The sequence below is a fragment of the Streptomyces daliensis genome, assembly GCF_054782395.1.
Map to the genome: position 1 here is coordinate 78,858 of NZ_BAAGSO010000138.1, position 89,557 is coordinate 168,414.

78 protein-coding genes and 2 pseudogenes are annotated in these 89,557 nt (G+C 72.1%); 34 read left to right on the forward strand and 46 right to left on the reverse strand.

The features are described 5' to 3' along the window. Nucleotides 1–247: 247 nt before the first annotated feature. The 3 genes from ACYVOO_RS39710 to ACYVOO_RS39720 form a co-directional block, all read right to left on the reverse strand. Nucleotides 248–949, reverse strand: a complete 702-nt coding sequence (locus tag ACYVOO_RS39710) for an AfsR/SARP family transcriptional regulator (protein ID WP_461020589.1) — start codon at nucleotides 947–949, stop codon at nucleotides 248–250. Nucleotides 950–1,091: 142 nt separating this feature from the next. Continuing rightward, the gene (locus ACYVOO_RS39715; protein ID WP_453350629.1) at nucleotides 1,092–1,295 is read right to left on the reverse strand and encodes a hypothetical protein; all 204 of its coding nucleotides are present in this window, start codon (nucleotides 1,293–1,295) and stop codon (nucleotides 1,092–1,094) included. A gap of 228 nt (nucleotides 1,296–1,523) precedes the next feature. Further along, nucleotides 1,524–2,930, reverse strand: a complete 1,407-nt coding sequence (locus tag ACYVOO_RS39720; RefSeq protein ID WP_461020590.1) for a glycoside hydrolase family 5 protein — start codon at nucleotides 2,928–2,930, stop codon at nucleotides 1,524–1,526. Between the two features lie 377 nt (nucleotides 2,931–3,307). On the opposite strand from ACYVOO_RS39720, the gene ACYVOO_RS39725 reads away from it, so the two are divergent. From ACYVOO_RS39725 to ACYVOO_RS39735, 3 genes and pseudogenes are all read left to right on the forward strand, one after another. Continuing rightward, nucleotides 3,308–4,894 carry an FMN-binding glutamate synthase family protein gene (locus ACYVOO_RS39725; protein WP_461020591.1) on the forward strand — a complete coding sequence of 529 codons (1,587 nt, stop codon included), beginning with the start codon at nucleotides 3,308–3,310 and terminating at the stop codon, nucleotides 4,892–4,894. Between the two features lie 162 nt (nucleotides 4,895–5,056). Then, a pseudogene (locus tag ACYVOO_RS39730) lies at nucleotides 5,057–7,711 on the forward strand (PA14 domain-containing protein); the annotation flags it as partial. Nucleotides 7,712–8,095: 384 nt separating this feature from the next. Next, nucleotides 8,096–8,908, forward strand: coding sequence for an SAM-dependent methyltransferase (locus ACYVOO_RS39735; RefSeq protein WP_461020592.1), 813 nt, complete (start codon nucleotides 8,096–8,098; stop codon nucleotides 8,906–8,908). A gap of 171 nt (nucleotides 8,909–9,079) precedes the next feature. Here ACYVOO_RS39735 and ACYVOO_RS39740 read toward each other — a convergent pair whose 3' ends face one another. The 3 genes from ACYVOO_RS39740 to ACYVOO_RS39750 all read right to left on the reverse strand — a co-directional run bounded on the left by ACYVOO_RS39740 (nucleotide 9,080) and on the right by ACYVOO_RS39750 (nucleotide 12,655). Next, entirely contained in the window at nucleotides 9,080–9,829 is a 750-nt protein-coding gene (locus tag ACYVOO_RS39740) for a S1 family peptidase (protein ID WP_461020658.1), read from the reverse strand. A gap of 413 nt (nucleotides 9,830–10,242) precedes the next feature. Further along, nucleotides 10,243–11,439 (reverse strand): glycosyltransferase family 4 protein, encoded by a 1,197-nt coding sequence (locus ACYVOO_RS39745; RefSeq protein ID WP_461020593.1) that lies wholly within the window; start codon nucleotides 11,437–11,439, stop codon nucleotides 10,243–10,245. Nucleotides 11,440–11,626: 187 nt separating this feature from the next. Further along, the gene (locus tag ACYVOO_RS39750) at nucleotides 11,627–12,655 is read right to left on the reverse strand and encodes a hypothetical protein (RefSeq protein ID WP_461020594.1); all 1,029 of its coding nucleotides are present in this window, start codon (nucleotides 12,653–12,655) and stop codon (nucleotides 11,627–11,629) included. Nucleotides 12,656–13,318: 663 nt separating this feature from the next. On the opposite strand from ACYVOO_RS39750, the gene ACYVOO_RS39755 reads away from it, so the two are divergent. After that, nucleotides 13,319–14,083 (forward strand): thioesterase II family protein, encoded by a 765-nt coding sequence (locus ACYVOO_RS39755; protein ID WP_461020595.1) that lies wholly within the window; start codon nucleotides 13,319–13,321, stop codon nucleotides 14,081–14,083. A gap of 74 nt (nucleotides 14,084–14,157) precedes the next feature. On the opposite strand, the gene ACYVOO_RS39760 is transcribed toward ACYVOO_RS39755, so the two are convergent. Next, entirely contained in the window at nucleotides 14,158–15,078 is a 921-nt protein-coding gene (locus tag ACYVOO_RS39760) for a methyltransferase domain-containing protein (protein ID WP_461020596.1), read from the reverse strand. A 28-nt stretch (nucleotides 15,079–15,106) separates the two neighbouring features. Between ACYVOO_RS39760 and pdxR the strand changes: the two genes are divergently transcribed. Then, nucleotides 15,107–16,588, forward strand: coding sequence for a MocR-like pyridoxine biosynthesis transcription factor PdxR (gene pdxR / locus ACYVOO_RS39765; RefSeq protein ID WP_461020597.1), 1,482 nt, complete (start codon nucleotides 15,107–15,109; stop codon nucleotides 16,586–16,588). Between the two features lie 87 nt (nucleotides 16,589–16,675). Here the strand turns inward: pdxR and ACYVOO_RS39770 are convergent, their stop codons facing one another. After that, nucleotides 16,676–18,370 carry a sodium:solute symporter family transporter gene (locus tag ACYVOO_RS39770; protein ID WP_461020598.1) on the reverse strand — a complete coding sequence of 565 codons (1,695 nt, stop codon included), beginning with the start codon at nucleotides 18,368–18,370 and terminating at the stop codon, nucleotides 16,676–16,678. A 344-nt stretch (nucleotides 18,371–18,714) separates the two neighbouring features. Here ACYVOO_RS39770 and ACYVOO_RS39775 point away from each other — a divergent pair, with 344 nt between their 5' ends. Then, nucleotides 18,715–20,778, forward strand: coding sequence for an ABC transporter ATP-binding protein (locus ACYVOO_RS39775; protein ID WP_461020599.1), 2,064 nt, complete (start codon nucleotides 18,715–18,717; stop codon nucleotides 20,776–20,778). A gap of 152 nt (nucleotides 20,779–20,930) precedes the next feature. Then, the gene (locus tag ACYVOO_RS39780; protein WP_461020600.1) at nucleotides 20,931–21,761 is read left to right on the forward strand and encodes a putative protein N(5)-glutamine methyltransferase; all 831 of its coding nucleotides are present in this window, start codon (nucleotides 20,931–20,933) and stop codon (nucleotides 21,759–21,761) included. Between the two features lie 15 nt (nucleotides 21,762–21,776). On the opposite strand, the gene ACYVOO_RS39785 is transcribed toward ACYVOO_RS39780, so the two are convergent. Further along, nucleotides 21,777–23,135 (reverse strand): erythromycin esterase family protein, encoded by a 1,359-nt coding sequence (locus tag ACYVOO_RS39785; protein WP_461020601.1) that lies wholly within the window; start codon nucleotides 23,133–23,135, stop codon nucleotides 21,777–21,779. 212 nt (nucleotides 23,136–23,347) lie between these two features. Here ACYVOO_RS39785 and ACYVOO_RS39790 point away from each other — a divergent pair, with 212 nt between their 5' ends. Together ACYVOO_RS39790 and ACYVOO_RS39795 are read left to right on the forward strand one after the other, a co-directional pair. After that, nucleotides 23,348–24,256, forward strand: coding sequence for a serine hydrolase (locus ACYVOO_RS39790; RefSeq protein ID WP_461020602.1), 909 nt, complete (start codon nucleotides 23,348–23,350; stop codon nucleotides 24,254–24,256). A gap of 230 nt (nucleotides 24,257–24,486) precedes the next feature. Next, complete coding sequence (locus ACYVOO_RS39795; protein WP_461020603.1) at nucleotides 24,487–26,358, forward strand: glycoside hydrolase family 3 protein; 1,872 nt, start codon at nucleotides 24,487–24,489, stop codon at nucleotides 26,356–26,358. A 36-nt stretch (nucleotides 26,359–26,394) separates the two neighbouring features. Here the strand turns inward: ACYVOO_RS39795 and ACYVOO_RS39800 are convergent, their stop codons facing one another. The 8 genes from ACYVOO_RS39800 to ACYVOO_RS39835 all read right to left on the reverse strand — a co-directional run bounded on the left by ACYVOO_RS39800 (nucleotide 26,395) and on the right by ACYVOO_RS39835 (nucleotide 36,529). Beyond that, the gene (locus ACYVOO_RS39800) at nucleotides 26,395–26,949 is read right to left on the reverse strand and encodes a GNAT family N-acetyltransferase (RefSeq protein ID WP_461020604.1); all 555 of its coding nucleotides are present in this window, start codon (nucleotides 26,947–26,949) and stop codon (nucleotides 26,395–26,397) included. A 140-nt stretch (nucleotides 26,950–27,089) separates the two neighbouring features. After that, entirely contained in the window at nucleotides 27,090–27,653 is a 564-nt protein-coding gene (locus ACYVOO_RS39805; protein ID WP_461020605.1) for an SRPBCC family protein, read from the reverse strand. A 136-nt stretch (nucleotides 27,654–27,789) separates the two neighbouring features. Further along, the gene (locus tag ACYVOO_RS39810; protein ID WP_461020659.1) at nucleotides 27,790–29,367 is read right to left on the reverse strand and encodes an MFS transporter; all 1,578 of its coding nucleotides are present in this window, start codon (nucleotides 29,365–29,367) and stop codon (nucleotides 27,790–27,792) included. A 142-nt stretch (nucleotides 29,368–29,509) separates the two neighbouring features. Further along, entirely contained in the window at nucleotides 29,510–30,193 is a 684-nt protein-coding gene (locus ACYVOO_RS39815) for a TetR/AcrR family transcriptional regulator (protein WP_461020606.1), read from the reverse strand. A gap of 1,135 nt (nucleotides 30,194–31,328) precedes the next feature. Further along, nucleotides 31,329–32,450 (reverse strand): NADH:flavin oxidoreductase, encoded by a 1,122-nt coding sequence (locus tag ACYVOO_RS39820; RefSeq protein ID WP_461020607.1) that lies wholly within the window; start codon nucleotides 32,448–32,450, stop codon nucleotides 31,329–31,331. 161 nt (nucleotides 32,451–32,611) lie between these two features. Continuing rightward, entirely contained in the window at nucleotides 32,612–33,364 is a 753-nt protein-coding gene (locus tag ACYVOO_RS39825) for an SDR family oxidoreductase (RefSeq protein ID WP_461020608.1), read from the reverse strand. A gap of 241 nt (nucleotides 33,365–33,605) precedes the next feature. Beyond that, entirely contained in the window at nucleotides 33,606–35,246 is a 1,641-nt protein-coding gene (gene mdlC, locus ACYVOO_RS39830; protein WP_461020609.1) for a benzoylformate decarboxylase, read from the reverse strand. Next, nucleotides 35,243–36,529 carry a Glu/Leu/Phe/Val dehydrogenase dimerization domain-containing protein gene (locus tag ACYVOO_RS39835; protein ID WP_461020610.1) on the reverse strand — a complete coding sequence of 429 codons (1,287 nt, stop codon included), beginning with the start codon at nucleotides 36,527–36,529 and terminating at the stop codon, nucleotides 35,243–35,245. The genes mdlC and ACYVOO_RS39835 overlap by 4 nt, the downstream gene beginning before the upstream one ends. A gap of 264 nt (nucleotides 36,530–36,793) precedes the next feature. Here ACYVOO_RS39835 and ACYVOO_RS39840 point away from each other — a divergent pair, with 264 nt between their 5' ends. After that, a complete protein-coding gene (locus ACYVOO_RS39840; protein ID WP_461020611.1) occupies nucleotides 36,794–38,119 on the forward strand; it encodes an alpha/beta hydrolase in 1,326 nt (441 codons plus the stop codon). An 83-nt stretch (nucleotides 38,120–38,202) separates the two neighbouring features. Here the strand turns inward: ACYVOO_RS39840 and ACYVOO_RS39845 are convergent, their stop codons facing one another. The 7 genes from ACYVOO_RS39845 to ACYVOO_RS39875 all read right to left on the reverse strand — a co-directional run bounded on the left by ACYVOO_RS39845 (nucleotide 38,203) and on the right by ACYVOO_RS39875 (nucleotide 43,231). Next, nucleotides 38,203–38,574: a hypothetical protein gene (locus tag ACYVOO_RS39845; RefSeq protein WP_453349806.1), complete on the reverse strand. Its 372-nt coding sequence runs from the start codon at nucleotides 38,572–38,574 to the stop codon at nucleotides 38,203–38,205. A gap of 60 nt (nucleotides 38,575–38,634) precedes the next feature. Beyond that, nucleotides 38,635–39,210: a type 1 glutamine amidotransferase domain-containing protein gene (locus ACYVOO_RS39850; RefSeq protein ID WP_461020612.1), complete on the reverse strand. Its 576-nt coding sequence runs from the start codon at nucleotides 39,208–39,210 to the stop codon at nucleotides 38,635–38,637. Nucleotides 39,211–39,258: 48 nt separating this feature from the next. Further along, nucleotides 39,259–39,582, reverse strand: coding sequence for a plasmid stabilization protein (locus ACYVOO_RS39855; protein ID WP_453349804.1), 324 nt, complete (start codon nucleotides 39,580–39,582; stop codon nucleotides 39,259–39,261). 166 nt (nucleotides 39,583–39,748) lie between these two features. After that, on the reverse strand, nucleotides 39,749–40,642 hold the full coding sequence (locus ACYVOO_RS39860; RefSeq protein ID WP_461020613.1) for a glycosyltransferase family 2 protein: 894 nt from the start codon (nucleotides 40,640–40,642) through the stop codon (nucleotides 39,749–39,751). Beyond that, nucleotides 40,639–41,262 carry a methyltransferase gene (locus ACYVOO_RS39865; RefSeq protein ID WP_461020614.1) on the reverse strand — a complete coding sequence of 208 codons (624 nt, stop codon included), beginning with the start codon at nucleotides 41,260–41,262 and terminating at the stop codon, nucleotides 40,639–40,641. Before ACYVOO_RS39865 ends, ACYVOO_RS39860 begins: the two co-directional genes overlap by 4 nt. Then, on the reverse strand, nucleotides 41,259–42,089 hold the full coding sequence (locus tag ACYVOO_RS39870; protein WP_461020615.1) for a PIG-L deacetylase family protein: 831 nt from the start codon (nucleotides 42,087–42,089) through the stop codon (nucleotides 41,259–41,261). The genes ACYVOO_RS39865 and ACYVOO_RS39870 overlap by 4 nt, the downstream gene beginning before the upstream one ends. Then, entirely contained in the window at nucleotides 42,086–43,231 is a 1,146-nt protein-coding gene (locus ACYVOO_RS39875; RefSeq protein WP_461020616.1) for an acyl-CoA dehydrogenase family protein, read from the reverse strand. The genes ACYVOO_RS39870 and ACYVOO_RS39875 overlap by 4 nt, the downstream gene beginning before the upstream one ends. Nucleotides 43,232–43,497: 266 nt before the next feature. Between ACYVOO_RS39875 and ACYVOO_RS39880 the strand changes: the two genes are divergently transcribed. Beyond that, a complete protein-coding gene (locus ACYVOO_RS39880; RefSeq protein WP_461020617.1) occupies nucleotides 43,498–43,893 on the forward strand; it encodes a DUF2795 domain-containing protein in 396 nt (131 codons plus the stop codon). Between the two features lie 58 nt (nucleotides 43,894–43,951). Here ACYVOO_RS39880 and ACYVOO_RS39885 read toward each other — a convergent pair whose 3' ends face one another. The 3 genes from ACYVOO_RS39885 to ACYVOO_RS39895 form a co-directional block, all read right to left on the reverse strand. Further along, on the reverse strand, nucleotides 43,952–46,057 hold the full coding sequence (locus ACYVOO_RS39885; RefSeq protein WP_461020618.1) for a CocE/NonD family hydrolase: 2,106 nt from the start codon (nucleotides 46,055–46,057) through the stop codon (nucleotides 43,952–43,954). Between the two features lie 66 nt (nucleotides 46,058–46,123). Beyond that, nucleotides 46,124–47,503: an ATP-grasp domain-containing protein gene (locus tag ACYVOO_RS39890; protein WP_461020619.1), complete on the reverse strand. Its 1,380-nt coding sequence runs from the start codon at nucleotides 47,501–47,503 to the stop codon at nucleotides 46,124–46,126. A gap of 126 nt (nucleotides 47,504–47,629) precedes the next feature. Next, the gene (locus ACYVOO_RS39895) at nucleotides 47,630–48,625 is read right to left on the reverse strand and encodes an adenosine deaminase (RefSeq protein ID WP_461020620.1); all 996 of its coding nucleotides are present in this window, start codon (nucleotides 48,623–48,625) and stop codon (nucleotides 47,630–47,632) included. Nucleotides 48,626–48,875: 250 nt separating this feature from the next. Between ACYVOO_RS39895 and ACYVOO_RS39900 the strand changes: the two genes are divergently transcribed. Beyond that, complete coding sequence (locus tag ACYVOO_RS39900) at nucleotides 48,876–50,351, forward strand: family 43 glycosylhydrolase (RefSeq protein ID WP_461020621.1); 1,476 nt, start codon at nucleotides 48,876–48,878, stop codon at nucleotides 50,349–50,351. Nucleotides 50,352–50,379: 28 nt separating this feature from the next. On the opposite strand, the gene ACYVOO_RS39905 is transcribed toward ACYVOO_RS39900, so the two are convergent. After that, nucleotides 50,380–50,706 carry a hypothetical protein gene (locus ACYVOO_RS39905; RefSeq protein WP_461020622.1) on the reverse strand — a complete coding sequence of 109 codons (327 nt, stop codon included), beginning with the start codon at nucleotides 50,704–50,706 and terminating at the stop codon, nucleotides 50,380–50,382. 624 nt (nucleotides 50,707–51,330) lie between these two features. Here ACYVOO_RS39905 and ltrA point away from each other — a divergent pair. Further along, a complete protein-coding gene (ltrA, locus tag ACYVOO_RS39910) occupies nucleotides 51,331–52,596 on the forward strand; it encodes a group II intron reverse transcriptase/maturase (RefSeq protein WP_461020623.1) in 1,266 nt (421 codons plus the stop codon). A 130-nt stretch (nucleotides 52,597–52,726) separates the two neighbouring features. Here the strand turns inward: ltrA and ACYVOO_RS39915 are convergent, their stop codons facing one another. After that, on the reverse strand, nucleotides 52,727–53,560 hold the full coding sequence (locus ACYVOO_RS39915; protein ID WP_461020624.1) for a helix-turn-helix transcriptional regulator: 834 nt from the start codon (nucleotides 53,558–53,560) through the stop codon (nucleotides 52,727–52,729). Between the two features lie 144 nt (nucleotides 53,561–53,704). Here ACYVOO_RS39915 and ACYVOO_RS39920 point away from each other — a divergent pair, with 144 nt between their 5' ends. Together ACYVOO_RS39920 and ACYVOO_RS39925 are read left to right on the forward strand one after the other, a co-directional pair. Further along, nucleotides 53,705–54,661 (forward strand): hypothetical protein, encoded by a 957-nt coding sequence (locus ACYVOO_RS39920; RefSeq protein ID WP_461020625.1) that lies wholly within the window; start codon nucleotides 53,705–53,707, stop codon nucleotides 54,659–54,661. A gap of 60 nt (nucleotides 54,662–54,721) precedes the next feature. After that, the gene (locus ACYVOO_RS39925; RefSeq protein WP_461020626.1) at nucleotides 54,722–55,321 is read left to right on the forward strand and encodes a dihydrofolate reductase family protein; all 600 of its coding nucleotides are present in this window, start codon (nucleotides 54,722–54,724) and stop codon (nucleotides 55,319–55,321) included. Between the two features lie 153 nt (nucleotides 55,322–55,474). Here the strand turns inward: ACYVOO_RS39925 and ACYVOO_RS39930 are convergent, their stop codons facing one another. Next, nucleotides 55,475–56,152: a TetR/AcrR family transcriptional regulator gene (locus ACYVOO_RS39930; protein ID WP_461020627.1), complete on the reverse strand. Its 678-nt coding sequence runs from the start codon at nucleotides 56,150–56,152 to the stop codon at nucleotides 55,475–55,477. A 167-nt stretch (nucleotides 56,153–56,319) separates the two neighbouring features. Between ACYVOO_RS39930 and ACYVOO_RS39935 the strand changes: the two genes are divergently transcribed. Together ACYVOO_RS39935 and ACYVOO_RS39940 are read left to right on the forward strand one after the other, a co-directional pair. After that, nucleotides 56,320–56,889, forward strand: a complete 570-nt coding sequence (locus ACYVOO_RS39935; RefSeq protein ID WP_461020660.1) for a TetR/AcrR family transcriptional regulator — start codon at nucleotides 56,320–56,322, stop codon at nucleotides 56,887–56,889. A gap of 138 nt (nucleotides 56,890–57,027) precedes the next feature. Further along, nucleotides 57,028–58,224: a GDSL-type esterase/lipase family protein gene (locus tag ACYVOO_RS39940; protein WP_461020628.1), complete on the forward strand. Its 1,197-nt coding sequence runs from the start codon at nucleotides 57,028–57,030 to the stop codon at nucleotides 58,222–58,224. Nucleotides 58,225–58,317: 93 nt separating this feature from the next. On the opposite strand, the gene ACYVOO_RS39945 is transcribed toward ACYVOO_RS39940, so the two are convergent. Then, complete coding sequence (locus ACYVOO_RS39945; RefSeq protein ID WP_461020661.1) at nucleotides 58,318–59,031, reverse strand: TetR/AcrR family transcriptional regulator; 714 nt, start codon at nucleotides 59,029–59,031, stop codon at nucleotides 58,318–58,320. Nucleotides 59,032–59,210: 179 nt separating this feature from the next. Here ACYVOO_RS39945 and ACYVOO_RS39950 point away from each other — a divergent pair, with 179 nt between their 5' ends. Then, the gene (locus ACYVOO_RS39950) at nucleotides 59,211–59,975 is read left to right on the forward strand and encodes an SDR family NAD(P)-dependent oxidoreductase (RefSeq protein WP_461020629.1); all 765 of its coding nucleotides are present in this window, start codon (nucleotides 59,211–59,213) and stop codon (nucleotides 59,973–59,975) included. Nucleotides 59,976–60,008: 33 nt separating this feature from the next. On the opposite strand, the gene ACYVOO_RS39955 is transcribed toward ACYVOO_RS39950, so the two are convergent. Further along, nucleotides 60,009–60,839 (reverse strand): siderophore-interacting protein, encoded by an 831-nt coding sequence (locus ACYVOO_RS39955; protein ID WP_461020630.1) that lies wholly within the window; start codon nucleotides 60,837–60,839, stop codon nucleotides 60,009–60,011. A 532-nt stretch (nucleotides 60,840–61,371) separates the two neighbouring features. On the opposite strand from ACYVOO_RS39955, the gene ACYVOO_RS39960 reads away from it, so the two are divergent. The 4 genes from ACYVOO_RS39960 to ACYVOO_RS39975 all read left to right on the forward strand — a co-directional run bounded on the left by ACYVOO_RS39960 (nucleotide 61,372) and on the right by ACYVOO_RS39975 (nucleotide 65,005). Further along, nucleotides 61,372–62,031: a hypothetical protein gene (locus tag ACYVOO_RS39960; RefSeq protein ID WP_461020631.1), complete on the forward strand. Its 660-nt coding sequence runs from the start codon at nucleotides 61,372–61,374 to the stop codon at nucleotides 62,029–62,031. A gap of 23 nt (nucleotides 62,032–62,054) precedes the next feature. Next, the gene (locus tag ACYVOO_RS39965) at nucleotides 62,055–62,855 is read left to right on the forward strand and encodes a hypothetical protein (RefSeq protein ID WP_461020632.1); all 801 of its coding nucleotides are present in this window, start codon (nucleotides 62,055–62,057) and stop codon (nucleotides 62,853–62,855) included. 25 nt (nucleotides 62,856–62,880) lie between these two features. Then, a complete protein-coding gene (locus tag ACYVOO_RS39970) occupies nucleotides 62,881–63,528 on the forward strand; it encodes a cupredoxin domain-containing protein (protein WP_461020633.1) in 648 nt (215 codons plus the stop codon). 364 nt (nucleotides 63,529–63,892) lie between these two features. Next, nucleotides 63,893–65,005: a SagB family peptide dehydrogenase gene (locus ACYVOO_RS39975; RefSeq protein WP_461020634.1), complete on the forward strand. Its 1,113-nt coding sequence runs from the start codon at nucleotides 63,893–63,895 to the stop codon at nucleotides 65,003–65,005. A gap of 118 nt (nucleotides 65,006–65,123) precedes the next feature. Here the strand turns inward: ACYVOO_RS39975 and ACYVOO_RS39980 are convergent, their stop codons facing one another. The 5 genes from ACYVOO_RS39980 to ACYVOO_RS40000 form a co-directional block, all read right to left on the reverse strand. Next, the gene (locus tag ACYVOO_RS39980) at nucleotides 65,124–66,095 is read right to left on the reverse strand and encodes a VOC family protein (RefSeq protein WP_461020635.1); all 972 of its coding nucleotides are present in this window, start codon (nucleotides 66,093–66,095) and stop codon (nucleotides 65,124–65,126) included. A gap of 10 nt (nucleotides 66,096–66,105) precedes the next feature. After that, nucleotides 66,106–67,173: an amidohydrolase family protein gene (locus tag ACYVOO_RS39985; protein ID WP_461020636.1), complete on the reverse strand. Its 1,068-nt coding sequence runs from the start codon at nucleotides 67,171–67,173 to the stop codon at nucleotides 66,106–66,108. Beyond that, nucleotides 67,170–68,303: an FAD-dependent oxidoreductase gene (locus ACYVOO_RS39990; RefSeq protein ID WP_461020637.1), complete on the reverse strand. Its 1,134-nt coding sequence runs from the start codon at nucleotides 68,301–68,303 to the stop codon at nucleotides 67,170–67,172. Before ACYVOO_RS39990 ends, ACYVOO_RS39985 begins: the two co-directional genes overlap by 4 nt. A 127-nt stretch (nucleotides 68,304–68,430) precedes the next feature. After that, nucleotides 68,431–69,402, reverse strand: coding sequence for a cyclase family protein (locus tag ACYVOO_RS39995; RefSeq protein ID WP_461020662.1), 972 nt, complete (start codon nucleotides 69,400–69,402; stop codon nucleotides 68,431–68,433). 56 nt (nucleotides 69,403–69,458) lie between these two features. Continuing rightward, nucleotides 69,459–70,493, reverse strand: coding sequence for a fumarylacetoacetate hydrolase family protein (locus ACYVOO_RS40000; RefSeq protein ID WP_461020663.1), 1,035 nt, complete (start codon nucleotides 70,491–70,493; stop codon nucleotides 69,459–69,461). 145 nt (nucleotides 70,494–70,638) lie between these two features. Between ACYVOO_RS40000 and ACYVOO_RS40005 the strand changes: the two genes are divergently transcribed. Next, nucleotides 70,639–71,550 carry a LysR family transcriptional regulator gene (locus ACYVOO_RS40005; RefSeq protein WP_461020638.1) on the forward strand — a complete coding sequence of 304 codons (912 nt, stop codon included), beginning with the start codon at nucleotides 70,639–70,641 and terminating at the stop codon, nucleotides 71,548–71,550. Nucleotides 71,551–71,654: 104 nt separating this feature from the next. On the opposite strand, the gene ACYVOO_RS40010 is transcribed toward ACYVOO_RS40005, so the two are convergent. Next, nucleotides 71,655–72,119, reverse strand: a complete 465-nt coding sequence (locus tag ACYVOO_RS40010; RefSeq protein ID WP_461020639.1) for a DUF6336 family protein — start codon at nucleotides 72,117–72,119, stop codon at nucleotides 71,655–71,657. Nucleotides 72,120–72,369: 250 nt separating this feature from the next. Next, nucleotides 72,370–72,969: a hypothetical protein gene (locus ACYVOO_RS40015; protein WP_461020640.1), complete on the reverse strand. Its 600-nt coding sequence runs from the start codon at nucleotides 72,967–72,969 to the stop codon at nucleotides 72,370–72,372. 321 nt (nucleotides 72,970–73,290) lie between these two features. Between ACYVOO_RS40015 and ACYVOO_RS40020 the strand changes: the two genes are divergently transcribed. The 3 genes from ACYVOO_RS40020 (at nucleotide 73,291) to ACYVOO_RS40030 (ending at nucleotide 76,200) form a co-directional block, all read left to right on the forward strand. Further along, nucleotides 73,291–73,557, forward strand: a complete 267-nt coding sequence (locus tag ACYVOO_RS40020) for a hypothetical protein (RefSeq protein ID WP_461020641.1) — start codon at nucleotides 73,291–73,293, stop codon at nucleotides 73,555–73,557. 339 nt (nucleotides 73,558–73,896) lie between these two features. Continuing rightward, nucleotides 73,897–75,378 carry an NCS1 family nucleobase:cation symporter-1 gene (locus ACYVOO_RS40025; RefSeq protein ID WP_461020642.1) on the forward strand — a complete coding sequence of 494 codons (1,482 nt, stop codon included), beginning with the start codon at nucleotides 73,897–73,899 and terminating at the stop codon, nucleotides 75,376–75,378. Nucleotides 75,379–75,471: 93 nt separating this feature from the next. Continuing rightward, nucleotides 75,472–76,200 carry an aspartate/glutamate racemase family protein gene (locus ACYVOO_RS40030; RefSeq protein WP_453349769.1) on the forward strand — a complete coding sequence of 243 codons (729 nt, stop codon included), beginning with the start codon at nucleotides 75,472–75,474 and terminating at the stop codon, nucleotides 76,198–76,200. A gap of 36 nt (nucleotides 76,201–76,236) precedes the next feature. On the opposite strand, the gene ACYVOO_RS40035 is transcribed toward ACYVOO_RS40030, so the two are convergent. Continuing rightward, nucleotides 76,237–76,530 carry a hypothetical protein gene (locus ACYVOO_RS40035; RefSeq protein ID WP_461020643.1) on the reverse strand — a complete coding sequence of 98 codons (294 nt, stop codon included), beginning with the start codon at nucleotides 76,528–76,530 and terminating at the stop codon, nucleotides 76,237–76,239. A gap of 201 nt (nucleotides 76,531–76,731) precedes the next feature. Between ACYVOO_RS40035 and ACYVOO_RS40040 the strand changes: the two genes are divergently transcribed. Next, nucleotides 76,732–77,481, forward strand: a complete 750-nt coding sequence (locus ACYVOO_RS40040) for a peptidoglycan recognition protein family protein (protein ID WP_453349767.1) — start codon at nucleotides 76,732–76,734, stop codon at nucleotides 77,479–77,481. A 38-nt stretch (nucleotides 77,482–77,519) separates the two neighbouring features. Here the strand turns inward: ACYVOO_RS40040 and ACYVOO_RS40045 are convergent, their stop codons facing one another. After that, entirely contained in the window at nucleotides 77,520–78,296 is a 777-nt protein-coding gene (locus ACYVOO_RS40045; RefSeq protein ID WP_461020644.1) for a FadR/GntR family transcriptional regulator, read from the reverse strand. Nucleotides 78,297–78,525: 229 nt separating this feature from the next. On the opposite strand from ACYVOO_RS40045, the gene leuA reads away from it, so the two are divergent. Continuing rightward, nucleotides 78,526–80,343, forward strand: a complete 1,818-nt coding sequence (gene leuA, locus ACYVOO_RS40050) for a 2-isopropylmalate synthase (protein WP_461020645.1) — start codon at nucleotides 78,526–78,528, stop codon at nucleotides 80,341–80,343. 66 nt (nucleotides 80,344–80,409) lie between these two features. On the opposite strand, the gene ACYVOO_RS40055 is transcribed toward leuA, so the two are convergent. The 4 genes from ACYVOO_RS40055 to ACYVOO_RS40070 form a co-directional block, all read right to left on the reverse strand. Then, nucleotides 80,410–81,150, reverse strand: a complete 741-nt coding sequence (locus ACYVOO_RS40055; protein ID WP_461020646.1) for an SGNH/GDSL hydrolase family protein — start codon at nucleotides 81,148–81,150, stop codon at nucleotides 80,410–80,412. Further along, complete coding sequence (locus ACYVOO_RS40060) at nucleotides 81,147–81,860, reverse strand: acyltransferase (RefSeq protein WP_461020647.1); 714 nt, start codon at nucleotides 81,858–81,860, stop codon at nucleotides 81,147–81,149. Before ACYVOO_RS40060 ends, ACYVOO_RS40055 begins: the two co-directional genes overlap by 4 nt. Nucleotides 81,861–82,065: 205 nt before the next feature. Further along, the gene (locus ACYVOO_RS40065; protein ID WP_461020648.1) at nucleotides 82,066–83,277 is read right to left on the reverse strand and encodes a cytochrome P450; all 1,212 of its coding nucleotides are present in this window, start codon (nucleotides 83,275–83,277) and stop codon (nucleotides 82,066–82,068) included. Nucleotides 83,278–83,384: 107 nt separating this feature from the next. After that, entirely contained in the window at nucleotides 83,385–83,579 is a 195-nt protein-coding gene (locus tag ACYVOO_RS40070; protein ID WP_461020649.1) for a ferredoxin, read from the reverse strand. 262 nt (nucleotides 83,580–83,841) lie between these two features. Between ACYVOO_RS40070 and ACYVOO_RS40075 the strand changes: the two genes are divergently transcribed. The 4 genes from ACYVOO_RS40075 (at nucleotide 83,842) to ACYVOO_RS40090 (ending at nucleotide 87,173) form a co-directional block, all read left to right on the forward strand. Next, nucleotides 83,842–84,303 (forward strand): MarR family winged helix-turn-helix transcriptional regulator, encoded by a 462-nt coding sequence (locus tag ACYVOO_RS40075; RefSeq protein ID WP_461020650.1) that lies wholly within the window; start codon nucleotides 83,842–83,844, stop codon nucleotides 84,301–84,303. A gap of 214 nt (nucleotides 84,304–84,517) precedes the next feature. Then, on the forward strand, nucleotides 84,518–85,405 hold the full coding sequence (locus ACYVOO_RS40080) for a hypothetical protein (RefSeq protein WP_461020651.1): 888 nt from the start codon (nucleotides 84,518–84,520) through the stop codon (nucleotides 85,403–85,405). 113 nt (nucleotides 85,406–85,518) lie between these two features. After that, nucleotides 85,519–85,986: a DUF4334 domain-containing protein gene (locus ACYVOO_RS40085; RefSeq protein ID WP_461020652.1), complete on the forward strand. Its 468-nt coding sequence runs from the start codon at nucleotides 85,519–85,521 to the stop codon at nucleotides 85,984–85,986. Between the two features lie 95 nt (nucleotides 85,987–86,081). Then, nucleotides 86,082–87,173: an NAD(P)-dependent alcohol dehydrogenase gene (locus tag ACYVOO_RS40090; protein ID WP_461020653.1), complete on the forward strand. Its 1,092-nt coding sequence runs from the start codon at nucleotides 86,082–86,084 to the stop codon at nucleotides 87,171–87,173. 74 nt (nucleotides 87,174–87,247) lie between these two features. Here ACYVOO_RS40090 and ACYVOO_RS40095 read toward each other — a convergent pair. Further along, nucleotides 87,248–87,840 (reverse strand): annotated as a pseudogene (locus ACYVOO_RS40095) (isochorismatase family protein). Between the two features lie 322 nt (nucleotides 87,841–88,162). Here ACYVOO_RS40095 and ACYVOO_RS40100 point away from each other — a divergent pair. Both ACYVOO_RS40100 and ACYVOO_RS40105 read left to right on the forward strand, forming a co-directional pair. Further along, complete coding sequence (locus tag ACYVOO_RS40100) at nucleotides 88,163–88,582, forward strand: PPOX class F420-dependent oxidoreductase (protein ID WP_461020654.1); 420 nt, start codon at nucleotides 88,163–88,165, stop codon at nucleotides 88,580–88,582. Between the two features lie 233 nt (nucleotides 88,583–88,815). Continuing rightward, on the forward strand, nucleotides 88,816–89,247 hold the full coding sequence (locus tag ACYVOO_RS40105) for a DUF2267 domain-containing protein (protein ID WP_461020655.1): 432 nt from the start codon (nucleotides 88,816–88,818) through the stop codon (nucleotides 89,245–89,247). The last annotated feature ends 310 nt before the right edge of the window (nucleotides 89,248–89,557 follow it).

Sequence of the window (89,557 nt, forward strand, 5' to 3'; positions counted from 1 at the left end):
GCCGACCCCCACCACACAGGCACCCCATATCCACCGGCGCAAGCCATGAACCACGCGGCGCAAGCCGCGTCGTACCGGTCCATACGCCGCGCCGAAGCCACCGGCCAGGCAGCCGAACACGGCGCCAAGCCACACGCGCACCGCCCCCGTGCCGCAGCGCAAAAATCAGCGCGGGACCCTACGGCACCCACCACACCGGCGAACCGTCCCGCGCAACACCCCCGACGAACAGGCAACCCCCCGTTTCCTAGCGCCCCCGCGAGGGCGCGTCGCGGCGCAGCAGGCCGGACAGCGCGGGGTCGGGGCGCAGGCCGAGTTCGCGGTCCAGGAGGTCCGCGTACACGCCCAGGCTGCGCCGGGCCTCGACCCAGTTGCCCGCGGCCAGATGCGCCTCGATGAGGACGCGCTGCGCGCTCTCACGCAGCGGCTCGGCGCCGACGGCCGCCATCGCGACGTCGACCGCGTCCGCGCACAGGCCCATGCGCGTGAGCTGCCGGCTCTGGCACTCCAGCGCGTGCAGAAGCCGCTGCCGGACGCGTTCGCGTTCCATGAGCGCCCAGTCGTCGTACCAGCCGGGCAGCAGTTCCAGCGCGTCCGGCGCGGGCGGTGCGGCACGCAGTTCGCGCGGTGTCGCGCGACCCTCGATGACGTGGGTGGCCCAGGTGCTCACCGTCCGCAGGTCGATGAGCACCTCGTCACGCATCGTGAGTCCGTGCTTGTCGGCCGCCACCAGCCGGACGTCCATGCGGTTGAGCCGCCACAGCGCGGAGCGCAGGTTCCCGTTGGCTCTGGCCTCGTCGTGCACGGGCCACAGCGACCCGGCGGCGTACGGCCGCTCGACCCGGCAGGGGCGCAGCGCCAGGAAGGCGAGCAGGCGCCCGCAGCTTCTGGGCACGTCGACGCGCCGCGAGCCGACGCTGACCGAAAGCTCCCCGAAAAGGTGCAGCACAGGCAGGGTTTCCTGGGCGCCCCAGGGGGCCAGAAGGTGAGGAAAATCCGGCGGCATGGCGTTCTCCCCCCGCGCGAGCGCGCCCCTCGACGGGAGTCGGAGGTCCCTTGCCCGGCCGTCACGGGACGCTGACTGTGGTGTATCAACGATCCGCAGTCTCAGCGAGGAAGGCCAGAAGAAATTCCCGCACCATCCGTACGGCCGACTCGGCATCTGCTGTAGACGCATCGACGCCCACGGGGACCCGTTCGACGTCGGGATTGAGCCGCAGGGTGATCAGCGCACCGTGCGTCTGGGCCTCCACGCGCACCACGCACACGCCGGTCCTGCCACTTCCGGACACCATGCCGGCAGCCTGCCACGGGCCCGTCACCGGGGCGTTGAACGTACGTACGGATCGCGGGCGCCCGGTCACCGACGGCCGGTCGCCATGGCACGGGGCGGTTCACGAGCGGACCGCCAGCCGCTCACGAACCGCCCCGCGCCCGGGAGCGGACGCCCGGAGGAGCACCGGGCGCCCGTCCCATTCACCGCCTGGTGAGGGGCGGTGCGTCAGTGGTGCGGCAGCGGCGCGTCAGTCGTGCGTGCCCGCCGTCGCGGCGGTGACGTTCGTGCCGGTGGTGCTGTTGGCGCCGCCGAGCGGGACCTGGTGGTCGAGGCCGACGAAGCGCCCGTCCTTCTGCCAGAGCGCGGGCTTGAGGAGCGCGTACTTCGCCTCGTCCCATGTCTTCCAGTCGTAGTCGAGCAGCCCTCCGGTGTCACCGGAGTTGGGGTTGAGGCACCAGAAGGTCTGGTGGATGCGGTGCTCGACGATGAGGTCGCGCAGCGCGGTCATCCACTTCTGGTTCTCGCCGCCGTCGAGCCGCCCGCCCCACTCGCCGACGAGCAGGGGAGCGGTGCCGTTCTCCTTGAGGTAGAGCCAGTTGGGCCGCCAGACGTTCTCGGTCAGCGTGGTCTTGTTCCACTCGCCCTCGAACCACGGCTGGCGGTAGACGGAGGGGCCGTAGTCGTGCGGCGAGTACACGAGCTGGTCCTGCTGCGTACCGAGGTCGACGGGGTGGTCCTTGGCGCCGCGGAGGTTTCCGCCCCACCACATGGAGTGGTAGTCCGCCGGAGTGGTCGAGCCCCAGTCCGTGCCGTTCTTCGGGTAGATCTCGATGCCCTCGCAGAGCACCAGCAGATTCGGGTTGACGGCCAGGATCCGGCGGCCCGCCGTCTGGCAGGCGTGCTTCCAGTTGTCCTGGTCGGCCGAGCCGTCCCACTTGGCGCGCGGGCTCTCGTTCTGCCTGCCGTGCGGCTCGTTCTTGATGTCCATCGAGAGGATGGTGTCGTCGTTCTTGTAGCGATTGGCCAGCCACTCCCAGGTGGCGTAGAAGTCCTCCACGGTGACCGAGCCCTTCCACCACACGGGGTGTACGTGGCCCGAGTTGTCGGCCTCGGCGCTGTGGACGTCCATCATGACCTTGATGCCGTACTGCTCGCACAGGTCGAGCCAGTAGTCGAAGACCTGGAGCGAGGTCATGCCCGTCAGCTCCGGGTTGGCCCAGGTGTTCACGGCGGAGGGCGCCGTGGCCTGGCCGTTCTTCCACTCCTTGAGCAACTGCGTGGAGATGGGCACCCGGATCGTGTTCATCCCGCGCTCGGCCATGGCCCGGGTCAGTTCTTCGATATTGGCCGACCAGAGGCCGTGGAAGACGCGTTCACCGGTGTTGAAGCCGAACCAGTTGGTGCCCGTCATCCATACCTTGTTGCCCTGCGCGTCCACGATGTCGCCGCCCTGGGTGTGCAGCCAGTCGTCGCCGGGGGCCGCCGCCCCGGCGTCCGTGCTCCGGTGCGGGGCTGGGGCGCTCTGACCCGCGTGCGCGTCGGGGGCGCTGAGCTGGCCCATGGTGAGCAGGCTCGCCGCGCTCAGCGCTACGGCGAGCAGCGCCCGCCGCAAGCGCCCGGTGCGGCGCGTTCTCTCGTTCGTGAGGTTCGTCATCGTCACCTTCCGGTGGGGGAGTGGGGCGGCGGCGCATGACTCCCGGCCCTCAGGAGGCCGTGGGCAACGGCTCAGGGGGCTGTGTCCGCCGGGGTGTGGGAGCGCTCCCAAACGTGTTGACGCTGTCGTTGTAGAAGCTGCGCGGAGCCGCGTCAACGGGCGGGGACGGGATGACTGGAACTCGGCCCTCTGTACGGGTCCTTCCGCGCGGGCCCTGCGCGGGTCCCTCCGTGCGGCAGCCGTTCGTGCGGCGGCGCGTCGCCGGGGACGCCGCGCCCGGGTCGGAGAGGGTGGGTGGCCGGATGCTGTCGGGGTACGCCGGTCTCCAGCGACCGGCTCCGGCGGGAGCCCGGCACGGAGGGATACGGAGGCGTGAAGTGGCGCGTGTGACAGTTGTGGCGATCCTCTGGCTGCTGGCCCTCGCGGCGCTCTGGGCGGGCTGGGCGGCCGACGGCGGCTGGTGGTGGGCGGCGGGCGTGCTGCTGGCGTTCGCCCTGGTCGGGCTGTACGACCTCGTCCAGCGTCGCCACTCCGTCCTGCGCAACTACCCGGTAATCGGCCATCTGCGCTACATCCTGGAGAGCCTCCGCCCTGAGCTTCAGCAGTACTTCGTGGAGCGGGACTTCGACGGCCGCCCCTTCGACCGCGACACCCGCTCGATCGTCTACGAGCGCGCCAAGGGCATGGCCGACCAGGCGTCCTTCGGCACGGAACGCCCCGTCTACGAGGCCGGTTACGAGTACTTCGTGCACTCCGTCGCGCCCCGGCCCCTGCCCGAACGGCCGCCGGCGGTGCGGGTGGGCGGGCCCGGGTGCACGCGCCCGTACGACATGGCCCTGCTGAACGTCTCCGCCATGAGCTTCGGCTCGCTCTCGGCCAACGCCATCCTCGCGCTGAACCGGGGAGCGGCCGAGGGCGGCTTCGCGCACGACACCGGGGAGGGCGGGATCTCGGACTACCACCTCCGTCACGGCGGCGACCTGGTGTGGGAGATCGGCACCGGCTACTTCGGCTGCCGTACGGACGACGGGGACTTCGACGCTGAGGAGTTCGCCCGCAAGGCGCGCTGGGACGCGGTGCGCTGTGTCTCGCTCAAGCTCTCGCAGGGCGCGAAGCCGGGCATGGGCGGCGTCCTGCCGGGCGGCAAGGTGAACGCGGAGATCGCCCGCGTACGGGAGGTGCCGCAGGGCAAGACCGTCGTCTCGCCGCCCTACCACCGCGTCTTCTCCACGCCCCGCGAACTCGTGGGCTTCCTCGCCCGGATGCGCGAGCTGTCCGGGGGCAAGCCGACGGGCTTCAAGCTCTGCGTGGGCAGCCGCCGCCAGGTCCTGGCGGTCTGCAAGGCGATGCGCGAGGAGGACGTCACCCCCGACTTCATCATCGTCGACGGGGCCGAGGGCGGCACGGGCGCGGCCCCGCTGGAGTTCATCGACCACGTGGGCACCCCGCTGACCGAGGGCCTGTCCACCGTGCACAACGCGCTGGTCGGCTCGGGGCTGCGCGAGCGGGTGCGGATCGGCGCCAGCGGCAAGGTCGCCACCGGGGCCGATCTGGTCAAGCGGATGATCCAGGGCGCCGACTACGCCAACGCGGCGCGGGCCATGATGTTCGCGGTCGGCTGTATCCAGTCACAGCGCTGCCACACCAACACCTGTCCCGTCGGCGTCGCCACCCAGGATCCGCGCAGGGGGCGCGCCCTGGACGTCGAGGACAAGTACCGGCGCGTCCAGCGCTTCCAGCAGGCGACGGTGCACAGCGCGATGGAGATCATGGCCTCCCTGGGGGCGCGCTCCGCCGCCGATCTGCGTCCCGACATGCTGCGGCGCCGGGTGGGGCCCGACACGGTGCGCTCCTTCGCCGACCTGTACGAGTGGCTGGAGCCGGGGCAGCTCCTGGACGGCGCGGCGCCCCGCGACTGGGCCCGCGACTGGCACGAGGCCGATGCGGACACGTTCACGGCCTGACGCGCCACGCGCCGAAGGCGGGCGGCGAACTCCCGCGTCCCGGAGCACTCTTGGCGTGTTTCTTGTGTGCACGCATGTTGTTTCGTGGTGGAGGTTGTGACTCAATGTTTGACCACGTGTCGTATTTCATGGACATGCCCCTCCACGAGCGTGAGGAATCACGTGAGACATAGACGTACCCGCACCCGCACCCGCACCCGCATCCGTCCCCGACTTCTCCTCCTCTGGTCGCTGCTGCTCGCGGCGGCGCTGGCACTGCCGTTGAACGGACCGCTGCCCGACGCCTCGGCGGCTCCCGCCGACCGGGCGGCCACCTTCGCCGACGACGACCCGAACGCCCCCGTGCACGGCCTGAAGGGCGAATACTTCAGGATGTCCGAGCCGGGCGCCCGTGACTTCGCCGAGCTCGGCGGCGTCGCGCTCGAACCGCGCGTCGACTTCCCCGGGCTCGCCTCCATCTTCGAGTCCGTGACCGGCCGCACCGAGCACACGACGGCGCGCTGGACCGGACGTATCGAGGCCCCCGAGACCGGCGACTACACCTTCTACGCCAAGGGCGACAACGGCTTCCGGATCCTCATCGACGGCAAGCCGGTCATCGACCACTGGGTGCCCGACTGGGACAACGAGCAGAAGAGCGAGCCCGTCAGGCTGACGGCCGGTGAGCCGCACGAGATACGCGTGGAGCTGTTCCAGGACACCGGCGGCGCGAACCTGGCCCTGAGCTGGGAGAGCGGCACGGTCGAGAGGGAGATCGTCCCCGAGTCCGCCTTCACCCCGCCCGCCGACTACGAGGTCTACCCCGTCGCGCTCTCCGTCGGCGAGGACGGGCGGCGCTTCCAGACCACCTTCGCCGGTGACGTCGCCGGGTACGAGGGCTTCGAGGACCACCTGGCGATCGAGGTGGACACGACGAAGATGCCGGTCGAGTCCGTCACCCCGGCGGCCGACGACCCGCGAGCGCTGATCGTCACATTGGCCGAGCCCGTGCAGAAGGACCAGCAGGTGCGCTTCTCGTACGACGGGAAGGGCGGCCTGACGGCGGGCGGGGAGACCGTGCCGCAGATCATCCGGCACGCGCGGAACGCGTCCACGCAACGCCTGCTCACCGAGTGGGGCGAGAAGCTGGACCGCCGCAACCCGCTCCCCGAGTACCCCCGCCCGCAGGAGGTGCGCGACGAGTGGCGCAACCTGAACGGGCAGTGGGAGTTCGCCGGTGCGGAGAAGGGCGAGGAGCCGCAGTTCGGCAAGGCCCTCGACGAGCGGATCACCGTGCCGTTCCCCGTCGAGTCGCAGCTCTCGGGGCTGGAGCGGCACGAGGACCACATGTTCTACCGCAAGCAGATCACCGTCCCCGCGAAGTGGTCCGTCGGCGACAGGCAGCGGCTGAGGCTGAACTTCGGCGCCGTCGACCACCACGCCCGGGTGTGGGTCAACGGGAAGCAGGTCGCCGAGCACAAGGGCGGCTACTCGGCCTTCAGCGCCGACATCACCGACGCGCTCAAGCGGGGCGGCAAGCAGGAGATCGTCGTCGCCGTCACCGACACGGCAGGGCAGAACCAGCCGAGGGGCAAGCAGGCCACGGACCCGGGCGGCATCTTCTACACCCAGTCCTCCGGCATCTGGCAGACCGTCTGGATGGAGCCCGTCGCGAAGACCGCCGTCGACCGGCTGGTCACCACCCCCGACATCGACGCGCACAGCCTCACGGTGAACGCGAAGTCCGAGCACGCGTCCTCGTCGGCCCGTGTCACGGCCGTGGCCCGCGACGCGAAGGGCAGGAAGGTCGGCTCCGTCACAGGACCCGCCAACAGCGATCTGCGCCTGCCCGTCAGGAACCAGCACCTGTGGTCGCCCGACGACCCGTACCTCTACGACCTCGACGTCACCCTCACCGACGGCAGGTCGAAGGACAGGCTGAAGAGTTACTTCGGCATGCGCTCCCTCGGCATCGAGAAGGTGGGCGGCCACCAGAAGCTCGTGCTCAACGGGAAGCCGTTCTTCTCCCTCGCCATGCTGGACCAGGGCTTCTGGCCCGACGGCCTCCACACCCAGCCCAGCGACGAGGCGCTCAGCTTTGACCTTGAGGCGCAGAAGGAGCTGGGCTTCAACGCCGTGCGCAAGCACATCAAGGCGGAGTCGGCGCGCTGGTACTACCACGCCGACCGGCTCGGACTGCTCGTGTGGCAGGACTTCGTGTCCGGTGACATCACGAACGAGGAGGGCAAGCAGGCGTTCCTGACCGAGGGCAAGCGCGTGATGGAGCAACTGCACAACTCGCCCTCGGTCGGCGGCTGGGTGGTCTTCAACGAGGGCTGGGGCGAGTGGGACCGCACCGAGACCGGCAAGATCGCCGAGTCCGTCAAGGCGGCCGACCCCTCCCGCGTCGTCAACGCGCACAGCGGCGTCAACTGCTGCAACTCGAAGGGTGACTCGGGCAAGGGCGACATCATCGACCACCACGACTACAACAACGACGACCCGCCCACGGCCGACCACCGCGCCGCGATGGACGGGGAACACGGCGGCTTCACCCTGCGCACTCCCGGACACATGTGGCCGGGCACCCCGACGGTGATCTACAGCGGCGTGGCCGACAAGGAGGCACTGACCGCGAAGTACGTCGAGAACACCGAGAAGTTCTATCTCCAGCAGGCGGCAGCCGGACTGTCCGGCTCGGTCTATACGCAGGTCACCGACCTGGAGAACGAGCTGAACGGCATGTGGACGTACGACCGGCGGGACATCAAGGTCGATCCGAAGCGGGTCAGAGCCGTCAACGAGAAGGTGATCGCGGCGGGAGCGGGCGCGGGCGACTGACCGTGCCGCTCCGCAAGCTCCCGTGACCGCGCGTCACTCCGGATCACCCCGGACCGCGCCCGTCCGCCGCCTGTCCCACAGGGCGGCGGGCGGACGCACGTCCGTCCTCGGCCGCGACCCCGCGCCGCAGGGTGCTGTGGGCCGCCGACACGCCCGTACCGCCGGTCACTCCGGCCGTACCGCCGGTCGCTCCGGCCGGAGTGCCGGGCCCGGCCGGCGGCGCTCCGGACGAGGGCGCGTCGACGGGGCAGGAGGGGCAGGAGGGGCAGGAGGGGCAGGCAGGGGCCCTGGATGCTCCGCTTCCGCCTCCGTGACATGCTGGCCACCGGACCACAGCACGGCCCGTCGCCGCGGACGGGGCCGCTCCGGCGGAGGTGAGCGATGAGCCAGCACGGCTATCAGGCAGACAGGATCGTGACGGACGAGGCGCACTCGGCGCGCGTGTACGACTACATCCTGGGTGGCAAGGACAACTACGAGGTCGACCAGGAAGCGGCCCGCGTGATGTGCCGCGAGTGGCCCGCGCTGCCGGTGCACATGCGCGCCAACCGCGCCTTCATGCACCGCGCCGGCCGCTGGCTCGCCAAGGAAGCGGGCATCCGCCAGTTCCTCGACATCGGTACGGGACTGCCCACCTCGCCCAACCTGCACGAGGTCGTCCAGCGCGAGGCCCCCGCCTCGCGGGTGGTCTACGTCGACAACGACCCGATCGTCCTCACCCACGCCCAGGCCCTGCTGACCAGCACCCCGCAGGGGCGGACCGCCTACATCGACGCGGACATGCGGGACCCGGACGCCATCCTGTCCGACCCGGTCTTCCAGGAGACCCTGGACCTGGGGGAGCCGGTCGGGCTGATGGTCATCGGCATCCTCCACTTCATCCTTTCCGACGATGACGACCACGGTCTGATCGAGCGCCTTCTCGACCCGCTTCCCCCGGGCAGCTACCTCGCCGCGACCATCGGGACCGCCGACTTCGCGCCCGAGGAGGTGGGCAAGGTCGCGGAGGAGTACGCGCGCCGGGGCATGCCCATGCAGCTGCGCACCCACGCCGAGGCCGAGTCCTTCTTCGCCGGTCTCGACCTGGTCGAACCCGGCGTCGTGCAGGTGCACCGCTGGCACCCGGGCGCCGACGACGAGCGGGTCGATGACCGGGACATCGCCATGTACGGGGGCGTGGCCCGCAAGTCCTGAGAGCCCTGAGAACTCTGGGAGGCCCGGGCCGAGCCCAGACGGCCCGGGCCGCTCGTGGCCGCCGCGTCGCGTGGCCTCGCGTCGCGCGTGGCGGTCCCCGCCGACGGTGAGGCCGTCGACGGGGACGTCAGCGCGTCGGACGCCTCGGACGCGTCAGGCGTGCCGGGTGTTTCAGGCGCCCAGTTCGCCCGCCGCCTTCTCGATGTCGGCGGCGAAGGTGCTCACCTCGGTGTAGACACCGGGCTTGCCGGGACGCGCGCAGCCGTCGCCCCAGCTCACGATGCCGACCTGGACGAACTCCCCGGCCTCGTCCTTACGGAACAGCGGGCCGCCGGAGTCCCCCTGGCAGGAGTCGATGCCGCCGTTCTCCAGGTCGCCCGCGCACAGCTCCTCCTCCGGGGTCAGCTCGCTCCCGTAGGCGCTGCCGCAGGTGGCGTCGTCGACGAAGGGCACGTCGACCTTCAGCAGGTTCTGCTGCTGCTCGCCGCCCTCCTTGTCCGCGCCCCACCCGGCGACGGTGAAGTCGCCCTCGTTCAGGTCCGCCGAGGTGGCCAGCGGCAGGGTGGGCTGGTCGATGGGCTTCTCCAGCTTGATGAGCGCCCAGTCCTTGCCCTTGCCGTCGTAGCCCGGGGCCTGGAGCACCTTGGTGGAGTTGACCTTGACGGCGTCGGGGGAGGAGAGGTCGGTGACCCCGCCGACCGCCTCGATCTCGGTGTTCTCGCCGCTGCCTTCCACGCAGTGCGCGGCGGTGAGCACGACGTCCTGCTTGTAGAGCGCGCCGCCGCAGCCCATGGACAGCCGCACCATCCACGGGAATTCGCCCTGCTGGGCCTTCTCGCCGCCGACTATCTTCGGGCTCGGCACGGGGTCTGGCGCCCCGTCGGACCCGGCGCCCGTGGCCTGCGCGCTGCCCGGCACCATCAGTGCGAACGCGGCGGCCGCGACGGCCGCCGAGGCCATCGCGCCGCGGGTGATCCTGCTGCCGCGCCGCGCGCCCTGGCTGTTCGTGTTCAAGGGATGTCCTTTCGTGGGGGGTTGCACGCTTTGTCGAGGGCATGCCAAGCCGGGGCCCGGTGCGGGCGCGGAAGAAGAGATGCTCCCCCTGTGCCGCTCCACCGCAAGACGTGCGGCCCCGTGTGGCAACTCCCGTAAAGCGCTCCGCAATTATGTGAATCAAGTGAACGCCGTGACAAGGGGGCCCAGTGAGCTGGATGAGGAGAGACGGTTGGGCCGGGAGGGGGGAGGCGGAGGTTCCGGTGCGGCACGTGTGACGCGTCGCGCGTGCCGCACCGCGTGTGGCGCGGTACATGTCGTCCGCCTCGGACCGCGCGTCGTCAGCTCCCCGTGCGCGCCCGCTCCGGCGCGGGAGGCAGCACCAGATCGGCGCGGCGGCGCCAGGTGTAGCGGGCCAGCAGTTCGTCGCGGGCGCTCGCCCCCAGCCGTCGCCGCAGCTCGCCGTCGGCGGTCAGGGCCGTGACCGCAGCCGTCCAGGCGTCGACGTCCTCCGGCGGGCACAGCAGGCAGTCCTCACCGTCCCGCAGCACCTCCCGCAGCACGGGGAGGTCGGAGACGACCATGGCCCTGCCGTGCGCCATGTACTCGAACAGCTTCGGCGGCGACATCCACAGCGCGGCGTCACCGGCGCCGTCCGCTTCGGCGGCCCGCGACTGGTAGGGCGCCAGCACCACGTCGAAGTGCGGGTAGTAGGCGGCGAGTTGGGCGGGCGAGCGGTGCCCGTGGAAGTGGACGTTCGCGGGCGCGCCGTGCCCGCGCCAGTAGGCCAGGCCCTCCGTCGTGCCGCCCACCAGATGCACGTCGATCGCGGGCAGGCGTCCGGCCAGTGCCAGGATGAGGTCCACCGCGCGTCCCGGGTGCAGATGGCCGACGTAGCCCGCCTTGAGCGCGTCGGGACGCCCCGGGAGTTCGACGGGTGCTTCGACGTGCTGGGGCGCGGGGTCGGCGCCGTCGGGAGCCACCTCCGTCGCGACCCCGGCCAGCTCGGGGAAGACCTGCGCGTAGGCGCGGGCCAGCCCGTGCGCCACGAACACCACGCGCTTCAGCGAGGGGTGCCGCAGCAGCGCGCGCTCCGTCTCCCGCCAGGACGGGTCGTCCCACAGCGCGTTCGCCTCGTAGACGACGGGGGCCAGCTCGGCGGCGGCGAGCAGGCTGTAGGGCTCGCGCCCGTAGAGCAGGTCGGGGCGCGGGCCGCGCTCCAGCTCGGTCCGTACGCGCGCCGCCCGCCGCCGCAGCGCGGCACCCGCGTCGGCGTCCCCGGTCACGTACCCGCCCGTGGCGATGCCGGGGCGCCCGCCCTCCCCGCCCTCGCGTTCGACGGTGAGCGCGATGCGGCGGAGGCGGAAGGGGTTGCGCACGCCGTAGTAGACGTACGGGTCGGCGGTGGCGGTGCCCGGCAGCGCGTAGAGCGTGACGTCGTGACCGGCGTCGCTGAAGGCGTCGCACATGCGCATGGCGTGCACTCCGCCGGCGTACGCGGAAGGGATGCTGCCGCCGTGCAGATAGGCGATACGCATGGGCGTCTCCTCCTGGTGAGCGGGCCGGGCTGACGGAGGCGGGTCGGACGGAGGCTGGGCGGACGGACGCGGGGCGGACGAGGGAGGCGGGGTGGGCCCGAGCTGTGCCGCTCGGGGAACGGTCGGGGTTCGGGGTCAGGGGTGGGGGCCCGGCCCTGACCCGGTGGCGCTGTCCGTCGCCGCCCGGTCAGACGTGGCGGCCCGTAGCGGCCCAGCCGTGCGAGAGCCGCGTCGCCTCCTCCGCCTCTGCCAGGACGCCGAGCCCGCGCGAGGTCAGCAGCGACGACTGCCCGCGCAGCGCGTCCACGGCGCGCACCGCCCGTTCCAGCAGCCGGCACCGACGCGCGGACAGGGGGTCGTGCGCCAGCTCCGCGACCTCCCACAGCCGCTCGTAGAGGGTCACGCGGCGCACCAGGGCCAGTACCTCCTGGAACAGCCCGGCGACGGGGCGGGGGTCGCCGCGCAGCGGGCCCGGCACCTGGCGGGCACCTGTCGCGGCGGGGGCTTCGGCGTGTGCCATGGCCCCGGCAGCTTCCCCGGAAGGGACGAGGAACGGGGTGCCGACCGCCGCCGCGTTGCAGCGGGTGCGGGTGCCCTCGCGGGTGAGGGCCTCGGCGAACCGTACGGGTCCCGGCAGTCTGCCGGAGCGGGGGCCGGGACCAGGAGTGAGGAGGCCGCGGCGGATGAACACCGCGCCGTGGGTGACGAAGTCGGTGAAGCCGTCGAGCGCGTGCCCGTCGAGCAGCGCCACCTCGGTGACGCCCTCACGGAGTTCGGCGAGCAGTTCCGGCCACGCGCTGCGCAGCAGCGCGGTGCTCTCGTCGAGTACGGCACGCTCGTCGTCGCGCCAGGCGGCCAGTCGGCAGGTGCCGGGGTCCGCCGTGCGGGGGAGGGCGGCCAGGGCACGGGAGACCGAACGGTCCAGGTGCGGCGCGGGCGGGCCGACGGGGGAGAGGCTCAGCGGGCCGGGACGTATCCACTCGGGCACGACGGCGGCCCGGACATCCGGGCCGTGGACACGGATCCGCTCCATACGGGCAGGTCTTCCCGGCCGGTGAGCGGACTGCGCCGCGTGCGCCGCGGCCACCAGAGCGGGGCCGTGCAGCGAACGGTGGGCGTCCTCGGTGCCCGACGCCGCCAGCACGGACAGCGCTATGCCTGCGACAGTGTCCTCGTCACACGCCGCGGCCCGCGCGTCGGGCGCAACCCCAAGCACCGTGCGGCCTCCCACACTCACGCTCCTCACGACCGCTCCCCACGACACGACCGCTCCCCACGTCCGCTCGTCACGGCGCGGTGCTGTGACACCCTCGTCTTCACAGCTACCCGGGCCACCCGGGGACCACCACGGGCGGCCCCACCGGCGCCCGTGCGAAGCGGACATTCACGTTCGGCCCGGGACAGATCTTGCCGCGCGACGAAAGCGGTGCTAAGAGCGACGGGACCGGGGACGCGGAACACGGGGTGACGGTTCACGGGAGCGGCGGACGTGGTGCGGTGCGGCCGGTGCGGTCGCGTGTACGGGCCGGGGCACCGCTCCCATTCGGCCCGCGCGGCCCGTCCGATCTGGCCGATATCCGCTCCGCGGGGCGCCTTCCTGCGCTCCCCGTAGGACGCGGGCGGCCCGGTGAGGGCCGTACCGCCCCCGTGCCCTTCGGCCCGGCGGCCCTTCGCCGCTGCCCCACACGGACCGCTCGCCGCCGACGGCCCTGTCTACGCGCCCGGTGACGCTCCGTCACCGGCCCACTGCGGCAGGGCGCGGCGCGACCCGGCGCGACTCGGCACGGCGTCACGCGGCGGAAGCGGTTACTCAGCGCGGGCGGGGGCAGCCTGAATGACCGTCGTGGCCACCGTGGTCACGGGAAGCCGGAGGTGCGTCGTGACCGTGGACAGCTCGGCCTGGGTGAGGCGGTTCCACACCGCACCGGACAGTGAGGCCGTCCGGCTCGCGGTGCTGCCGCACGCGGGCGGTTCTGCGAGCTATTTCCGGCTCTTCTCCCAGGCGCTCCACCCCCACGTCGAGACGCTCGCCGTCCAGTACCCCGGCCGCCAGGACCGCAGTCACGAGGAACGGATCGAAGAGGTCACCGTCCTCGCCGACAGGGTCGCCGAGGCGCTGGCCCCCTGGACGGACCGCCCACTGGCGCTCTTCGGCCACAGCATGGGCGCTTCCGTCGCCTTCGAGGTGACGCGCAGGCTGGAGAGGCGGGGCGTGGCGCCGCTGGCGCTGTTCGTGTCGGGGCGCTCGGCCCCGGCGGCGCAGCGGCCGAGCGGACTGCACCTGCTCGACGACGACGCGCTGATCGCCGAGATCGGCAAGCTGAGCGGCACGGACACGCGGGTCCTGGCCAGCGAGGAGATGCTGCGCCTGGTCCTCCCCGCCGTCAGGAGCGACTACAAGGCGGTGGAGACCTATGTGTGCGCGGAGGGAGCACGCGTGGCCAGTCCCGTCGTCGCGCTCGTGGGACGTACGGACCCCAGGGCCAGCGTGGACGGCGCACAGGGCTGGGCGGCCCACACCACGGGCCGCTTCGCCCTGCACGACTTCGAGGGCGGCCACTTCTATCTCGCGGAGCAGTGGGAGCGGGTGGCGGAGCTGGTACGGGGCGTCCTGCGGGACGCGCCACGCACGGCACGGCGCTGACCGCCGCGTACCGCACGGCGCTGACGGACCGGGGTGGGCCCCGCCTCCACCTCCACCTCCACCTCCGCCTCCTCCTACACCGGGCCGTTCACCGCCTCGGCCTTGAAGAACGTGTAGTGGAACGTCCCGTCCTCCTCGGCCGTGCGGCGGAGACCGGCGATGCCCCGGTCCCAGTCGGCCTCCGTGACGAGTCCGGCGGCGAGCGCGTCGGCGCGTACGGACTCGACCATGGCGGTGAACGTGTCGAGGGTGAACGACCGCGCGAGGGCGGGCCGCGCGGCGTCGGCGTAGACGGTGCGGGGGCCGACACGGACGTGTCGGTAACCGGCCGTGGTGAGCAGCGGCCACAGGCGACGGCCGATCAGGGAGTCGCCGCCTGCGTCGGCCTGGAGCCGGACCAGGCACTGGACGGCGGCGCGTGCAGCGGAGCTGTCGGGGTGGAAGAAGGCCGAGCCGTGGTCACCTTCGATCACCGTGATGCCGCCTCCGGGCCGCAGCACCCGCCGCAGTGCCGTCAGCGCGGCGGCCGGGTCCGCCAGGTGCTCCAGTACGAAACAGGCGAAGACGTGGTCGAACTCGGCGTCGGCGAAGGGGAGGTCGAAGAGATCGGCCCGGTGCCACTCCACCGGGGCTCCGGGTGCCTCGGCGGCGACCCGGGCGCGCGCCTGCGCGAGGGAGTCCCCGGAGATGTCCACGGCCACGATGTGTGCCCCCGGGCTCGCGTTCACCAGGTGCACGGTCTGCGCGCCGACCCCGCAGCCCACCTCCAGCACCCGGCTGCCGGGCGGGTACGCCGTGCCGCCGTGCAGGAGCCGGGCCAGCGTGTCGGCCTGGTCGCCCAGCCTTCTGGCCTCCCGCTCCGAGTACCCGTGGACATAGGCCCGCGCTCCGTCGGCGGGTACTGAGAGGGGAGCGGCGGCAAGGGAAGACGGGGAAGACGGGACAGAGGAGGAAGCGGCAGCGTAAGGGCGGCCGGTCGTGGTGTCTGTGTGCATGCCTCGACCCTGTCGTCACAATGGCCCGGTGAACAGGTCCAATGAAAGCGCCCCCGAGGAGTCCATAAGCGCCGGGTCGGACTTCCTCCAGCTCGACACCGGGGAGGCGCCACTCGGCGGGCTCGCCGACTGGCTGACGGGGCGGCTCAGGGTCGCCCTCTCCGACGGCCGGCTGCCCGTGGGCAGCAGGCTCCCCGCGACCCGCGTACTCGCCGCCGAACTGCGGGTCTCCCGAGGGGTCGTGACCGAGGCGTACCAGCGTCTGGCCGAGGCCGGGCAGGTGGAGGGGTGGGGGCGCGGGGGAACGGTCGTCGTCGCCGTTCCCGCGCCACTCGCCCCTCCGGCCCCGGAGCCGGAGAGGGAGGCCGGAGGGCTGTTCGCCGCCGCGCCCGCCGCGGACGTGTTCGACACCCTGCGCGCGGCCCCGGCGCGTATCGATCTCTCGCCCGGTCTGCCCGACCTGACGGTCTTTCCGCGCACGCGGTGGATGCGGGCCGAACGGGCCGTGCTCAGGGACCTCCCCGCCTCCGCCCTCGGCTACGCCGACCCGCGCGGGGCCCCGGAGCTGCGGCACGCCGTCGCCGCCTGGCTCGCTCGCAACCGCGGGATCGTCGTGCCGGCGGACGAGGTCGTCATCACGGCGGGCACCACACAGGCGCTGGCCCTGCTCGGCCAGGTCTTCAGGGACTGTGGGATCACCCGGGTGGCCGTAGAGGAGCCCGGGTCGCTCGGCGTGCGCCAACTGCTGCGCGGGCACCGGCTGGAGACGCCGCCGGCCGCGGTCGACGCGGACGGTGTACGTGTCGATGAGCTGCGCGCAACGGGCGCGCCCGCCGTGCTGCTCACCCCCGCTCACCAGTTCCCGACCGGAGTCGTGCTCGACGGCGCGAGACGCCGCGACCTGATGCGCTGGGCGACGCACGAGGGCGGGCTCGTCGTCGAGGACGACTACGACGCCGAGCACCGCTACGACCGGCCGCCGGTCCCCGCCCTGCGGTCCGTGCTCCCCGAGCACGTCTGCTACGCGGGAAGCGTTTCAAAACTGCTGGCCCCGGCCCTGCGCGTCGGCTGGGTGCTGGTGCCCTCGGCGTACCGCGACGCGCTGATCGCGGCCAAGCGCTTCGCCGACCAGGGCAACGCCGCGCTGCCGCAACTGGTCCTGGCCGCGCTGATGGAGTCGGGGGAGCTGGAGCGGCAGCTCCGGCTTCTCCGCGGGCGGCACCGGCGGCGACGGGACGCGATGATCGAGGCGATACGCGAGCATCTGCCCGACGCGACGGTCCACGGCGCCGCCGCCGGTCTCCATCTGACGGTCACTTTCGACGGGGCGTTTCCCGATACCGGCCTCGCGGCGGCGGCGCTCGCGCGTGGCGTCAAGACCCAGCCGCTGTCCTGGCACAGCCAGCGTCCGCGTCGACCGGGGCTCGTACTGGGCTACGCGGCGTGCACGACCGCGTCCCTCCACGAGGGGATCGCGGCGCTCGGCGCGGCCCTGCGCGAGGTGTGCTGACCAGCCCCGCCGGGCCCCGCGCCCTCCCCGTCAACTCCCGTCCGCGCCTGCCGCGCCCGCCGCGCCCGCCGCGCCCGTCAACTCCCGTCAGCGGCCCGCGAGTTCGTCCCGTGCCGCGCCGCCCCTCGGGTCCTGCGGCGGCACCGTCCCCACGGGCCCGGGTCCGGGCGCGGGCCTCGTACCGGAGTCCGGGGCCCCCTCGCCCGCCCTGCGGATCGCCCCCAGCACGAACCCGGCCGGAACACTGACGAGCCCCGGCGCGTACAGCGGCCACAACTGCCAGTCGGCGTGCGGGAACACCGCGTCCGGTGCCCCCGACATCGCGGGGGAGAACGCGACCAGGGCGAGCGTGACCGCCGTGCCCCCGTACACGCACCGCCGCAGCGCAGCGAGGGGGAAGGGGCGGCGGCCCAGTGAGTAGCACAGCGCGGGCAGCAGCACCGAGGCCGCCTGGGTGTAGGTCAGCGTCAGCCAGAACTGGGGGTTGACCTCGCGTGCCACCACCGCCAGCACGAGGCACACAGCGCCGACGCCCAACAGGGCCAGCCGGGCCCGTACGTTGCCCGGCATGTGCCGTGCAGGGGAAGGCTGACCCGGCACGGGGGCCCGCCCCTTCGCGGCGGCTCCGCGCCCGCTCCCCGTGCCCGTGCCCGCGCCCCACCCCAGGTCGTGCACCAGCGCGGCCGAGGCGGACAGCAGCAGCACGGACGCGGAGGCCAGCACGGCCAGGAAGGCCGCGCACGAGACGAACGTCAGCAGCATGCCGGGGTGTCCGGTGCCGTTGCCGTCCAGCGCCGCCGCGAGCAGCAGCAGGTTGTTGCCGCCCCGCGGGCCCTGCTCGGCCAGCTCGCGCGCCCCGACGAGGGCCCGGAGGCCGAAGCCGAGGATCACGGCCGCGGTGCACAGCAGGATCACCGCACCGGCGCCCCACCCCGCGGCCCGCCGCGCGATCCACACCTCGTCGCACCCCGAGAGCCGGGTCACCAGATACGGCAGGAACGCGGCACCCAGCAGCACGGTCACCGTGATGCTCGCCAGGTCCAGCATCCCCGTGAGGTCCGTGCCGAACAGCCCGCCGAACGACAGATACGCGTCGGCCGAACCCTTGGCGCGGGAGGCGGCGCTGAGCATGGCGCCCGGGTCCCAGCGGAACTGGAAGAGGACCAGGCAGCACAGCAGCGGCCCCATGACCAGGAAGGCGGCGGCCTTGCAGATCTGGAGGGCCGTCGCACCGCGCGCGCCCCCGATCGTGACGCAGGCCAGCATCAGCGCGCCGACCAGCACGATGCCCGCCTGCTCACCGGCCTCACCCGGCAGGCCCATCAGCGCGGCGGTGATCTGGCCGATCGGTACGAGCTGGGCCACCAGCAGCGGCACCGTCGCCACGAGGGCGCCGGTCGCGGCGGCCCGGCGTGCGGGGCCCGACGGGAGCCGGTGCGCCAGCACGTCGCCGAACGACCACCCCTTCCTGATCGGCAGCTTCCCGGCCAGCCAGCGGCGCATCAGCAGGGGCGAGGCAGCGGCGGCGGCGACGACGAGGACGCCGTCCGTACCGGCGACGGCGACGATGCCGATGAGGTAGAGCACCCCGGCGACGGAGATGAAGTCACCTGTGAAGGCGAGGCCGCTGCGCATCGGCCCCGGGCGGTCGGTGTCGGTGAAGAGGCTGTCCTCGTCGCGCAGATCGGGACTGGCCCACATCGAGAGGGAAAGACAGCAGGCGAGGAAGAGCAGGAACAGGGCGATGGAGAGGAAGCGGTCGTCCGCCAGCTCCCCGGTCACGCGGCGGATCCGTACGGCGACGGCTGACGGAAGGTCTGGCGGAAAGTCTGGCGGAAGGACGGGCGGGAGGGGCGGCGGACGAGGGCGCCGGCGTGTGGGGGAGTCACAGCTTCTCCAGGCGAGCGGGCGGAGGGAGGCGGCGCGTGCGGAGACAGGCACGGCCGGAAGGCGCCGCAAGTTACCGGCGCGTTTGAGGGAGTGTAGATCCACTGTCTGTGATCAGCCAGGGGCTGTGTGTGAGAGAAAGGTGACGCGTCTCTCCACGTCTCCCGCGCCACCACGCTCGCCTCCGCACTCCCCGTACCCGTCCCGCTCAACTGCGGTACCGAGGAAGAGGTGTGCTTGTGACAGTGCGGCATTCGCGCCCGCGTCGTGGCGGCAGGCTTACGGGGGACGAGGACGATGTCTCGGCCGCCGAGAAGCGCCTCTTCGGCGGCAAACTCCGTTACGACCTGCCGTTCGTGCGCCATGAGAGCCCCCTGTTACGGGTGGGTTTCTGGGGAATGGCCAAGGCCCTGCCCCGGATGGTGGGCGTGGTGGTGCGCGCGGCCTGGGAGGTGGACAGGCCCGCGCTCTGCTCCCTCGTGGCCGCCGAGTTCGGCCAGGGACTGGCCGGTGCCTTCGCGCTGGTGGCCACCAACCGCGTGCTCACCGAACTCTTCGCGGGCGGCCCCACGCCCCAGCGGCTCCACCAGGCGCTGCCCGCGCTGCTCGCCGTCACGCTCGTCGCGGTGTGCACCTCTGTGCTCGCCGCCGTCTCGGTCGCGTCCTCTGGCCGCATGGAACCGCAGGTCGAGCGCCGGATCTCGGCGCGCTACTACGCTGCGACGTGCCGCGTCGAGCTGCGTGCGACGGAGGAACCCGAGGTGCAACGCCTGCTGGAGGCGGGCAGGTTCGGCACGGACTCGTCGCGCCGCATGATCGGCCTGTCCGTCTCGGTGGTGAACGCGCTGATCGGGCTGGCGGCGGCCGGGGCCGTGCTGATGACACTGCACCCGGTCCTGCTCCCGATGCTTGTCCTGGTGGCGGTGCCCAAGGGCTGGGGCGCGGTGCGCTCGGCGCGCCGCGAGTACGCGTCCAGGCTGCACTGGATCGACCACCGTCGCGCCATCGCCGTGCTGTTGCAGTATCTGACGCTGCCTCACGCGGCGCCCGAGGTCCGCGCGCACGGCGCGGGCGGGCTGCTGTTGCGCGCGTACGAGGAGATGTCGGGGTCGATGGAGCGCGAACAGCGCAGGCTCTCGCGCGCCCAGGCGGGCACCCAGTTGATCGCCTCCGGCTTCTCCGGGATGGCGGGGCTCGCCGCGTACGGCGTGCTGTGGCTGCTGCTCACCGGAGGCGGGATGCCGCTGGCCGTGGGCGGCACCGCGGTGATCGCCATCCGCACCTCCACCGGCAAGCTGACGGCCCTGGTCTCGCAGCTCAACCGGATGTACGAGGAGACGCTCTACCTCAACGACACCGAAGAGGCGTGCGCGGTCGCCGCGCGCCACGCCATCCCTGTGTCGGGCAGGCCGCTGCCGGAGAGGGTGCGCGAGATCCGGCTGGAGTGCGTGTCCTTCACCTATCCGGGCGCCGAGCGGCCCTCGCTGGAGGAGGTCAGCCTCTCGGTACCGCGCGGGACCGTGGTGGCACTCGTCGGCGCGAACGGCTCGGGCAAGACCACCCTCGCCAAGGTCCTCGCCGGACTGCTGCTTCCCACCGGCGGGCAGGTGTGGTGGCTGGGGGAGCGCGGCGCGGACGGTACGGACCGCGCGGGGGACGGCGCGGACCGTGCGGAGACGGAGACGGAGGAGGTCGCCGTCGAGCTGCGCGAGGCCGACCGCGACCAGGTATTCGGCCAAGTGGCCCTGCTCGGCCAGGACTTCCCCCGCTGGCAGATGACCGCGGGCACCAACGTGACCATCGGCGACCCCTCCGGACCGCCGGACCAGCGCCGGCTGGAGACGGCCGCACGGGACGCCGACGCGCACGAGTTCGTCGACAGCCTCCCGTACGGCTGGGACAGCATCGTCGTCAAGGGCTACGAACGCGGCACCCAGGTCTCCGGAGGCGAGTGGCAGAAGCTCGCGAACGCCCGTATCCGCTACCGCCGCGCGCCCTTCGTGCTGGTCGACGAGCCCACCTCGGCCCTGGATCCGCAGGCCGAGATCGACGCCTTCGCGCGGCTGCGCGAAATGACGGCCGACGGCACAGCCGTCGTCCTGATCACCCACCGGCTGGCCGCGACCGCGCACGCCGACCACATCTACGTCCTCCACGAGGGCCGGGTCGCCGAGCAGGGCGACCACGCGGCGCTCATGGCCGACCCGGCGGGCCGCTACCGCGCGATGTACAGCGCGCAGGCGGCGCAGTACGGCCACACCTTCGACGGCGGGGGTGGGGCGGCGGGGGTGACTCTCGGGTAAGGTTGCCGGACCCAGCAGTGGACGTAGACGTACCGAGGGAGGTGGGACCCATTACCGCTGTGTCAGGTCGGGTGCCCTCGTTCACGGTCGTACGGTCCATGCGGCGCAGGTGACCGAGGGAGCCCGTCGGTATCCCGAAAGGCTCCTCCCCCATGTCGCTCACCCCTTCCCTCCACACCTCTGACACCTCCGCCATCTCTGCCGCCTCCGACGCCTCTTCCGCCGTCGTCGGCAGGCTGCGCGCGGCGGGCTGCGTCTTCGCCGAGGACGAGGCGGAACTGCTGGTCTCCGCGGCCCGCACACCCGCCGAACTCTCCGCCATGGTGGAGCGCCGCGCCGACGGCTTCCCCCTCGAACACGTCCTGGGCTGGGCCGAGTTCTGCGGTCTCCGGATAGCCGTGGGCCCCGGTGTGTTCGTGCCACGGCGCCGCACCGAGTTCCTGGTGCACCAGGCCATGCCCTTCGTCGGCGCCTCGTCCGTCGTCCTCGACCTGTGCTGCGGCTCGGGCGCCGTGGGCGCCGCGCTGGCCTCCGGCGCGGACGGCGTCGAGCTGTACGCCGCCGACATCGACCCCGAGGCGGTGCGCTGTGCCCGCCGTAACGTCGCCGCCGTGGGCGGCCGGGTCTACGAGGGCGACCTCTACGCACCGCTGCCGCCCACACTGCGCGGACGCGTCGACGTACTCGTCGTCAACGCGCCCTACGTGCCTACCGACGCGATAGGACTGCTGCCGCCCGAGGCGCGGGACCACGAGCCGCGCACCGCGCTCGACGGCGGCGCGGACGGTCTTGACATCCAGCGCCGGGTGAGCCGGGAGGCCCGGCAGTGGCTGGCGCCCGGCGGCCGGATGCTGGTCGAGACGAGCGAGCGCCAGGCGGAGTGCAGCGTCGAGGCGGTCGCCCGGGGCGGGCTGGCCCCGACGGTGGTCTCCTGCGACGAGCTGGGCGCCACCGTCGTCATCGGGACGAGGGGCGACGCGTAGCGGCCACGTCGGCGGCTACGCGCCGCTCTCCGGGGCCGGGGCCGGGCCCGGGGCGCCCTCGTCGACGGTGGAGGACGGCACGGCCAGCACACCGTCGAAGGCGTCGAGGACGGGAGCGTGGAGGTAGGAGCCCTGTATCCGGATCCGGTCGGGCGCTGCGCCCTGAGCCTGCTCGGGCGCCCGCCGCAGGTCGGCGAGGGCGAGCCCGAGGCCCGCCTCGGCGAACGCGGACTCGATGCTTCCGGGCTCGGGAGCGCCCAGGGGCGTGTCCTCGACGACGAAACCGAAGCGGGCGCTCTCGTCGCGGCGCATCTCGGCGGTGCCGCCGGTGACGCTGGTCAGCGCGAGCGCGACGTAGTCGTCCCCGAGGGCGCGGTGGAGGTGCTGGCCCATGGGCAGCCCGGTGAGGTGGCCGGAGAAGGACACCGGCTCCTTCATGATGTGGGCGTTGTGCGCCGCCAGGACGATACGGGTCCCCGGCTCGGCGTGTGCCAGATGCCAGCGCACCGAACCGGCCATGTAGACCTCGCGGGCCGAGGTGTCGGCGGTCAGCCCGGTCCCCGCGAAGAGCCCGGCCATGGCCCGGAACGTGTAGTCCGCGTGGCACGCGCCCTCCACCCTCCGCAGGGCGATGTCGAAGCGGCGCCGGCCGCCGCGGTCCACGTAGAGCGGCTCCACGGCGCGGAACCGCGTCAGCAGCCGGGCCAGCGCCGCGCTCAGCGCGTCCTGCTCGGACGTCTCCAGCCGCGCCCAGGCGGGCGCCGCGACGGCCCCGGACCCGCCCGCGAAGCGCCGCGCGATCGAAAGCGCCGACTCGGCCAGCGGCAGCAGCTCGGGGTCGACCTCGCGCAGATAGCCGACGACCGGCTCCAGCGCGGGCAGCAGCGAGCCGCCCGCCTCGGGGATGTCGATCCCGGCGAACCGCACCGGGTGCGGCGCGGTGCGGTTGTGCGCGCGCAGGCGGCGCAGCGGTTCCTCGATGCCCATGGGGAGCGCCGCGGCGCTGTAGCGCTCCAGCGCGTCGTCAGGTCCTGCGCCCTGTGTCCAGTCGTCCAGGGCGAAGCCCTCGCTGAAGCCGTACTCGAAGGCGAGGACGGTGAAGCCGCAGCGCTCGACCAGGAAGCGCAGCAGGCGGGTGCGGGCGAGGGCGAACTCGCGGATGAAGTGCGAGTTCTCGCCGAGCGCGACGACGCGGGCATCGCCGACGATCTCGCGCAGCGGCTCCAGTTCGTCGAGGCAGGCGTCGGGGTCGAGGGTGGTGAGCGGGGTCGCGCCCGTACGGAGCCAGGCGGCGAAGGGGCCGCCGCCACTCGCGTCCGTCGTGCCGCTCGTGCTGCTCGTCCCGGCCGAGGCGGCGGTGTGGGAGGTGGACATGCTGGGCTCGCTCTCGGTGTCGCGGATGCGGCGGCCTTACGGTACGTCGGCCCACCGTGCCCGTCACTTCAGTTACGCCCGGGGCTCAGGAGACTCAGGGGACACAAGAGGCTTGGGTGACCACTCCACCGCTCTCGTACGGGCGAATTTTCTTGCCCAGAGTTGACGCGCTTCACATGCGGCTCTCATCTCCGCTGCTTAGCGTCCGCGACGTGCCCCGGATATCACGTTGCAGAGCGCTGCCCGCGGCAGCGGCCTTATTGGCCCTCACCGCGACGATGTCGTGCGAGGAACCAGGGAAGGACGCGCTGGCCGCGCGGGCCTCGGGATCGCCGTCGGCCTCGTCCGGCAGGTCCTCCGCCTCCCCGTCGCCGGAACCCTCGCCCTCGGTGGACCTCGACCGCGCCGTGCGCGAGGCGCTGGAGGCACTGCCGGAAAGCTCCGGCAGCTACGCCGTCGCCGTCGAGGACGTGGAGAGCGGGGAGTCCGTCGTCCACGGGGCGAAGAAGGACTCCGAGACCTTCGACTGCGCGAGCATCGTCAAGGTGGACATCCTCGCGGCCCTGCTGCTGCGGACCCAGGACCGCGACAGCCACCTCACCGCCGAGCAGAAGCGGCTGGCGTCCGCGATGATCCGCAGCAGTGACAACACGGCGGCCGACGCGCTCTGGCAGGCCATCGGGGGAGCCCCGGGCCTGGACGCCGCGAACAAGCGCCTCGGCCTGGAGGCGACGACCGGCGGAACGAACCTGCACTGGGGCCTGACCCAGACCACGGCGGGCGACCAACTCGCCCTGCTGCAAGCGGTGTTCGGCGAGGACTCCCCGCTCTCCGCCGACTCGCGCGAGTACATCAGGACCCTGATGACCGGTGTCGTCGAGGGCCAGCGCTGGGGCGTCTCCGCCGCCGCCGAGGCCGAGACCACCGTCGCGCTCAAGAACGGCTGGCTGCCGCGCTCGGCCACGGGCCTGTGGGACGTCAACAGCATCGGCCGCATCGAGTCCGACGGGCGCACGCTCCTCATCGCCGTCCTGTCCGACGGGCAGCCCTCGCACCGGACCGGCATCGACCTCGTCGAGAAGGTCTCCACGACGGCGGTCCGCGCCCTGCTCGGCACCTGACGGGGGGGCCGGGGACGTACGCGGCTACGTCCCCCGTCGCGCACCCGCCTACGTTCACTGCGTGAAGCGATCCACTCCGCGTGGGCCGGTCCAGCGCGTCGTGGGGACGAAAGGGCCGGGACACCTGCAGGCGGCGCCGTCACAGGGGTTTCCCGGGAGAAGCGACGTCTTTACATTGTGAACGCTTCCACCCGTTGAGGCTGACAAGCCTCCGTGCAGGAGGGGAACTTGTGAAACGAAGACACCTGAGCCGCCTCGCCCTCGGAGCGGGCATCGCCGCGCTGCTCGTGGGCCCGGGGACCGTCGTCCCGTCGGCGGGGCAGGCCACCGCCACCGCCGCCGCCCGCCCGTACGCGGGCGCCGACTACCGCGACGCGCGGCTGCCGGTCGCCGAGCGTGTCGAGGACCTGCTCTCCCGCATGACCCTGGACGACAAGATCGGCCAGATGACGCAGGCGGAACGCGGGTCACTGACCGAGCAGTCCGACCTCGCCACCTACCGGATCGGCTCGGTGCTCTCCGGCGGCGGTTCCACACCCGCCACGAACACCCCCGCCGCCTGGGCGGACATGTACGACAGCTTCCAGCGGACCGCGCTGAGCACCCCGCTGGGCATCCCCATGATCTACGGCGTGGACGCCGTGCACGGACACGGCAACGTCAAGGGCGCCACCGTCTTCCCGCACCACATCGGGCTCGGCGCCACCAGGGACCCGGGGCTGGTGCGCGAGGTTGGCCGGGTCACGGCGGCCGAGGTCGCGGGCACCGGCATCGACTGGAACTTCGCCCCCTGCCTGTGCGTGGCCCGCAACGACCGCTGGGGCCGCACCTACGAGTCCTTCGGCGAGGTGCCCCAGCTCGCCACCGCGATGACCTCGGAGATCAGCGGCATGCAGGGCCGCTCCCTCGACGCGCCGGGCTCCGTCATGGCCACCGCCAAGCACTACCTCGGCGACGGCGGCACGACCGGCGGCGACGACCAGGGCAACACCGAGCTGAGCGAGGCCGAACTGCGCGCCGTGCACCTGCCGCCCTTCAAGGAGGCGGTCAGGCGCGACGTCGGCTCCGTGATGGTCTCCTTCAGCAGTTGGAACGACGTCAAGATGCACGGCAACCGCTATCTGCTCACGGACGTCCTCAAGAAGGAGCTGGGCTTCGACGGCTTCGTCATCTCCGACTGGGCGGGCATCGACCAGCTCGACGGCGAGAGCGGGTTCACCGGCGAAGAGGTGCGCAAGGGGATCAACGCCGGGATCGACATGGTGATGGTGCCCTACGACTACAAGAAGTTCACGCAACTGCTGCGCGACGAGGTGGAGGCGGGCCGCGTCCCGATGTCGAGGATCGACGACGCCAACCGCCGCATCCTCACCAAGAAGTTCGAACTCGGCCTCTTCGAGAACCCCTTCACCGACCGCTCCTACACCGGGAAGGTCGGCTCCGAGAAGCACCGCGCCGTAGCCCGCGAGGCCGTACGCGAGTCGCAGGTGCTGCTGAAGAACGAGGACAGGACCCTCCCGCTCGGCAAGCGCGACAAGGTCTTCGTCGCGGGCAAGAACGCGGACGACATCGGCAACCAGAGCGGCGGCTGGACCATCACCTGGCAGGGCTCCAGCGGCCCCGTCACACCGGGCACCACCATCCTCGACGGCATCCGCTCCGAGGCCCGCGACCCCTCGGACGTCACCTACGACCGGCACGGCAACGGCATCGACGACAGCTACGACGTCGCCGTGGCCGTCGTCGGCGAGACCCCCTACGCGGAGGGAGAGGGCGACAGACCCGGCTCCCTGGGCCTGGACCAGGAGGACCTGGAGACACTGGCCCGGCTGAAGGCGTCCGGCGTGCCCGTGGCCGTCGTGCTCGTCTCAGGACGGCCGCTCGACATCGCGGACCAACTCCCCGGCTGGGACGCGCTGCTGGCGTCCTGGCTTCCTGGCACGGAGGGCAACGGTGTCTCCGACGTGCTCTACGGCGACCACAAGCCCAGCGGCAAGCTCCCGGTGACCTGGATGAGGGACGCGGCGCAGCAGCCCATCAACGTGGGCGACGGCAAGAAACCACTCTTCCCGTACGGCTACGGCCTCACCTACCGCCGCTGAGCCCTGTCAGGGGTGCCCACCCGAACCACACCCACGTCACGGCCTGGCCGCGCGCCACTGGGGTGCGAGTATCGACCAGATCTCCATGTCGTGCCGTACGCCCCGGTACAGGTAGCTCTCCCGTCGCACGCCGTCTCGGCTCATGCCGAGGCGCCGTGCCACGGCGATGCTGGCCTCGTTCCCGGAAGCGACCACCCACTCCACACGGTGGACGCCCCGCTCCTCGACGGCCCAGTCGATGAGCACCCGCACGGCCCGCGTCACCAGCCCCTTCCCCGCCGCCGACGGCTCCAGCCAGCAGCCCGCCTCCGCCGTCCCCTGCGCGATGTTCATCGTCCGGAAGATGACCGAGCCGACGAGCTTGCCGCCCGCCCAGATGCCGCAGAGCCGCCCGGTGTCGGTCGCGGTCTTGTCCGCGTACGACTGGAGGAACGCCCGTGCCGAGTCCAGGTCCGTGACGAGGGTGGGGAGGGAGATGTACCGCGCGACGTACTCCCGTCCCCGGTCCATGTGGGCCAGGAACTCCTCGGCCTGCCACGGCTCCAGCGGGCGCAGCTCGGCACCGTCCTCACCCAGGGGTATCGCGTACATCGTCACCGTCCACGGCCATAGGAGCACACAGGGGGGAAGGAGCTTCTCACGGGGGGTGCCACCCGTGGCACCGCCGAAACCGGCGTCGATGACGCCGGCCGCGTCGCCCTCCACCGTGGGAACGCGGCAACGACCGGCGCTCAGCGGGCCCCGGGCGCCGTACGTTCCATCGCCGCCTTGAGGTTGTCGAGCGTTCGGCGGATGTTTCCGCGCTGGAAGTCGGCGAAGGTGTGGCCCCGCGTCGCCACGCGGTCGAACGCGTTTGCCAGCGCGTCGGGCCAGCGGCGCCGGTCATCCGTCCAGGTCTCCGTGACCCGGGTGCCGCCTTCTGTGGGTTCGAAGCGGTACTCCCAGGTGGCGATGGGGCCCGGCAGCCTCGGACGCCGCAGGCCGATGGCGTGCACGCGGAAGGCGAAGCGTGCGCCGGGCTCGGCGGCCGTCACGGTGCAGCGGGTGGTCCAGCGGAAGGCGCCGCGCTTGTTGCGGCCGTCGAAGACGGTGCCGGTGCGGACGGCCGCGCCGCCCTGCCCGGGCGCGTCCCCGCCGCCACTCGCACCAGCGCTCCCGCCCGCGTCGCGGAGGGTGGCGCCGAGGTTCTCCGGGCTCCACTCGCCCATCCGCCTCGGGTCGCTGACCTGGTCGTAGATCGTGGAGGCTTCCGCCGCGATGACGACACTGCCGGAAACGCTGAAGGTGCGTGCCATGGGGTCTCCAGAGGGTGTGGGACGGCCCGGGAGACCCACCTTACTGGCCGGTAAGTGAACGTCCTGTCCTGCCCGTCCACACACCCCCGGCGGGGGCGGCGCGAACGGGCGGGACGGGACGGGGGAGCCGGGAGGGTCAGCCCACAGGGGTGGCGGCGTCGGCGGGCTTCGCCGCGCCACCTTCCGCGACGGGCCCGTCGCTCTCCTGCGCCAGCCGCTCCATGCCGCTGGTGGTCTTCAGCGGCTTCTCCTTGATGAACACCACCGCGACCAGGGCGAGGGCCGCGAACGGCGCGGCGATCAGGAAGAGATCGGCCGTGGCGATGCCGTACGCGTTCTCCACGATCTCCCGCAGCGGCGCCGGCAGGGTGGACATGTCGGGGACGCTGCCCTCGGCCGAGCCACCGCCAGGGGCCTGACCGGCCCGGCCCAGGCTCTTGGTCATCTCGTCGGCCACCCTGTTGGCGAGGATGGCGCCCAGCACGCTGGTGCCGATCGTGCCGCCCATGCTGCGGAAGAAGGAGAGCACGGAGGTCGCCGCGCCCAGCTCGGCGGCGGGCACGTCGTTCTGCGCCGCGAGCACCAGGTTCTGCATCAGCATGCCGACGCCGACGCCCAGCACCGCCATGTAGAGGCTCAGCAGGCCGAACCCGGTGTCGGCGCTGATCGTGGACAGCATCGCCAGCCCGGCCGTCATGATCACGGCACCGGAGACGAGGTACACCTTCCACTTGCCCGTGGCGCTGATGATCTGCCCGGCGACGGTGGAGGAGACGAGCAGGCCCAGGATCATCGGCAGGCTCATCAGGCCCGCCACGGTCGGGGACTTGCCCAGCGCGATCTGGAAGTACTGCGAGAGGAAGACGGTGCCGCCGAACATGGCCACACCCACCAGCAGGCTGGCGAGGGTGGTCAGCGAGACCGTGCGGTTGCGGAAGATGCCCAGCGGGATGATCGGTTCGGGCACCCGCGACTCGACGAAGACGGCCGCGACGAGCAGCAGCACGCCACCGCCGGTCAGCGCGGCGGTCTGCCAGGAGGCCCAGTCGAACTCGTTGCCCGCCAGCGAGGTCCAGATGAGGAGCGCGCAGATACCGGCGACGATCAGGAAAGCGCCCAGGTAGTCGATCTTCACCTCGCGGCGGACCGTGGGCAGCCGCAGGGTGCGCTGGAGGAGCAGGATCGCGAGGAGCGCGAAGGGCACACCGATGAAGAAGCACCAGCGCCACCCCAGCCACGAGGTGTCCACGAGCACACCGCCGACGAGCGGGCCCGCCACGGTGCCGACGGCGAAGACCGCGCCGAAGATGCCCGCGTACTTGCCCAGCCGCCGCGGCGGGATGACCGCGGCCATCACGACCTGGGCGAGGGCCGTCAGACCGCCCGCGCCGATGCCCTGGATCACCCGGCTGAAGATGAGCAGGCCGACACCCTGCGAGAAGCCCGCCAGCAGGGAGCCGACGACGAACATGCAGAGCGAGAGCTGGAGCAGCAGCTTCTTGTTGTAGAGGTCGGACAGCTTGCCCCACAGCGGGACGGTCGCCGTCATCGCCAGCAGCTCGGAGGTGACCACCCAGGTGTAGGACGACTGGCTGGCGCCCAGGTCGGCGATGATGCGGGGCAGCGCGTTGGCGACGACGGTGCCCGCGAGGATGGCCACGAACATCCCGGCCATGAGCCCGGACATGGCCTGGAGTATCTGCCGGTTGGTCATGGAGGTCGGCGCCTGTTCGGGCGCCTCGGTTGCGGTCACGGGTTCCTTCTTCGGACGTCGGAAAGTGCGGAGAGGACTGAGGGGGGCTGAGCGGAGTGCGGGGAGGGGGGAGAGTGTGGGGGCGGCCGCCGGGGCGGGACCGTCAGCTCTCCGCCGGAGGCCGGGGGAGTCCCGAGGCCAGGTGCGCGAACACCCGCCGGAAGATCTCGGGGAAGGAGGCGTCGGTGCCCTGGGCGCACCAGTGCTCGACGGAGACCCGTACGGCGGTGCCAGCGACGGCCGCCAGCAGTCGCGGATACAGCTCCAACTCGGCGCCGGGCATGCACTGTTCGGGACCTTCGGGCGGCTCCTCGGCCGCTGCGTCGCCCTCGGGCCGCAGCCGCTGGGCGATGGCCGTGGCCAGTTCCAGTTCGTCGGCCATGTGGGCGCCGAGGCTGCGGACGAGCAGGTGCGGCGACTTCTGGAGCACCTTGGCGCGCAGGTTCCACACCTCGTGGCGCTGCTCGACCTCGACCAGTTCGGCGGCCAGCGCTTCGCGCACGGCGTCGAGGGGTGACAGTTCGGCGGGCGCGTCCAGGAGTGCCCGGCGGACCCGCTGGCCGACCTCCGCGTCGATCATGACGAAGGCGTCGTCGTGTGTGTCGAAGTAGTTGAAGAACGTGCGCGGGGAGACGCCCGCCGCGTCGCTGATCGCCTCGACGGTCACATTCTCGGCGCCGTGTTCGGCGGCCAGGCGTATCGCCGCGTCGGCCAGAGCGGTGCGGGTGGCCTGCTTCTTGCGCTCGCGCAGCCCGGGCTCGGCGGCTTTGTTCGGCATGCCTTTCATAGTATGCAAAGATGCACGTTCTGCAAAATTTAAGCGGGTCCCCTTCGCGGGGTGCGGAAGGAAACGGGGGTTGCCCGTTCGTCGGGGGTGTTGCGCGGGACGGTTGGCCGGTGTGGTGGGTGCCGTAGGGTCCCGCGCTGATTTTTGCGCCGTGGCACGCCTGGGCGGGTTCCCTTTGCGGGGGCGGGGCGCCGTTTCCGGGTGCGGGCCGGTGGCTTCGGCGCGGCGTGTGGTGCGGTGCTTCGCGGCTGGCGCCGCGTGATTCTGGGTTTCGGCCGTGGTTGTGGGTGCGTGGGTGGTTGGTGTCCGGTGCCGGGGTGGGGTGTCTCCTCGGCGTGAAGGTCTCGTTTTTGCCTTCCCGCCGGTGACTTTCTCGACCTGCGGGGACACCCCACCCCGTCCCCGTCCCGCCGGTGGCCCGCTGTCCGGTTCCGGGTGCGCCAATGCCCACCCCCCTTCGCGGGGTGCGACTGCCCCCTTGCCGTGTGGCGGCACCAACCCCAGCGCGGGACCTCCGGTCCCTCCTTCACGGGCCGACCGTCCCGCGCAACACCCCCTGTCGGGGGTGCGTAGCCCGGTGCCCCCTGGGGTTTCGTTTGCGTGCCGCGGGCCGGTGGGTGGGTTGTGCCCACCTGTTCCGCCATGCGGAACGCCTGCCCACAACAGTTGGAGCGGACCGGAGGTTGGCCACCGGGTGGGAGGTGGTGCGGTGGGGTGTCCCCGCAGGTCGAGAAAGTCACCGGCCGAAAGCCGAGCACGAGACCTTCACGCCGAGGAGACACCCCGGCGCGGCGCCGACCCCCACCACACAGGCACCCCATATCCACGGTCCGAGCCAAGAATCACGCGGCGCCAGCCGCGTACTACCGGTCCATACGCCGCGCCGAAGCCACCGGCCAGGCAGCCGAACACGGCGCCAAGCCACACGACGGCATCCCACTGGCGACGGCGCCAAAACTGTTGTGGGCAAGCGTCCCGCTCGGCGGGACGGGTGGGCACAACCCGTGCCACCGGCCTGCAGCACGCGAACGAACCCTCAAAGGGGCACCCACAGCAGGCGCACCCCTACGAGAAGCGCGCACCCCGTGTGACCATCACCCCGTACCCCGTGAAGGGGCACAGCCCGGTGAAGGGTTCAGCCCAGTGTGCGCAGCATCGACGCGTCGAACGGGACGTGTTCGTCCGTGCGGCCCTCGAAGACCTTGGCCGCCCACTTCGGGTCGCCCAGCAGGGCGCGGCCGACGGCGACGAGGTCGAACTCGTCGCGCTCCATCCGGTCCAGCAGCCCGTCGATGCCCGTGACGGTGGACTGCCCGCCCTGGAACGAGGCGATGAACTCGTTGTCGAGGCCGACCGAGCCGACGGTGAGCGTCGGCTTGCCCGTCAGCTTCTTGACCCACCCGGCGAGGTTGAGGTCCGAGCCCTCGAACTCGGGCAGCCAGTAGCGGCGCGTCGAGCAGTGGAAGGCGTCGACGCCGGCGGCGGCGAGCGGCGCGAGGATGGCCTCCAGCTCCTCCGGGCTCTCCGCGAGGCGGGCTTCGTAGTTGTTCATCTTCCACTGCGACATGCGGAAGAGGATCGGGAACCCGTCGGAGACCGCCGCGCGGCAGGCGGCCACGATCTCGGCCGCGAAGCGCGCACGGGCCACGGCGTCACCGCCGTAGTCGTCGGTGCGCCGGTTGGTGACCTCCCACAGGAACTGGTCGATGAGGTAGCCGTGGGCGCCGTGCAGTTCGATGCCGTCGAAGCCGAGGCGTTCGGCCGCAGCCGCTGCTCCGGCGAAGGCCGCGATGACGTCGTCCAGGTCCTCCCGCGTCATCGCGTGGCCGGAGGGCGTCCCGTCCAGGGCGAGCCCGGAGGGCCCGGACGGCGGCGCGTCGGGGAAGGGCGGTGCCCCGGCCTCGCGGGCCATGCCGACGTGCCAGAGCTGCGGCATGATCGTGCCGCCCGCCGCGTGCACCGCCTCGGCGACGCGGCTCCAGCCCGCCAGCGCGTCCTCGCCGTGGAAGCGCGGCACATTGCCGCTGGTGCCCGCGGCGGGGTGGTCGACGTATGTGCCCTCCGTGATGATCAGGCCGACGCCGCCCGCCGCGCGCCGGGCGTAGTAGTCCGCGACGTCGGGCCCCGGCACACCGCCCGGCGAGAACTCGCGGGTCATCGGCGCCATGACGACGCGGTTCGGCACGGTGAGACCGCCCAGGGAGAAGGGGCGGGAGAGCACCTGCGCGGCGCGGGCGGCGGGGTCGCTGGATATCACGGGTCTGTCTCCTCGGTCGGAAGTGTGCTGCGGACGCGCTCCCGGGGGTCCTCGGGGGGAGGAGGGGAGCACGTCCGCAAGACGCAACACACGGAGACGCCGTGATCATCCGTCGCGGGCTGTCGGCTGTGCCACATCCGGCCGCGCGCACGCGCGTGGTGTCACATGGTGGCGACGGGCCGGACGACGATCTCGTTGACATCGACGTCGTCAGGCTGGGCCACCGCGTAGGAGATGGCCCGTGCGACGGCGGAAGCGGGCAGGGCGATACGGCGGTAGACGCGCATCTCCTCCTTGCCCACCGGGTCGGTGATGCTGTCGGCCAGCTCGGACTCGGTGACACCCGGGGAGATGGTGGTGACGCGGATGTCGCCGACCTCCTGGCGCAGCCCCTCCGAGATCGCCCAGGCGGCGTACTTGGTGGCGCAGTAGACCGAGGCCGTCGGGCTCACCACATGGGCGCCGATGGAGGCGAGGTTGACGAAGTGGCCGCAGCGCTGGGCCCGCATCACCGGCAGCGCGGCGGCGATGCCGTGGAGCAGTCCGCGGACGTTGACGTCGATCATGCGGTTCCACTCGTCCAGCCTGAGCGCCTCCAGCTTGGACAGAGGCATCACACCGGCGTTGTTGACCATGACGTCGACGCGCCCGTACCGCTCCCGCGCGTCGAGGACGAAGGACTCCACGTCCGACGCGTCGGTCACGTCCAGGGGGCGGTGGCTGACGGTGCCGCCGTCCGCGCGGATCTCCCGCGCGAGGGCGGCGAGCCGTTCCTCGCGGCGGGCGCCGAGCACGACGGTGTGGCCGTCGGCGGCGAGCTGCCGCGCGGTGGCGGCGCCGATGCCGCTGCTGGCCCCTGTGATCAGCACGGTCTTGGAGGAGGTGGGGCGGGTGGATGTGGGCTCGGTGGACATGCGCGGTTGGCCTTCCTCGGGGCGGGGGCCGGAGGCCGTCGGAGGGCTCCGGCAGGGTGTGCGCTGCGCCGCTTCGGCGCTGTGCACAGCCTCGTCCGCGCGCGCCGAGGGCGGCAGGCACCCTCGTGGCCGGGGGCGGCGAGCCGGGGTGCCGTGCACCCGGGTGCGGTGAGGCTGGGTGCGGTGAGGCTGGGTGCGCCGCACCCGGGCAGGCCCGTGCGGGCCGCCTGAGCGGTGGCTCTCAGGCGGCCCGCGCCCCCTCCTCGACGCGGATGGCCACCAGGTGCGGGCCCGGGTTCTCCAGGGCCCAGGCCAGCGCCGAGGCCAGCTCCTCCGCCGTGTCCGCGCCGCGCGCGGGGACCCCGTAGCCACGTGCGAGCGCGCAGACGTCGATGCTGGGGATGTCCATCCCGGGCGTGCGCGCCGTGCCGTCGGCGGAGAGCTGGTCCTTGAGCACCCCGTACTCGCCGTTGTCCAGCACGGCGAAGGTGACCGGCAGCCGGTGCTGCGCCGCGGTCCACAGCGCCTGCACCGTGTACTGGAGCGCGCCGTCCCCGACGAGCGCGACCACGGGCCGCTCGGTGGCCAGTTGGATGCCGACGGCGCCCGCCGTGGCGAAGCCCAGCCCGTAGCCGCCGGGGAAGTAGTAGCTGCCTGGCAGCCGGTGCGGGAGATGCGACCACAGCAGCGGGAACTCGCGCGCCGCCTCGTGCACCAGCACCGTCTCCTCCGGCAGCAGCCCGGCCAGCGTCCCGATGACCTCCGGCTGGCCCGTGAACCGCGCGCCGGGCGCGGGCGCGGGCAGCGGGGTCCGCGCGGGCGCCTCCAGCGCGCGTACGGGTCCGGGGACGCGACGGCACAGTTCGCGCAGAGTGAGTCCGACGTCCCCGCAGTAGGCGTCCCCGGCCACGGCCCGCGCCGCCTCGGCGGGATCGCTGGTCAGCGCGAGGACGCGCGGCATCTCCGGGAGCGCCGACGCCGCGTCCTCCGGGCCCTCGGAGAGGTAGCGGAAGACCGGGGCGCCCGCGCACAGCACGAGGTCGTGCCCGGACAGGGTCTTGGCCACGCCCTGCGGCGACATGGGCAGAACGCCCCGGAAGGCGGGGTGGCCCGTGGGGAAGCCGCAGCGCGCTCCCCACCCGTCGATCCACACCGGGGTGCCCAGCAGGTGCGCGAGCCGCCCCGCCGCCTCGAACCCCTCGTCGGTGGCCGCGTCGGGCCCCACCACCATCGCCGGAGCGCGCGCCCCGGTGAGCGCCCTGGCCAGCGCGTCGAGGGCCGCGGGTTCCGGCACGGTACGGCTGTGGACGGTGCGGCCTGCGCTGACGCGTGCCGCCTCCTCGTCGGCGGGCCTGGACCAGTCGTCCATGGGGACCGACAGCACGACGGGCCCGGCGGGCGGCTGGGCCGCGATATGCAGGGCCCGGGAGAGCGCTGCCGGGACCTCGTCGGCCCTGGCCGGTTCCTCGGAGTGCTTCACCGCGCCGAGCGGCAGCGTGACGGGCTCGGTGTTGGCCAGCGCGCCCGCAGAGCCGATGAGACCGCGGGACTGCTGTCCCACCAGCGCCACTAGGGGGCTGCGCGCGCCGCGCGCGTTGACGAGGGCGCCTATGGCGTTGCCGAGTCCCGCGGCGGTGTGCAGGTTGACGACGGCGGGGCGGCCCGTGGCCTGCGCGTACCCGTCGGCGATGCCCGTCACCGACGCCTCGTTGAGCCCGAGGACGTAGCGGAGGTCCTCGGGGAGGCCCGTCAGGAAGGGGAGTTCGGTCGTTCCGGGGTTCCCGAAGAGGACCGTCGCATCGTGGGCGCGGAGGAGATCGAAGGCGGCTTGCCGCACGGTCTGTGCGGGCTGCACGGTCTGTGCGGGCTTCGTGGTCTTCACGGTCGTCCTTTCCTGACGGCCGGGGGAACGGTGGACGGGGAGGGTGAAGGGGACGGGGAGGGCGCGGGTTCGCCGGGGGACGGGGGCGTGCGCGGAGCCAGCCGTTCCGGGCCGCCCGGATAGGCGATGCCCGGAACGCCGGAGCCGGTGAGCGCGGGGCCGAGCCCGCCGTGCGACCCGCCGATGCGCCGTTCCGCCAGCAGCCCGGCGGCGGCGAGAGTCGTGATGCCCCGCGCCGTGGAGAGGGCGAGGACCTGGCGCACGGTCTGGAAGATGCGGGACGCCCTGCGCTTGGCGCGCGTCATGTCGAAGCCCCGCAACTCGTCGGCGGCCTGGATGACCCCGCCGGAGTTGACGAGGTAGTCCGGCACGTAGTGCACCCCGCGCTCGAGCAGGATGTCCGCGATCCCCGGGTGCGGCAACTGACAGTTGGCCGCGCCGCACACCACGGAGGCGGTCAGGGTCTCCGCGACCGTCTCGTCGACGGCGTCGCTGAGGGCGCACGGCGCGTAGATGTCCAGGTCGGCGTGGACGGGCCGGGTGCTGCTCTTCGGCACGATCTCGACGCGGTCTCCGCAGGGGTGTGTGCGTGACAGCGTGTCGTGGGCGCGGGCGAGGACGCGGGCGTCGGCGTCCCAGCACACGACGTGCGCGCCCGCCTCCAGGAGCAACCCCGCGAGCCGGGAGCCGACCTTGCCGACGCCCTCGACGCCGACCCTGCGGCCCTGGAGCCGGGCCGAACCCCACACCTGCTCCGCCGCGGCGCGCATGCCTTGCAGCACCCCGTACGCGGTGAGGACCGAGGTGTCGCCGCAGCCGCCCTTCCCGGCGGAGCGGCCCACGACATGGCGGGTCTCCCGCGCGACCAGGTCCATGTCGCCGCTGTCCGTGCCGACGTCGGCGGCGGTGATGTAGGCGCCGTTGAGCGAGTCGACGAACCTGCCGTACGCGCGCATCAGCGCGTCCGTGCGGTCGGTCGCCGGGTCGCCGATGATGACGGCCTTGCCGCCGCCGAGGCCGAGCCCGGCGAGCGCGTTCTTGTAGGTCATCCCCCGGGAGAGCGCGAGCACGTCGTCGAGCGCGTCGGACTCGCGCGCGTAGGGGAAGAAGCGGGTGCCGCCCAGCGCTGGGCCGAGCGCGGTGGAGTGGATGGCCACTATCGCGCGCAGGCCGGTCTCCGGGTCGTTGTGGAAGACGACGTTCTCGTGCCTGCCGGTGCCGGTACCGGGTCCGGTGCTGGGACCGGTGTCGGCGCTGGTGGCGGCGGTCTGAAGGACGCTCATGAGCGCGATACCTCGTACGTCGGCGGCCAGTGGCCGGTGGACGGGGCGTGGGGAGCCGAGGTCAGCCCCTGATACCAGTGCAGCAAGCGGCGGGGGAGGGGAGGAAGAGAGAGCCGCGGCGGACAGCGAGAACGAGGTGAACGCCCATGTGGATCGCTGCCCGCGCGTCCCTGACGAAAGTCAGGGGTGGCCGCGTACGAAAGGGCGGGGACACGGGAGGGGCGCCCGCAGCAGGCTCGGGGCATGCGAACTGTGAAACGTAGCGTGACCCGACGGGCCCTGCTGGGCGGCCTCGGCGGGCTGGCGGGGCTCGCCGCCGTGGGCGCCTCGGGAGCCGTGGGCACCGCGAGCGCCGGAGCCGCCACCCGGACCGCCCCGACCGCCTCCGGAACCGCCGGGGGAATCCGCCTCGGCCTGCCGCGCCCCACGGGACCGCACCCGGTCGGCACCGTCGAGTGGTGGCTGACCGACCACGGACGTGCCGACCCTTGGAGCGAGGACACGAAGCGCCCGCGAGAGCTGATGGTCAGCGTGTGGTACCCGGCGCACCCGGGCGACGGAGAGGGCGACGGCGCAGCGCGGGCGCCCTACATGCGGGCCGGGGCCGCGGCCGTGTTCGACGCGGGCGCGGCGAAGATCCTGAAGACGGAGCCCGGCACCGTCGACTGGGCCGGTATCGGCACCCACGCCAGGACCGGCGCACCACCGGCCGCCACCGCGGGCCGCATGCCCGTGGTGCTGTACTCGCCGGGCATGTACAACGAGCGGGTCCTGGACACCGTCGCCGTGACGGAACTGGCCAGCCGGGGATACGCGGTGGTCACCGTCGACCACACCTACGAGGCGCACGCGGTCGAGTTCCCCGACGGCCGTGTCGCCGAGCCCTCGCCCGCGCTCACCGGCATCACCTCACCCGTCGAGCGGAGCAGGGCAGCACTCGACGTCAGGCTGGCCGACATCCGGTTCGTACTCGACCGGCTCCACGCGCTCGCCGGGGGCGCAGCGCCGGACGCGGCCGGCAAGGCGCTGCCCCGGGGGCTCGCGCGCTCCCTGGACCTGTCCCGCACCGGCATGTTCGGGCACTCGCTCGGCGGCATGACCACGGCCGAGGTGATGCGGCTCGACGGCCGCGTACACGCCGGGGCCAATCTGGACGGGCCGCTCGGCTACGACTGGAGCGACCCCGGGCAGATGCTGCCCGTGGCCCGGACAGGCCTGGACCGGCCGTTCCTCCAGATGGGCGCGTGGCTGCGCACGGAGACCACGGAGCATCCGCACACCCACGAGCACTCGCCCTCCTGGAAGGCGATGTGGGAGCACTCCAGCGGGTGGCGGCGCGACCTGTGGACCGAGCGCTCCGAGCACAACTCGTTCACCGACTACCAGATCCTCCTCCCCGCACTGGACGACCGCCTCGGTCTGCCCTCCGGGCTGCGCGACGGGATGATCGGCACGGTCGGAGCGGAACGGTTCACCAGGAGCCGCCGCGTCTACCTCCTCGCCTTCTTCGAGCAGCATCTGAGGGGGCGTCACCAGCCCGTGCTCGACGGCCCGTCGCCCCGTCACCCCGACGTGCGCTTCATCCGCTGAGCCCCCCACCGCCCCGCCGTCCGGGGCGGCGGAGTGCCGGGGCGCCCCACCCGCCCCGGCTCTCACCGTTCACCGATGGCCGCTCAGCGGCTTTCCAGCCGCAGCCACCGCTGCTGCTCCTGGTCCCCGGCCGCCGAGTTCTCCTCGTGCACGGTGAAGGCGTCGGCCAGCGCCCGTTCCAGCAGGCCGACCGCCTGGGGCGCGCCTTGCAGCTCGGCCGCCACCGTGCCCTTCAGCGCGGGGCGGTCGGGGCGGCCCCCGCCGCCCGCCACGTCGAAGTCCGACAGCCATACGTCGGGCCGGGCGCCGCCCTCGGCCCGGTGCGGTCCCTCGGACTCCCGCTCGGAGGGGAACAGCGAGTGCAGCACGGTGAAGACGGCCTGCGCGTCCTGCGTGTCGCAGCCGCTGAGCTGCACCGAGACCTGTGTGGCGGAAGCGTGCGATTCGGTGACCATGTGCCTGTGTTTCTCCTTCTGGCTCGGCTCGCTCTGGCTCGGCGGCCTCGTCGGCGTTCCTCAGCCGCGTCCTGGGGTCGCCTTGAGCGCCGCGCCGACCTCGCGGAGGTAGTCGTCGAGGTCGTGCGGGTTACGGGAGGTGATGAGCGTCCACCCTCCGGCGTCGTCGCTGACGACCGGCTCGTCCACCCACTCACCGCCCGCGTTGCGGATGTCCGTCGCCACCGACGGGTACGAGGTGAGCCGCTTGCCCTCGACGACGGCGGCCTCGACCAGCAGCCACGGGCCGTGGCAGATGGAGGCCACGGGCCGCCCGGAGGAGGTGAACGCGTGGACCATCTCGACGGCCGTGTCGTTCAGCCGCAGCGCGTCGGCGTTCAGTGTGCCGCCGGGGATGTGGAGCAGGTCGTAGCCGGACGGGTCGGCCTTGGTCAGCTCGACCGTGGGCCGGAGGGTCTTGCCCGGGTCCTTGTCGCCGACGAGGGTATGGACCGGCTCGTCGGATACGGCCGCCACATCGACCTCGGCGCCGCTCTCGCGCAGCCGCCGCAGCGGGACGGTCAGTTCGTCCTGCTCGACGCCGTAGTTGGCGGTGATCGCCAGGACACGGTGTCCGCTCAGCTCGTTGTGCGCCACTTCTCTTCCTCTCCTCACCGCGTCGTGTGCCGCGTCGCGTGCACCGGGTCAGTGCCCGAGGGCCTTCTCCAGTTGCTTCTTGTTCATCTGCGAGCGGCCCTTGACGCCACGCTGCTTCGCCTCGTTGTAGAGCTGGTCGCGGGTGGGGCTCGTGGGGCCCTTGTGGGAGCGTTCGCCACCGCGCTTGGGCGCAGGCTTGTCCTGGACCGAGGTCCGGCTCGCGCGCCTGGCCTCGCCGGTCTGGGCCCGCTCCTTGTTCACCGTGCGGGAGGCGATCTCCTTCGCCCTGCCGGTGGAGGCGCCGCGTTTCTTGGCGCCCTCCTTGATGTGCTCGTACTGCCGCTCGCGCTTGGCGTTGGAACCCGCAGGCATCGTTCCTCCTCGTTCCTCGTCCTTCGTTTCTCGTTCCTCGTTCTACGGTTCTGCGCCTCCCCCGTTCATGATCTGCGCGGTGAACCGGATCGGCGACTCCAGCGGAGCGGACGGTGACGCTGTCCGTGGTGGCCCGCCTCAGCACGGGTGACACGCTCGCGGCCCGTTACACATGGCGCCCGCTCCCCGCGCGGCGGCCCTCCCCGTACGCCGGTCGCCTGGGCCTCCGGCCGGGCGGCTCGCGCGACGGGAGACGCTCCAGGGGGTCCAGGGAGTCGAGGGCCTCCATGCCGAGCAGGAAGTCGCCGAAGCCCCCGGGCGCGCGGGGCACCCTGCGCGCGGAGGTCAGCACCGGGTGGGCCTCGGTGCGCCGGACGCGCCATCCCGCCGCGTCCAGGGCAGCGACCAGGGCGCGGTCCTCGCCCGTGGGCACCCGGGGGAACCCGCCGACGGCGGTGTACGCGTCGGCGCGTACCGCCAGGTTCGCCCCGTGCACATGCGGGTGTACGGCTCCGGGCGCGGCGGGGCTGGCGCGGTGTGCGGTGTAGTGCGCGCGGAAGCGGGCCGCCGTGGTGGGCGTGTGCGGTGACCAGTCCCCGACGGTGACGGTGCCGACCACGGCGTGGCAGCCCTCGGCCGCGCGGGCGAGCTGCGCCGCGAGCCACCGCCGGGGCACCCGGCTGTCGGCGTCGGTGTGCGCCAGCCACACCTCGTCGGCCGACAGGGCGGACGGAGCCGACGGAGCAGACAGGGCCGACTGCCCTGCCCCCGCCGCACCCGGCGGTCCCGTCCCCGCCCCCGTGAGGCGCCGCAGCGCGTGCGCCGTCCCCAGCGCCCTGGCGGCCCCCGCGCTGCGCACGTCCGCCTCGACCACGTGCGCCCCGCCCGCGCGTCCCGCCAGGGCCGTGGCGTCCCGGCAGGAGTCCGCGACCACGACCGTCTCGACCCGCAGCCCCCGCAGCGCGGGGTGCAGCGCGGCACGGCGCACCGACTCCAGACAGGCGCTGAGCAGTTCCTCCTCGTCGTGGGCCGGTACGACGACGGCGACCGCGCGGATCACGTCAGCCCCTCGTCGGCGGCCACCGAGACGGAAGCGGCGTCCTGCCCGGGGGAGGCGCGGACGAACGCCTCCAGCACGAAGTCCGGCTCCTCGTGGCGGACGATGCCGACCAGCCCCGGCGCGGCGCGCAGCACCTCGTGCGCGGCGTCGCCCGAGAGCGCGTGTTCCGGCACGGGGTGGCGCCAGTGCACCGCGAGGAGGGTGCCGCCCGGGTCCAGGGAGTCCACGGCGCGGCCCGCCAGGCGGGCGGCGTCGGCGGGCCCGAAGTAGTAGAGCAGCTCGGAGAGGACCACCAGGTCGAAGCGCTCCCGTGGCCACTCCTCGGGCAGCACGCGCCGTTCCACCCGCACGTGCGGGTGGAACGGCGCGAGCCTGCGCCTCGCCGCGTCGACGGCGCGCTCGGAGCGGTCGCAGCACAGCAGCCGTGCGCAGCGCTCCGCGAGGAGCGCGCTCAGCACCCCGACGGAGCAGGCGGGTTCGAAGGCGCTGCGGTAGGCGCGGCGGGGGAGTGCGGCGACGGTGAGCGCGTACTTGCGCCGCTCGTACCAGCGCTCCGCCAGTCCCCACGGGTCGTCGGCGCGCTCGTACATGTCGGCGAAGTAGGCGGCGGGGGTGTTCACCGCAGCACCACCTCGAAGTCGCGCAGGAAGTGGGCAAGTTCCCCTGGCGGCAGGACGGGTGCGTCGGCGTGCGCGTCGCCCAGCGGCTGGAGCTGGCTGACGAAGCAGTCCAGCGCCGCTCGCTTACGGGCCCTCGCGCGGGCGTCCAGGGAGACGCGCGCCGCGCGGTCCCAGGGCACGCGGGAGTCGCCGGGGTGCGACCAGTGCCAGGTCCACACCGGGTAGTGCAGCACGGGTACGCCGTTGGCCGTGCCCGCCGCGCTCGCGGCCCGGCCCGCCGCCTCGTGGTCGGCGTGCGCGTCGCCGCTCCAGGGCGCCGCGCACACGTCGAAGCCCTCCGTCAGCTCGGTCAGCCGCGCGGTGAGCCGGGACTCGCCCTCGGCGACCCCGCTGTCGGGGAGGCCGAGGCTGATCACCTCGGTGTCGCCCGCGCCCAGTTCGTCGAGGGCGCTCAGCGTCTCGGCCCTGCGGACGCGGGCGAGGTCCCTGGCGATCGGTGCCGTGCTGTCCGGGTGGGACGCCTCGCCGTCGGTGACCGCCACCAGCCGCAACCGCACGTTCGCCTCGGCGAGGCGCGCGAGAGTGCCGCCGAGGCCGAGCACCTCGTCGTCGGGATGCGCGGCGACGACCACGACGCGGCGCAGGCTGCTGAGGTCCCACTCGGGGAAGCGCGCGAGGCCCGGCCAGGCGGCCCACTGTTCCTCGGGCGTGCCGGGGGCCTGGATCGGGTCGGCGGGCATCGGACCGGTGGGCGTCGGGTCGGCGGGTATCGGCTCGGCGGGGGTCTCGGGCGGCCCGCTCCGGCCCGTGGTGCTCCGCGGCCTCACCGGGCCTCCCCGTGGGCACTGCGCGAATGGCCCGTAGCCGCGCCGGAGCAGCCCTCCGCCAGTGTGGCGCCGAGCCGGGCGAGGTCGCGCTCCGCGTGGTGCTGGCGGAGGTAGACGGTCAGGTCGGCGACGTCGCGCGCGTGCGCGGCGTCGTGGCCCAGCGGCCCGGCGCCCAGAGCGCGCCCGACATGGCGCAGCACGTCCGACGCGGTGGCCTCGACGAAGGCACGCACCCGCAGCGCTCGTCGCGCGGCGGTGTGTGCGCGGTCCTCGGGGTCCGCTTCGGTCTCGGCGGCGGCACGCTCCAGCAGTGCGTCGGCGGCCTCCAGACCGGAGTCGACGGCGCCGAGGTGTGCCAGCGCGTGCGGCTCGGGGCCGCGCTCCCGGGCCGCGTCGAGCAGGGTGGCGGCCACCGCGCGGGCGCCGCCGTACCAGCAGGCCGCGACGCCGATGCCGCCGTGGTGGAAGCCGGGGCGCTCCACGTAGGCGCCCGGCGGGCCGACGGGCACGGCGGGCGCGGACTCGAAGCGCATGTCGAGGGTGTCGCTGGCCGCCATCCCCGCAGCGGGCCAGCTATCGGGCACGGGTGCGCTGTACGCGCCGTCCACCGCGACGGCGAACAGCCTGCTCTCCTCCCCGTCCCTGGCCGTGACCAGGGCGTGGGTGCACACCCTGGCCCCCGAGCAGTACGGCTTGGGACCGCTCAGCAGCCAGGTGCCGCCGGGGGAGCGCTCGGCGTGCAGGCGGGGGCCGGGAGGCTCGGCGGCCCACACCGCCCAGCGCTCTCCCGGGCGCGGCTCGGGCAGCCCGGTGTGGCCCAGGTGCCGCAGCTCGGCGAGGATCGCCAGCGCGTCGGTGTGGCCCTCGGCGAGCCGGGCCAGGGCGAGGTCGCACTGGGCGAGGTCCGCGAGCGCGGCCCAGCGCCGCCGCGTGCCCCCGTCGCCGCTGCCGGGGAGGGGCAGATCGAGCGCGCCCTCGTCCACCAGGTGCGTGAAGTGCGCCGCGACGGCCTTGCGGTGCCCGTGGGGCGAAGGGCCCCGCTCACCCGGCTCCGGTTCCGGCCCCGCCCCCGCCTGCGACTCCGTTCCGTCGGCCGTCCGTGGTCCGGGCTCCGCCGGAAGGGTGTGCTGCTCCGTCGTCATCCTCTGCGACCTCCTGGGCTCCGCTTCCGAGCACCTCGGAGTGCCCGGGCGGGACGGGTGCAAACGGCGGTGGCCGCCTTGCCGCGTGTGCCGTCCGGCACGGCCGGTGCGCGCCACGGGGCCGTGCGGTGCGTACGGCCGTGCCGGAGCGGTCATGGACAGGATGCGGCGCGCACGGCACTGCCGCAGCCTGGGGAGACGGCCCACAGCGCGGCGCGTCCCGCGTCGCGGCGCCACAGGCCAGGAGCGCGAGGGAGTGCTGCGCCATGCAGGAGAACGACAAGAACGGTCCTCTTCAGGACGACGAGGCCAAGAAGCGGCTCCAGGGCGAGCTGCGCTCCAACCGGGTGGAGGAGCGGGAGCTGGAACCGTCGGGTGAGGACCAGCCCGACGTCGATCTCGACCCGCACACCGAGCACGTCGGCGGCACCCCGCCCGGCATGACACCCCGGGACGTGGCACTGCGCGCCGAGCTGGCCCGCCATCTGGGGCGGCACGTCTACCCGGCCGACCGCGCCACCGTCCTGGACGCGCTGCGCTCCGAGCACGCCCCTGACCAGCTCGTCGGCCTGGCGTCGCGACTGCCCGAGGACGGGCGGTTCGCGAACGCGCAGGAGCTGGCCCAGGCGCTGGGCCTGGGCACCGAGACGCGCCGCACCTGACGAGCTGACGACGGACCCCACGCCCGCCGCCCCCGCCGTCACACCTCCGGCGCACCGCTCACAGACAGTCCCGTGGCACCGTCTCGTTCCACGTACGGGAGAAGACCCGTCGTTCGCCTTCGTAGCCGTCCAGCGTGGCGTGTACGAAGAAGTCCGTCTCGTCGGAGGAGAGCACCGTACGGGTCACCACCCGCGCCTCCCACGCCTCCCGCCGGAAGGTCATCGTCCAGGTGGACTCGCCGCTGACCGAGGTGAAGTCGTCCGCGACGGCCGCGTAGCGCTCGTAGGCCCTGCGGCCCACGTCCAGGGCGATGTCCTCGAAGCGCTCCATGCCCCGGTCCTTGACGATCTCCAGCTCGGACGTGTAGCCGATCAGGTCACGTTTGACGTCCCACCGTTCCTCCGGCGGAGTCAGTGAGGTGGTGGCCAGCGGGGGTGTGCCCTCGGCCTCGCCGAACGGTTCGCGGGGCAGCCCGTCGGGCGCGTCGGCCGGGCGGAAGGGCAGGGTCAGGGTGCTGGAGCGCTCGTACACGCTCAGCAGCACCGGCTTGGGCGGCGGCCACGCCAGCGGCCAGTACGAGGTGGAGAGCGACAGCCGGATGCGGTGCCCCGGCGGGAACGCCTGGGCCACACCGTTGAGCTGGAAGCGCGCGCGGTAGCGGCGTCCGGGCTCCAGCGGTTCGGGCGCGTCGGTGCCGTTGCGGTGTGCCAGGTTCAGCACGCCGTAGGTGACACGGGTGGCACTGCCGTCGGGCGCCACGTCCGACAGGCGCGCCGCCACCTGCGCCACGGGTTCGCTCACCGAGAGGTCCAGTTCGACGCTCGGCGAGCCCAGGATCTCCACCCGCTCGTCCAGCGGGTCGGTGTCGAAGACGAGGGAGCCGCCGTCCTCCTCGCGCTGGTCGTAGGGGAGGTCGGGCGGCGCGTTGTAGGAGGCCCACTTGCCCGCGAACTGGCCGACGGACAGCGGCGACTGCACCGTCAGTGCGTCGCCCGGGGTGTGTGCCGACGCGCCGTCGCCCCCGTCCACAACCCCGTCCCCTTCCCCGTCCACGTGTGTCCCGTCGGTGTGCGACGTGCCCACGAGTGCCGGGTCCGCGATGCGGTGCCGCAGGAGGGGGTGTGCCACCGGCTCGATGCCGGGGGAGGGCCACTCCAGCTCGCCGACCCAGCGGCCCGGACGCTCCTCGTAGGAGGTGGAGGGCGGCACACTGTCCTGCATCCAGGCGCTCAGCACCGGGCCCTCCATGACGCCGTTGTCGATGCCCTTCAGCCAGTGGTCCCACCAGCGCACGACCTCCTGGAGGTAGCCGATCGCGGGACCCGGCTCGCCCAGGTGCGGGAACTTGTGGGACCACGGCCCGATCAGGCCCTTGCGCGGCACGTCCAGATGGGCCAGGAGCCGGGTCACGGCGTTGGAGTAGCCGTCGGCCCAGCCGCTGGAGGCGAGGACGGGGCAGCGCACCGCGCTGTAGTCCTCGCAGACGGAGGCGTGCCGCCAGTAGTCGTCGCGACGCTGGTGGCGCAGCCACTCCAGGACCCACGGCTCGGTGTTCTCCAGCCGCTCCCGCCACATCTCCCGCCACCGCTCACCGGCCACGGCGGGGTCGGGCGGGCAGGTGGCGTAGGCGAACATGGTGCCCGCCTCGGCCAGGTTGTCGGACAGCAGTGCCCCGCCCATGTAGTGCATGTCGTCGGCGTAGCGGTCGTCGGTGAAGGAGGCGATGACCACCGCGCGCAGGCTCTCCGGCTGCCGTGCCGCGACCTGGAGCGCCGCGAAGGCACCCCAGGAGATGCCCATCATGCCGGTGTTGCCGTCGCACCAGGGCTGGTCGGCCAGCCAGGCGAGGACGTCCTCGGCGTCGCGCTGCTCCTGTTCCAGGTACTCGTCCTCCAGCACACCCTCGGAGTCACCCGTGCCGCGCAGGTCCACGCGTACGCACGCGTAGCCGTGTCCGGCGATGTAGGGGTGGTGGACCGAGTCGCGCACGGAGGTGAGATCGCGCTGGCGGTACGGGATGTACTCCAGCACCGCGGGCACGGGTTCCTGGTCGGAGGAGGTGGGGCGCCAGACGCGGGCCGACAGCAGGGTGCCGTCGGACATGGGCACGCTGACGTGCGGGTCTTCCTTCGTGGCGTAGGGCAGATTGTTCACCTCACGCATGCGGGGACATCGCTCCTTTCCTCAGGACGCACCACGCCGGGGCGGGGTGCGGTCAGCCGGACGGGCTCACTCCTGCCCCTGCTTCTCGGGCTGCCGTCCGGTGGTCTCTCCTCGCGGGCCGGGTACGGTGCCGGTGCCGGACTCGGAGCCGGACCCGGGCGCGGACCCGGGCTCGTCGCCGAACCCGAGACGCAGCGCCGCGATGGCACGGTCGTACTTCTCCCGCATGTCGTCGTCGTCCTCGCCCCCGGTGAAGACGTGGGCGATCTCGTAGCTGTAACTGTCCTGCTGGCCGAGGTCCGCAAGCCGCTGCCCCCGCTCGGGAACCACCTCGACCACCACACCGGGTATGTCCCGCTCCACCTGTGCGATCTCCTCGGCGGTCGGCACCTCGCGGGCCACACCGTCGGTGAACCAGCGGTGGTACCACTTGGCGGCCGTGCGGTAGGGGCCCTGGCGGTAGGGGAGGGCGGGGTCCTCGCCGAGGGCGAGGCTCAGCATGCAGTGGTGGTTGGGCACACCGTCGACGTACTCGAACAGCTCGGCGTGCGACTGCGAGTGCCGGGGGTTGATCTCCAGCAGGTTGATCTCGTCGGTGCCCGGGTCGTAGAAGAACTCGATGCTGAAGGTGGCCGAGTCCATCCCGATCTGCTCGATCACCCGCGTCGAGACGTCGCTCAGCCTGTGCTGCACCGGCTCGGGCAGGGAGCTGGGGTACTGGTGGCGCAGGAACGAGGAGGAGTCGGGGTAGTTGATGGAGTCCAGCACGCCGTACACCGTCACCTCACCCTGGTGCACATATCCCTCGACGGCCACCTGAATACCCGTCAGGGACTCCTCGGCGAGGCACACCACGCCGCCGACACCGGCCATCTCCGGCGGCAGTTCCAGTTGGCCGAGGACGTACTCGAAGGGCCTGCCGACCCGCGTGATCCCCTGCCGGATCTCCGCGACGGCCTCCCGGAACTCCGCCATGTCCTTGACGCCGAAGGCGAGTTCGGAGGAGTAGGACAGCGCGGGCTTGAGCCACATCGGGAAGCGCACACCCTCGGGCGGCCGCGGGTCCTCCGCGTCCAGGTCGACGCGGCCGAAGCGCGGATGCTCGTCGACGACCTTGCGCTGCTCCAGCCTGCTCCAGTACTTGTGCTCGCACTTGACCACGGAGCCGAGGCCGGTGCTACGGGTTCCGTAGCGCTCGGCGAGTATCGGCACCATCGTGCTCACGGGGAAGTCCCAGTAGCCGACGATCGCGTCGACGCTGCCGTCGAAGGAGTCCAGGACACCGCGGGCGTGCTCCAGCAGCTCGGGGACGGAGACCTCCGAGCCCTGGAGCTCCTCCGGGGTCAGCAGACCGTGGAAACGGTAGGTGTCGGCGTTCGGTACGTCTTGCAGCGTGGCGAGGTTGGCCTCGTCCAGGCCGAGCACGAAGATGTTCTTCTTGGTCACGGAACCTCTTCCGGTCGGTCGATCGGACCGGCTGAGTACCCTCCGCGCCTCCACCCATGCCTCGGCCCCGCGCCCGTGCGACCGCCCGCCCCTCCCCCCAGCCCGCGCCGCGCCCGTGCCCCGCCGCTACCCGGCGAAGTCGTAGGCGTCCACCTCGGCCAGGTAACGGCTGCGCCGCTCCTCGTCGTGTTCCAGGAAGGATGCCAGGAACGAGTTGCGCGCCAGCAGCCGCAACTGCTCGTCCTCCAGCCCCAGGGCCTCGCGCACCGCGAGGAAGTTGTCGTCCGCGTAGCCGCCGAAGTAGGCGGGGTCGTCCGAGTTCACCGTCGCCATCAGCCCGGCCTCCAGCATGCGCGGGAGCGGGTGGTTCTTGAGGACGTCGATGGTGCGCAGCCGTACGTTCGACAGCGGGCACAGTGTGAGCGGCATCCGCTCCCGCACCAGGCGGGCCACCAGCGAGGGATCCTCCATGGCACGCAGACCGTGGTCGATCCGCTCCACGCCCAGCACGTCCAGGGCCGAGCGGATGTACTCCGGCGGCCCCTCCTCGCCCGCGTGCGCCACCTTGCGCAGACCGAGCCTGCCCGCCGCCTCGTAGACCTCGCGGAACTTCTCCGGCGGGTGCCCCACCTCGGCGGAGTCCAGGCCGACGCCCGCGATGTGGGCCAGGTGCGGCTTCGCGGCCTCCAGGGTGGCCATGGCCGACTCGGCCGACTCGTCCCGCAGGAAGCACATGATGAGCTGGGCGGACACCCCGTGCCGCTCCTCGGCGCGCTCCAGCGCCCGGACCAGCCCCGCGACGACCGTGTCCAGCTCCACCCCGCGCGAGGTGTGCGCCTGCGGGTCGAAGAAGATCTCCGCGTGCCGCACGCCCTGCGCCGCGGCGCGCGCGAGATAGGCGTCGGTCAGCTCGGCGAAGTCGTCCTCGGTACGCAGGACGGTCATGAGCGCGTAGTAGAGGTCGAGGAACGACTGGAGGTCGCTGAAGCGGTAGGCGGCGCGCAGCTCCTCGGTGTCCGCGTACGGCAGCTCGACGCCGTTACGGGTCGCCAGTTCGAAGGCCAGCTCGGGCTCCAGGGTGCCTTCGATGTGGAGGTGCAGTTCGGCCTTGGGCAGCGGCATGGGGGGTTTTCCTCGCAGATGACAGAAGTGATGCGAGGTACCAGGGTATATTTGCCCGTTTTCGCTGTGGCCCGTGGGCCCCGTGGGTCCCGTTGACGGCGGGGTGCGGAGCCGTTACATCGTTGTAAGACCGTTTCACCGCCGTCCGTCACGATCTTCCTGCTCGCCTCGCCTGTCCTGATCTTCCCGCTCGTCCCGCTCTTCCCATCCGCCCCGCCCGCCGGGGCGCACCGCCGAAGGGAACGACGTCGTGCTCCGAAGACCCCTCCGTACCGTGCTCGCCACCGTGGCGGCCCTGCTCGCGCTGTTCGCCGCACCCCTCCCCGCGTCCTCGGCGGTCCCGGCGCCCTCCGCGCCCTCCGCGTCTTCGGGCGCCCCGTCCGCCTCGGCCGCCGCCACCGGCACCTTCCGCAACCCCCTCAACACAGGCCCCGACCCCTTCGTCACCCACTGGCAGGGCGCCTACTACCTGACCAGCACCCAGGGCGACAGCATCAGAATGTGGCGCTCCACCTCGCTGGGCACTCTGCTCACCGCTGACCCGGTCACCGTCTGGACCGACACCGACCCCTCGCGGAACCAGCACATCTGGGCCCCGGAGTTCTACCGCTTCGGCGACCGCTGGTACCTCTACTACACCGCCGACGACGGCACCGACGAGCACCACCGCCTCTATGTGCTGGAGTCGGAGCGCGACGACCCGAGGGGCCCGTACCACTTCAAGGCGAAACTGGCCCCGCCCAACCACGCGAACGACTTCGCCATCGACGCGGGCGTGCTCCAGCACAACGGCAAGCTGTACCTCGCCTACAGCGGCATCAACCAGTACCAGCACAACGGCCTCAACATCGCGCCCATGTCCAACCCGTACACCGTCTCCGGCGACGCCGTGGCGATCAACGCGGCCGGGGGCTGCCCCGAGGTGCGGGAGGGCCCCGAGTTCCTCTACCGCAACGGGCGCACGTGGATGACGTACTCGGCCTGCGACACGGGAAAGCCCGACTACCAGGTCTGGATGATGTCGCTGCCGCAGACCGCCGACCCGCTGGTGGCGGGGAACTGGACCCAGCACCCGGGGCCCGTCTTCTCGCGCGCCGACGAACGCGGCGTCTTCGGGCCCGGACACCACGCCTTCTTCCGGTCGCCCGACGGCACCGAGGACTGGATCGTCTACCACGCGAAGACCACGTCGGCCAACACCTACAGCGACCGCACCACCCGGGCCCAGAAGTTCACATGGAAGAGCGACGGCAGCCCCGACTTCGGCCGTCCCCAGGCGATCGGGGCCACCCAGAACCTGCCCTCGGGCGACCCCGGCACCGGCAACTACTGGATCAACGACGACGGCCGCTCCAGCGGCCCGGGAACGGTGACCTACGGCGGCACGTGGAACTCCGGCACCGGCTGCGCGGCCCAGTGCTTCTGGGGCGACGACCACTGGAGCGACCGTGCGGGCGCCACGGCCACCTTCTCCTTCACCGGCAGCCGCATCGCCCTGCTGTCCGTCCGCGACACCGGCAACGGCTACGCGGCGCTCAGCATCGACGGCGGCCCCGAGACGCGGCTCGACTTCTACGGCGACCCGCGCAGGGGCGAGGCGCTCCAGTACCTGAGCCCCAAGCTCCCGCCGGGGAACCACACGCTCCGGGTGCGGGTGACCGGGGAGCACGCGCCGCAGTCCGGGGCCGCCTTCGTCAGCGTCGACCGCGCGGAGGTGTATCCGTAGGGGTGCTGTCCGGGGAGGTTGGTGACGCCTACGCGCCGCCCTCGTCCGCCGCCGCGTCCTCGTCGCCGCTCGCGTCCGGGCTCGCGCTCGCCTTCGCGGCGTCCTTCAGCGACTGCACCGGCGTGTAGTTCCCGTGCTCCTTGGTGAGGCCCGAGTCGCGCAGCGCCGCGTCCTTCGCCTCGACGGCCTGCCGCACGGCCTCGCGCAGGGCCTGGATGTGGGCGCGCTGCTCGTCGGTGAGATCGATGCCGGACACGTCGGCCGCGTACGAATCCAGCTCGGCGAAACGTTCGTGCACGGTCCGCTGTAGAGCGATGAGGTCTGCGTGAGTGGTGGGATCGATGATGTCGGCCATGCGGTGAGTTTACTGCCGTGCCCGACGTTTCCCCTGCGCGTGTGTCCTGAACATGAAGGAAGCTGTTTGTAGGAACAGTTTCTGAAAATGGTGCTATGCGAGAGATGAAGGTTTTGTGGCCCTTCGGAGTCGCCCTGCGGGGGGAGGCTTCAAACCGCCTCATGCTGCGTTGGCTGAAGACCGTCGTGGTGAGCGATGAGGGAAAGGCGTCGTAAGAGGCGTCAGGTGGGGATCGGGAAGACGAACGCAAGTGAATCGCTGCTGACGTGTCGAAAGGAAAACAGACGACATCGAAACCGGGGTGTGCGCAGAACCTCGGGATGAGCCTGGCGGGTGCCCGTTTATTGGCCAGGTGATGTCCGGCATGTAGGCGACGTGAGCCCGGTCTGCGGCTTTCGTATGGAACAGGAGAAGGCAGGCTCCGTTACTGCCCGCGCCATGCTGTGGGCGAGAGGGAGTGCCCCAAGCGGCGGACACCGCAAGGGGTTGAGTACCGATGCGGGACCTGCTGGCGGACCGGCTCGTAGTAGCGATGAAGCCCCTGTAACGGGGGTGGAGCGAAGGCGCCGGGTCGTTCGTGACTGTGTTGATCGCATCAACCGGATGTTGTCCGGGAGGAATTCGATGGACCAGATGAAGTCTCAGATCAAGCCGTTTGATATCTCGAAGTGGGAATTCATGGAGGCGTGGAAGGAGGTTAGGGCGAATAAGGGCGCGCCAGGGGTGGACGGGCAGAGTATTGATGACTTCGAGGGAGACCTGAAGGGAAACCTTTACAAGGTCTGGAACCGGATTTCATCAGGCTCTTACTTCCCGCCACCTGTGCGTGCGGTGGCTATTCCCAAGCCGCACGATGGCGGCGAGAGGATTCTAGGAATTCCCTCTGTTGCTGACCGTGTGGCACAGACCGTAGTGGCCCGGCATCTCATGCAAAAAGTGGAGCCTGTTTTCCACGCAGATAGTTATGGATACCGGCCCGGGCGATCTGCCTTGGACGCGGTAGGAAGGTGCAAGGAACGCTGCTGGAAGCGGGACTGGGTGGTGGAGTTAGACATCGCCAAGTTCTTCGACAGCGTGCCCTGGGACCTCCTAGTCAAGGCGCTGGAGGCGCACACCGACGCCGTCTGGGTGATTTTATATGTGCGACGGTGGCTTGCGGCCCCGGTCGCCATGCCCGACGGCTCCTTGCTGCAACGGGAGCGTGGAACCCCGCAAGGGGCTCCAGTATCTCCCGTACTGGCAAACCTGTTCCTGCACTATGCGTTCGATTCCTGGATGGGGCGGGAGTTCCCGACCGTTTGGTTCGAACGCTATGCGGACGACGCGGTCTTGCACTGCGTTACAGAGCGCCAGGCCCGCCAAGTGCTGGCCGCTCTCATGGACAGGATGGCCGAGGTCGGACTGCGACTGCACCCGACCAAGACCCGGATCGTCTACTGCAAGGACGGCTTGCGGCGCAGCTCTTTCGAGCACACGGCGTTCACGTTCCTCGGGTACACGTTCCGCGCCAGGCAGAACCGGACCCGCAATGGCAGGAAGTTCCTGTCGTTCGAGCCGGCCGTCAGCAGGGAAGCCCTGAAGAAGATGGGGCGGGAGGTGCGTTCCTGGCGCCTGCATACCCGTTCCGGCCTGTCCTTCAACGAACTCGCCCGCAGAATCAACCCTGTGGTAGCGGGATGGATCAACTACTACGGGCGTTATAGGCCGTGGGAACTGTTCCCCTTCTTGATGCGCATCAACGCCTACCTGGTGCGCTGGATCCGCCGGAAGTACAAACGGCTCGCGGCCAAACGGAAGGCCCTTGCGAAGTTGCAGGAGATCGCCCGGCGATACCCCCGCATGTTCGCGCACTGGCGCCTCACCGTGATCCAAGTGGCCGTGACGGTCTGATGATCAGAACGACAAGAGCCGTGTAAAGGGAGACTTTTACGCACGGTTCTGTGAGAGCCGAGGGGTGAGATTCCCCTCGGCTACTCGACACAGCGTTACGGCGCGGCTACGGGAGCGGTTACCTGAGCGATTACGGGAGTGGTGGACGCCCCTCCTTCGCGAGGACGGCCAGCGCCGCGGCCCCCGGGGTGCCGGGGGCCGCGGTGTAGACGAGCAGCGCCAGCTCGGGGTCCTGGGGGAAGTGGGTCAGCTCGTAGAAGAGGGTGAGCGGGCCGAGTGACGGGTGCTCGATCCGCTTGGTGCCGTGCGACTTCGTGCGGACGGTGTGCCGGGCCCAGTGATGGCGGAACTCGGCGCAGTGTGCGTTCAGTTCGTCCACCAGGCGCCACAGCTCGTGGTCGTCGGGGTGGTTCCCCGCGGCGACGCGGAGGTGGCCCACCACCTCTTGCGCGATGACGTCACGGTCGGGGTAGCGGGCGCCGATCCCGGGGTCGAGGAGATGGAGGCGGCACATGTTGCGGGCGCGCGGCGGCAGCCGCCCGAAGTCCGTGATCAGGCCGCACACCGGCCCGTTCCACGCCAGCACGTCCAGGCGGTGCCCCACGACGAGCGCCGGCGCGCTGATCCAGTCCAGCAACTGCCACATCCCGGCCCGCGCCGTGGCGCCGTGTGCGGGGCGTGCCTTGTGCGGGCGGGCGAGCCGGTAGAGGTGCGCGTGCTCGTCGTCGTCCAGCCGCAGCGCCGCGGCGACGGCGTCGAGCACGGCGTCCGAGACGCTGTGACTGCGGCCCTGCTCCAGCCGTACGTAGTAGTCGACGCTCACACCCGCCAGGTGCGCCAGCTCCTCGCGCCGCAGCCCTGGCACGCGCCGCCGCCCGGAGCCGGAGGCGTACCCCGCCTCCTCCGGTCTGACGCGGGCCCGTCGCGCTCGCAGGAACGCGCCCAACTCTCCGTTTCCGCCCATGTGTTGAAGTTTTGCGCAAGGGACGGGGGTGCGCCGAGGGGTAGGTCGGGCAGACCCACGGTACGGCAGGGCCGACGGTCCCGGGACGCCCGGCGGTGAGGATGAGAGGCGGGTCGTGCGAGGGCGCGGAGAAGGGATGGGGCCATGGCGGGGAAGGTGCGGGGTGCGCGGGCGCGGCGCGTACGGGGGTGGTCGGCGGGGGTGCTGGCCGCCGTGGCGCTGGCCACCGTTGCGGCGGTGCCGGGAGCGGTGGCGGCACCGGCGGCGACGGGCGGTGGTCAGGGCGGTGGTCCGGGTGGCGGTCCGCCCGACCCGGCGCCGGGCGGACCGCAGCGCCCGTACGAGCCGGACGTGCCAGGACCGCACAACGTCGACGGGCTGGCGGTCGAGGTGACCCCGGACGGCGGCACCCCGGAGGGCGTACGGGCGGCCTTCGACCGCACCAGCCGCGCCGAGCCCGCCGGACCACCGGCGGCGCCGCGCCGGTTCGTCTTCCTCTTCGACGCGTCGCTGGACGTCCACCCCGAGGACTTCCCCGTCTGCGGGCGCGCGGTCGTCGAGCGCGAGGGGACCGGGGGCTGCCCCGAGGGCTCCGTGGTGGGGCGCGGGACCTCGCACCTCTACCCCGAGGGGACGACGGAGGTGGTCGCCGTGAACACCCGGTACGCGGACGGGACACGTGGCGCGCTCGTCGTCATCCCGGCCTCCGGCGTCATCCTGGAGCTGACCTGGGAGCGCGTCACCCGCCCGTACCGCGAGCGGGGCTACCACTGGGCACTGGACGAGATCGTCCCGCCGGACGGCAGGCCGCCGCAGGAGCGGGCGGGGACGCGCCGCTTCCAGCTGGAGTGGGGCGCGAGCCGGGTCGCGGACGGGGACAGGGGCGGGAACGGAGGCGGGGGCGAGCGGGCCAGCTTCCTCACGCACCGGGGCCCGGCGGGCGAGCGACTGCGGTTCGGGCTGTGGAGCCTCTTCGTGACCGGGCAGATCGCGCTGCCGGAGGCCAGGGCGACGCGGACGGAGCCGGAGAACGGGGCGGTGTCAGTGGGCGGTGCGACGATGTGGTCCAGGTCACCATTGGAGGCCGGACGGATGCGATGAATCGGCTGCGGCACGCCGGTCTCCACCGCCGTACCGCAAACGGAACAGAGGGCAGGACACATGCGCATCGTGATCACCGAGTTCATGAGCCTGGACGGCGTCGTGCAGGCGCCGGGCGGCCCCGAGGAGGACACGGACGGCGGATTCGCACACGGTGGCTGGTCGCACCCGTTCTTCGACCCGGAGGTGATGGGCGGCGCCTTCGACGACGCGCTGAGCGGAGCGGAGGCGCTGCTGTTCGGGCGCCGCACGTGGACGTCGATGGCCAGGGCGTGGCCGGAGAGAGCCGGTGACCCGTTCGCGGACAGGATGAACGCCATCCCGAAGTACGTCGTGTCGCGGACTTTGGGTGACGACGAGCTGACGTGGAACAACACCACCCGCATACCGGGCGACGAGGCCGTCGCCCGCGTCCGGGAGCTGCGCGCGGCCGAGGGCGGCGATCTGCTCGTCATGGGAAGCCCCACGCTCGCGCGCACGCTCCTGAGCGAGGATCTGGCCGACGAGCTGCGGCTCATGATCGAGCCGGTCCTCCTGGGCGGCGGCAAGAGGCTCTTCCCTGACGACGGCGGGCTGCGCACGCTCACGCTCGTCTCGACGGCCGTCAGCGCCACGGGCGTGCACGTGTGCACGTACCGTCCGGTGGCCGAGAGCCGGTAGCGCCGCGTCAGGTGCGCGGCCGGTGAGGGCGGTGTGTGGCCCTGGTGCTGTGGCGGGGTTGCCTGTGACGGCCTTCGTCACCGGCTTCGCGCGCTCGTGGCGGCGCTGGCGGCGAGCCCCGACGGGTGACGGGCCGTCACGCGCGCCCGGCGGTCACCCCTGACCGGCGGGGCCGGGGGAGACCGGGAGGTGGTAGAGGCCGAGCGGGGCCGGGGGCGGGAGAGGGGGCGCGGCAGCGGCGGCGTCGGCCCGGAAGGACTGGAGCAGCAGGGCGGCGAGCCGACGGGAGGCCGCCAGCGCGGCTTCGTTCGACGTGGCGTGGATGCCGCTGTTCGCCATGAGGACGAGCGTGAGATCCGTCCGGTCGAAGTCCTTCCGCAACTGACCGGCGTCCTTGGCGCGTTGGGCCAGCGCGGCGAACCTCCGCTCGGCGCGGACGCGTTCCCTCTCGAAGTCCACCGCGCCGGGGAAGCCCGTCAGAAAGGCGGTGGCGAATCCGCGGTCGACGACGTTCGTCGCGCACAGCCTCTCGATGACCGCGCAGAAGCTCTGCCACGGGTCGGGCGCGGCCTGCGCCTCGTCGATGGTCGCCACGCACGTCGCGAGCTGGTCGGCGAACACCGTGGTCATGAGCGCGTCCCGGGTGGGGAAACGCCGGTAGAGCGTGGCCACGCCGACCCCCGCGTGGCGGGCGACGGTGGCCATGGGCACGTCGAGACCGCGGGCGGCGAACAGGGCACGGGCCGCTTCGAGGATGCGCTCGCGGTTGTGGAGCGCGTCCGCGCGCAGCTCCGCCGAAGCGGACGTCATCCGAGCGGGATCGGCAGCCATGCCCCTCACGTTAAGCCATGTGGACTGCCCCCTCCGTTTATCCGGCCCCCGCCGCATCCCGGCTACGTCTAGTAGGGGATCACTTGACCATTAATGGCACTTGCCTAAATCGATTAGGTAAGCGCATGATCGGTTCTGCCGAAGGTGAGAGCGAAGAGAGGGACGTCATGGTGCGTGCGGGGCTGACCGCGGAACGCCTGGCCAGGGCGGGCGCCGAGCTGGCCGACGAGGTCGGCTTCGAGCAGGTGACCGTCACGGCGCTCGCCCGCCGCTTCGACGTCAAGGTCGCGAGTCTCTACTCGCATCTGAAGAGTTCCCAGGACCTCAAGACCAGGATCGCCCTGCTGGCCCTGGAGGAACTGGCCGACCGGGCCGCCGTCGCCCTGGCCGGGCGTGCGGGCAAGGACGCGCTGGTTGCCTTCGCGGGCGCCTACCGCGACTACGCCAGGGAGCACCCAGGGCGCTGGGCGGCGGCCCAACTGCGGCTCGACCCCGAGACGGCGGCGGCCAGCGTCGGTGGCAGGCACGCGCAGATGACGCGGGCGATCCTGCGCGGCTACGACCTGACGGAGCCGGACCAGACGCACGCGGTCCGGCTGCTGGGCAGCGTCTTCCATGGCTACGTCAGCCTGGAGATGGCGGGAGGGTTCAGCCACAGTGCGCCCGACTCGCAGGAGTCCTGGTCGCGGGCGCTCGACGCGCTCGACGCCCTGCTCCGGAGCTGGCCCGCCTCATGACGGCGGCCTCCTGACCCGGTGAACGTGCTCCCGACAAGGCACCCGCTGGCACCGGCACCGGCGGACGCTTCCACGCCCGCGTCCCCCCCCCATGCACCACCCCCCCGTACCGACCCACCCATCCGACTGGCGGAGACCATGCACAGCGAGCACGACTGGATCACCACCCCCATCACCGCGGACCTCCTCCGCGGCGCCATCGAACTGGAGCGCACCGAGCGCGGTGTGCAGCCGCACCGGCTGCCCGCGTGGGCCCGTGCGCAGTGCGCCGACGGGCAGCTGGCCATGGTGGAGACCCAGCCCTCCGGCGTACGGCTGGTGCTCCGCACCCGGGCCACCGCCGTCGAGCTGGAGACGATCCCCACCAAGCGGTCCTACGTGGGCGCGCCGCCCCGCCCCGACGGGGTGTACGACCTGCTCGTCGACGGCCGCCTCGCCGGACAGGGCAGCGTCTCCGGCGGCAACACGCTCACCATCGACATGACCAAGGGCTCCGCCGAGGTCCGGCCGGGCCCGTCGGGCACGGTCCGGTTCGCGGACCTGCCCGAGCGCGAGAAGGACATCGAGATCTGGCTGCCGCACAACGAGGCCACCGAGCTGGTCGAGCTGCGCACCGACGCGCCCGTGGGCCCGGTGCCCGACTCCGGCCGCAAGGTGTGGCTGCACCACGGCAGCTCGATCAGCCACGGCTCCGACGCGGCCAGCCCCACCACCACGTGGCCCGCGCTCGCCGCCTCGCTCGGCGGCGTGGAGCTGATCAACCTGGGCCTGGGCGGAAGCGCCCTGCTCGACCCGTTCACCGCCCGTACGCTGCGGGACACCCCCGCGGACCTGATCAGCGTCAAGATCGGCATCAATGTGGTGAACGCCGACCTGATGCGGCTGCGCGCGTTCGGCCCCGCGGTGCACGGCTTCCTCGACACTATCCGCGAGGGGCACCCCACCACCCCGCTGCTGGTCGTCTCGGCCATCCTCTGCCCGATACACGAGGACACCCCCGGCCCCGCCGCTCCGGACTTCAGCGGGCTCAGCGAGGGCCGGTTGGGCTTCCGGGCCATGGGTGACCCCGCGGAGCGGGCGGCGGGGAAGCTGACGCTCAACGTCATCCGCGAGGAGCTCGCCCGTATCACCGCGCAGCGGGCGGCCGACGACCCCCATCTGCACTACCTCGACGGCCGCGAACTCTACGGCGAGGCGGACGCCGCCGAGCTGCCGCTGCCCGACCAGCTCCACCCGGACGCCGCGACGCACCGTCGCATGGGCGAGCGCTTCGCCAAGCTGGCCTTCGCCGCCAACGGCGTCTTCGCGGACGCGGGCGCCGACGCCGACGCCTGAAACCGGCCCCGTTGCCCGGCCCGGCCCCCTCGCCGGGCAACGGGACGGGATCGTCGGCCCCGCCTTCCTGGAGCCCTCAGCCCAGGTCCGGGGTCACAGGCCCAGGCTCTCGGTGGCGTGGAGCAGCGCACGCCGGAACGCCTCGGCGCCGGTCTCCCCGCCCGCACCCGCACCCGCACCCGCCGCCGCGTCAGGCCCGCCCGTCTCGCCTGCCTCGCCCGTCCCGTCCGCCCCGTCCGACCGCTGGGCCCACTCCTCGGCGGCCACGCGCAAAGCGCCGTTGAGCATCACCGCCTTGACCCTCGGCAGCAGGTCGGCCGGATCGGCCCCGGTGCGGGCGGCGATGATGTCCGTGAAGACGGGCTCGGCGTCGTGGTGCACCCGTAGCCAGACGGCGCGCAGCCCCGGCTCCCCGGGCAGCAGGCGGATCAGCCGCAGCAGCGCGGCGGCGTTCTCCTGCCCGCCCGGCGCCGAGGCCGCGTCGGTCTGGATCGCCTCGCTCAGCGGGCGGTCGGCGGGCCAGTCGCGCAGGCGCTGCGCCGTGGCCTCCAGCCCCGCCGATAGGAGCGGGCGCACACACTCCTCCTTGGACGGGAAGTAGCGCCACAGCGTGCGGGGTGAGATGCCCGCCGCGCGGGCGATCTCCTCGCCCGGCGTCGCCGCCACACCGCGCTCGCCGAACAGCCGTACCGCCTCATGGGCGATCTCCAGCCGGGTGGCCCTCTTGCGGCGCTCCGTCAGGGGAGGCCGCCCGGCCTTCCGGGGCCGGCCGGTCCGTGCGGCCTCACGTTCTCCCGCCTGCTCCACGGTGGTCCCCGTTCCGCTGCCCAAGGGTCGTTCCCGGTCGGCCCCACCCTAATTCGGTCCCTGGCGAGGGGGCTCTCTGCCTGGAGGAGGGCGCCCGTCCGGCGAGTCATGTCATCATGGCAGTGAGTGCCAAAAACCCATGGGGTGAGGCAGTGGCGTACGGAGGAAGGGAGTACCGCGTGAGCAGCACCGGCCTTGAGGGGCGCAGTGTCGTCGTCACCGGAGCGGGATCGGGGATCGGCCGGGCCGCCGCACTGGGGTTCGCCCGCGAGGGCGCGAAGGTGGTGGTCGCCGATCTGCGCCGGGACGGCGCCGAGGAGACCGTCGAGGCCATCGAGGCCGACGGGGGCGCCGCGCGCGCGGTCGTCGGCGATCTCAGCGACCAGGGAGTGGTGGACGAGGTCGTCGGCACCGCCCTGGAGACCTTCGGCGGCCTGGACGTCCTGGTCAACAACGCCGGGATAATGGACCGCCTCTCGGCCGTCGGGGACACCGACGACGCCGAGTGGGAGCGGGTCGTACGCGTCAATCTGACGGCGCCCTTCCTGCTGACGCGTGCCGCGCTGCCGCACATGCTCGAAGCGGGCGGCGGCGCGATCGTCTTCACCGCCTCCGAGGCGTCCCTGCGCGGCAGCGCGGCGGGCGCCGCCTACACCGCCTCCAAGCACGGTGTGGTGGGCCTGGTGAAGTCCCTCGCGGTGATGTACCGCGACAAGGGGATCCGCGCCAACGCCATAGCCCCCGGCGGCACCGCGACCGCCATCCAGGTGGAGGCGGAGCCGGGGGCCCACGGTCCCGGTGTCGTCGGTGCCTACGCCGGGAACATCGGCCGGATCTCCACGGCGGAGGAGCAGGCCGCGGGAATCCTCTTCCTCGCCTCGGACGCCGCCAGCAACATCAACGGCGTCGTCCTCCCCGTCGACAACGGCTGGGCTGCGGTCTGACGCCCGCTGCTCCGGTGGTCGGGCAGGGCGGGCTCAGCCGGGGCTGGAGCGGCCGTGGCGCCAGTAGCCGATGAACGTGATGTCCGACTTGGGGACGCCGCGGTCGTTCACCAGATGGCGCCGCAGGCCGGTCGGGAGCCCGGCCTCTCCCGCCGCCCAGGTGTAGAAGGGGCCCGGCGGCAGATCCGCGTTCTTGACCGCGTCGAGGACGAGCGCCCCGGGCACCGCCCCGTCACCGTCACCATTGCTGTCACCGTCGCTGTCGCGTGCCAGCCAGTGGATCCGTACGCCCTCCGGGCAGTTGACGTCCTCGCGGATGTCCGCTGACTCCGGTACTTCCAGGAAGACCTCGGCGACGAGGGACGCGGGGGCCTGGTCCAGGATCGAGAGGATGGCGGGGACGGCGCTCTCCTCTCCGGCCAGCAACTGCCAGGAGGCGTGCGGCGGAGGCAGATACGCGGTGCCGAGGTCGTAGATTCCGGCCGGTTCACCGGGCCGCACGTGCGACGCCCACGCCGAGGCGGGACCGTGCTCGCCGTGGAGCGCGAACTCGATGTCGATCTCGTGCTGTCCGGGCCTGAACCGGCGGACGGTGTAATTGCGCACCCACGGCCGTCGCGATTTCGGCATCAGCAGCAGCTCCGCCATCCACGCGTTCCCCGAGCGGACCGGCATGCGCAATTCCGTTTGTCCCGCACGGGGGAAGAAAAGGCGGACACCCTGGTCGTTTCCCATGTTCTCCAGGTGCTCCAGCTCCGGGCCGCCCAGCGTGAGGCACGCGAAATGAGGGCTTATACGCTCGTTGCCGAGAACTTCCAGCGTGATCATCCGCCGTGAATCCGGCAGCCGCACTTTAGGCAGCATGACACTCCTCCATGGTCCGGCTCCGGCGCTTTCTGCCGAGGTCACAGCACAATTATGAGCAATTGCTCGCCCCATTCGGTACTCGCTTTTCCCTCGCCGCGACGGGAGCCCTCCACACCTCCGCCGAACGGTGACCCCGGCTGCGTGAACAGCGCGGACGGCCCTGTGCGGCGCTGCCGCGCCGGTCCGGCACCGGTGACCGCTGCTCACATTTTGCCGCCGAGGCGATCCGCGACGGGGTGACCCGCCGCCAGCGGCTCGACGCCGGGACGACCGGGACGACCGGGACGGCCTGACGCGCGAGGCTCGCTCGTCACGACGCCGGCCGTGTGCGATGCCGACCGCGTACGGGAGTGCCGTGGGGCGTCGGAGAACAGATGAGGAAATGCGGCGCAGAGGGAGGAAATCCGCTTGTAAACAAGTGAAACGCGCTCTGGTGATCTGACTGAGCGGGGGAGGATGCTCAAACCATTCCGGACGCTGGACGCGCGGAAGGGGCCAGGAGCGGTCTGCTGGCCATGAGGGGGCGAACGTGAGTCTGACCGAGGCGGAGAATGTTTTCGCGGGCGTGAACGAGCAGGGTCTGAACGACTTTCTGACCGCTTTTTTCACCGCTCGCCCGCGCTGGCTGAACTACCGGACCTCGTCCGCCGTCGCCGCCGTACCGGCGTCGGCGAACGACTGGACCGCTTTGCCGGTGATCTCCTTTCCCGGCGTTCCAGGAGGGATCGAGTACGCGGTCCGCTTCGGGATCCCGCGGATCGAATTTCACCCGCAGTCGCTGCCGCTACCTCCTCCGCTCAGCCTGAATGCCGGTCAGTTCGCGCTGCATACCGACGTGGACCTCGTCCTGCTCTGCCGGAGACCCCGGAACGTGAACGAGGAAAAGCCGACGAGTACGCCCATCACGGCGAGGCTCGGCGTGAGTGCGGTCGGGCGGCCCGTCGTACGGGTGACCGGACCGGGAACGGGGACGGTTTCCCTGAGCCTGATCGCCGTGGAAATCGAGGACATCACGCCCGACACCCTCGAATCCCTGGTCGAATGCCTGGTCCTGACGCTGCTGCGTGCCGTGCTCGACGGAGTTGCCCTGCCCTTCGACGCGCTGAGCGCGGGGGCCTTCAGTCTGAATCTGTTGCGCGGTCCGGAGAGCGAGGACGACCAGCTCAAGCTCTATGGAGCGGCTGTATAAGCCGCTCACGTCAAGGGGGGACCATGTCCGACATCATCGCTGCCATCGACGAGACAGCGGCGAACGTCATCGTGCCCAGGGAGATCTCGGCAATCGGGCCGCTGGCCGCGTCCGGGTCGAGCGGCCTCGGGCCGTTCTCGGCGGGCTGGTCGGTGACGGCTTCCTTCTCGCAGGGCGTGGTCGACATCATTCCGCCGCCCGCGAACGTCATCCGGCTCGCGGGAGTGCGGCTCAGCTATCAGATCCAGCTAGGGCTTTCACTGGATCTCAGTTTCCTCGACTTCTGCATTCCGCGGGTCTGCGTGACTCTCCCCTTCTTCGGAAGAGTCTGCACTCCCCGCGTCTGCCTGCATTTCCCCACCATCACGGTGCCCGTTTCCCACAGCAGTACCGTTGATTTCACTGCGGACGTCCGTCCGTCCGTCACCCTGGCCGCGGGCACCTGGAAGGTCGAGGCCGTCCTGGTGGCCGTGCCCTCGCTGGTTCTCGGCCCCGCGGCGTCCGCGCTGCTGGCGGCGACGGGAGTCGCCATCAGCGCCGCGCTTCTCGCTGTGCCCTTCATCGGTCCCCTGCTGGCTCTGGCGTCGGCCGTCATTTTCGGGGCCATTACCGTGGCCAATCTCGTCGGCCTGCTCGGAGCCGTCCTGACCCCCCTGGTCGGAGGGCTCAGGGTTCCCCTCTACGACCAGCCCCAGCAGTTCCAGGTCCTGCCCGCCGTGGGCACGGACGCCGCCGTGTTCGTCCGTCTGGACACGGTGACCGCCACGCTGGACGACTCGGGCGGGGAGGACGAACTCGTCCTCGCCGTCGACATCTCAGCATGAGAAGCCAGCATGAGAGGGGGGCGTCATGCCCGCGTTGGACAGCCGTGCTCTGACCTATCTGGACTGCTTCGGCCAACGGTTCTCGCGGCCGGGCCGAGTGCGCTATGCCGTGGGAAGCCCTTTGGCGTCATGTCTGGAAACGGACGATCTCCCCTTCTCGCTCACCGTGGGCGACGCACGTGGCGACGCGCGTACCGCCCAGCCCCGGCAGCACGACGTGGAAGTGCGGTTCGCCCGGGGCGCCTTCACGGCCGCTGTTCCCGAGCTGGAGATCGCCGTCGGCGACGTGGTGGTCTGGCACGCGACGGCCGCCACCGTGCCCCCGCACGCGGTGTGGGGCGAAGAGGCGGACCGCGCTCCCTTCTCCAGTGCCGCCATGCGCGACGAGGCGTTCTACAGCCACATCTTCGGCTCTCCCGGGGAATACCACTGGGCCGACCCCCACGGTGGCCCGGCCCGCGGCACGGTCAGGGTGCACGATCTCGACGGCCGGGACCGTAAAACCTGCGGTCAATGGCGCGAGGTGCTGAAGCAGGGAACTCTCGTCGAACTGGCGGGCTCGACGGTGAAACCAGCGGAACTGGACATCCTGGTCGGACAGACGGTGTTCTTCTCGGTCACCGGAACAGAGGGGATCTCCATCACGGATACGGCGGTCTCGATTCCGGTGTGACGGCTTTACGGAATGGAACGTTCAGTGAGCGATCCGGAATCCCGCATCCCCACTCTCACAGAAGGCGACGGGGATTCTTGATCCGGGGAAATACCGTCGAGTTCCACTCTTGAGGCACTGGTTGAAACGTGATTAGACTGCTGCATATATGCACCCGGCGGTTCACGCGCACCTTGCGGGGGAGTGAGTATGCAGAACGCGGCAACGCGGGACACCGCTTTTGAGGTCCTGATCGAGGACGAGGACGAGACGCCGCAGTCCCGCGAGATGCCGGTCTGCGCGGCCTGACTCGGCCGTCCCGTGCCACCGTTCGTCGCCCGATGCCTCGCGTCGGGCGACGGGCCGTTCATCAGAGGGGGGTCTGATGCGGCTGCGCGTCTCGCGCATGGTCGTCTTCCTGTGCCGGAACGGGCAGCTCGTCTGCGACGACCCCGTCCGCCACCGCCAGTTCGCCCTGCGCCCCGCGGTCTGGAGCCTGCTGCCCCGCTACGCGGAGTGGGCGGAGCCGCGCGAGGAGGACACCTCGCTGGTCGAGCAGTTGCGGCAGGCCGGGCTGCTGGTCGAGGAGGGCTCGCCCGAGCACCGGCGCGAGGAGGAGCTGGGGCCCTGGCGCTCCTGGGGGAGCGCGGCGACGTACTTCCACCTGGCCTCCCGCACGCTCGACGACGACCCCTTCGTCTCGGCCGCCGACGACACCGCGCGGCTGCGGGAGAAGCACGGAAGGGAACCGGAGCCGGACCCCTTCAAGCGGTACGCGGCCGATCCCGTCCCGCTGCCGGAGCCCGTGCCCCTGCCCATGGAGCTGACGGAGACGATGCGCCGGCGCCGCACGACCCGGCGCTTCGCCCCCGGCGAGCCCGTGGGGCTGGACCAGTTGAGCACCGCGCTGCACTGGGCCGGAGGCGTCCAGCACCGGTGGGACGTTCCGGGGTTCGGCCCCGCGGTGCTCAAGGCGAACCCCTCCGGAGGATCGCGCCACCCGATCGAGATCTACCCCGTCGTGCGCGACGTGGCGGGCCTGCGCCCCGGCATCTACCACTACGCACCCGACGTCCACGCCCTCGAACCCCTCCCGGCCCGCGCCCCCGACGACGCGGAGATCCTGCACTGGTGCGGAGACCAGAGCTTCGTCGCCTGCGCCGGTGTCCTCTTCCTGTACGCGGCGGTCCTGGAGCGCTCGGCCTGGAAGTACCCGACGGGCAGGACGTACCGCGCCCTGTTCGCCGACCTAGGGCACGTGAGCCAGACGGCCTATCTGGCGGGCGCCGCGCTGGGGCTCGGGGTGTTCTTCACGGCCGCGACGCGGGACGAGACGGTGGAGCGGGCACTCGGCCTGGACTGGCGCGCCGAGATCCCGCTCGGCCTCAACGGCTTCGGGGTGCCGCACCCGGAGGAGGCCGCGCGGCAGGCGGACATGCTCGGCGGCGGCGCGCCCGGGTTCTCCTACCCGCACGACGCGTGGGACGGGCTGGGATGAGCCGGGTCCATGTGGACGCCGGGCAGGTGCGCGGGAACATCGCCGCCTTCCACGCCCGCGCGCACGTTCCCGTACGCGCCCACGTCAAGGGCCACCGCACCCGCTGAGCCCCGCGTACTCACACGGGCGGTGCGACGAAGCAGCCCCGGTCCGGGTCGTTGAAGGACTCCTTGGCGATCAGTTCGTTCATGGGGTTGGAGGTGCCCCACTGGTCGGTGACCTCGGGCTGCGAGAAGTCGTAGACGTGGGGGTGCCAGGTGTCCTCGTCCAGCTCCTCCAGCTCCGTCGTGTACTCGACGGTGTTGCCGTGGGGGTCGAGGAAGTAGGTGAACGTGTTGTCGCCCGCCATGTGCCGCCCGGGGCCCCAGATCTTGCGGTGGCCCGCGCGCAGGACGCGCCCGGAGCCGCGCATGTACTCCTCGATGCCGCGCATCTCGAAGGACACATGGTGCAGCGCCGTGTGCGGGCCCCGCGCGAGCGCCATCGAGTGGTGCTTGCTGCTGATCCGCATGAAGTGCATGACCTCGCCCATGTGCGGCGAGCTGAGCGTGTCGGAGAGGGCGAAGTCCAGGTGGCGCTCGTACCACTCCCGGGTCCGGTTCAGATCAGGGGAGTTGAGGACGACGTGCGACAGCCGCACCGGGATGGCCTCGCGCTCCTCGATCCGGCGGTGCTCGCGCGCCGCGACGTCCGCCGTGACCTCGATGGTGCGCCCGTCGATGTCGAAGAAGCGGAAGCCGTAGCCGCCGCCGGGGGTGTCCACGGCGCCGGGCCTGGTGATGAGCCGGACGCCTCCGGCGAGCAGCCGCTCGGCGAGGGTGTCGACGTCGGCCGGGGTGGCGGCTCCGTAGGAGACGAGGTCGAGGCGCTTCTCGTCGGCCTTGCGCAGCCGTACGACGTACTGCTCGGGGGAACCCTCGGCCGCCAGGAAGGAGATGCCGGAGTCCTCGGCCACCCGGGTCAGGCCCCAGACGCCGGAGTAGAAGTCGAGCTGCTTGTCGTAGTCGGGCACGGCGAGGTCGACGTGCCGCAGATGGGTGAGCAGACGGCCTGTGCGCGTGGTCATGGCGTCGGTCAAGGCGTCGGTCATGGTGTCCTCCTCAGCGAAGGTGGAGCAGGTCGGCGGCGTTGGCGCCGCGTACGGCGTGGAAGTCCGCTTCGGGCAGCCGGGCGGCCCGCAGCGCGGCGAGGGGGTCCTCGGTGCCCATGTCGAAGGGGAAGTCGGAGCCGAGCAGCACCCGCTCCGGGCCCGCCGCGCGCACCAGCGCGCGCAGCACGTCGGGGTCGTGGACGAGCGAGTCGAAGTACAGCCGCTTCAGATAGCCGCCCGGCGGGTGGGCGCAGCCACGTGTGTCGGTACGGGCCCGCCAGGCGTGGTCGGAGCGGCCGATGTGCGTGGGCAGATAGCCGCCGCCGTGCGCGGCGAGGACCCTGAGCCCGGGGTGCCGGTCGAGGACCCCCGAGAAGATGAGGTGGGAGAGCGCGACGGCGTTCTCGGTGGGCTGGCCCACGGTGTTGGACAGGTACCAGCGGTCGAGGCGCGCGTCGAGGGTGCAGCCGAAGGGGTGCAGGAAGACCACGGCACCGGTCTCCTCGGCCCGCGCCCAGAAGTCGTCGAGACGCGGGTCGGACAGCTCCACCTCCCGGCCCTCCGCCCCCTGGGCGTCCCCGTGCGCTGGCGCGTGCGAGGAGATCTCCACGCCGGACAGCCCCGCCTCCAGCGCGTGGTCGAGCAATGGCACCGCGAGCGCCGGGTGCTGGAGCGGCACGAGCCCGAGTCCGCGCAGCCGCCCGGGCGCCTTGGCGCAGTGCGCTGCCGTGCCCACGTTGGCCAACTGGCAGACGCGCTCGGCCAGTTCGGGACCGGCCCAGTAGTGGTAGTGGGACGGGGAGGGCGAGACGAGCTGCACGTCGACGTGTGCGCCGTCCATGGCGGCGAGCCGCGCGCCGACATCGGTGAGCAGCGGGACACGCGCGCCGACCATCGGGCCGCTCACGGCCAGCGACTCGGGCCCGTTGCGCCGCGCGTCCAGCTCACGGGCCGCCGCCAGCCCCGGCTCTCCCGCGACGGCCTCCTCCACCTCGGGCAGCAGGAGATGCGCGTGGACGTCGACGGTCGGCGCCGCCGTGTGCGCGGGAGACGGCGCGGTCACGGGCGCAGCGGTCATGGGCGCCCCTTCAGCACGGCCATGGTGCGGCCGATCAGCCCGGGCAGGTCCGCGTCGCGCACGCCGTCGAGCAGCCACTGCCCGATCTGCACCGACGCTTCGACGACGGGACGCACCCGCGGCATCCGGCGCGCGCGGTAGTCGGTCAGCAGCCGCTCGTCCCACGTGTCCCGTGTGGTGAGCAGCTCGGCCAGGACGAGGGAGTCCTCCAGGGACATGGCGGCGCCCTGCGCCAGCGTCGGCGGGCAGCAGTGCGCCGCGTCCCCGGCGAGCACGATCCGGCCTCGGTGCCAGGGGCCCTCCACCAAGTGGCGGTCGAACCAGGTGTAGTTGACCTGATCCGGGTCGGTGATCGACGCGCGTATCTCGTCCCACGCGCCGCCGTACCCCTGCGCGAGGCGGCGCATCTCGTCCGCGTACGAGGCGGGGTCGAGCGTGGCGCGGTCGCGGTTGCGCTCCACGAGGAAGGCGTAGACGGTGTCGGGCCCCGTCGGGGAGTAACCGGCGATGAAGCACGGCCCGCCGTACGTCAGATCGGAGCGCTCGACGCCGCGCGGGCGCGGGGCCGGGGTGCGCCAGATCGCCATGCCGGTGGGGACCGGGCGCTCCTCGACGCCGATCGCCGCCCTGGTACGGGAGTTGACCCCGTCGGCGGCGACCACCAGGCCGTAGGTGTCCTCTGTGCCGTCGGAGAAGGACGCGCGCACGCTGTCGGCGTCCTGCTCGAAGGCGGTCACGGTGGTGCCGAGCCGTACCCGGGCCCCCGAGGCCCGTACGGCGTCGATGAGGAGCCGCTGGAGCTGCGGGCGGCGCATGCCGACGGTGGAGGGCAGGTCGTCGCCGCCCGTGCGGGCGTCCTTCTGGACGTGCAGGACGGTGCCGTCGGGCGCGGTGATGCCGAGGGTGTCGTAGGCGAAGCCCTGCTCCCGTACCCGCTCCCAGACGCCGATCTCGCGCAGCACCCGCAGGGCGTTGCCCTGGAGGGTGATGCCGGACCCGGCGGTGGCGTTCCAGTCGTCCTTGGCCTCGACGAGATCGACGGCGATGCCAGCGCTGCGCAGCAGGACGGTGAGACCGTTGCCCGCGGTCCCTCCGCCGACGACCAGGACACGGCGTGCGGCGTGGCTCATAGGGGCTCTCTCCTCATGGGGCTCTCCTCCGGGTGGGGCCGCGCGTGCGGTGCGCGGCCGGTGGTGCGTGCGGCCGGGAGTGCGCGTCGGCCGGTGTGCGGCGCCGCCAACTCGACGGCGACCGCCCCTACTTGACGGCGACCGGGTTGACGGGAGAGCCGACGGCCCCCGTGACGGGCAGCGGTGCGGCGGTGAGCCAGAAGTCGTGGACACCGTCGGCCGCGCAGTCCTCGGCGAGCCCGTCGAGGTCCCACATCTCGCCCAGTGTCAGACCGATGTGCGGGATGGCCACCTGGTGCAGCGGCTGGAAGGCGTGCTCGAACTCGTTGGGCCGCACCTCGAACCCCCAGGTGTCGGTGGCGACGGCGGCGATCTCGGTGCGGTGCAGCCAGCCCGCGGTGGTGAAGGAGAGGCCAGGCGCGGGGCCGCCCGCGTAGTCGCCCCAGCCCTCGCGCCGGACACGCGCGAGCTGGCCCGTGCGGACGAGGACGAGGTCGCCGCGGCCGACGCTCACCCCGTGCGCGTCGGCCGTCGCCGCCAGGTGCTCCTCGGTGACGGCGAAGCCGTCCGGCAGCTCGCCGCCCGTGCCCACGACACGTCCCACGTCCAGCAGCACGCCGCGCCCCGCGATGTGCGGCGCCATGTGCTCGATGCCGGTGACCAGATCGCCCTCGGAGGTGACGACCTCCTCGGCCGGACGCCCGTTCCACGCCTTCCCGTGGTCGAAGATGTGGCCGAGGCCGTCCCACTGGGTGGAGCACTGGAGCGGCATCGCGATCACGTCGTCGGCGCCGCCCATGCCGTGCGGGAAGCCCTGGTTGCCGAGGGCCGCGTCGGTGCCGGTGTCGGTCATGGTGTGCACCGGGTTGGTGCGCCGTCGCCAGCCCTTCTGCGGGCCGTTCGTGTCGAAACGCTGCGCCAGCGAGAAGCTCACCCCGCGCCGTACCAGCGCCGCGCCCTCGCGCCGCTTGGCCGCGTCCAGGAAGTTGAGGGTGCCCAGGACGTCGTCCTCGCCCCAACGACCCCAGTTGGAGCACGCCGCCGCGGCCTCGGCTATCGCGCCCGAGGGATCACGGGGGTCGGGGCGTGCGGGGCTCACATGTCCGCCCACATGTCCGCTCACATGTCCGCCCACATGTCCGCTCACACGTCCGCTCACGCGTCCTCCCCGACACAGCGGGTGCGCTGCGTGCCGAGCCCGGTGACCGTGCCCTCCATCACGTCGCCCTCCCGCAGCAGCCGCCCCCAGTGCATGCCGTTGCCCGCCGGACTGCCCGTCAGCACAAGGTCTCCCGGCAGCAGTTGGGCGCGGTCCGAGATGTAGGAGACAAGGCGGGCGACGCCGAAGAGCATGTCCTCCGTCGACTCGTCCTGCATGGTCTCGCCGTTGAGCCGCAGCGTCACCTGGAGGTCGCCCGGATCGCCGACGTGCGCCGCCGGCACCAGCCACGGGCCGAGCGGTGTGAAGCCCGGTGCGTTCTTGGCGGCGAGCCAGTCGGAGCCGATCGCGGGCATGTCGCGACGGAAGACCGCCGCCCGGTCGGTCAGGTCGTTGGCGATGGTGTACCCGGCCACATGCTCCAGCGCCTTCTCGCGCGGCACACGGTAGGCGGGACGCGAGACGACCACGGCCAGCTCCAGCTCCCAGTCCGGCTGCGCGGCCTCCCTCGGCAGGACCACGTCGTCGTAGGGCCCGGTCAGGGCGCTGGGCAGCCCGGTGAAGACGTACGGCAGATCCTCGGCGGCGCGACGGTCCATCTGCCCGGCGATCTCGGCGCGCGCCTCCTCGGCGGTGCGCGGATCGTCGGCGGGCCGGTGCGCGGCCTCCAGATCGATGACGTGTTGCCGGTAGTTGGCGCCCGACTGGAAGATCTGCCGGGGCTCGACGGGCGCGTGCACCCGCAGCCCGTCCAGCGGCAGCCAGCCGTCACCCGACGGGTCGGCGGCGAGGGCTCCGAGGCGCGGCAGCGTCGCGTCCCAGCGCTCCAGGAGGCCGCGGACGGTCAGCCCCGGCGCGTCCAGCGCGGTCCGCAGGCCGAGCGCGCGCCCTTCGGGGGTCACCAGCGCGGGAAAGGGGCCGTCGGCCGAGGTGCCGGCCGAGGTGCCGGCCGCGTCGTCGGCGGCCGAGAGCGTGGCGAGAGCGAAGGGCCCGTCGAAGAGGGGCTGACCGCTAACGGATGTCACGTGGATGTCCTCCCGATGTCGAGAGGTCCAATCTGGCCCCGCCCGGCATGATCCGGGAAATCGATCCCCTGGATATGGTTCATCCAGACGGTAAATCACCGCTGGTGAGAGCGGTGGCGCAGGGTGCAAAAGCCGCAGAGGGAGAACGGATATGAATCTCGCGAGCCTCGACCTCAACCTCGTCGTGGCGCTCCGCGCCCTGCTGGAGGAGCGCAACGTCACCTACGCGGGGCAGCGCGTCGGACTGAGCCAGCCCGCCATGAGCGCCGCGCTGGCCAGGCTGCGGCGTCACTTCGGGGACGAACTGCTGGCGCGCTCGGGCGGCCAGTACGAGCTGACGGCCCTGGGCCAGGTGCTCCTGGACCGCACCGCCACCGTGTGCGACCTCCTGGACCGGCTCTTCACCAGCCGGGCCGACTTCGACCCCCGCACGGAGGAGCATACGTTCACGCTCATCGCGTCGGACTACGCCGTCGCCGTCTTCGGCGCGGAACTCGCCCGCACCCTCCACCACGAGGCGCCGCACGTCCGCCTCAGCTTCCGGCAGACCCCGCTGGACATCGTCGAGAACACGGGGCCCCTGCTGAGCGGCGTGGACGGGCTGCTCATGCCGCACGGCATCATCAGCGACTTCCCCGCGACCGATCTGCACGCGGACCGCTGGGTGTTCCTCGTCTCCGCCGACAATGAGGAGGTCGGCGAGCAACTGCGCGCCGAGGACCTCGTACGCCTTCCCTGGGTGACGTACCAGCGCACCTACGACGCGCCCGCCGTACGGCAGCTCGGCATGCTCGGCATCGAGCCCCGCGTGGACGTGTCCGTCGACAGCTTCCAGACCCTCCCGCACCTGGTGGCGGGCACCCGCCGGATCGCGCTGGTGCAGGAGCGCCTGGCGAGGCAACTGAGCGGTGTCGCCCCGGTGCGCGTCATGGAGTGCCCCTACGAGGCGGTTCCGCTGCGTGAGGCGCTGTGGTGGCACCCCGTCCACACGCACGACGCCGCGCACATCTGGCTGCGCGAGACGGCGGTGCGGGTGGCGGAGGGGCTGGGCGGGGTGGGGTGACGTGTGGGGTGCGGGGTGGGGTGTGCGCGGCGCCTCTCCCGCCCCTCGCGTCCGCCGTCTCGACGAGGGGGCGGTGGCGGGCCCGGCCGGAGACCTCTACGGGCTCAACTCCCGTACAGCCAGGAGTCGTACGCCGCCGCGTCGACGAGGTGGTAGAGGCCGAGGGCGCACGGGAAGAGCACCAGGGCCAGCACACCGGCCCGTACGAGGGCCGGAGCCATGATCGTGACGGCCTCGTACTGGCCGGTGATGGTGCGTATGTCGCGCCAGCGCCGGATGTCGCCTCCGCAGGCCGTCCAGAAGAAGATCCCGAAGACTATCCCCACCCCGGCGAAGACCATGGCGAACCCCGCCACCACGGCGAGGAACGTCTCGCGGTCGTGGTGATCGGTCACGAAGAACATGCTCACCGCGAGCGGGACGACAGCGGCCACCCCCTGCACCGCACCACGCACCACCACCTCCCGGAAGCGCAGCCGCGGCAGACGCACCCCGTCCTCGTCCTTGGCCACCTGGGGCGTGGCCGCACCAGGCGAGGGACGGCCCCCGTTTCGTTGCGTACGCGTCATGAGCGGCACGCTATCCCAGCACATCCGAGGGCAGCCCGAGCACCCTCTTCCGGTGCACGGCGACACCACCGCGTCCGGGAACGCTCCCCCGCGGCCAGAGCCGCGGCGTAATGCGAGAGTGCGTCACGCGCGAGACCCGCTGAACGGGGTTCGTTCAGCGGGTCCTTCGCGCTGGCTGGTGGGGCCCGACGGGGCAGGGGCCGGGCCCACCGGCTATCGGCGGAGTGCGCTCACCTCAAGTGCCGTGAGGTCAGGCGTTGATGGTGAAGCTGCCGTCGTAGGCCGCCTTGCGCAGACCGCCGGTGAAGCTCTGCGCTGCGCAGTTGATGCCCTCCCTGAGCAGATCGACCTTGAACTTGCCGTGCACCTTGCCGCCGAGGAAGGCGCCGTCGGTGACATTGCCGTCGATCGTGGCGCTGTTGAACATCTGGCCGGTGATGGTCAGCGAGAGGCTGCTCTTGAGGGTCTGGCCGTCCTTGGTCTTCCAGGTGACCGTGCCGGAGCCGGTGGCGGGCGTGGAGGAGCCGCCGATCTCGCAGGACATGGGGACGTCGAAGGCGCCGTTGAAGGTGGCGGTGGCGATCTCCGCGCCCTCGGCCGTGCTGCCGGTGCAGGAGTGGTCCTGCCCGGTGTACTGGACGTTGGTGTCGCGCGGCACCGGGATGGGGAGCAGGCCGGGGGAGAACTCGGCGGTGCCGCCCGCCTGGCAGGAGACGTTCGCGGGTGCGGCTGCCTGAGGTGTGGCGGGTGCCGCGGCCTGAGCGGTGGGGACGGTGAGAACCGCCGCGGAGACAGCGGCGGCGGTGGCCAGGAGGCGGCTGACGGTACATCGACGGGGGGACATGCTCATGCGAGAACCCTTTCGGGACGTGGAACGTGCGATGTGGGACGCGTGCCACGACTACGGAACGTGGTGAACACGTCACCGTGCAATATCCGGAAAGGGCTTCTCACCTGTACGGATGAGTGCGAATCGTTTTTTCGACGGGTGCGGTACACAGGTCGCGCCCCTGGCAGGACCCCGCCTGGCATGTGTCCGTGGCCGCGTCATACCACTGTCCACTGCCGTCTGGACGCTTCGAACTTCAGTGTCATACGGGGCGGTTGAGGCCCCCGTTCCGGGGCAGATGACCGGGCGATTGTTTTGTCATGTGCAGAGACAGGGGGAGACATGTCGTATCCGAGTGGCCCGGGTCAGCAGCCACAACAGCCGCCGCGGGGGGACTCCAACACGCTGAGCATCGTGGGGATCGTCCTGGGGTGCATCGCGCTCATCTTCTGCCCGCCCGGCTTCGGCATCGCGGGGATCGTCTGCGGCGTGGTCGCCAAGAACAAGGGCGAGCGGCTCGCGACCACGGCGATCGGGGTGTCCATCGCCGGGCTGGTCGTCGGCATGATCATCGGCCTGATGTTCTTCCAGGGGATGTACAGCGGCTGATCACCGGCCGTCGCACCGTGCGCGCCGTGCGCACCGAGCGCGCCGCGGGCCCCCGTCCCGAGCCGGACGGGGGCCCGCAGTGCGTCCGGATAAGGGCGGGAGCGGGCATTCCGGCCGGTCATGGGCGGTTGGTCCGCATGATCGAAGTCATCGTCCCGTACCTCTTGACGGTGGGCCCCGGCGAAAACTACGTTCTGGATTCGCGCGGAATTTACTTTCCAGTTTATGGAAACCCTCACCCATCACCGTCGCCGAAGCCTGCGGTGCGCCCCCCTCATCATGAGCGTGGTCATCACGGGACCTCGCCGCGACCCCTAGCGGAAACTCGGGGGCAGTTTGATGACTGCTGTGGATGACCGGTCGCACGCGGAAGCCACCAGCACCGCCAGTTCTGTCCTGTACACCTACGATCTGGCCCCCACGAAGAAGGAGGGGCGCCGCTGGGGCACGTACAACGTCTTCACGCTCTGGGCCAACGACGCGCACAGCCTCGGCAACTACGCCTTCGCCATCGGCCTCTTCGCGCTCGGACTGAGCGTGTGGGGCATTCTGCTGGCCTTCGTGCTCGCCTCCGTGCTGCTCTTCCTGCTGCTGACGCTGTCCGGCTACATGGGGCAGAAGACCGGTGTCCCCTTCCCGGTGATGAGCCGTATCGCCTTCGGCATCAAGGGTGCGAAGATACCGGCGCTCGTCCGCGGCGGGGTCGCCATCGCCTGGTTCGGCATCCAGACCTATCTCGCCTCGGCCGTGCTGAAGTCCCTCCTCGTGGCCATGGCGCCAGGGCTCAAGACGCTCGACGAGCACACGGCCCTGGGCCTCTCCGCACTCGGCTGGATCACCTTCCTGGTGCTGTGGGCGCTCCAGGTGGTCATCGTCAGCTACGGCATGCAGGTCATCCGCCGCTACATGGCCTTCGCCGCACCCACCACCCTGATCACCATGTGCGCGCTCGCGGTGTGGATGTTCGTGCGCGCCGACGGCTCCATCGCGTTCTCCACCGACTCCCCGCTCACCGGCGGCGCGATGTGGCTCCAGGTCCTCCAGGGCGCGGCGCTGTGGGTCGTGATCTACGGGACGTTCGTGCTGAACTTCTGCGACTTCACCCGGTCGGCCAAGAGCCGTGCTTCCATCGTGCGCGGCAACATCATCGGCATCCCCGTGAACATGCTTTTCTTCGCCCTCATCGCGGTGGTGCTCAGCGGGGCGCAGTTCAAGCTCGACGGGCGGATCATCACCAGCCCCACCGACATCGTCCAGACGATCCCGAACACCTTCCTGCTCGCGGTGGCCTCGATCGCCCTCGTCGCGCTGACGGTCGCGGTGAACCTGCTGGCCAACTTCGTGGCACCGATCTACGCGCTCGTCGACCTCTTCCCGCGCAAGCTGAACTTCCGCAGGGCCGGGCTGGTCAGCGCCCTCATCGGGCTGGTGATCCTCCCCTGGAACCTCTACAACAGCCCGCTGGTCGTCAACTACTTCCTCGGCGGGCTCGGTGCGCTGCTGGGGCCGCTGTTCGGCGTGATCATGGCGGACTACTGGCTGCTGCGGAAGTCCAAGGTCAACGTCCCCGACCTCTACAACGAGGACCCGCACGGCGACTACCACTACCGCCGCGGCTACAACCCCCGCGCCGTCTGGGCATTCGTGCCCGCCGCCGGCATCGCCGTCGTCCTCGCGCTGGTGCCCTACTTCAAGCCCGTCGCCGGGTTCTCCTGGTTCATCGGTGCCTTCGCCGGTGCGGCGATCTACGCGCTGATCGCGGACCGCACCTCCGCGTACCGCGACGTGGACGGCGAGGCCATCGCCGTCGCCGCCGAATGAGCCGCTGACCGTCGAGCCGTCGAATGATCCGCCGGACGAGCCGCTGAAAGCCCCCGGTCAGCCGCTCGCCCGGGAACCCAGGAAGGCCGAGCCATGCGCATCCTCGTCGTCAACGTGAACACCACCGCCTCCATCACCGAGTCGATCGGCCGGCAGGCCCGGAGCGTGGCGTCACCGGACACCGAGATCGTCCCGCTGACCCCGCACTTCGGCGCGGAGTCCGTCGAGGGCAACTACGAGAGCTACCTGGCCGCGGTCTCGGTCATGGAGGCCGTCCGCGCCCACCCCGAGCCGTTCGACGCCGTCATCCAGGCGGGGTACGGCGAGCACGGCAGGGAAGGGCTCCAGGAGCTGCTCGACGTCCCCGTCGTCGACATCACCGAGGCCGCCGCCACCACGGCCCAGTTCCTCGGCCGCACCTACTCGGTCGTCACCAGCCTGGACCGCACCGTCCCGCTGATCGAGGACCGGCTGCTGACGGCGGGGCTCAGTGCCCGGTGCGCCTCCGTGCGCGCGAGCGGGCTCGCCGTGCTCGACCTGGAGCGGGACGAGAAGGCCGCCGTCGACGCGATCGTCGAGGAGGCGGCCCGCGCCGTGGAGACCGACCGGGCCGAGGTGATCTGCCTCGGCTGCGGGGGCATGTCGGGCCTGGCGGAGCGCGTGACCGAGCGCACCGGCGTCCCCGTGGTGGACGGGGTCACGGCCGCCGTGACCGTCGCCGAGTCCCTCGTGCGCCTGGGGCTGTCGACCTCGAAGGTGCGGACGTACGCGGCGCCCCGCCCCAAGACCATCGCCAACTGGCCCCCGCGCCCGGGCGCCTGACCCGGTCCCCCCGGCCCCCGGCCTTCCGGATCCGGCTCAGCTCTCGCCGCTCGCGGTGTCCTCGTCGCCGCCCGAAGCGCGGGAGCGGAAGCGCCCGAGCGCGGCGGTACCCGCGACGACCAGGCCGACGGCGGCGACCTTCGCAGCCGAGTAGTAGGTCATCGTCGCGTCCTCCGGCGTGCCGGGCAGCCCGAGGAAGAGCCACAGGACCGCGACGATCCCCACGACGACGAGGCCGGCGGCGCCGACCGGGCCGATTCCCCACCACCAGGGAGCGTCGGGGTGGTGCTGGTCTTCTTCGACGGGCCGCTGCTGCGCCTTGTCGGTCATGCCGGGGTCTCCTGCCGGGGGTGTGACGGGTGGTTCTTCTGAGGTGACGGCGTCCGGGCCCGAACGGTTGCGGACGGCTCCCCTGGCGCGGTGATCTCTGCCGTGACCGGCGGTTTTGTCCCACGGGACGGCCGGGCGCCGTCACCCGAACGGAGTCGTTCACCTGTGCAGGCGTCCCCCGGGCGGCGCACGGTGGGGCGCATGCGGCCATCCAGAGTCGCGGTCGCCATGGCCCTGCCGCTTGTGCTGCTGGTGACGTGCGACGCATCCATGCGAAACGCGGCCCGGGAGCACCGTCGTCCCGGGTCCGAGTCAACGTCTGCCATACCCCGCCCGCACATCGTCTCGCGGGCGGCGTGGCACGCGGACGAGGACGTCGTCCGCGAGCGCGCCTCCTACACACACGGTGTGCGGGCGGCATTCATCCACCACACCGACCACGAGAACGACTACGACTGCGCCGACTCGCCCGCCCTGCTCCGCGCCCTCCAGGAGGACCACGTGGGCAGGGGATGGGACGACATCGGCTACAACTTCGTCGTGGACCGCTGCGGCAACGTCTACGAGGGCCGCTCCGGCGGCGTGAACCGGCCGGTCAGGGGCGCCCACACCATGGGCTTCAACGACGACAGCATCGGCATCGCCCTCCTCGGCACCTTCGAGGAGGGCATGAAGGTGCCCGACGCGGCGCTGACGGCGGTGGCCGAGGTCATCGCCTGGAAGCTGCGCCCCGGCGTGGACCCGCACGGCAGGACCCGGATGGTCTCCCGCAGCGACCAGAGCCGGGTCGATAAAGACACCTCGGCGAGCTTCGACGTCGTGTCGGGGCACCGCGACGCGTACGAGACCGACTGCCCAGGCGACGCGCTCTACGCGAAGCTGCCCGAACTGCGCGACAAGGTCGCCCGCCTCCAGCGCGGCCACCTCCGCGCCGAAGCCTCCGGGGGCTGAAGGGCTGAGGGGCTGGGCCCCCACCGCAGCCTACGGGTCTACGGCGCGGCGGGGGAGGCGTCCGTGATGTGCGTTCCCGGGTCCTGGGCTCCCGGGTCCAGAGCCACCGGGTCCTGGGCTCTCGTGTCCGGGGCGCGCAGGGTGGCGAGCGTGGCGGCCAGCTCCTCCTGGAGGGTGCGCGCCGCGTCCTCCTCGTCGCCCCGGCACACGGCCTCCACGAGCGCGGCGTGCGCGGCGTCGCCGTGGTTGGTGTCCCGCTCGCGCAGCCCGGTCAGCTTCAGCAGCTCGATCAGGCCGCCCCGCAGCACCGGCACGAACTCGGCGAACAGATCGGTGAGCACCGGGTTGTGGGCCGCGGTCACGACGGCGGCGTGCAGCGCGATGTCGGCGTCCACGAACGCGGTGTCGTCGGCGTGGGACGCCTTCCGGCGCGCCTCGACGGCCGCTTCGAGGGCGGCGCGGTCCTCGTCGGTGCGCCGCTGCGCGGCCAGCCGGGCCGCCTGCGCCTCGACGAGCATCCGCACTTCGTAGACGTCGGCGAGCGCTGCGCGGCGCAGCCGGTCGGGCCACTCCTCGGCGGGCCGGGTGGCGGTGACGAAGACGCCCGCGCCCTGGCGGGCGCGCACCAGCCCCGCGCTGGACAGCGCGCGCAGTGCCTCGCGGACCGTCGAGCGGCCGACGCCCAGCTCGTCGGCCAGTGTCGTCTCGCTCGGCAACTTGGCGCCGACGGGCCATGTGCCGCCCTCGATCTCGCCGCGCAGCCGCTCTATGACCCGCTCCACCAGGGGGCTCGGGCGGACGGTGCCGAGGGGCACGCCGCTCACCTCCGTCTCGTCGTCGTCTCGTTGTTGTGTCGTCGCGTCGTCGCGGTCCGTGACCCAGTCACTTGTCTGAGGACCTGATGTGTGCCTAGTCTACCGGCCATGATGCCGCGTGCGCTTCTCCTCCTCGGTTGCCGCGGCGGGGTCTGACCGACCGGCGCCCCGCCGCGGGTGCTCGGGCATTGCTGGTCGCCCACCGAACCCGAGGAAGGCCCTTCCCGTCATGACGCCCACGTCCCCCACGTCCCCCGTGGCCCCGGTGGCCTCCCACCGCTTTCCCGCACTCCGGACCCCCGAAGGGCCGCTTCCCGCGGACGCGCCGTCCTGGAACCCGCAGCGCCCCAGCGCGATGCCGAGCCACCGCTACCGCTCCGTCTTCGGCAGGACCGACGTGCCGCTGACCGGCCGCCGGTGGCCCGAAGCACGCCTGGAGCGGGCCCCGCTGTGGGTGCCCGTCGATCTGCGGGACGGCAACCAGGCTCTGGCCGAGCCGATGGACACCCCGCGCAAACGCCGCATGTTCGACCTGCTCGTCGCCATGGGGTTCAAGGAGATCGAGGTCGCCTACCCGTCCGCGAGCCGAACCGACTTCGACTTCGTGCGTCACCTGGCCACCAGCGGCGCCGTCCCCGACGACGTCACCGTCTCGGTCTTCACGCCCGCCCGCACCGACCTGATCGACCGCACCTTCGAGGCCGTCGAGGGACTGCCGCGCACCCTCGTCCACCTCTACATCCCCACCGCACCCACCTGGCGCGACGTGGTCCTCGGGCGCAGCCGCGCCGAAGTCCTCGGGGTGGTCGAGGAGGCCGCCACGCACATGGCGCGTCTGGCCGCCGCCAGGCCGGGCGCCGACATCCGCTTCGAGTTCTCGCCCGAGGTCTTCGTCCTCACCGAGCCCGACTTCGTCCTGGAGGTCTGCGACACCGTCACAGGACTGTGGGACGCGTCGCCCGACCGCCCGGTGGTGCACAACCTGCCCGCCACCGTCGAGGTCGCCACCCCCAACGTCTACGCCGACCAGATCGAGTACATGCACCGCCACTTGGACCGGCGCGACTCCGTCGTCCTCTCCGTGCATCCGCACAACGACCGGGGTACGGGCGTGGCCTGCGCCGAACTCGCCGTGCTGGCGGGCGCGCAGCGCGTCGAGGGCTGCCTGTTCGGCAACGGGGAGCGCACCGGCAACGTCGATCTGGTCACCCTCGCCCTCAACCTCCACGCACAGGGCGTCGATCCGATGGTCGACTTCTCTGACATCGACGCGGTGCGCGACACCGTCACCGACTGCGTGAGGCTGCCCGTGCACCCCCGGCACCCCTACGGCGGCGACCTCGTCCACACCGCCTTCTCCGGCACCCACCAGGACGCCATCAGCAAGGGGCTGGCCCACCACGCCGAAAGTGCCCGAGCGCTCGGCGTCCCCGAGGAGGAGGCGCCGTGGGCCGTGCCGTATCTGCCCATCGACCCCAAGGACATCGGGCGTGCCTACGAGGCGGTCATCCGCGTCAACAGCCAGTCGGGCAAGGGCGGCATCGCCCACCTGCTCCAGACACACCACGGCCTGGACCTGCCCCGGGCGCTGCGCGCCGAGTTCTCCCGGGTGGTGCAGCACTCGACAGACACCGGAGGAACGGAGGTCACGCCCGACGAGCTGTGGGACCTGTTCCGCGCCACCTACCTCGACCCCGGACACCGGGGACCGGTCGTCCTGGAATCCTTCCGCACCGAGGAAGTGAGCGAGGGCAAGCACCGGTTCACCTGCGAACTGGCCACCGGCGGGGGTGAGAGCAAGGGCGCGTACGAGGGGCTGGGCAACGGCCCGTTGGCGGCCTTCTCCGCGGCGCTCGGCGCGGCGGGCACGCCGGTGGACATCCTCGACTACACCGAGCACGCGACCACCACAGGCCCCGACAGCCCGGCCACAACCTATGTGCGGTGCCGTGTCGGCGAACGGACCGTCTGGGGCGCGGGGCAGGACACGTCGGTCCTCACCGCCTCCGTCCGTGCGGTCACGGCGGCGGTGAACCGCGCCCGCTGACCGGCCGCTTCTCGGACGTCGGCCCGTCGGCCCGTCGGCTCGCAGAGGCGGCGGGCCTCCGCCGCGTCAGCCGTCCGCCGGACTCTTCGCCTCCGGCGCGATGGCGTCCAGCACCGGATACGGGCGTGGATAGCGGGCGCCGAGCCCGTACACGTCGGCCAGCCGGTCGGCGAACGCGGCGGCGATGCGCACCTCGCCGTCGGGGTTGGGGTGGGTGCCGTCCCAACTGTGTTCGGCCGCCCGGAACTCCCTCGCGGTGTCCGCCACGACGAGCGACTCCTCGGCGGCGACGGCCCGGATGCGGTCGTTGACCGCGTCGACCTTCGCAGCGAAGTCCGGTTCGTCCAGGGCCTTCCTGGTCTCCATGACGGTGCCCACGAGGATGCGCAGGTCCGGCGCGGCGCGGCGCGCGTTGGTGACGAACTCGCGGAGGTTGTCCGCGAATTGGGGCGGCTCGACGTCGTACCAGAACAGGTCGTTGATGCCGAGCAGGACCAGCAGGTAGTCGGGCGTGTACTCGGCGACCTTCTCCTCGATCACGTCCTTCTCAGTCACATAGGGGCGGCCCCACTGCGCGTCGTGGTCGCGGTCGAAGTCCGGGTCCGCGTACGTCTCGTCGTCGTCCCCCACCTCCGCAGTGCGGATGTTGTCGAGGGTGTTCTTCGGGCCGACGAGATCGACGCTGACGCCGTGGTGCGTCAGGTGCTTCCAGAAGCGGTAGCGCCACGTCCAGTCGCCGCTGCTGCCGTGGCTCAGGGAATCCCCGACGATCATGATGGGGATGTCGCCCTCGGGTGGTTTCCTCACGGTGCCTCCTCGGGTTCGGGGCATCGGCCGGGTTCAGCGGCGGTCCCCTCGCGGGCGGCGGAGACCGCGTGCCAGCCGCGTCCCGGGGTGTAGCGGCGGACGATTCGGGCCGGGACACCGGCGATGACGCAGTGGTCGGGGAATCTCCCGCGCACGACCGCGCCACCCGCCACGACGACATTGCGGCCGAGCCGGGTGCCGGGCAGCACGATCGCGCCCGTACCCACCCAGCACCCGTCACCGATGGCCACCCGGCTGTTGACCGGGGGCTGTCCGCCGATGGGCCGCCGAGGGTCGGCGTAGGTGTGGTTCTGGTCCGTCACGTACACGTACGGGCCGAGGAACACATGATCCCCGATCGCGATGGACTTGTGGCCCACGATGTGGCTGCCCCGCCCGATGGAGCAGTGTCCGCCGATGTCGACGACGGTGCCGGGGCCGAGGTCCTGGCCGGGGGCCAACCCCGCGGAGATGCTGACCTGCGCCCCCACCAGGGTGTGTTCGCCGATCGCGATGCACTGTTCCCCGAAGATCGCTCCGGGCGGGAAGGCGATGCACGCGCCCTCGCCGATGTGCGCGAAGCGGAGCCGCGCCGGGCGGGCGGCCGATATCCTCCCGTGCTTCTCGGCCTGTGCCCAGAGGAACTGGACGGCATCACAGGCGTACCGGCGCACCCGTTCCGCGAACCGGGTTGTTGCGGCTGCTGACATGCGAACGGTTATGCCCTTTGCCCGTGCATGCCAACAGGGAACGGGGCCCTCCGGCTGCGATATGGCCCCTTCGGGGGGCGCGGGGAGGTGGTCGTTTCGCACGCGCGCTGCACCGGTGAACGCGCGGCCGGTTCCCGGACCCGGGAGCCTCGAGGTCCCAGGCCCGGGCGGTCACCCTCGGAGGGCCGCTCAGCCGTTCAGCCGCTCACCACGCGACGGGCAGCTCGTGCACCCCGTAGACGGCCATGTCGTCGCGGAACGGGATCTCGTCCAGCGGCCGGGCCAGGCGCAGCCCGGGGAAGCGCCGGAGCAGCGTGGGGTAGGCGAGCTGGAGTTCGGCGCGGGCGAGGTTCTGGCCCAGGCACTGGTGAGGTCCCGAGCCGAAGGCCAGATGGCCGCGTGCCTGCCGGTCCACGTCCAGCCTGTCGGGGTCCCCGAAGACCTCGGGGTCGCGGTTGGCCAGGTCGGCTGCGCAGATCACCGCGTCACCTGCCCGGACGAGCTGCCCTCCGATCTCGATGTCCTCCGTGGCGGTCCGCCGCCGTCCCATGTGCGTGATGGTCAGATAGCGCAGCAGCTCCTCGACCGCGCCCGCCACCCGCTCAGGCCCGCCGTCGCGTACGGCGGCGAGCTGGTCCGGGTTCCTGAGCAGCGCGCACGTGCCGAGAGCGATCATGTTGGCCGTCGTCTCGTGCCCGGCCACGAGCAGCAGCCGCGCCTGCTTGGCGCACTCGTCGAGGGTGCTCTGCCCGGTGGCGTACTGCTGGGTGGCCATGCGGCTGAGCAGGTCGTCGCCCGGCTCACGCGCCTTCGCCGCGACGAGGGCGCTGAGATAGTCCGTCAGCTCCTGGGAGGCGGTGAGCGCGTCCCCCGGGGTGCTGCGGGTGTCGACGATGACGGCGCTGGCCCGCTGGAAGAAGCCGTGGTCCTCGTAGGGGACGCCCAGGAGTTCGCAGATGACCAGGGAGGGCAGCGGCAGCGCGAAGCCGGTGACCAGGTCGGCCGGTGGCCCGGCCTCCTCCATGGCGTCCAGCAGCTCGGTGACGATGCGCTCGATGCGCGGACGCATGGCCTGCATGCGCTTGACGGTGAAGTCCCCGGTGAACCGGCGCCGCTGTGCGGCGTGTTCGGGCTCGTCCATGGTGAGGAACGTGCGGTTGTGGGCCCTCGTGGCCTCTCCGGCCGCGCTGATGCTCGGGTATCCGGGGCGCCTGTTGTCGGCGCTGATGCGGGGGTCGCGCAGGACCGCGACCTGGTCCGAGTGCCGGGTCACCAGCCATGCCGTGGACCCGTTCCACAGCGACACACGTGCCAGCGGCCCCTCCTCGCGCAGCCGGCTCGTCGTCGGAGGGGGATCGAAGGGGCAGCCTGACGCGCGGCGTGTGGTGAAGGCGGGGGCGGTGGGCGCTTCGGTCATCGTCGTCCTTCCACGGTGGTGCGGGGTGCTTCGAGGTGGCCGGGGGTGGTCCGGGCCGGTCCGGGCCGATCCGGAACGGGGCTGGCCGGGGCCCGCCCCTCCGCGCGTCAAGAGGAGAGCGCGATGGCCGCGGCCGGACAGAGCTGGGCGGCTTCCCGGACCGCGGGGTGGGTCTCCTCGGGCGGTGCCTCGTCGAGGACGACGACGGTGCCGTCCTCGTCGCGCTGGTCGAACACCTCGGGCGCTGCCAGGACGCACTGTCCGGCGCCGCAGCATTTGTCGGCCTCCACGGTGATCCGCATGTCGGTCTCCTCACGGGGGATCGGGAGAACGGAAGACGTGTTACTTAACAAAAGTAACTACGTGCTGCTGACGGTAGCAGCGCGAAAGGCCCGCGAGAATCCCCTCGTACATGTATGGGGCATGTTTCTGGCCACGGGCCCGCACGCGCGGCCCGGACGGGACTCCGACGACACCCCCTGGCCCCGCCGGCGCCCGCCGCACGGGCCCGTGACCCCGGTACACGAAGGCTCGGCACCGGGCGCCGTACGGCATCATCGGGGCGTGGACCACTCCGACTCGCCCCGCCCGACGCCGATGGCGGGGCTCTACGACTCCCTCTCGGCGCTCGCCTACGTCATGACCGGCAACCAGGCCCACTCGCGCCTGCGTTCCGAGTCGGGCCTCACCGTGGACCGCGGCGCCCTCGCCCTGCTGCGGGCGCTGGCGCGGGCCGGTGAGCCGCTGCGCATGGGGGAGTTGGCCGAAAGACTGATGGTCAAGGCGCCCCACGTCACGCGCGAGGTCCGCCGTCTGGAGGAGCGCGGGCTCGTGGAGACCGCGCCCGAGCCCGGCGACCAGCGGGTGCGCCGTGCGGCGATCACCCGCGAAGGCCGGGAGGCGGTGGCCCGCGCCGAGGAGACGGGACGGCAGTGGCTCACCGACGCGCTGGAGGACTTCTCCGCCGACGAGCTGCGGACGACGGCCGTGGTCATCGACCGCATCGTCGACACGTACCGGCGCTGACGCACCGGGACCCGGGACCCGGGACCCGGGGTCTCGCACCCCTCTCTGGCCCGGCACCCCCGCCGGATGCCTCCCGGCGCCGGGGGCTTGTCAGTGGTGCGTGCGACGCTGAGGAAATGGGACCGGCACCCCGTGGAGAGGGCACAGCGGCGGGGCCGCCGGGGCGGGGGAGACGGTCCGGTGGCGGGCCGGGCCGAGAGGAGGCGGAGGTGCCGTGAACGGAGCGCGGAGCTGGGCCGAAGCGGGCGGGCGCGGTCTGACGGGCGCCCAGCGGCGGGCCCTGCGCGATGCCGATCCCCGCACGGGCGAGCTGCACGGCCACCCCGCCACCCTGGCCAAACTCGTCGGATACGGCCTCGCGCGCACCTACGGGCCGCGCCGCGCCCGCTATCTCACCCCCACCGGGTGGGAGATGCGTACCAGCCTGCTGCGCTCGGGCGGCGCTGACCGTGGCGGGGGAGAGGGCGAGCGGGGTGCGGGGGCGGGTGCGGGACGCGCGGGGCCTGGCGGATCCGGGGACACTGCCCGTAGCGGGGGCTTCGTCGCGACGACGGGGGACGAGCGCGTGGACGGCCCCCGGGAGGCGGACCAGGAAACGGCTCCGGACGCCGCCGCGGCGCACGCGGCGGCAGCCGCGCGGGCCTGGGAGCAACTGCTGGAGATCCGCCGCATCACCAACACGGACCTGCCCGCGCCCCTGGAGGTCCCCGCCGAGTGGGAACGGCACCGCATGGTCCACGCCGTGGCCCTCGCGCTGGAGGCCGCCGGTGTCCCGCCCGCGGCCCGCGCGGCGGGCGGGCGCTTCACACGGGAGGGGTACCGCGTGACGGATCCGCCGGAGCCGGAAGCGCGTGGCGCGGTGCGGGTCGAGTGGCGCATAGCCGCCGGACCAGCCGCTCCGGCGCCGGGGCCCGAGCCGGGCCCCGAGCCGGAGCCGGGGCCGCCTGCCGGGCTGGCGCTGTGCGCGCGCGAGCTGGAGGCGCGGGGCTGGACCACGGAGCGGTATCTCGACGCCGGACGCCGCCCGTATCTCGTCGTCGCCCCACGCTCCGCCACGTACCCCGCGCCCGCATCTGCACCCGCCCCCGCACCCCGTACATGACATGCGCCATCCCTGGGGAAGGCTGAAAACCGTGCCGATGCCCGGCAGTATGTGCGAGGGCGGCGGCAGCCGACGGCACCGGTCGTCGGCGGTGACGAGAAGGAGCAGTCCAGATGAACCTCGAAGAGGCACGCGCCCGCTTCACCGCGCTCAGGACAGCCGAAGGCCCCGTCTCCACCGACGAACTGGACCGGATCTGGGCCGCCTTGGAGACCGTGCGGCCGGAAGAGATCCTGGGCGCCTGGAAGGGGGACGAGTTCCGCACGGGCCATCAGCTGAACGGCAGCCTCGCCAAGATCGGCTGGTACGGCAAGACCTTCCACTCCGTCATGGACGCCAAGCCGCTGATGTGCCGCGACGCCGAGGGCGAGCTGTACTCCGACACCAGGACGGGCAAGGGCGAGGCCAGCCTGTGGATGGTCGAGTTCCGCGGCGAGTCGACGGCGACCATGGTCTACGACGGCCAGCCCGTCCTCGACCACTTCAAGCGGGTCGACGCGAACACCCTCATGGGCATCATGAACGGCAAGGGCACGCTCGACGGAGGGCGGCACTACTACTTCCTCCTCGAACAGGTCTGAGCACACGCTCACGGCACCCCCTGTACGTCCCGTCCCACGGCAGCACCTCTTCCAGCACCGGTGTCGGCGCACGGCCGAGAACGCGAGGAACCGTCATGCGTATTCAGGCAGCATTGGTCGAGTCCCCTGGCGGGCCCTTCACGGTGCGGGACGTCGACCTCGCGCCGCCCCGGGCTGACGAGATCCTGGTCAGAATGACCGCCACCGGCATCTGCCACACCGACCTCAGCACCCGCGGCGTCTGGCCGCGACAGCGCATGCCCATGGTCTTCGGGCACGAGGGCGCCGGAGTGGTGGAGGAGGTCGGCAGAGAGGTGACCTCCGTGGCTCCCGGCGACGCGGTGTGTCTCAGCTTCCGCAGCTGCGGCGCCTGCGAGATGTGCGCCGAGGACCACCCCGCGTACTGCCTCCGTGGCACGGCCCTCAACTCCAGCGGGGGCAGAGGCGACGGCACCACACCGCTCTCCCGCGACGGAACCCCGGTCTTCGGGGGCTACTTCGGCCAGTCCAGCTTCGCCACCCACGCGCTCGCCCACGAGTCGAACACCGTCCGCCTCCCCGCCGGTCTGCCGCCCGTCCTCGCCGCACCGCTCGGCTGCGGTGTGCAGACCGGCGTGGGCACCGTCCTCAACGTCCTGTCCCCGACCGCGGACTCGCACCTCGCCATCTTCGGTGCCGGAGCCGTGGGCCTGAGCGCGCTCATGGCCGCGGTCGCCTCCGGGTGCCAGGTCGTGATCGTCGAACCCGTCACCGCCCGGCGCGCGCTGGCCGAGGAACTGGGGGCCAAGGCGGCGATCGCACCCTCGGAAGCGGAGGACACGGTGGCCGCCATCCGCGATCTCACCGGCGGCGGTGCCCACCACGCCCTCGACACCACGGGCAGGCCCGATGTCATCGGCCAGGCCGTCGCGGGTCTGCGCCGTCGCGGCGCGCTCGCGCTGGTCGGCATGGGCGCGAAGCTCTCCCTCGACATCATGACGCTGATGGGCAAGGGCATCTCCCTCCACGGTGCCCTAGAGGGCGACGCGGTGCCGACGGAGTTCATCCCCCGCCTGATCAGGCTCCACCGGCAGGGGGATCTGCCGGTGGACCGGCTCGTCACCACCTTCCCGTTCGCCGAGATCGAGTCCGCGGCGCGGGCCGCCGCCTCCGGCGAGGTCATCAAGCCCGTCCTGACCTTCCCCTGACGGGCGACGTGTGACGGGCGACGTGTGACGTGTGACGGGCGCCGGACCAGCCATGACGGCCGGCTGGCGCAGGTTCAGGCGTGGACCACGGGCCGCCCCGTCAGCTCGACACCCGCCGCGCGCAGGTCGTCAGCGCCCGCTCGGTGGTGTCGGGAGCAACCCCCGCCGTGTAGTCGAGCAGGACGCGCGCCGCGAACCCCTCCCGCACGGCGTCGAGCGCGGTGGCCCGCACGCAGTGGTCGGTCGCGATGCCGACGACGTCGACACACTCGACACCGCGCTCGCGGAGCCAGTCGGCGAGGGCGGCACCGTCTTCGGTGGCACCCTCGAAGCCGCTCTTGGACGCGGAGTGGGCACCCTTGAAGAAGACCTCGTCCACGGCGGCGGACTCCGCCGTGGCGGCGAAGTGCGGGTGGAAGGCGGCCCCTTCCGTACCGGCGACGCAGTGTGCGGGGAAGGAGTCGTGGAAGTCGGGGTGCGGGGAGAAGTGGTCGCCGGGGTCGATGTGGTGGTCGCGGGTGGCCACCACATGTGCGTAGTCGCCCCCGGTCTCCTCCACCAGCCCGGCGATGGCGCTCGCCCTGTCCGCGCCTCCCCTGACCGGGACGCTGCCTCCTTCGCAGAAGTCCTTCTGCACGTCGATGATGAGCAGTGCGCGTCGGGCCATGGCCTGCGGTCGCTCTCTTCTCGCGGACGTTCCGCCTGAAGCACTGCCCACGTCCGACGCGCGCGCCGCCGATCCCGCCCTACGTTCACCCGACCGAGGGGGCACGGCCGAGGGGACCGACGGGTCATGCCTGGCCGGGCCGATGGCGCGGGGCGGACGCGCACACCGTCGTGCCCGGTGAGGGCTCCCGTGTTCGCGGGGGAGGGTGTGCCAGGCTGGGGGCCTCACCCTGGCCCCGCCCGCCCCCGGGCTTGGTCCTGGTCACGGCCGAGGGCGCAGGGTGGACGAACGAGCGCAAGCGATGCCTTGAGGAGTGCCCCGTATGTCGAAGCCACCGCTTCCGGAAGCGGCAGTCGCCATGTTGGAGAAGGCCAACCCGTCCGTCATCACGACGCTGCGGTCGGACGGCCAGCCGGTGTCCACGGCCACCTGGTACCTCTGGGACGGCGGCCGGGTCCTGGTCAACATGGACGACGGCCGCAAGCGGCTGGAGCACGTACGCAACGACCCCCGGGTCACGCTCACCGTGCTGGACGAGAGCAACTGGTACACGCACATCAGCATCATCGGCCGCGTCGTGGAACTGCGCGCCGACGAGGGTCTGACGGACATCGACCGGCTGGCCCGCCACTACCTCGGTGAGCAGTACCCCCAGCGCGACCGCACCCGCACCAGCGCCTGGATCGAGATCGACCGCTGGCACGGCTGGGGCTCGCTGAAGGACAGCAGCCAGCCGGGCTGACGCGGCGTCACCGGTGCCGCGCGGTGGGCCCTGCCTGGCCGGGCCCACCGCGCGGGCGGCGCGCAAGGGCTCCCTTGAGCCCATAGTTGTCAACTTTATGGGTGGGGCGCTATATAAGAAGGCGTAGGGCATCGCACGCAGTGCGTAGACGAAAGGGAGAGACCTGTGATGCTCATGCGCGCCCGCGCGTTCCGCGAACCGGCCGGGGCTTCTCTGTGCGAGGGGGGAGCGGCATGACGTTCGACGAGCTGGTCGAAGAGGTCAGACAAGAAGGCCTGTATCCCACCAGGGAGAAGGCCGAGCGGATCACGCGTACCGTGCTGGCGGCGCTCGGCCGCCAGGTGACCGGCGAGGAGCGGGTGGAACTCGCCGCCCTCCTGCCCGGCCCCGCGGCGATGGAGTTCGCCGCGCAGATCCCCGCGACACAGCGGCTCACCGGCTTCGGATTCGTCCAGGACATCGCCTCCCGCACCGGCACCTCCGTGGGTCCCGCGCGCTGGGACACGGGCTCCGTCCTGTGCGCCGTCGCCAGGCTGATGGACCCCGGCCTTCTCGCGCGGATCCTCGCGCAACTGCCCGGCGGGTACGCGCTGCTGTTCGGCCAGGCCCAGCTCACCCCCACGTACACGCCCGCGCCCACATCCGTGTCGACGGTGCCGGCCTGACCCGAGGCCCCGCCCCTCCGCTTCGGCCCGGCCCTTAGAACACGCGTCGGCCGTACGGACCGGCCGCACAACGGCGCCCGGGACGAAGCGTCGGAGGGGCTTCGTCCCGGGCGCCGTGCCTGCGCTACCGGTAGGAGGCGGGTAACCCCGTGGCGCGGGTTCACACCACCGCGGGCCGATTTCTTACGCGTCCACGGTGCCCTCCTCGCCCTCTTCCTCCGGTGTGTTCTCGATCTCTTCGCGTATGCGGCGGCAGGCGCCGGAGATGAGGCGGGAGACGTGCATCTGGGAGATGCCGAATTCGTGGGCG

Bases quoted from the DNA above. Each gene is read 5' to 3' on its own strand.
- ACYVOO_RS39715 (WP_453350629.1), bottom strand. From the start codon at position 1,295: ATGGTGTCCGGAAGTGGCAGGACCGGCGTGTGCGTGGTGCGCGTGGAG.
- ACYVOO_RS39720 (WP_461020590.1), bottom strand. From the start codon at position 2,930: ATGACGAACCTCACGAACGAGAGAACGCGCCGCACCGGGCGCTTGCGG.
- ACYVOO_RS39735 (WP_461020592.1), top strand. From the start codon at position 8,096: ATGAGCCAGCACGGCTATCAGGCAGACAGGATCGTGACGGACGAGGCG.
- ACYVOO_RS39740 (WP_461020658.1), bottom strand. From the start codon at position 9,829: ATGGTGCCGGGCAGCGCGCAGGCCACGGGCGCCGGGTCCGACGGGGCG.
- ACYVOO_RS39745 (WP_461020593.1), bottom strand. From the start codon at position 11,439: ATGCGTATCGCCTATCTGCACGGCGGCAGCATCCCTTCCGCGTACGCC.
- ACYVOO_RS39760 (WP_461020596.1), bottom strand. From the start codon at position 15,078: ATGCACACAGACACCACGACCGGCCGCCCTTACGCTGCCGCTTCCTCC.
- ACYVOO_RS39780 (WP_461020600.1), top strand. From the start codon at position 20,931: ATGTCGCTCACCCCTTCCCTCCACACCTCTGACACCTCCGCCATCTCT.
- ACYVOO_RS39785 (WP_461020601.1), bottom strand. From the start codon at position 23,135: ATGTCCACCTCCCACACCGCCGCCTCGGCCGGGACGAGCAGCACGAGC.
- ACYVOO_RS39800 (WP_461020604.1), bottom strand. From the start codon at position 26,949: ATGTACGCGATACCCCTGGGTGAGGACGGTGCCGAGCTGCGCCCGCTG.
- ACYVOO_RS39805 (WP_461020605.1), bottom strand. From the start codon at position 27,653: ATGGCACGCACCTTCAGCGTTTCCGGCAGTGTCGTCATCGCGGCGGAA.
- ACYVOO_RS39810 (WP_461020659.1), bottom strand. From the start codon at position 29,367: ATGACCAACCGGCAGATACTCCAGGCCATGTCCGGGCTCATGGCCGGG.
- ACYVOO_RS39815 (WP_461020606.1), bottom strand. From the start codon at position 30,193: ATGAAAGGCATGCCGAACAAAGCCGCCGAGCCCGGGCTGCGCGAGCGC.
- ACYVOO_RS39825 (WP_461020608.1), bottom strand. From the start codon at position 33,364: ATGTCCACCGAGCCCACATCCACCCGCCCCACCTCCTCCAAGACCGTG.
- ACYVOO_RS39835 (WP_461020610.1), bottom strand. From the start codon at position 36,529: ATGAGCGTCCTTCAGACCGCCGCCACCAGCGCCGACACCGGTCCCAGC.
- ACYVOO_RS39845 (WP_453349806.1), bottom strand. From the start codon at position 38,574: ATGGTCACCGAATCGCACGCTTCCGCCACACAGGTCTCGGTGCAGCTC.
- ACYVOO_RS39855 (WP_453349804.1), bottom strand. From the start codon at position 39,582: ATGCCTGCGGGTTCCAACGCCAAGCGCGAGCGGCAGTACGAGCACATC.
- ACYVOO_RS39875 (WP_461020616.1), bottom strand. From the start codon at position 43,231: ATGACGACGGAGCAGCACACCCTTCCGGCGGAGCCCGGACCACGGACG.
- ACYVOO_RS39880 (WP_461020617.1), top strand. From the start codon at position 43,498: ATGCAGGAGAACGACAAGAACGGTCCTCTTCAGGACGACGAGGCCAAG.
- ACYVOO_RS39885 (WP_461020618.1), bottom strand. From the start codon at position 46,057: ATGCGTGAGGTGAACAATCTGCCCTACGCCACGAAGGAAGACCCGCAC.
- ACYVOO_RS39895 (WP_461020620.1), bottom strand. From the start codon at position 48,625: ATGCCGCTGCCCAAGGCCGAACTGCACCTCCACATCGAAGGCACCCTG.
- ACYVOO_RS39905 (WP_461020622.1), bottom strand. From the start codon at position 50,706: ATGGCCGACATCATCGATCCCACCACTCACGCAGACCTCATCGCTCTA.
- ltrA (WP_461020623.1), top strand. From the start codon at position 51,331: ATGGACCAGATGAAGTCTCAGATCAAGCCGTTTGATATCTCGAAGTGG.
- ACYVOO_RS39915 (WP_461020624.1), bottom strand. From the start codon at position 53,560: ATGGGCGGAAACGGAGAGTTGGGCGCGTTCCTGCGAGCGCGACGGGCC.
- ACYVOO_RS39920 (WP_461020625.1), top strand. From the start codon at position 53,705: ATGGCGGGGAAGGTGCGGGGTGCGCGGGCGCGGCGCGTACGGGGGTGG.
- ACYVOO_RS39925 (WP_461020626.1), top strand. From the start codon at position 54,722: ATGCGCATCGTGATCACCGAGTTCATGAGCCTGGACGGCGTCGTGCAG.
- ACYVOO_RS39930 (WP_461020627.1), bottom strand. From the start codon at position 56,152: ATGGCTGCCGATCCCGCTCGGATGACGTCCGCTTCGGCGGAGCTGCGC.
- ACYVOO_RS39935 (WP_461020660.1), top strand. From the start codon at position 56,320: ATGGTGCGTGCGGGGCTGACCGCGGAACGCCTGGCCAGGGCGGGCGCC.
- ACYVOO_RS39940 (WP_461020628.1), top strand. From the start codon at position 57,028: ATGCACAGCGAGCACGACTGGATCACCACCCCCATCACCGCGGACCTC.
- ACYVOO_RS39955 (WP_461020630.1), bottom strand. From the start codon at position 60,839: ATGCTGCCTAAAGTGCGGCTGCCGGATTCACGGCGGATGATCACGCTG.
- ACYVOO_RS39965 (WP_461020632.1), top strand. From the start codon at position 62,055: ATGTCCGACATCATCGCTGCCATCGACGAGACAGCGGCGAACGTCATC.
- ACYVOO_RS39970 (WP_461020633.1), top strand. From the start codon at position 62,881: ATGCCCGCGTTGGACAGCCGTGCTCTGACCTATCTGGACTGCTTCGGC.
- ACYVOO_RS39975 (WP_461020634.1), top strand. From the start codon at position 63,893: ATGCGGCTGCGCGTCTCGCGCATGGTCGTCTTCCTGTGCCGGAACGGG.
- ACYVOO_RS39980 (WP_461020635.1), bottom strand. From the start codon at position 66,095: ATGACCGACGCCTTGACCGACGCCATGACCACGCGCACAGGCCGTCTG.
- ACYVOO_RS39985 (WP_461020636.1), bottom strand. From the start codon at position 67,173: ATGACCGCTGCGCCCGTGACCGCGCCGTCTCCCGCGCACACGGCGGCG.
- ACYVOO_RS39990 (WP_461020637.1), bottom strand. From the start codon at position 68,303: ATGAGCCACGCCGCACGCCGTGTCCTGGTCGTCGGCGGAGGGACCGCG.
- ACYVOO_RS40005 (WP_461020638.1), top strand. From the start codon at position 70,639: ATGAATCTCGCGAGCCTCGACCTCAACCTCGTCGTGGCGCTCCGCGCC.
- ACYVOO_RS40010 (WP_461020639.1), bottom strand. From the start codon at position 72,119: ATGACGCGTACGCAACGAAACGGGGGCCGTCCCTCGCCTGGTGCGGCC.
- ACYVOO_RS40015 (WP_461020640.1), bottom strand. From the start codon at position 72,969: ATGAGCATGTCCCCCCGTCGATGTACCGTCAGCCGCCTCCTGGCCACC.
- ACYVOO_RS40020 (WP_461020641.1), top strand. From the start codon at position 73,291: ATGTCGTATCCGAGTGGCCCGGGTCAGCAGCCACAACAGCCGCCGCGG.
- ACYVOO_RS40025 (WP_461020642.1), top strand. From the start codon at position 73,897: ATGACTGCTGTGGATGACCGGTCGCACGCGGAAGCCACCAGCACCGCC.
- ACYVOO_RS40030 (WP_453349769.1), top strand. From the start codon at position 75,472: ATGCGCATCCTCGTCGTCAACGTGAACACCACCGCCTCCATCACCGAG.
- ACYVOO_RS40035 (WP_461020643.1), bottom strand. From the start codon at position 76,530: ATGACCGACAAGGCGCAGCAGCGGCCCGTCGAAGAAGACCAGCACCAC.
- ACYVOO_RS40040 (WP_453349767.1), top strand. From the start codon at position 76,732: ATGCGGCCATCCAGAGTCGCGGTCGCCATGGCCCTGCCGCTTGTGCTG.
- leuA (WP_461020645.1), top strand. From the start codon at position 78,526: ATGACGCCCACGTCCCCCACGTCCCCCGTGGCCCCGGTGGCCTCCCAC.
- ACYVOO_RS40060 (WP_461020647.1), bottom strand. From the start codon at position 81,860: ATGTCAGCAGCCGCAACAACCCGGTTCGCGGAACGGGTGCGCCGGTAC.
- ACYVOO_RS40065 (WP_461020648.1), bottom strand. From the start codon at position 83,277: ATGACCGAAGCGCCCACCGCCCCCGCCTTCACCACACGCCGCGCGTCA.
- ACYVOO_RS40070 (WP_461020649.1), bottom strand. From the start codon at position 83,579: ATGCGGATCACCGTGGAGGCCGACAAATGCTGCGGCGCCGGACAGTGC.
- ACYVOO_RS40085 (WP_461020652.1), top strand. From the start codon at position 85,519: ATGAACCTCGAAGAGGCACGCGCCCGCTTCACCGCGCTCAGGACAGCC.
- ACYVOO_RS40090 (WP_461020653.1), top strand. From the start codon at position 86,082: ATGCGTATTCAGGCAGCATTGGTCGAGTCCCCTGGCGGGCCCTTCACG.
- ACYVOO_RS40100 (WP_461020654.1), top strand. From the start codon at position 88,163: ATGTCGAAGCCACCGCTTCCGGAAGCGGCAGTCGCCATGTTGGAGAAG.
- ACYVOO_RS40105 (WP_461020655.1), top strand. From the start codon at position 88,816: ATGACGTTCGACGAGCTGGTCGAAGAGGTCAGACAAGAAGGCCTGTAT.